Below are 115,343 nucleotides of genomic sequence, written 5' to 3'. Positions count from 1 at the left end.
ATGAAGCCTGCGGGGAATAGCTCTTCTTCCTATTATACCATAAAACAAGCAAGGAATAGGAATACTTGTTCGTCTGTATTGGACGATTAACTGGAACCCTTTTTTCTATAGCCGACATACAAAAAAAGCAGGCCAGCGTGTAACCAACGCCAGTCTGCTATTAATAAAGCTGTTCGGAGATTCAAGAGCGGGTCTTGAACTCGCTGACGATCAAGCGGTCGCCTTGTACGCTGTAGGCGGACTCGTGATACATGACGGATTCGCTGTAGTCCTGCTTCGACCTGCCGGTCAGGCTGAGCTTGTACTGCCCCTCGGCCGGCTGCGATTTGTGCAGCTCGTATTGCCCCCATTCGCTGCGCAAGCCCAGCATCGCTTTGGTGCTGTTCGCTTGGTACGTTCCGATCCGTGTGTCCCGGCGGTAAAAGTAATCGATCATCCGCCGCGCCATGTCGGGCGTATATATTTTCCCAAGCTGCGTTTGCATCTCGCGCATAGCATGTTCGTCCATCTCCCCGGTAACCGGAGAAGACAGCACTTTATGCGTCCAGTCGTCGACTTGCTTAATCCAAGCGATGATCTCTTGATCGGATTTGTTCATGATTTCTTTTCCCATCGGCGGCGGCTCGATTTGGCTGAACGTCTGAAGCAGCCTCTCGCGGCCGACCGTTTTTTGCAGCGTCTTCATATCGGTGGCGTCGCGATGGGGCTCCCTTTGGCAGCCGCACAGAAGCGCCGCGGCCAGAAGCAGCGTGACGATGATTTTCACCCGGATGATGCCCCTTCCGTGTTGGCTTTTTTTTCGTATTATGGGTCAAAAACGAAAAAATATACCAAGCTTGCGGAAGAGGTCCGGGCGATGCCCCTGCTTATGAGGATTATGCGTCTCGTCTCGTCGCTTACAAGCTCTTCATCTGGGCCATGTAAGCGCGGCGGGTAAGCAGGAAATACCCAAATTGCAGCACGGCGAAAATGGAAATGACCAGCGCGCCGTAGGACCATACGTTCATCGAGAGCAAATTCGCCAGCGTCTTGTAAGCGAAAGCCGCGTGAGCCGCACCTACGACAACCGGGAGCAGGAACAGCAGACCGATCTGTACGTTAATGATCCGCCGGACTTCAGGTACGGACATCCCGATCCGCATGAGCGCGCGATATTGATGGTCGTCTTCCTGCAGCTCGGTGAACAGCTTGAAATACAGCATGCTCGCCGAAGCGACAAAGAACAGGAAGCTGACGAACAGACCGATGAGCAGCATCAATGACGAACTTTGTTTGTTCGCGGCGTAGATCGAGGCGGGGCTGAATACCTTTTTCCGCTGATCTTCGGGAATGGACTGCTTTACTTTCTCCACTGTATCGATATGCTCCTGCCAGCGATTCAAATCAAAGCCGTAATAGACAAGCTTCCGGTCGTCAGGCACCTCGCCCATCATCTGGGCATATTCCCCGTCATTGACCACGAGTAGCCCGCTCGCTTCTCCTATCAGATTGATGACGCCTCCCGTTACCTGCCCGTCCATCTCCAGCGGCCAGGTTTGCCCGTTTAATTGAACGGTTCGCTGCGAACCTTTTTCCATTAGTATGACGTCGCCCATTCGGTAAGGATAGCTGAATACGGCATGCCCCGGCGCGATCTGAAGCGGAGCTGCATACTCGATTCCTTCCGCTGCCCGATTGTAATCGGATTCCGATATCAGCAGCGCCGTCGTATCGGATGCGCGGGAGCCGTCCAGCTTAAGCGGGACCTGTACGCCTGCGATTTTCAATTCTTTAGCTACGCTCGCTCTTTCAGCGGCCAATACGGCCTTCATCTTCTCGGGGTCTATCCCTTTAGGAGCAGTGAGCCCTTGTTGGGTAAAGCTTATCGTATTCGGAAACTGCTCCATCGCCTGCTTGTCACTGTTCTTATAAAACACGTAAATCGTGCCCGATGCCGTCAAAATGACCGCGCTCAAAACCGAAACGACGAAAAGCGTGCGCGCGTTGTCTTTCATTTTGAACGCAAGCTGCGAGACGGCAATCATATTTGTCTTATTGTAGTACAAGCCCGTCATTCGCTGCAATCTGCGGATCATCGCCACGCTCGCCTGCGTAAATAGGAAATAGGTGCCGAGTACGGTTAAAAAAATGATCGGCAGCATAAGGTGCAAAATGAGCCTCAGCGAAGTCGTAAACGCCAAATAATAGCCGCCTCCAAGGCAAACAACCGCCAAGACGGTGAGCCACGGCGAAGCCACGGGAGGCTTCTTCGGCTGTTTGGCCGCCCGCAATAGCGCAATGATCTGGCTGCGGCCCACGCTGAACATCGCAAACAAGGTCATCGCGAGAAACAAGGCCAGAAAGCCGATGACCGTCTGAAGCAGCGCCTGGGGCGGCACGAAGAAGCGGATCGGACTATCTATTTGAAGCAAACGTGCAATAGCCAGGAAGAACAGCTTCGAGAACAGCATGCCAGTACCGATCCCGACGCCGATCGACAGCAGGCCGATCATCATCTGCTCGTAAAACATCAGGCGGCAGATCTGCGAACGGGTCATTCCGAACAAGGTGAGCAGGCCGAATTCTTTCTTGCGCGTCTTGAGAAAAGCAAAGCTGGCGTACAGCACGAAGAAAAACGAGAAGATAACGATCAGAATCTGACAGGCGAAGAGCACTTGCTTCACCATGCTTGCGGCTTTAATATTCCCGTTTGCGATTTCGGGATGGTAGATGAACGAACCGAACATATAGAAGACCATAACGGAAAAAGCGCTGCTCAGAAAAAATGCGATGTACCGGTGCCAATTGCCTTGAATATTTTTAAGGGCGAGCTGTCGGAAGTTCATCGAAGTTCCCTCCCAACACGCTTAAGCTGTCCAAAATTTGCTGAAAAAAGGCCTGACGGTTCGCGCCGCGGCGAATTTCCGAAAACAGCCTGCCGTCCTTGATGAACAAGACCCGCTTGCAGTAGCTGGCGGCGAACGGATCGTGCGTCACCATCAGGATGGTCACTTCCCGCTCCTCGTTAAGGCTTCGCAGCGATTCCATCACGTCTTTGGCCGCTTTGGAGTCCAGATTCCCCGTCAGTTCGTCCGCCAGCAGCAATGACGGACGGTGAATGATGGCGCGTGCAATGGCTGTACGCTGCTGCTGCCCCCCGGATACCTCGTACGTCCGTTTGGATAAAATCGGGGTGATGCCAAGAACCTCCGCGATTTCTGCCACGCGCCGTTCGATCTCGGAAGGCTTCGTTCCTTCCAGCACGAGCGGTAAAATGATGTTTTCTTTGATCGAGAGCGTCTCCAGCAGGTTGAAATCTTGAAACACGAAACCGAGCTCGCGGCGGCGAAATAAAGCAAGCTGCTTGTTGTTCAGCCTCGCCGGGTCGGTGCCGTTGATTTCAATATGTCCCGAGGTCGGCTTATCGATGGTAGCCAGCAAATTGAGCAGCGTCGTCTTGCCGCTGCCCGATGGCCCCATAATGCCGGTGAATTCTCCCCGTTCGATTTCCAGCGAGATATGCTCCAGCGCTTTATAAACGACGCCTTTGCCGGCGCTGCCGTATATTTTGGACAAGGCGTCCGTCTTCAGTACAGTAGTCACGATGCGGGTCCTCCTTTGATCACTTCACTCTGCCTGTAGTATACGAAGGTTCCGCCGGCCAAGCCATCGATTCACCTTACATGGCGATCCTGTTTTCTTACAACACTGTCACTTAAGGGGCAGCAGTCCCTCGTGCAGCGCTCCGCTGCGCGGAAAATGAAGGCGGACGGTCGTTCCTTCCCCGAGCTTCGATTCGATCTCGAGCCGGTGTCCGAGCCTCCGGCACGCTTCCTTGGCGACAAACAACCCCATGCCGGTCGATTCGGCGACGAGCCTGCCGTTCTCGCCAGTAAAAAAAGGTTCGCACACCCGCGGAAGATCCTGCTCGGCGATACCGATCCCTTCGTCCTGAAATACGGCATGACAGCCATTGCCGTCCTTCGTGATCGTAATGGTCAGCGATTTGCTGCCGTCGTGCTTGCTTTTGGAATATTTAATCGCATTCGAGACGATTTGGTGCAAAATGATGCCGAGCCACTTGTCATCCGTATCGATATAGCACGCTTCGTGGCTGGCAATCAGCTTCGGATAGATCCGGTAACGGATGCATGCCTTCTTATGCTCGTTAATGACATGGCGGACCGCTTGCAGCAGATCGACCTTCTGCATGCGAAGATCCGCTTCGAACTTGTCAAGCCGTGCCGTGTGCAGCATCATATCGAGGCCTTGACGCAGCTTCTCGTTTTCTTCCTGGATGCTCTCCAGTACGGCCCTAACCGGACGTTGAGGCGCTTCCTTCGGCGCGGCGTGCGGCTGCTCGGTCAGCAGTCCGATGACGGACACCGGCGTTTTCATCTGATGCACCCACAATCGAACGAACGTTTGGTGCTGATCTTGAGAAACCCGGTGCTTTTCGAGCCGGTCGGTATAAGCGCCGTATAATTCCAACAGCAAGTCTACGGACATCCGCTGCTCCCGGGTGACACCCGTGGGCAGGCTTATGACGCCCTCCATCGCCTCAGGCTTACGGCCGTTCAGCCCGCCTTGCTTCAGCATCCGAAGGCCTTGGAAATACCCGCGCTGCCGGATATAGTCCAAGAGCAAGAACGATGCGAGCCCCGCTGCCGACAGTACAGCCATGTAGGCGATATTGCTTTCGTCGAGCGATACGTTTTTCCCCAGCAGGTCCAGCTGTACGACTGCCGCGATTAAGATCACATTGATCCAATAAATGACGATAAATCCGATACGGTCGGCCAAAAAGTCGCGAAAGCTCATCCTTCGCCCTCCCAGGAAGATTGAAGCCGGTAGCCTTGGCCACGGACCGTTTCGATGGCACGCATGATGCCGAGCTCCTCCAATTTTTTGCGTACTCTCGTGACATTCACCGTCAGCGTATTGTCGTCGACGAAGTCGATATCGTCCCACAGCGCTTCAAGCAGCCGTTCGCGGGAAACGACTTCTCCCGCCTGCTTCAGCAGAAGATCCAGAAGCAGCAGCTCGTTGCGGCTGAGGTCCACCTTGCGTCCCTGCCATTCGGCCGTGCTCCGGGTCCGGTCGACGAACAGGCCGTTCAGCTCGGTCAGCTCGCGCCCGGACTGCACCTGCGCATATTCTCCATAGGCGCGGCGCAAAGCGCTTTTGATCTTCGCCATGACGACTTCCGAATGAAACGGCTTCGTTATGTAGTCGTCGCCGCCGTTCTCAATGGCCATGATCTGGTCCATTTCCCCGACCCGCGCGGACATGAACAAGATCGGCACGCTGGAGACGGTGCGAATCTGACGGCACCAATAGAATCCGTCGTAACTAGGCAAATTGATATCGAGCAGCACCAGCTCGGGCTTATGCAAAAGGAACGCGTCCTTGATATGTTTATAGTCGGTCGTCCGAACCGCTTCGTACCCGTACTTATCCAAGTATTCCTGAAGGATACCGGCAATCTTATCGTCATCCTCCACGATCAGAATACGATACATTTTCCCAAGTCCCCTCTCCGTGTCGCTACGGAAATATTATACCCTTTTTTGGAAGGCTCGGTTAGTCGTGCTCGATGCCGCTCTATTTACATGAATATCAAAATCGCATAGGATAAATGTGTGTCGTTTAACGAAAACAAATTTCATCTGATGAAACTTTAATGAAGGAGGCATCAGTCATGGAAGCTCACGAATATACAGGGATCGACCATGTCCAGCTTGCCGCACCGGCGGGATGCGAAGAAGAGGCGCGGGCTTTTTACGGAGAAATGCTGGGAATGCGGGAAATCCCGAAGCCCGAGCCGCTCCGGGCGCGCGGCGGCGTATGGTTCGCCTGCGGCCCCCATGAGGTGCATATCGGCGTGCAGACCGACTTCGTTCCTGCGTCAAAAGCGCATCCGGCTTTCCAGGTCAAGGATCTCGAAAAGTTGAAACAAGCGTTATCGGAAAAGGGAATCGGCGTCCGGGAGGACGTGCCGCTGGAAGGCATGCTCCGCTTTCACTGTTTGGACCCATTCGGCAACCGGCTTGAGTTCGTCCAACGGCTGATATGAAACGCGGCCCGGGTGGCCGCTCCAGGAAATAAAACTATACGCAGAAAAAAGCCCGGCGGAACCTGGAAGGTCCAGTCCGGGCCGGGCTAACGCGCCTTACATCAAATATTTGCTGCTATGGGTCGTGCCATGATGGGAATGTGACTGCGTTTTGTTTCGATATGAGCCGGTAGCGGAAGCTTGACCCGACGTTGCCGCTTCGGCTCCCGAGGAGACGCTGCCGAAGCTGGAGCTGCTGCTGGCAGGGTGGACGGAAGACGACGGGGCATGGCTTGTATTGTGCGAGGTCGTAGTCCCGGCGTAAGTCTCCTGCCCGCTGCTGTATTTGTTATTGTTGTAATCTTGAACCGACCGGGCCGAGAAATAGTCTTGGTTGTCCGTCCCGGAGACGGAGGATTTCACGCCATACTCGTTGTTATGCGCCCCGGCAGAGGAGGAAAACGAGCTCCCGAAGCTGGAACCGACCACTTGACTGAGGCCCGGATTATAGGCGCTTGTTCCGCTCGAATGCCCCGCCCCCGTGCCGGTGCTTGATCCGTAAGAGCTCGAACCGGTTGTCGTGTGACTGAAGCCGGAGCCGATCGTCTGGCCGTAATTACCGCTCGGAAATGCAGTGAAGCTGCTGCCGCCGTAAGGGGATGCGGTCGAAGAAGTCGTTGTCGCGCCGCCGGACGGATAGCCCGTCTGATGCACTGGCGCTTGGAAGATCGGCTGGGCTTGCGGGTAAGCCTGCGTCTGCTGATGGGCGCTTTGTGCATACAGGTTTCCGCCCGCATAAGCGGCCTGCACCGCCTGTTGAACGACCGCATGGATCTGCTCGGTCTTGCGCAGCTGCTGCTGGAGCTCCTGCTGCACTTCTTGCTGGGAAGCCATGCTTATGGAGCCGTATCCGCCCGATTGAGACAACACGTTGTACAGCTCGGCCTGATCCTGCAGCGTCTTTTGCGTCAGCGACACAAAAGTCTGGCGAACCGCCGGATGCGTCGCCTCCAACGCGGCGGTCGTATACTCGCGGGCCGTGCGTTTAAGCTCGGACAAGACGAGGTTCGCGACATCCTGCTCGTTCAAATGAAAGTGAAGCGGTTGGGTCTGTGCTGGGTGGAGATTGGAAAAGTTTTGCTGATACATGTTTACCGCACCTCCTTATGGTTGCCCTAGTGGGTGGTTTGCGTTTGCTGCTGCAGCGTACGGAGCAGTTGGTCCGTATTTTGCAGACGGTCCTGCGCAATTTGCGCCAGCTTCTGCTTCAGCTGCGGATTCTGGCTTTCGGCTACACCTTGCGCTGCAATTTTGGCGAGCAATTCCTCATTTTTGAGGCTGTCCGTAATATAGGAGAGCTCCTTCGTGCTGACCGTTCCTTGCTGTTGACCTGTAATCATCCAAATCCTCCTTCCTTGTTGGCCTTAGATTTCCCATAGGGTGGGAAAATATGTATGATGTTCCGATTTATTTTTGAGTCTTCTGCAAAACAAAAAGGACGCCATGTCGGGATCGCGTCCCAACAGACGTCCTATTGCTTTATTTCTGCTCCTTCGGCGCTTCTTGCTTCGGCGCCTCTCCTTGGGGTGTCTCCGGCTTGGCCGGCTCCTTCTTGCTCAAATCGGCCAGCTCCTGAATGCTTGCGGACGGAACGGCGAAGGCCCATTCCCCGCCCTGCTTCGCGATCCAGACGTTATCGCCCTCGACGGCTCCGACGTAGACGGAGGAACCTTCCTTGCCTCCGGCAGACGCATCGGCTTCCTTGATCTCCATGCGCAGCACCGGCTTATCCAGCCCCTTGATCTCGGTGGCCCGCTTGGCCGGCTGATCCGAAGTCAGGAACGCCGTTTTGTCCAAAAACTGGCTCGCATCGGCACCCCTGAACTCCTTGTCGTCGAGCTTCCAGACGGCCTCGTACGATTTCTTGTCCGGCTCGGTCTTGACGATCGTCCAGGCTTGGCCTTTCCAATCGACCGTCAGCGAGCGGACCTGCTCGTAGTTCAGCTTAACCGGACTTTTTTCCATAAAATCGGTCTGCTGCTTCGCCAGCGCATTCACCGTAGATTCGCTAAGCTGGAACACCTCCGGCGAAGAATTAAACTTCGCGTAATAAAATCCTTGGACGGCCGTCTTGTCACCTACGGACAGCGTATTCGCCGTGCCGCCGGCGAGGTTCACCGTAAACTCCTGCTTCGGCTTGTCGAGCCCGAATTGAGCCAGATCGGTCGGGTTGGCATCGACGGTTTTTTCCTTCTTGGCCCCGTTGAACGAATCTACCCAGGCTCCGGGGGCGTAGTCGTTCAGCGGAAGCGGGGACGGCTTGGTCATCGCCCATTGGCCGTCCTTTTGCTGCATTTCGATGACGGTATCGCCGTTTTTGATCGTGTAGCTCGCCACATCTTCCTTTTTCACCGTGACAAGCGCCGGCGCTTCCGGCTTCTTCTCTTTGAAGAAGTCCTGACTGGACGCGTACCAGAAGCCTCCGATGCAGACTAGAACCAGAACGAGCGTCGGGATTAACCGCTTCATCCTTTTCTCCTCCTCCACCAAATCACGCCGCCCGCGATCAGGAAGAGGAATGGGAAGACCAGCACCGTGCCGTAGAAAATCATATTCCCCTGCCCTGCGGTCAGCATCGCCGTCTGGATGGCGTCGCCTTCACGCGGACGAATCGTTACTTGATTTTGCTGCTCCTGCAGCCAACCGACCGTATTCAGCGCAAAGTCGCGGTTGCCCTGCTGCGCGATGACGCGGTCGTCGAACAACGTCGATCCGCCGAGCACGACGGCCTTCGGCTTCTTGTCTTTATCCTCCACGACATAGCCAAGGTTCAGCGGACCCTTCACGTCATTCGCGTCTTTGGTGCTGCGGCTGCTGTTGGCGAGTGTCTTCAGGTCGGTCTCGCCGTAGGCTTGAGCGGTCGTTTTAAGAATCGACGTTACCGGGAAGTCCGCTACAGGCTGATCCGCATTCAGCGAGACGGCCAAAGTCATCATCGTCAGCAAATTGTACTGCTGCAGCTTGCTCGTAATGTTATGGCTGCCGTATTCCGGAATGATCGTAAGCGGATCGTACAGCATGCTCTGCTTCGGCTCGATCGCCACGGCATGCTGGTCTTTAATACCGTATGCTGCCATGATGGAGTCGATATTTTTCCAATTTGTTGCCATATCTTTATTGAAGCCCAGCGCCAAATACAGCTTGCCCTTGCCGTTCAAATACGTCTTGATCAGCTCAGCTTCCTTGTCGCTGACATCGTTCTCCGGTCCGATGATGAACAGCATGCTGGCGTCATCCGGAATTTTGCCCTCGCGCAGCAGATTGAGGTCCTTCACCTCGTAGTTCTCGCCTTCAAGGCCGCTCTTCCACATGTTCATCGAGCTGAGCGGAATTTCGTTATGCCCGGAGAGGAAGTAAACCTTGCTCTTCTCCTTGCTGTTCAGATTGACCAGCGCCTGCGTCAGCTTCTCTTCGCCGCTAAACTTGTATTGGCCCTGCTGCTGGCCGGGCAGAAACATATCGTAATAATAGATCGTTTTCTTCTGCGTGCCGCTCTCTACCACGAGTGTCCCCGACGGATCCACCTCGTACTGCTTGGCGATCGCCGGCTGTTTGATGATATCGTATTCGTCAAACGTAATTTTTCCGTTTCGCTTCTTGTACTCCTGTACCAGATCGACGACCTGGCGCTTGATGTACGGATCGGTTTGATCGCTTGTCAGCGATATGATGTGCACGTCTTTATCCAGCGCCTGAAGTGTCTGGGTCGTCTGATCGGACAACGTAAATTTTTTATTTTGCGTAAGGTCGACCTGCAGGCCCTTGACCGAATTCAGAAAAATGGTCAGCACGATGAAAATGCCGATGACCGCCAGCGACAGCACGGTCGCATTCGTGCCGCGAATCCACTTGTTCACTTTGCCTTTCCCCCTTCTGCTTGGACTTCTTCCGCAGGTACGCGGAATCCCGGACTTGCGCTTATCTCCACCGTTTTCTTTCGAGCACTTGAATGCTGAGCACGACGAACACCGCAATGAACGTCACATAGAAAAGGACGTCGGCGAGATCAAGCACGCCTTTCTGAAAATCTACGGCCCGGCCGACGATCGAGAAGGTGCCGAGGTAGTCCTTGACTTTGCCGCCGATGGTATCGCCCAGCCATTCGATCGTCCAGAACACGAACAGAAGCGCAAAGCACGCGATCCCCGAAACCATCTGATGCGCGGACAGCGAAGAAGCGAACAAGCCGACGGACATCATCGCCGCTCCAAGCAGGAACATCGCGAGATAAGACATCCACAGCACAGGCTGGTCCAAAGTGCCGTAAGCGCTCAGAATCAGCGGATAGATCAAGCTTCCGACGACCAGCAGCAGCTGGACGACGAGCGCCGCCAAATATTTGCCGATCACGATCTCCGAAATGCTTGCAGGCGACGTTAACAGCAGCTCATCCGTGCCCATCCGCAGCTCGTCGGATACAAGACGCATCGTAAGCAGCGGGATGATGAACAGGAAAATGAACGTAATCGTGCCGAAAATCGGCCGCACGTCGACAACATAGGGCGGGTACAGGAAATTCGCGCTGAAGAAGTACCCGGCAATGACGAAAAAGAACGCAAACGCCGCATAAGCAATCGGCGAGTAAAAATACATCTGCAGCTCTTTCTTGGCTAAAGCCAGCGTTCTACGCATGAGGAACCGCCTCCTCTGCTTCCGGTGTCGGACCGCCGTCCGCGGCTGCCGAATCCAGCGACTCGTTCGTCGTCAGCTTCAGGAAGATGTCCTCCAGGCTGAGGCTTTCCTTCTTCATCGACACAATCGGATAGCGCTTATCGGCCATCCGGTAAAACAGCGCTTCGCGAATGTCCGTCTTGTCCGCCGCGGCGACAACGACTTTGACCGTTTCGCCTTCGGCCGGGACGGCTGCAGCCAGCTCCGCAGTTTCGGCGTCGGCCGACGCGGTCGGCTCGGCTGCAAGAGCGGACGCTGCCGTCGGTTCGCCGGCAAGCTCCCGGACGCTGCCGACGCCGGGGGTGCCGCGCAGCTCCGCCAGCACCGCTTCGCGCGGGCCTTTCACTTCAAGCGAGACCTCGAACGTCTCGCCCATCGTGTTCGCAAGCTGATCGGGCTGGCCGTCCAGCACGATGCTGCCCTGGTTGATGATCAGCACCCGGTTGCATAGCGTGTTGATCTCCGGCAAAATGTGCGTGCTCAGCAGCACGGTATGATTCTCTCCCAGCTCGCGAATAAGCTGGCGGATTTCGATAATCTGCTTCGGGTCGAGGCCGGACGTCGGCTCGTCAAGCACGAGCAGATCCGGGTTATGCAGAATCGCCTGGGCAAGACCGATCCGCTGCTTGTAGCCCTTGGACAGGCTGCGGATAATTTGCCGCTCGCGCCCTTCCAGACCAAGCCGCTCGATCACCCCGCCGATGCGCTGCTTCTGCTCCCTCACCGGAATGCCGCGCAGATCCGCAATAAACTGCAAGTACGCCCTAACGCTCATCTCGGGGTATAGCGGCGGCGTCTCGGGCAAATACCCGATCTTCTGCCGCGCCTTCTTCGGATGGTCCGCCATGGACAATCCGTCAATCGTGATCGTGCCGTGCGTCGGATTCAAGTAGCCCGTGATCATCCGCATCGTCGTCGTTTTCCCGGCGCCATTCGGCCCGAGGAAACCGACGATTTCACCGCGGCTCATCGAGAAGTCGATGTGCCGGACCCCTCTTTGGTTCTCGTATAATTTACTGACCTGTTTCACCTCAAGCACGTCATACCCTCCCATCTGACAAATGGTTTCCTTACTATCATCCATATCCATCTTGCGTGCCGCTTAACCTGCTAACAGACCAACAACAATATACAAACGAAACAATAATAAGAGCTTAACCGAAGCTGAAAATTGGATTAAAAATTTGTGTCTAAATTGTGAACAAACATATCTAGCAGCCCCTGCGCTTAAACGAAAAGCCCCGCTGCGATCCCGGAATGTTTGGACTTCCGAGATTACGGCGAGGCTTATTTCGCAATAGTGCTATATCCACTCCATAAAGAAAAGCTTACTTCACGAGTTGACCGCGGGTAACGCCTAGCTGATTGGTCGCTTTCAGCGTCTTCCATACCTGCGTGCCGCCGATCTCCCCGCGCAAGGCGCGGTCATAAAGGCCAAGCACTTCGCGCACCTTCTCCGCCGTCTCCTCCAGGAATTCGACGCGGTAGGAGGATACGCCAAGCTCCATAAAGTTGGCGAGATACTCCGCGCCCGATTGATCGATGGCGTTGTATACCGTGTTGCGGCAGCCTTCGTCGACCCGCACCGGATGCGAGAAGCCGACGCGGTCGCGCAGCGACGCCCGCTGCTCCTCGCACGGACGGCCGCAGTTCGTGTAGTTCGTACCCGGACTCATAAACGTGCAGTAGACGCAGTGTTCCGTGTGGAACATCGGCAGATGCTGGTGGATGACGATCTCCAGCTTCGACGTATCGGTCCGGCGCAGCAGATCGATCATCTGCTGAATGTTCAGGTCGTAGGACGGCGTCACGCGCTGAAGGCCCGCTTCCAGGAATAACGCTGCCGCCTTGTGGTTGGCGATATTCAGCGAGAAATCGCCGATCAGCTCGGGGCGCGCTTCTGCCGGATGCTCCGCGAAGTACCGCATGAACCAATAAACGGCGCCCGTATTGCGGACAAGCACGGCATCGGGGCAGAGGTTCAAGATGTTTTTGAAATAACCCGTTTCACCGGGCATATGAATGCGCGGCGTCGCCAGCGCGATGCGTTTCCCCGCGGCACGGGCGGCTTCCACGGCGGCCGGAAACTGCTTGATGAACTCAAAATCGGCATAGACGAGATCGACGTTCAGTTTACAGGCCTCCTGCACCTGCTCGAGGCTCCGGCACAGCGCGGTCAGCGACGGCCGCACCTTCGAAGCGGCTGCAGGCGCCGCAGGCGCGTCGCCGTAGACATCTGCGCGCCGCTTGATGTAAGCGCGCGGGCGTTCCCGCTCCGCAAGCAGCAGCTCCGCCGCCTGACGGCGCATCTGATTGAGCTCGCGCATCGGCACGATCAAGTCGCCGCTCAAATGCACGTCGACGGCCTCCAGCGCAAAAATCGTCCCGCCGAGCCGCCCGAACTGCTCCTCGAACAGCGCCGCATCCATCGGCCGCTTCTCCGCGGGCACCAGCGGCAGCTCCGATTCGACCGTCACGGTATGCCCGGCCGTCACGTCGGTCCAGACGCTCTTCAGCGGTTGACCGGCCGCTCCCGTCACCTTAACCTTTACCGGAAAGACGCGGTACGGCTTGTCCGTCTCGAACGTCTGGCGCAGCCGCTTGTCCAGGTGCGGATCGTTCGTTTTCCAGATCCGGTCGCCAACATGCACCCGACTCAGATCGACGTCGCTGCGCCCGGGCACGATCTCGATCAGCCCGCCCGGCGCTTCGCCTTCCAGCTTCACGCCTTTGCGGCGCAGATCGTAGACGCGGCCCCCTTCTTCCTTCTTCGTCGGGTCGCCCGCATCGAAGCAAATGCCGTCGCCTCGCTTCAGTGGCGCCTCAAGCTCGCACAGCACGCCGTCGCGCAGCACCTGCTTCACGCGCCCCACATACACGCCGCGGCTCTTGGGATACGTGCCTTCCACAAGCTGCTTGTTGTTCGTTCCCTTCAAGAATCCGTGCGTAAACCCGCGCGAGAAGCTCTGCTCCAGCTCCCGCAGCTCTTCCTTCGTCGGCTTCGGATTGTCGCCGTCAAAATAACGGTCGATCGCGCGACGGTACTTCGACACGACATTCGCCACGTACTCCGGGCTCTTCAGCCGCCCTTCGATCTTGAAGGAGGTGACGCCTGCTTCGATCAGCTCCGGGACAAGCTCCAGCGCCGCCAAATCTTTGGGCGACAGCAGGTAGGCTACATCGCCCATCGGCTTCTGCTCCCCGTCGACCATCAGATCGTACGGCAGCCGGCACGCCTGCGCGCACTCGCCGCGGTTCGCCGAGCGTCCGCCCCACATCTCCGAGGTCAGACACTGCCCGGAATACGAAACGCACAGCGCCCCGTGCACGAACACCTCCATCGGCAGCTTCGCCTGATCGCCGATCTGCTTGATTTGCTTCAGATTGTTCTCCCGTCCGAGCACGACCCGCTCCATATCGAACGGCTTCGTGAACTCGACGGCTTCGGGCGACGTAATCGTCATCTGTGTCGAACCGTGGATCGGGAAATCCGGCGAAAGCTCGCGAATCATTTTCACCAGACCCAGGTCCTGCACGATCACCGCATCGACGCCCGCATCGATACAGGCCTCGATCAAGGATTTCGCATCCTCCAGCTCTTCCTCAAATACTAAAATATTAAACGTCAAAAAGCCCTTCACCCCATAGCGGTGCAGGAACGACATAATATCCGGCAGCTCGTCCGTATGAAAATTGTTGGCCCGGGCCCGCGCATTGAATTTTTCGACCCCGAAAAAGACCGCGTCCGCCCCGTTCGCCACGGCAGCCCGCAAGCAATCCCAATCCCCTGCAGGCGCCAGCAGCTCGATATCTGATTTGCGAAGTTCGCGCATGTTGAATTCATTCCTCCGAAAAAACGCTTTTCCTCCTAGTGTACCAGAAACGGGGGCGACAAACCATGGCAAGCCCTTGCCAACGCCTACGAAACATCAAAAAATGGAAATGACGAATAAAGAGGAAATTTGTCAGATTATGACGAATATTGTTAGGTACTTTATTTATTCGAAACGATCCGATTCGGAGGACTCGATGTTCCAAGATTTCATAACGAATGCGGCGCTGCTGGTAGCCTCGTTTTTTATCATCGGCCAACTGTTCAAAGACTACCGGCTCGGACCTGCTTCTTCGTGGAAAATGAAGGCGGCGTTAGGCGTTTGCTTCGGGCTGCAGGGGATCCTGCTTATGATTTACAGCGTGCGCTTGAACGAGGCCGTCATCGTCGATCTGCGTCATATCCCGACGGTCGTCGCAGCGATGCAGGGCGGGCCGGTTTCCGCCATCGTCAGCGCGATCATCATCACTTCCGGCAGAATCGGCTTGTTCGGTCCGTCCTATTCCGCCATCGTCGCCGCGATCCTCATGCTGCTGATCGGCATCACCTGCGGGGCGTTGGCGCGGCGCCAAGTCATGTCCTTGTGGCGGTTCCTGCTGCTCAATACCGTCGCGATGATTTACGTGTCCGCCGCGATTTCCCTTAACCTCCACATTCACGGTTTGCTGCAGCAGCTCACGAGCGTTCTGGCTTATCATTGGGTCATATCCACCGTTGTCGGGCTGCTGTCCGTTTATGCCTTTCTTTACATCGTCCGGGCCCATGAATCGACCAAGAAATTGCAGGAAAGCGAAGCGCGCTACAAGCGGCTCATTACGGCTTCGCCGGACGCCACCCTTGTGCTGAGTCAGGATCGGATTGTCTTTATCAACGAAAAAGGGGTCCGGCTGCTGCGGGCCGCCACAAGAAAAGAACTGCTCGGCCGATCGATTTATGATTTCTTTCATCCGGACAATCGCAATACGGCGTGGACACACTGTCAGGACATCCGGTCCGGCAAAGCGCAGCCCGAGCTGATCGAGCAAAAGCTCGTATGTCTGGACGGCACCGAAATCACGGTGGAACTGTCCGTGTCGCCTACGGTGTATAAAGGCAGCGCCGCCCTGCTCGTTACACTACGGGATATTACGGGCCGCAAAACGACCGAGCGCCAGCTGCAGGAAGCGCTGAGCCTTCTGCAAAAGCAGTCGAACCTTGACGGTCTGACGGGTATCGCCAACCGCCGAAAGCTGGACGAGCATTTGGCCAAAACCTGGTCGGACTCCGCGACGAACCGATTTCCGTTATCCGTCATCATGTTTGACGTGGACCATTTCAAGGCCTACAACGATTCGCACGGGCATTTGGGCGGGGATGAGGTGCTGCGCACGATTGCCTTGACGGCCAACGCCGTGCTGCTGCAAAAATCTCATTTCATTGCGAGGTACGGAGGCGAGGAATTTGCCTGTGTTCTAACGGAGGTCGGGGCGGAGGAAGCTTACGAATGGGCGGAGGCGATCCGGATGGCCGTAGAACGGCTCGCCTTGCCGTACAACCAGTCCGACGCACACCCCTATGTTACGGTCAGCCTGGGGCTCGCTTCTCTCGTGCCGGACGCCTCGGCTCCCCCCGAGCAATTGATCGATCTGGCGGATAAGGCGCTGTATCAAGCCAAGGCCGAAGGCCGCAACCGGACGGTATGCTATAGCAGCACCGACGAGGCGGGCGATTAACAAAAAAAACAGGGCGTGTGCCCTGTTAGTGCGTCATCGTTTGGAAGCTGCCCGGAAAGCCTCGGCAAAACGTGCCGCCCCGACAGCGATATCCTTCTTGGAAGGACGCGCGAACGTTAGCCGCACATGGGCGCTATCCGGCCCGAATACGCTTCCCGGCACGAACAGCACGCCGCGTTTGATTCCCTCATCCAGCAGTCTTGCTGCCGAAACTCCGCCTGCAAGCTTTCCCCACAAGTAAAGTCCGCCGTCCGGTCGCTCAAACGTTATTTCCCCTTGCAGATGCACATCCAGCTCCTTCATCAGCAGCTCGCTCTTCAGCTTCAGCGCTCGCCGGACCCGAAGCAGATGCCTGTGAAAAAAGTCGGAAGCCAAAAACCGCGCGGACAGCCATTCCGGAAGAACGCTCGGTCCCATATCCATCTGCTGTCTGGCTGCCGTCAGCTGACGAATGACGGCGTCGGGGCCGACCAGCCACCCGGTTCTTAGTCCGGGCGCCGCAATTTTGGACAGCGAGCCAACATACAGCACGACGCCTCTCGTATCCATCGCTTTCAGCGGCACCGGGGGCTCGTCCCGAAACGCGGATAAGCCGTACGGGTCGTCTTCGACAATCGGGACGCCCAGCTCCGCTGCGATTTCAAGCAGCCGTTTTCGGCGATCCGGACGAAGGGTGCGGCCCGTCGGATTTTGAAACGCAGGATTCAAAATGAGCATGCGCAGCTTGTCCTTGCGAATGAGCCCCGCCAGCTCTTCAGGCCGTATTCCCGCCTCATCCGCCGGCAGCGCGACCGTCCGCAGTCCGGCGCTGGGGAAGACATGGGACGAGTAATGATACGACGGAACCTCGATGCCCACCGCATCCCCCGGACGCAGCAGACAGCGCGCAATGAGATACAGCGCCTGCTGAATGCCTGACGTGACGAAGATGGACGAAGCGGTCGACTCCACCTGGCGGTAGGTGCGCAAGTAGACTGCGAGCGCCTCGCGAAGCGGGTAAAACCCTTGCGGGTCCGTATACCCCAGCGGCTCCGTAAGCGGCTGCTCCCGCATCAGCTGGCGGAACGCCTCCATCGGGATCAGGTCCTCTGACAGCTCGCTGCCGGCCATATCGACGACCTCTGCGCCTTTCCGGGCTTCCTCCCGGACTTTGCGAAGCAGAGGAGAGCCCGGCGGGGGACTTTGCTCAGCGTAGGCCTGCCAATCGACGGCCGGCTTCGGCGCTTCCTCCCACTTTCGCAGGCTGACCCGGGTCCCGCTCCCTTTCCTGCGGTCGATCAACCCCCGGGAACGCAGCTCTTCGTAGGCTTGGATAATCGTGCTGCGGTTGAGCTGCCACTGCCCGGCCAGCTTGCGCTCCGGCGGCAGGATCGAGCCCGGCGGCAGCTCCCCGAGAATGATGCGCCGTTCGAAATAATCGGCGATTTGTCGGTACATGGGCACGGGGCCCAGGCGGTCCGGTTTCCACATGGTCGGTCCCTTTCTTCAGCCGCGGCCTGGATTACATGTAGTACATATATAATGCGAAGACCAGATAACCGCCGAATAGAACGACGGCATAGATCCATGTCAGCCGCAGCAGATTTTTTCCCGTCCGCTGGTCGTACGTCGGGTTGCCTTCTTTATTTTTGGCCGATACGCCCACCACAATGGTAGCGATCAGCGCAAACAGGACGATAACGAAAATAAGCAAATACAGCATCCATTCGTTCATAAGAGCTTCCGTCCTTTCTTCTATAATAAAGGATAATCTTCTCGAAAAGTATGCTTCCTACCCTTACTTTACAGGAGAACGAATGCGGCGTAACCCCCCAATCGTCCGCTTTTATACCCATCCAATTTATCATTCCCCAGGCTATTGGATGGGTCGATTTACGGGGGAACGCCGGTCCCCGCCGGACCGCGCAAAAGTTAACAAAGCCCGCCATCCGTGCTATAATGGCAAGGTAATCTAGCCTAACGAGCAATGAGGAGATTTTTTTGATTCGACAACGAGCTTATCGCAAGGCGGCGGCGATTGCGATTGTTGCAATTGCTGCCGTCGTTCTCGTCTTCCTGCTGACAGCGAACAAAGAGCTGAAGGTGCGCCTGCTGTACGCCACCTCTGGCGGCGCTTCCGATCCGACCGCCTACGCGCAGCTCCGGCAATCGCCGGTCGTCGGTCTGGAGCTGGAGCGGCAGGAGCTGAGCCGACTGAGCGCGCGCGAGCTCCGGTCTTACGATTCGGTTTATTTGGACCCGTCGCTGCACGGGAGCATGACAGACTCCGAGCGGGAGCTGCTTCAAGCTTACGTCCGGGAAGGCGGGCATTTATTTCTTGAGAACCCGTTTGCGGACGATTTTGACCCCAGCTTTCTCGGAGCGGGACAAGTCGTCGACGTCCCCGCGCCGGCCAGCAGTGCGCTCGGAGCCGGAGGCGGAAGTCCGTCCCTCTGGTCTTATCCGGAAGTAGATGCCGACCTGCAGAGCGTCCAGCAGCTGCTTCGGTCGTTCGCAGACAGCTTCTTCCGGCACGACACCGAAGGAAGCTTAAGCCGGTTCTCCTGGGGAAAAGGGCTCGTCCCTTCCACGGCGCAGACGCTCGCTTCGATGAACGGCATCTCGCTTTATACGTTGAACCGGTACGGGGAAGGCACGGTGTTTTTTAGCGGCACGCTGCTGCCGAACCGGTATTTTGTGACGGGGTATGATTTAAACAGCGGCATGGACCCGAAGCTCGGCTTCGAGAAGCTGGCGGCGGACACGAACGCGGCCAAGAAGCCGACCCCGGACGCGCTGTATTTCGACCGCAGCCAGCTGCCGCTGGCGCCGTACTTCCATTTTACGTTCGCAGCCGGGAACGCCTTGCTGCGCAGCGAATACGCCGCATTCGTCTCCAAGACGAAGCTCGGCTACAGCGTCAAAAAGTCGTACGGGCCTTACGGCCGTCCGGCGATGGCGTATCAGAACCATTTCGAGGCGCTTGAAGCGATCCGCGACGGCGAAGGCATCCAGTGGGCGGAGCTGCTTAAGAAGTACAAGCAGATCCCTTCGTTCTCGCTGGTCCGCTCGTCGTTCACGTGGGGGCGTTGGCAGGAATCGGTCGTCGTTCATTTGAACACCGGAACGAACGACAAGCCCGCCTTCGCCGGCGAGACGCCGAATTCGTTCTATTCAAGCGGCACGCGGCTGTCCGCCGACGGAGAGGCGATCCGGCTGGCCAATTATCCGGATTACCGCTCGCTCGGCGATCCGATCACGCTGCCCTACCGCGTGTACCCCGCGCTGGCCGACCTTACCGGCAACGGCCGGCCCGACCTGATCGTCGGGTCGGCCGACGGCGGATTATACGTTTACCGGAACGCCGGTGAAACGGAAGGAGCCTACGCCGGGCAGCAGCTCCCGGCGGATCTGAAAGCGCCGGCGGCGTTCGCGCGGCGCGAGCCCTTGCGGCTCCCGAGCGGGGAGCCGCTAAAGGCCGGATCGTACGCCAGCGTGGCGGCGGTTGATCTGAACGGCGACGGCCGGCCGGATCTGCTGATCGGCCAGCCGGACGGCACGCTCGCGGTCGCCTATGGCGAAGTCGGCGGCGCGTTCAAGGCGCCCGTCCCGCTGCTGGCGGACGGGAAGCCGATCCGCGGCGCGGCGCCGATCGCGCCGGCCGTGGGCGACGTCACCGGAGACGGCGTCCCCGATCTGGTGATCGGGGATGCCGACGGGCAGGTGACGCTGTACCGCGGCACGCGCGGGGCGAACGGCGCGGTTGCCTGGCACGCGGGCGAAGCGCTGTTCAAGCTGGCTGCGCGGTTTGCGGCGCCGTCCGTCCGCAACATGAACGGGGACGGCAAAGCCGACCTCGTCGTCGGCACCGGCGAAGGCGACCTGCGCGTATTCGTTCAGGAGGACTCGGGCGCCGGACGTACCGCTTGGGTGGACAAAGGCGTCATCGAAGCGGCAACCGTCAACCAGCTCGGCAATCACGCGCTCGTCGGCGGGCACAACGCCGTCCCGCTCTGGTACGACCTGAACGGGGACGGCAAGGACGATCTGATCGTCGGGCAGCTCGAATTCGGCATCCCGTCGACCGTCGACGATCCGAAATTCCCGTATGCGGACCAACTGAACGAATTTATCCGGTACACGAAGGACAACGGTCTGGAGCTGTACCCGCACATTTTTGTCCATAACTTTACGAGCGACGCGCAGGAAAAGCAGGAAATCGCGCTGCATCAGAAAGCGTTCGAGAAGCTCGGCATTCCGTGGAATATGCCCGGCACGAACCAGCATACATGGCGGATCAACAATCCGGACCGCAGCCAGACGCTGCGCAACGAGCGGGAATCCGGCATCTGGTTCAACTTCGGCTTCAAGCCGTCGCATATCAAAGCCGATCCGCGCCTTGGCGTCGAGTATAACTGGGGTCTGCCGTTTCTTATGACCGATGCGGCGGGCGAGCCCGACTTGAGCAAGCCGATGATGCTGAATACCCCGGCGCCGGTGCTGCGCACGGACAAGCATTATTCGACGAAAGATATTTTCGAAGCGTACGCGGCGCTCGACCTGCCGATCGATTATTTCGAGCATATCGAGTACCATTTCCCGACCCGCGTGCCGGAGCTGCTGGAATTCGTCCGGTATTTGGACAAACTTCGGGACGATTACAGCTATAACTTCATGACCGAGCCCCAAATGGCGCGCTCGTTCCTGAATGCGATGACGACCCGCGTCGAGCTGTACCGGCCATGGCGCGAGGTCGCCATGGACCGCATCAAGAAAATGCTCGGCATGACCGTCGAGCCCGGTTTCCGCGTCAAAGCGATCACCGACGGTGTTCCGGCGCAGGCCGCCGAATACCGCGGCACGCTCGGCCTTGTCGTCGACCGTGGGCAGCCTTACGCGGCCAAACAGGCCGTCACCGATGCCGAGGTGCGCGATACGCGCGGCGGCAAGCTGTACCTCGGTGTCCCGCAAACGGCCGCCATCCGGTTCACCTCGCCCGAACGGGCGGAGACGCTCGGCAGTGAGCCGCATCTGATGCGCTCGAACGTGCCGTACGAGCTGCAAAAATCGGCGGACCGCTGGACGCTGAAGCTGAACGCACCCGGCATGCAGCAAGTGCAGATTTACAGCGCCGAACCGCTGACCATCGAAGGAGCGGGGCTGACCGTCGACCGGGACGAAGCGAAATCGACCTATACGGTCACGCATTACGGTGATCCGGTGACATTGACTGTAGCCAAAACGGCCCGTTAGCTTGTTAGCTTGCATTCACTCTTCACGCGGACGGTTGCGGCGGGGCCCTCTGGTCCCGCAATCGCCGTCTCGCTTTTTTGCCGGTACTCGCTGCGAGCCCGGCGCATATCGCTTGATCTTAATTTCCGAGGAGGCTTCCCCCATGCAGGAATTGCTGGAACAGCTTGAGGCACACATCAAGACCCGTTACGAAATCGAAGACGATGACGACGATTTTTCCGTAGACGTACATTTGTTCGATTATGGATATATTGATTCTATCGGAGCGACGGCGCTGATCGCGCATATCGAGAAAACGTACGGCATCCAAGTGACGAATCAGGACTTGATGCTGTACCCGCTCAACACCGTCCGCGAAATCGCAACGTTCATCCACAACAAGAAAGAGAGGTAAGCCCATGGAATGCGTCGTTTCTTTGGAGGGACTTGTCTCCAGTCAGCACGGGCAGCTCAAATACGCCGCGGCGTTTATTGACGAAACCATCCGCGACATCCGGCTTGAATCCGGGCACATTCATATCGTTCACGACTCCCCGAAAGGCAACGCCGCCATCGAAGAGCAGGTACGCAAGCTGATCGACCGCTTCTCGCAAGGAGATTTCGGCTTCAAGGAAAATATCCTGTTCGAGCATAAGGTCGATACCCCCTACGAAGGCGATATCATCGCCGAGCTCGTCGAGCGCAAAATCATCAAAGTGCTGGAGCCGGGCTTGTTCATTTTCCGCGAGCCGTTCTCCAGTCTGATGCGCTTTCTCGACTACAGCTTCGTCACGAAAATCGCGAACCGTTTTGCAGGAATTACGGAGGAGCAATACCCGGCCGTCATTCATTGCGATACGCTGAACAAGACGAATCACTTTACTTCGTTTCCGGAGCACATTCACTTCCTGTCGCACCTGCGCGAGGACCTCGAAATCATCGAAGCGTTCTCCCAATCGATCCGCGATGCCGGTGGCTGGAAGCAGGAGCAGCCGCTCGATCTGAACGCCAACCTGGCAAAGCCGAAATTTACGATGAACCCTTCGACCTGCTACCACTGCTACGAAGGGCTGCAGAACGAAACGCTCGAAGGCGACGGCGTGACCGTGACAGCCATTTCCAAGTGCCACCGCTTCGAATCGCGCAATCATACGGACTTCGGACGCCTGCTCGATTTCAGCATGCGGGAGATCATCTTCGTCGGCAAGCCGGATTACGTAAAGGAGAACCGGCTGCAGGCCATCGAATATTTGAAGGAGCTGGCCGTCGAATGGAACGTGGACAGCGTGCTGGAAATCGCGAACGATCCGTTTTTCACGAACGACTTCCAGGTCAAAGCGTCCTTCCAGCGGAATCAAGAAATGAAGTACGAGCTCCGGCTGACGATTCCGAATATCAACAAGTCGATCGCCTGCAGCTCCATCAACTTCCACAGCAGCACGTTCGGCAATGCGTTTAATATTAAAATGGGCAAGCGCAATGCGGTTACCGGCTGCGTCGGGTTCGGCATCGAGCGCTGGGCGTTCGCCTTCTTCGCGCAATACGGATTGGACGAAGCGAACTGGCCTGCAGCGTTCCGCGAGCAGTACCACGCGTGGCAGCAAAAATCGCTCTAACGCCATAATCCGTGATTCTGTGATTAATAACTAATGATCGCCTTCATTGGAAAGTGTGGGTTTTCCCGTTATGATCGCTTTTCTTCGCAAAAACAGCTTCGTGCTGCTGCTGTTGGCCGCTTTCGTGCTGTCGGACGTCCTCATCTCCTGGTGGGACCCGATGGTCACGTCGCGGCGTTTTTATAAGAACGATTTTACGAAGACGCTCTTCCATCACGATTGGCAAAATCGGGGACCGGCCTTCTACGGCAACTCCGCGGTGACGGGGGCGTATATCGAATCGGATTCGACCGCCAAGCTGGTGGAGCTCGGGCTCTCCTATGGAAAGCTGACCGATCTGAAAGCGATTCTGGAGCAGCAGCGTTTCCATGTAGAGGGACAGCTTGTTGTCGGCATCGACGTGCATACGATGATCGACAGCCTGGATACGGACCCGACTTACCAGTGGTTCAAGCCTTGGTACCAGCCTTACGTCTACGCGTACCGCGACTATTTCCGCGATACCGGGACGGAGCTTGCCTGCGGCTTGTACCAAGGGCTGCTGAAGCAGGATGCCACCCGGTTCGAAGCATGCGCCCGGTTCCCGGAGACGCTAAAGCTCAGCGCATCCGATCCGCTGGCTTACCAGCCGCGCTGGATCGATAAGGAGCTCTACTTCGGCCGAAAATCCGACGAGGATCTCCGAAAAAAGTGGGATGAGTACGAGCAGCGCTTCGGCTGGATGACCAACCGCGATTTCAAGAACAATCTGGACGCCTTGGACTTCATCATCGCTTACAGCAAGCAGCAAGGCTTGCCGCTGCGCGTCGTCTGGATGCCTTGGAACCGCGGCTACAAGCTGCCGCGCTACATGTCCGCTTTGCAGGAAGAAGTCAACCGCCGCCTGCAGGCGGCCGGGGTTCCTACGCTGGATCTGCTGACGACCTACGATCCGAAATATTTTCACGATCTCGTCCATCTGAGCCGTCAGGAAGGCGCTCCGGTGTTTACGAAGGAGGTGGACGCATGGCTCGCTTCGCTCGCAAAATCGTCGAAGTGATCGTTTATCTCGCCATGCTCATCATGGTGCTGATCTATTTTACCGGCAAAGGATTGTTCATCTACGAAGGGTTCTGATCTTGTCTTGATCGGCGCGGGCCCCGATCGGTCCTTCCGTCCCGCTCCGGGCCGGTTTCCGACCCGCACGGCGGATGCATATGTTGGAGGAATCTTCGATGTGGTATTTAAATATGAACGCGGTTATGGCTATGACCGGCATGGTGCTCGTGCTTGCCTTAACCCGGCGGTGGGCGGATAACAAGCGGCTGCTGCTGCTCGCGTTCAACCTATGCTTTTTGCTGCTCTTCAGTAAAAAGCTGCTCGCCTTTTACTTGGCCTACACGGCGCTGAACTATTTGGCCTTTCTATTTTTGAGCCACACGTCGCGCTTTCGCAAGGGCTGGTTCATTCTGCTGATCGCCGCCAATGTGGCCGCTGTCTGCTCGCTGCGGCTGTTCGGCATGGAGGTATTCACTCACCCGCTGTTCGACGTTGTCATTGTACTCGGCTTGATTTACAACGTGCTTAAGGTGATCGATGCCCTGTATTTCGCCTACTTCTTCGGCAAAGACGCCCGCGCGAAGGTCGTCGATTACTTTAACTTTATTTTGTTCATCCCGACGTTCACGTCCGGCCCGATTCTCAAATTCCGCGATTTCATGGCGGATACGAAGCAGCCGTATCGGGTGGATGCCGCACAGATGGAGAGCAGCCTCAAGCGCATCATTCTCGGTATGTTCAAGAAGATCGTGCTGGTCACCTGGATGACCGACGTGTTCAATGTCATGTCCGGGCAAGAGCTGTATACGCATCAATCGCTATTTTTGATGGTCTGGTTCTATGCCCTGATCTACTTTGATTTCTCCGGGTATTCCGATATTGCGATCGGCTTCGGACGGCTGATGGGCTACAACATACCGGAAAACTTCAAGAAACCGTTCCAGTCCCCGACGCTGACGCAGTACTGGCGCAATTGGCACGCCACGCTTGGCGACTGGTTCCGCGATCATATTTTTATATTTTTCTCGCGCCAAACGCCGACCAAATGGACGGCAGCCGGTCTGTCCATCCTCATCATGGTGCTGATCGGGCTATGGCACGGCTTTAGCTGGCTGTACCTGCTGTGGGGCGTCTACCACGGCGTGCTGATCGCGCTGGAGAACCTGCTCGGAAAGACGACGGTCAACAAGAAAAAAGTATCCCGGACGTACTTCTACGCCCGATGCGCGTTAACTCAGTTGATCGTTACCGCGGCGGTTATCGTCTACAGCGGCAAAAGCGAAACGGTACTCCACATCTACCGCGGTCTTCTGAACTGGCCGTTCTAAGTATGATAAAAGCAGCGTCCCTTTGCGGGCGCTGCTTGTTTTTTTCACGCGAACTCGCGAATATACCTCAACTGGCATCGGATTGCTTCCCGGACGCGGGCGTCTCCATCACTTCTTCTTTGGCCGGAGCAGCTTGAACGGTGCATTGCAGCTGATTGCCGTTCGCCGTTATATACAATTCCCCCACATATTGAAACACATCGTCGCAGTCCTTCTTATGTACATGTACGCAGCCCGATTTCGTATTAATGTTGAGCGAGAGCTGATCGGGCAGTTCCACCAAGCAGTGAAACTTTTTAAAGTTGTTTGGGAAACGTAACCAGGTTCCTGATGCCGTTTCAACAATTTGCGTATCTTTGCTCATCTAACGATCCGCCCTTTCTTTAAAAAGTTGCCCCTTCCCTCCCCTAGTCCGAAGAGAATTGTTTCCATTGTAAACCAATCAAAAGGAAAAGAAACGGGAACGTTGTCGGGCGCTTTTGTCGAAAATCACCGAAAAAAAGAGTGGCCCCATGGAAGGAGAACGTGGTTCCGAATGCTGACCAATTATATTCAGACGATGAACGTTTTAGACTGAGTAGTGAACTTTTTACGAAAAAGCGACATCCAATACATGATGTCCGAAACTCCTACTTTGAGCTGTGAGCAAATAATGATATAATTTGGTTGAGCGTTCTATTGTACGCGCGTTCATTTTGATTATTTTCGGAGGTGTCCCATGAAATTAGGTGTTTTCACGGTATTATTCCAGCAGAAGCCTTTCGAAGAAGCGCTTGACTACATTGCATCCAAAGGTCTGGACGCTGTTGAAATCGGCACCGGCGGTTACCCCGGCAAAGCACACTGCGACCCGGACGTGCTGCTCAGCGATAACGGCAAGCTGAAAGCCTTCAAGCAAGCGATCGAATCCCGCGGACTGACGATCAGCGCGCTCAGCTGCCACGGCAACCCGCTCCATCCGCAAAAAGCGCTCGCCCAAGCCGATCACGAAGCGCTGCTCAAAACGGTAGACCTTGCCCAGAAGCTCGAGGTGCCTGTCGTCAATGCGTTCTCCGGCTGCCCGGGAGATTCCGATAATGCGAAATATCCGAACTGGCCGGTAGCTCCTTGGCCGCCCGATTTCCAAGAGATTCTCGATTGGCAGTGGGCCAACAAAGTGATTCCGTACTGGACGGAAACCGGTAAATACGCCTCCGAGCGCGGCGTGAAATTCGGTCTTGAGCTGCACGGCGGCTTCTCCGTCCATACTCCGGCTACGCTGCTGCGTCTGCGCGAAGCGGCCGGCGACGTCATCGGCGCGAACCTGGACCCGAGCCATATGTGGTGGCAGGGCATCGATCCGGTGCAGGCGGTGAACATTCTCGGCCGCGCAGGCGCCATTCACCATTTCCATGCCAAAGATACGTCGATCGATCCGATCAACGTCAACCGTTACGGCGTCACCGATATGCAGTCCTATGCGAATATGCTGGACCGCGCTTGGCAGTTCCGCACCGTCGGCTATGGGCACGATCTCAAGACGTGGGCGGATATCATCAGCGCGCTTCGCTTGGTCGGCTACGACTATGTCGTCAGCATCGAGCATGAAGACGGCTTGATGTCGGTGGACGAAGGCTTTACGAAAGCGGTACAAAACCTGCAGCAAATCCTCATCAAAGAGCCGCTTGGCGAAATGTGGTGGGTGTAATTCAACGGAGCGTCCCTCTGCTTAAGGCGGGCGCTCCTTTTTAGTTTCAGGAAATCACCTTTGAAACGTCAAAAGGACAGTGCCCCCGAAGGGGACCTGTCCTTGTCCGTGCACATGTATGTCTTATTCGCACCTCTGCTGCAGCGACAGCTTACAGCTTGCCCATCCAGCCCATAACCATAACGACGCTCAAGGTTACGAATACGGCCAAGCTAACCAGACCGAAGCCAATGGCGAACGGATTTTTCTTTTTAGCGCCGAGCAACCGGATAAGGCCGATGGCAATAACTAACGTGAACAAGATCACGAAGATATCGAAACCGGAAAAGGTGCTCGTGCTTTTTGCCGCTTCTTCAGCCAAAAACATGGAGGGACCTCCTTCAATATGCGAAAATACTTAATTTCTATCTTATCTTGACTAGCATGGAAGTGCAAGCGATTTATCCAAGTGTAACAAGTTTGTCAACATTTTCGCCGGGAAGCGGCAGGGCATGACTTATTCGCCGTTGACCCCTTTGTGCGGAACTTCACTCATGGCGCTTGTTTCACATCTAGCTGATGGATACGACCGCACTGGTCAATCAATCGGGTGAACGATTTCTTCCTGACGAGCCGCGATTTCTCGAATCTTCCGCGCACATATAAAATGTCCATTTTTTCTAACATTTATAACTTCGATCACGCGGGAATTCAGTGTCAAGCCTGCAAGGCGCACTCGTAAAAACGCCGCTCGCAAGCGAGTTTTCCCGGCTTGGAGCAGCGTTTTTTCTTTACCCTGGGGTCACCGAAGTTATACGGCCGCGTCTTCGATTTCTTTAAGACGCTTGTAGTAATCCTCGGAGCGCACTTTGTCGCGTTCCAGGATTGGCTTCAGGTATTTGCCGGTGTACGAGCCGCTTACCTTCACGACTTCCTCCGGCGTTCCGGAAGCGACGATGGTACCGCCTCGGCTGCCGCCTTCCGGCCCAAGATCGATGATATAATCAGCCGTCTTGATTACATCGAGGTTGTGCTCGATGACGAGGACGGAATCGCCGTTCTCAACCAAGCGGTGCAGCACCTTAAGCAGCCGGTCGATATCATGGATATGCAATCCGGTCGTCGGCTCGTCCAGAATGTAGATCGTCTTGCCCGTGCTGCGGCGATAGAGCTCGGCCGCAAGTTTCACGCGCTGCGCCTCTCCCCCGGAGAGCGTCGTCGCCGGCTGACCCAGATTCATGTACCCGAGCCCGACGTCCATTAACGTCTGCATTTTCCGGTGAATGCGCGGAATGTTTTTGAAAAATTCGCACGCATCCTCGATCGTCATTTCCAATACCTCGGAAATGTTCTTACCTTTATATTTCACTTCCAACGTTTCGCGATTGTACCGTTTACCTTTGCATACCTCACACGGCACGTAAACGTCCGGCAGGAAGTGCATCTCGATCTTGATAATGCCGTCGCCCTTGCACGCCTCGCAGCGTCCGCCCTTCACGTTGAAGCTGAACCGGCCTTTCTTGTAGCCGCGCACCTTCGCTTCGTTGGTCGCCGAGAAGACGTCGCGGATGTCGTCGAATACGCCGGTGTACGTAGCCGGGTTCGAACGGGGCGTCCGCCCGATCGGCGACTGATCGATGTCGATGACTTTGTCGACATGCTCCAGTCCTTTGAACTCCTTGTACTCGCCCGGGCGAACCTTGGCGCCGTTCAGCTCTTTCGCCAACGTCTTGTACAAAAGTTCGTTAATCAGCGTACTCTTGCCTGAGCCGGACACGCCCGTTACACAGCCGAATACTCCCAATGGAATCTTCACATTGACGCCGCGCAAATTATTTTCTTTGGCCCCGCGAATTTCCAGCCATTTGCCGTTCGGCTTCCGCCGCTCGGCAGGGACGGGAATAAATTTGCGGCCGCTGAGATATTGCCCGGTCAACGATTGCTCGTCCTGCATAATCTCTTCGGGCGTTCCTTGGGCAATCACCTTGCCACCGTGAATGCCCGCGCCCGGTCCGATATCGATGATGTAGTCGGCAGCCAGCATCGTATCTTCGTCGTGCTCGACCACAATCAGCGTATTGCCCAGATTCCGCATATGCTCCAGCGTCTGGATCAGCCGATCGTTGTCCCGCTGGTGCAGGCCGATGCTCGGCTCGTCCAGAATGTACAGCACGCCCATCAGGCTCGACCCGATTTGCGTTGCCAGACGAATCCGCTGCGCCTCGCCGCCGGAGAGTGTACCCGCCGCACGATGCATCGTCAAGTAGTCGAGCCCGACATTGACGAGGAAGCCCAGACGCTCTTTGATCTCCTTCAGGATCAGATGCGCGATCTGCGTCTCGCGGTCGGTCAGCTTCAGCGAGTCGAACCATTGCTGCGCTTCCCCGATGGACAGCGAGGTGACATGCGCGATATTTTTATCTCCTACGGTTACCGCCAGCGTTTCCGGCTTCAGGCGGGCGCCCTTGCACTTGCCGCAAGGCTTGGCGCTCATGTAGGTCTCGATATGCTCACGGATGCCGTCGGAGAACGTCTCCCGGTAACGGCGCTCCAGATTGTTCACGATGCCTTCGAAAGGAACCATCGCTTCCTTCTTATGTCCGAAGTCGTTCTCGTAGCGGAAACGCACCTTCTCCCCGCCTGTACCGTTCAGCAGCTTTTGCATTTGCTCTTTCGTCAGCTCGCTGACAGGTACATTTTTGGGGATACCGTAGTGCTCGCACACCGCCGCAAGGAACTGCGGATAGTAGTTCGACGTGCTGCCGGCCCATGCCTCGAACGCTCCCTCTTCAATGGAAAGCTTCGGATTCGGAACGAGCAGGTCCGGATCGACGATCATCTTTTGACCCAAGCCGTCGCATTCCGGACATGCGCCGAACGGACTGTTGAACGAGAACATCCGTGGCGCCAGCTCTTCGATACTGAAGCCGCATTCGGGGCAGGCCAGATTTTGGCTGAACAACAGCTCTTCCTGATCGATCACGTCCACGATGACACGTCCCTCCGCCAGCTTCAGAGCCGTCTCCAGCGAGTCAGCCAGACGCGTCTGGACATCGTCCTTCACGACAATCCGGTCCACGACCACTTCGATTGTATGCTTTTTGTTTTTCTCCAGCTCAATCGTTTCCGACAGCTCGCGAAGCTCGCCGTTGACACGCACGCGGACGAAGCCTTGCTTCTGGATATCCGCCAGCAGCTTCGAATGCTCGCCCTTGCGTCCCGAGACGATCGGCGCCAAAATTTGCAGCTTGGTGCGCTCCGGATATTCCATGATCCGGTCGACCATCTGTTCGACGGTCTGCGAGGTAATCTCGATTTTATGCTCCGGACAGTGCGGACGCCCGATCCGGGCGAATAACAAACGCAGATAGTCGTAAATTTCCGTCACCGTACCCACGGTGGAACGCGGGTTGCGGCTCGTCGTCTTCTGGTCGATGGAGATGGCCGGAGACAATCCCTCGATCGAGTCGACATCCGGTTTGTCCATCTGGCCGAGAAACTGCCGAGCGTAGGCGGACAGCGACTCGACATATCTTCTTTGCCCTTCGGCATAGATCGTATCAAACGCCAAGGACGATTTACCGGAGCCGCTCAAGCCGGTCAGGACGACAAATTTATCCCGCGGAATGACGACGTCGATATTTTTCAGGTTGTGCGCCCTGGCGCCTTTAATTACAATGTTGTCTCTGGCCACGTTTCGAAAGCCTCCCTTGACTACAGCTCGGCCTTCAATTCGAGCACGGCATCGCGGAGCTCCGCGGCACGCTCAAACTGCAGGTTTTTGGCTGCTTCCTTCATTTCCTGCTCCAACCGTTCGATCAGCGAGATGCGGTCTTTCTTGGACATCTTCGCCTGCTTCACTTCCGACAAGTAGTCGGCCTTCTGCTCGGCCACCTTGGTGGCTTCAATTACATCGCGCACTTTCTTCTGTATCGTTTGCGGCGTAATGCCGTGTTTCTCATTATAAGCAAGCTGGATCGTCCGGCGGCGGTTCGTTTCCTGAATCGCCTTGTCCATCGAATCGGTCACTTTGTCCCCGTACATAATAACATGCCCGTTGGCGTTACGCGCCGCCCGTCCGATCGTCTGGATCAAGGAGCGCTCCGCACGCAGGAAGCCTTCCTTGTCGGCATCAAGAATCGCCACAAGCGACACCTCGGGCAAGTCCAGCCCTTCCCGCAGCAGGTTGATGCCGACGAGAACGTGGAATGTGCCGAGCCGCAATTCACGCAAAATCTGCATCCGCTCGAGCGTCTTGATATCCGAGTGCAAATACCGGACCTTGATGCCGATTTCCTTGAAGTAATCGGTCAGATCCTCGGCCATCTTCTTCGTTAGCGTCGTAACAAGCACGCGTTCGTCTTTCTTGATCCGGTCTTGAATTTCTTCCAGCAGATCGTCGATCTGACCCTTGGTCGGGCGCACCTCAATCACCGGATCTACGAGTCCGGTCGGACGAATGATCTGCTGCACCATCTCCAGACAATGCTCCAGCTCATACGGTCCCGGCGTCGCCGAGACATAAATGATCTGATTCACTTTCTCTTCGAACTCCTCGAATCGGAGCGGCCGGTTATCCAGCGCCGAAGGCAGCCGGAAGCCGTGATCGACGAGCACTTCCTTGCGCGCCCGGTCGCCGTTGTACATCGCGCGGATCTGCGGCAGCGTCACGTGCGATTCGTCCACGATCACGAGCATGTCGTCCGGGAAATAATCGAACAGCGTGTACGGCGTCGCTCCGCGCTCGCGGAACGTCAGCGGTCCCGAATAGTTCTCGATCCCGGAGCAGAAGCCCATCTCCTGCATCATCTCGATGTCGTAGCGCGTCCGCTGCTCCAGCCGCTGCGCCTCCAGCAGCTTGCCCTCTCCGCGCAGTTGCTCGAGCCGTTCCTCCAGCTCCCGCTCGATGTTCACGAGCGCCCGCTTCATCGTTTCCTCGTGCGTCACGAAGTGGGACGCCGGGAAGATGGCGATATGATCGCGCTCGCCGACAATCTCGCCGGTTAGCACGTTAATCTCCGTGATCCGCTCGATTTCATCGCCAAACAGCTCCACACGGACCGCTTGCTCGCCGCGTGAAGCCGGAAAAATCTCGATAACGTCGCCGCGCACGCGGAACGTGCCCCGTACGAAGTTCATATCGTTGCGCTGGTACTGAATGTCGATGAGCCGATGCAAAATATCGTTGCGTGAACGCTCCATACCGACCCGCAGCGACAGCACGAGATCCCGGTACTCCATCGGAGAACCGAGGCCGTAGATGCACGATACGCTCGCGACGATAATGACGTCACGACGCTCGAAAAGCGAGCTCGTCGCCGAGTGCCGGAGCTTGTCGATTTCTTCGTTAATGCTGGAATCCTTCTCAATATACGTGTCCGACGACGGAATGTACGCCTCCGGCTGATAGTAGTCGTAATAGCTGACGAAATAAGAAACGGCATTGTTCGGGAAAAACTCCTGCAGCTCGCTGCATAGCTGCGCGGCTAGCGTCTTGTTATGCGCAATCAGCAGGGTCGGCCGGTTCAACTGGGCGATCACATGAGCCGCCGTAAACGTCTTCCCCGTTCCCGTTGCGCCAAGCAGCGTTTGATGTCTTTTCCCTTCCCGTACGCCGTTCACCAGCTGCTCGATTGCGGCCGGCTGATCCCCTTGCGGCTGAAACTCCGCTTCGAGCTGGAATTTCTTGTCGCTGAAGACGACTTCATTCATTTTGCTCATCTGATCACCCGTTCATAAAAAAGACTTTGTTTTCCTTCTAAACTTTTATCTGCCATATTCCGATAAATAACTAAGCATCGGTTGACGCGCGTTTGACTCCGTTCGACGATTTCCTTTGATAGGAATATTTGTTCCCATATATTATACTCTTTTTCTCTTTCTGTTGCAAACGAATCCCATTTCCTGTTTTTCCAAGGCTTCACTTGCGCAGAAAAAAGAAAAGGAACGCAGCACAACATTTAATTTTAGAAATCTAGGGGTGGAACGACAGTGGACTTGACTACATTAATAGGTATTATCGTAGGCCTGGGCGGTCTGATCGGCGGCTATCTGATGGACGGCGGTCACCTTTCCGCGCTGGTGGTTCCCAGTGCCATGCTCATTATTTTCGGCGGAACGATCGGAGCCGTCATGATCAGCTTCCCGATGTCCCAGCTTAAGCAAATCGGCAAAGCTTTGGGAATGGCCTTCAAAGAGCCGAAGCGCGACCACGCCGCAATCATCGACGAGCTGGTCGAAATGGCCACGATCGCCAGACGCGAGGGCGTGCTTGCCTTGGAGCAGCGTGCGCAAGAGCACAGCAACCCGTTCCTGCGGGACGGTCTCATGATGGTTGTCGACGGCACTGATCCGGAGCTGACCCGGCAAATTCTGGAGCTGGAGATGGACGCGATCGAGCACCATCACGAAGGCTACGCCAAAATGTTCGATTCCGCCGGCGCCTATGCTCCGACGATGGGGATCATCGGTACCGTTATGGGCTTGATCCACGTGCTCGGCAACTTGTCCGATCCGGGAAGTCTGGGGCCGGCCATTGCCGTTGCGTTTACTGCAACGCTGTACGGCGTATCGTCCGCGAACGTTCTTTATCTGCCAATCGCAAACAAAATCAAGATCCGCAGCAAAGAGCAAATTTCCGAGATGGAATTGATGCTGGAAGGCATCCTCGCGCTTCAAGCCGGGGAAAATCCGCAGCTTATCAAAAAGAAACTAAACTCGTTCCTCCATCAGGAACATAAAAAAGTTGAAGGCGCAGGTGAGGCCGGTGGCGAGGAAGAATAAAAAGCAGGAAGCCCCCGAAAACCACGAGCGATGGATGGTTACCTACGCGGACCTGATTACGCTGCTGCTCATCTTTTTTGTCATCATGTATGCGATGAGCAAGGTGGATGTGCAAAAATATGAGGTACTGTCGCAAGCGCTGAAGTTTGAATTCATGAAGGCCGATACCATTATGCCGAAGGGCATGGGCATCACCGGTTCCGCCAACCCGGCGAAGGGCGGAGACGACAGCACGAAAACCGAGCAGCAGCTCAGGGAAATGAAAGAAAGGGAAGAGCGGGAGAAAAAGGAACGCCAGCTCGAAGATTTGCTCCAAAAAGTGCAGGTCTATATCGAAGAAAACAACTTGCAATCCCAAGTATCTGCAGCCAATACGCCACGAGGGGTAGCCGTCACGCTGAATGATCTGTTCCTGTTCGATCTCGGCAAAGCGGATCTGAAGCCGCCCGCGATTCCGGTCTTAACCAAGCTGGCCAGCTTGTTCCCGACGCTCGACGCGACGGTCAGCATCGAAGGGCATACGGACGACCTGCCGCTGACGACAGGCTCTTTCTACAAAGACAACTGGGGATTGTCGCAGGCTCGTTCGCTTTCGGTACTGCGGTATTTCCTCTATGAAACACAGCTCGATCCGAAAAAGCTCGTTTCGACGGCCTACGCGGATACGAGACCTGTGGCGGAAAACAACAGCGCAGAGAACCGCGCCAAAAACCGGCGGGTCGAAATTGTCGTCCTGCGGGAGAAGCCCGCATCCGCTCTTCAACCATCCGGCAATTAAAGCCCGTTCCACTGCTTATTACCGCATACTACGCTGATTCGAAACAAGCCGCTTGGCGTGACAATTTCTCTCACGCCAGCGGCTTGTTTTTGTACTTATACCGATTCGGAGCCTGAACGATTGCTGAGCAGTCCGACCGGCTTGCGGCTGAAGTACGCCCAGATCGGCCGCTGCCTTACCTCTGCATAATGGAGCGCCTCTTGATCGGGCGCAAGCACGATGCCGAGCTGATGGTGCTCTCCCGAAAAAATCGCGCGCTTCAAAAATTTGCTTTCGCCCGCCAAATTCAAAATTTCCAGCTTGCAAAACGCCGAGTTCTGCTGCATCGCTTGATGCAGTTCCTGCTTCGTACGGACCGGGATCCCGTTGACTTTGTGAACGATCTCGCCGACGGCAAGGCCAAGCTCATCCGCCGGACTGCCGGGCAGAATGCCCAAAATTTTCAGCCCGCGACTCCCGTGTACATATACTGGACTGCGCCTCGCTTCATCCCACCGGCTGTAGGCGATCATCGCTTCGTGCATCAGAATGCACAGCACGGACGCCACAGCCATAAACGGCGGCCACCAGGCGGCAACGGCGGCGAACAGCAGCAAGGCCGCCGAATAGAGCAGCAGCAGGTTCGAGCTGAGCTTTACTTTCTCTTGAGGCAGCCGCGACATCGTCATCTCGGTAAAGCCGATCATTACGGGAAAGCCGACGATCGTCCAGCCATGCTGCCACAAATCGCCGCCAAGCAGCGGCGTCCAAGGCAGTGCCGTTCCTCCGGCCATCGGCACGAGAAGAAACAACGTCATCGGCCAGTAGCCTTGCAGCTGATATCCGCCGACAATTTTGCCCCGCTTGCTCTCGTAAAACATCGGCGTGCCGAGCCGCGTCCCTTGAAAGCGTACGAACAGCGCTTCCGCCAGATGCAAAACCGCCACAAGTGCCAGCATAGACGGCATATTCAACGACAGCAGCGGTCCCGTCACCCAACCCCAGGAGGCCGCAGCCTCTCCGTCGTATAAGACGGGAAATGCCCGCATGACCGCCTGCGCGACACCGATGACACCTACGGCATAAGCCCAGCACAAAAAGCGCACCCGCGCGAAAATAAGCAGCAGAGAAACAAGCCACAGCAGTACAATCGCCTCCGGCTGAACGGACGCCCCGATTCCCGCCATCAGGGCGGAAGCGGCAAGACCGCCCACCCAGCCCCACAGCACGGTTCGCCACGTTTCCGACAGCAGCGAATGCAGCTTGGTCGCGAACAGCTTCCGCTCGAATGCAATCTGCCGGCGGTACTGCAGCACGATGAATAGAATGCCTACATAGTAAAAAGGATGCGTCAACAGCTGCAACAGCGCCCGGAGCCCCCGGTACGCCAGTTCCAAACCAAAGTCCATGGCCGGCTCCCTTTCGAAGTCCGGTGAATAACAAGCTGCTGCGCAGCCAAAGCGTTCTTCCGATCGCTGTTGTTCCCGGACTTCTGGATTATCTACACCTTCTATAGGTTGAAGTCCGGAAACAAAGGCGAACACTTCGTTTCTACAGAACGCTTTCCGCTGCTCCGCACGTTATTCACCAGACTTCAAAGTTTATAAGTTAAAAAGAAAACCTCCAGCGAGGCCGTTAAGTCGGGCGGCCCCGATAGAGGTTGTTATTTCGACGCGGATGCTTCGTTTTCCTGCCTTCGGCTGAATTTCCCTAAATCCCGGAAGCCGTTACTTCTTAACGGCACCTTGCATGTACTCGACAGCCGCCTTAAGCTGCTGGTCGTTCTTCGGATCGCGGATCTCGGTCAGGATCGCCTTCTCCAGCTTGTTCGCCGTCTCGGTATCCACCTCGCCGGTGATCGGCAAGCCGTTCAGCCGCTGGAACGCCTTAACAGCCAGCGCGGTTTTTTCGCTGAAGTAGCCGTCCTGCCGGTCCGGACCGAGTCCGAGGCCCTGCAGCATGATCTGCAGATTTTTGACGTCCTCATTGTTCATATCCGGCTTAAGCGTCGTTTTTTTGCTCAGGGGTGCCACTTTGAAGTAAGCCGGTTGCTCCACAGGCATCGTCGGCGCAATGCCTTTTTTGTGAATCCAAGTGCCGTTCGGCGTGAGCCACTTATAAACGGTCATCTTGATGTTGCTGCCGTCGCCCATTTCTTTCTCGAACGTCACCTGAACCGTTCCCTTGCCGAACGTGTTCTCTCCGATCAGTTGACTGCCTGCGGAGTCGTGCAGCGCGCCGGCCAGTATCTCCGATGCGCTCGCGCTGCCCTTGTTAATGAGCACCGACACCGGGTACGGCTTGCCGGTACCCTGCGAAGCCGTCTCCTCGCGCTTGCCTTTGCGGTCCTCGATCTGAACGATTCCTTTGCCTTTCGGTATGAACGGCTCAACAATTTCCACGACCGCGGTAAGCAGACCGCCCGGATCGTTGCGTACGTCGATGATGAGTCCCTTCATCCCTTTGTCCTCCAAAGCTTTCAGCTCTTCCTTGAACCGTTTGGAGGTATTGCTGGCGAACTGCCGGATTTCGATTTTGCCGATCTGTCCGGGCAGCATCTCGCTGTATACGGTCTCGACATCGATGTCATCGCGGACGACGATCATCTGGATCGGCTCCGGCGCCCCGGCCCGCAGCACTTCGATCTTGGCCTGCGTGCCCTTGGGACCGCGAATCTTCATAATCGCCTGGTTGAGCGAGAGCCCTTCCAGCTTCTCTCCGTTGATCGAGACGATGATGTCGTGCGCGTGAAGTCCGGCCTTCTCTGCCGGCGACCCTTTGATCGGAGAGACGATGGTCACTTTGCCGTCTTCGGAGGTCACCTCCGCGCCGATGCCTTGGAACGACGAGGAGATGTTCTCGTCGAACTGCTGAGCCTCCTTCTGATCCATATACACCGTAAACGGATCATCGAGCGTGGACAGCATCCCGTTGACCGCGCCGTTCACGATTTTGTCGTGATCGACCTCGTTCAAAAACTTGCCTTCGATCAATTGATACGTCGTTGCCAACTTCTTGTAGTCCTTGCTGGTCAGCCCCGATTTCACGTCGGCGGATGCCGAGCCCTCCAAGCCGACGGCGGCGAAAATCGACGGATGTACGATCGTCAGCGTCATAATGCTGCTTGCAAACATGGACAACAGGACAAACGCCAATACGGTACGTCCTTTAAATGTCATTTTATGGTTCCACACCGCCTTTGCTGTTCCCGCTACTTGACTAACTTGTCTTTCTAGTTTATGACAAGCCAAGAAAAAATATGAACAGCAGCATTATCTCAAATACGGCTTCGGATCAACCGGATCTCCGTCGATACGGACTTCAAAATGCAGGTGGTTTCCGGTCGAACGGCCGGTGGAACCGACTTCTGCAATCTTTTGGCCGCGCTTGACGGTATCCCCTTTCTCGACAACGATGCCGTCGTTGCGGATATGCCCGTACAGCGTCCACACGCCTTTGCCGTGATCGATGACTACGCAGTTGCCGTACCCGCTCCACCAGGACGCGACGATAACGACGCCGTCCTCCGCCGCAAAAATGTCCGTTCCGTTCGGGGAAGGCAGATCGAGTCCGGTGTGCGTTGATTTCCGTCCGTTAATCGGGTCGGTCCGGGTGCCGAAGTCCGAAGACATCTGCACGACGCGCGGCAGCGGATACCCGAACTTGCCGCCACCATAAGTATATGCCGGCGCAGCGGGAGTTGCCTTGCTCTTCTTGGCGTTCTCCGCCGCTTTGGCCTGCTGAAACGCGCGCTGTTTTTCCGCTTCCTGCTTCGCCACTTGAACGAGCTGCTGCTGCACTTCTTCGCTGATATCTTCCAATTCCTTTTCCTTTTGGGAAAGGCTCGCGATTTTGACTTCCTTTTCTTTTTCCTTCACGACAAGATCGGCTTTGATGGCCGCCGCTTGGGCGTATAAAGTTTTTACCTCCGCCAGCTGCTTTTCAATCACCACGCGCTTGTCGGCGATCACGGCCTTGTCCCGTTTGTTCGCTTCCAAAATTTCCTTGTCCTGCCCGACAATCGATTTAAGCGCCTGCAGCCGGTCCAGGAAATCGCTGAAGCTGGTGGAACTGAGCAGCACGTCGGCGTAGGAAACGACGCCGTTCATATACATCAGACGCAGCCTGGATCTAAGCATCTGGTCGCGGGAGACGATTCTCGCTTCCGCTTCCTCCAGCTGCTGAGCGTTCTCCTTCAAAGAGGTCGTGACGCTCGACACTTGGTCGTTCAGCACGTTGAGCTTCTTGTTCGTCGCGTCGATTTGGCCGAGGATGGCGGTAATATCGTTCGACGTCTGCTGCTTTTCCTGCTGCACCTGATTGATTTGTTTCTCCGTCTCGTTCACTTTTTGCTGCGTTGCGGATTTCATTTTTTTAATCTCATTGATTTCCTGCTGAATCCGCTGCGACTCCGACAGCGCAAAGCCGTATTGCGGAGCGATAAGCGTCCCTACCAAACCGGCCGTGACCACAAGAGGCACCCAAGACTTCTTCAATATCCGTTCCTCCCCCGACTATTCATCCGAGATTGATCGTTGGTTATTAAACTTTCAAAAATTTGCGGACCGACAGCGTGCTTCCCCAAATGCCGATCAGAATGCCGATGCCGAGCAGAAGCCCTGCCGTCTTAAGGCTGATCGCTTCAAAGGGCAGCAGCTGAACGAGCAGCAGGTTCAGGTCGAGCTGGATCGCCCGCATCATTTCCCAATACCCGTACAGCAGCAGGCCGACGGGAATTGCCGAACCGATAATGCCGAGCAGCGCCCCTTCGATAAAGAACGGCCAACGGATAAACGAGTTGGTCGCCCCGACGAGCTTCATGATCGAAATCTCGCGGCGGCGCGCCACGATCGTAATTTTAATCGTATTGGAAATCAGGAACATGGCGGTCAGCGCCAATCCGGCCACGATGACCAACCCGACGTTCCTGACGATCGACGTCACTTTGAACATCGTCTCTACTGTCCCTTGCCCGTAGCTGACCCGGTAAATCGGCTTCGTCGGCTTGCCGTTGTTCAAGCCCTCGATCTGCTTCGCTACCGCTGCGACCTCGCGAGGCTCGGTCACTTCGACGGTGAAGGAATCGTTCAGCGGATTGTTCTCGCCCTCGAACCCTTCGAGCAGCTGTTTCCCGTCTCCCAGCTTTCCGCGCAAGTATTCAAGCCCTTCCTCTTTGGAAACAAACTTGACCTTCGAAACGTTAGAGATGGCCGAAATTTCGTTTTGCAATGAAGTTACCTGATCCTCCGGCGTTTTCACTTCGAGATACACCCGGATCTCGACCTGCTGTTCGATCTGCTGGGTCAAGTAATTGACATTCAACGACAGAAGCAAAAAGACACCCAAAATAAACAAAGAAATCGCAATCGCACTAATGGAGGCAAAGGACATCCAGCCGTTTCGAACGACGTTTTTACCGCCTTCGCGAAGATGCCTCACGGCCGTGTTAATCCTCATAGCCGTAGTCACCCCTTACCTCATCCCGGACAAGCTTGCCCGATTCGATGGCCAGTACCCGCTTGCGCATCGTGTTGACGATTTCTTTGTTGTGCGTTGCCATAATGATGGTCGTGCCGCGAAAGTTGATTTCTTCCATCAGCTTCATAATGCCCCAAGACGTGTCGGGATCGAGATTCCCCGTCGGCTCGTCCGCGACGATGACGGAAGGGTTGTTCACGATCGCCCGGGCAATGGCGACCCGCTGCTGCTCGCCCCCGGAAAGCTGGGTCGGCAGAGAATTGATTTTGTCCTTGAGCCGCACAAGCTCCAGCACTTCGAGCGTGCGCTTCTTGATGAGCTTCTTCGGCGCCTCGATCACTTCCATGGCGAAGGCGACGTTCTCATATACGGTAAGCTTCGGGAGCAGCCGGAAGTCTTGGAAAATGACCCCGATATTGCGCCGGACAAACGGAATTTTGCGCTGTTTGAGCTTTTCCAGATTGAAGCCGTTGACGAATATCGTGCCTTTGGTCGGTCGCTCTTCTCTGTAAATCATTTTCATAAAGGTCGATTTGCCGGCGCCGGAAGGGCCAACGACATAAAGGAAATCGCTTTGGTCGACCTTGACGCTGATGCCTTTCAAGGCATGGCTGCCGTCAGGATACGTTTTCCAAACGTCCTGCATTTCGATCACGATATCACATCCTGAAAAATTTGCGAGTCTGTAGACCGCCTTCGAGAAGCGGAACTTGATGCCAGCCTTTACAAGTTCGACATAAAAGCGCAAAATCCTTTATCCGACAGTGAATTTCTACAGTTTCTTCACATTCGGAACACCGGTTCGGCTCAGAGTATAGGACAATGCGGTTCGCCACTTCGGTCTTGTTCGGCCAGATCGTACAGCCCGCGCGGCGTTACGCGGACGATTGGCGAATGACGGCGAATGGAAAGTTTCGGGGCTTGGCCGCATATAGATGAAGAGGTACGAGTGTATCGAGGAACAAAAGGAGAGCCCGTCATGCCACGATGGAATCTGCGTTTTCACTGGATCTGGATCGGCACGCTGACGCTGATGCTGGTCATTTTCCTGTCGGTTACCGCCTACGGTTCGCTCGCCCGGGTTCCTGCAGGAGTTCGTGTTGCGGGCTGGCCGATCGGGGGCTTGGCCTGGCCCGAGCTTGAGCGTCAGCTTGCTTCGAAAACGTCGGCGCTGCTGGAGCAAAAGGTCCGGCTGACCGTGCCGGGAGGCGGCAGCGCCGAGCGGACGCTCCGGCAGCTCGGGCTTGAAATCAACGGCCAGGAGCTGCTGGCGCAGCTTCAGCCCGTTCGGGAAGGGCCCCCGTACCGGCGGGCGGCGGCCCGCTGGCGGCTTCGCGGAGCCTCGCTTGCGCTGACGCCCGCGCTGTCGGCAGACAAGCTGCGGGCCGCGATGAGCGAAGCGTTCCCGCAAGTGTACGCCCGCAAGCCGACCGATGCGAAGCGGCTGATCGACGCGAACGATGCCATCAGCTACGTGCCCGAGACCCGTGTGGAACGGGTCGACGAAGCGAAGCTGCTCAGCCGGCTCCAAGCGGCGCTGCCGGACTGGGGAGCCGTTGCCGTAGTGCCCGAATCCGCGGGGGAAAGCCGCCAGCAGGCGCCTGCCGCCATCCCGCTGGACGTTCCGATGCTGACGCAAGAACCGGCCATTACGGAGCAAGCGCTGCGTGCGCAGGGGATTATACGCAAAATCGGCGAGTTCACGACCGTATCGCCACCGGCCCCAGCTGCCGTCAGCATCGAAGGACGCGTGCACAACGTCCGTTCGACGGCCGCTTCCCTGCAGGATGTGCTGCTGAAGCCGGGTGAAGTGTTCGACTATGCCCCGGTCATCGAGCGGACGGAGAAGCGATTCGGCTTCAAAGAAGCGCCGGTCATCGTGAACGGCAAGCTCGTTCCCGGCATCGGCGGCGGCATCTGCCAGGTGTCTTCGACGCTGTACAACGCCGTCCTGCGGGCCGGTCTGGCCGTCGTCGAGCGGCGGAATCATTCGCTCCCCGTAAGCTATGTCGCGCTGGGACAGGACGCTACGTTCGCCACCGGCCACATCAATTTCAAATTCCGCAACTCAACGGACCATTATTTGTTGATCCGTACTTCCTCGGACGAGCGCAGCGTCACCGTGAAGCTGTTCGGCCAGACGCCGCCGGACATCACCTACGACATCGAGTCGAAGACGCTCGAAACGTTGGCGCCGCCGGTTAAGTATGTGCTGAATCCTTCGCTGCCGAGCGGCAAACAGGAAATCGTCATACAAGGAAAGCCCGGGTATGTCGTCGAAACGTTCCGATACAAGAAACGGAACGGCGTTGTCGTTTCGCAGGAAAAAGTATCGCGCGACACCTATCACGCCCAGCCGACCGTGATCGCTTCCGGCGGCGGTTCGGGAACCCCCGACCATACGGCGCCTCCGCCCGGTGAGCCGCCTGCGCCGCTGATCGAGGACGGCGTCCGCGGGCCGACCTTCCGGTGACCGCGGCAGACGCAAGAAACCCCCAGCTCGTTTGAAGGATGCGGCTGATCAAGCCGCCCTTCTGCGGGTGGGGGTTTTTGGCTTACCTTGCTTATCTGCTTTTCGTGAAATATTCCTCGAACCAAGCCGACGAGCCGGCCAGAACGGCTTCCGCCCGCTCAATCGCTTGACTCACCTGCGCCGCGGCGGTACCGCCGTAGACGTTGCGGGCGTTTACGACACTTTCCGGCTGCAGCACGTCGTAGATGTCCCGATCGAACTGCTTGGAAAATTGGTGGAATTCTTCCAGCTTAAGGTCGAGCAGATATTTTTGATTTTGGATACAGTAAAGTACGGTTTTGCCAATGACTTCGTGCGCTTGACGGAACGGCATTCCCTTGTTCACCAAGTAATCCGCGATATCCGTCGCATTGGAGAAGTCCTGGTTGACGGCCTGACGCATCCGGTCCTTGTTCACCTTCATCGTGCTGATCATCGGCGCGAACAATTGCAGCGCGCCCTGCAGCGTGCGAACCGTATCGAACATGCCTTCTTTGTCTTCCTGCATATCCTTGTTGTAAGCGAGCGGCAGCGACTTCAGCACGGTCAGGAGACCGAACAGATTGCCGTACACACGGCCCGTCTTGCCGCGCACAAGCTCGGCGACATCGGGATTTTTCTTCTGCGGCATAATGCTGCTGCCGGTACAGAAGGCGTCATCCAGCTCGATGAACCGGAACTCCGTGCTGGACCACAGCACGAACTCCTCGCTGAGGCGAGACAGGTGCATCATAATCGTCGCCGCGTTCGACAGGAACTCCAGAATAAAATCGCGGTCGCTCACCGCGTCGAGCGAATTCTCGTAAACGCCGTCGAAGCCGAGCTGCTCCGCCACGAAGTGACGGTCGATCGGGAACGTCGTCCCGGCCAGCGCCCCGGCGCCCAGCGGCAGCACGTTCACGCGCTTGTAGCTGTCCTGCAGACGCTCGATGTCGCGTTGGAACATCGATACGTACGCCATCAGATGATGGGCGAACAAAATTGGCTGCGCCCGCTGCAAATGGGTATAGCCCGGCACGATCGTATCGATGTTCGCTTTTGCTTGTCCAATCAGTGCTTCCTGCACCTTGTTCAGCAGACCGACAAACTCCACGACCCGCTTGCGTAGCCATAAATGCATATCCGTAGCTACCTGATCATTGCGGCTGCGGCCGGTGTGCAGCTTGCCTCCGACCGGGCCCACCTCGTCGATCAGCGCCTTCTCGATGTTCATATGAATGTCTTCGTCGCTAATGGAAAATTCCATTTCGCCCCGGCGAATGACGTTCTGCACCTTCAGCAAACCGTCCTTGATTTTCTCCACGTCGTCTGCCGGAAGGATGCCGCACTTGCCCAGCATGGTCACATGCGCCAGACTGCCCTGGATGTCCTCCTCGGCCAACTCCTTGTCGAACAGGATCGACGCCGTATATTCTTCGACCAGTTGGTCCGTCTTTTTCGTAAACCGTCCGCCCCACAGCTTGGACATATCAGCGTCCCCCTTTTCCTGTATCGTATGCATCGAATGAGTATTGCTCGTTATACACAGCCTTAGGGCTTCCCGCTGACGGAAAACCCTAAGGTTCGAAGTGTTACAGGCTGATAAATGACCGGCTTCTCGCCTGCCGCGATTTATTTCGCCGCGTTCTGCTCGACGCCGGAAGCGACGCGCAAACGCAGAGCGTTCAAACGGATGAAGCCTGTCGCATCGCCTTGGTTGTACGCTTGCGTCGGATCGGCTTCCATCGTCGCAATGTGCGGGTTGTACAAGCTGACCGGGCTCTTCACGCCGGCGGCGATCACATTGCCTTTGTAAAGCTTGAGCCGCACCGTGCCGCTCACGTTCTTCTGGCTCTCGGATACGAGCGCCTGCAGCGCAAGCCGCTCCGGAGCGAACCAGAAGCCGTTGTACACCAGCGTGCTGTAACGCGAGATGAGCGAGTCGCGCAGATGCATGACTTCGCGGTCCATCGTGAGCGATTCCATCTTGCGGTGAGCGGAGAACAGAATGGCGCCGCCCGGGGTTTCGTACACGCCGCGGCTCTTCATGCCGACGAAGCGGTTCTCCACCATGTCGACGCGGCCTATGCCGTGCTTGCCGCCCAACTCGTTCAGCTTCTCCATCACCTGCAGCGGAATCATGCGCTCGCCGTTCACGGCCACGCAGTTCCCCTGCTCAAACTCCAGCTCGACATATTCCGCTTGATCCGGGGCATCTTCCGGGTCCACGCTCAGCAGATACATGTCTTTGTTCTCCGGTGCGCTCGCGTCAAACCACGGATCTTCGAGCACGCCGCTCTCGTAGCTGATATGCAGCAGATTGCGGTCCATCGAGTACGGCTTGGCCGCCGAAGCGGTGACCGGAATGCCGTGCTTCTCGGCGTAAGCAATCATCTCGGCCCGTCCCGGGAACTGCTCGCGGAACTGCTCCAGACGCCAAGGCGCGATGACCTCGATCTCCGGCGTCAAGGCCGCAGCGGTCAGCTCGAAGCGGATTTGGTCGTTGCCCTTGCCCGTAGCGCCGTGAGCGATCGCCGTAGCGCCTTCCGCGCGCGCGATTTCGACCATGCGCTTCGCGATCAGCGGCCGCGCGATGCTGGTGCCGAGCAGGTACTGCCCTTCATAGAGCGCGCCTGACTGGAACATCGGATAAATGAAATCGCGGGCGAATTCTTCACGCAGGTCGTCGATGTATACTTTGGAGGCGCCGGTATTCAGCGCTTTCTCCTCCAAGCCGTCCAGTTCTTCCTTTTGTCCGATATCCGCGGTAAAAGCGATGATCTCGGCATCGTACGTTTCTTTCAGCCACTTAAGAATGATCGACGTATCGAGGCCGCCCGAGTAGGCCAATACGATTTTTTGCTTTGCCATGTGGTTCCCGCTCTCCTTTAATTGTAAGCTTTCCGAATATTACAAGATCGCTGCCATGACTGCCTTTTGCGCATGCAGCCGGTTTTCCGCCTGATCGAAGATGACGGAATTCGGTCCGTCGATGACCCCTTCGGACACTTCTTCCCCGCGGTGCGCCGGCAAGCAGTGCATGAACAAGAAATCTTTTTTCGCATATTTTACGAGCTCGTCGTTGACTTGATAGTTTTTGAACGCGATCTCCCGTTCTTTCTGCTCCGCCTCGAAGCCCATGCTGGCCCACACGTCCGTATAAATGACGTCCGCGTCCGCCACCGCTTCTTTCGGGTCGGCTCCCACGTAAATGGTTGCTCCCGTTTTGGCGGCACTTTCCTTGCATTGACGCAGCACTTCTTCGTCCGGCTCGTAGCCTTCCGGCGTCGCGACGGCAAAGTTGACGCCAAGCTTGGCCGCGCCCATCAATAAGGAGTGTACCATATTATTCCCGTCGCCGATATAGGCCACTTTGAGCCCTTGCAGACGGCCTTTTTTCTCATAAATCGTCTGGTAATCCGCCAGCGCCTGGCACGGATGGGACAAGTCCGTCAAGCCGTTGATCACCGGCACCGTTGCCGCCCGCGCCAACTCGATGACCGTGCGGTGCGCGAAGGTGCGGATCATGATGCCGTCCAAATAACGCGACAGCGTCTGCGCCGTATCGTGAATCGATTCGCCGCGGCCGATTTGCAGATCGTTCTTGCTGAGGAACAGCGCATGGCCTCCAAGCTGATACATCCCTACCTCAAAAGATACCCGCGTCCGCGTGGACGATTTTTCGAAAATCATGCCAAGCGTTTTTCCTTTGAGCGGCTGGGACGCTTCCCCCGCTTTATGCTTTCTCTTGAGCTCGACCGCGAGCTCGATCAAATATTGAATCTCTTCCGGCGCATAGTCGACCAAGCCGATAAAATCGCGCCCTCTGAGCTGAACCGCCAAATCTTGTTGTACAGTGCCTGCCATGGATGTCTCTCCTTTCGGTATGCCTATTCTTTGTCAGCCTAGACAGCGGCTGCGGCTTTCTTCGCCAGTACGCTGCAGATCGTCTCCAGCCCGCGATCCAACTCTTCCTTCGAGATCAACAAGCTCGGCGCCAGACGGATCACGTTCGGTCCTGCCGATACGACGAGCACGCCCTGCCCGTGAATTTCCGAGATCAGCTCCGCTGCCGGCACCGTCAAACCGATGCCGATCAGCAGCCCGAGCCCGCGGATCTGGCCTACCAGCGGATTGTCCGCCAGCTTCGTTTGCAGCTCGCTCAGGATGTACGCACCCAGTTCCGCCGCTCGCTCCGGCAGCTTCTCCGCCAGCATCGTCTCCACAGTCGCAATACCCGCTGCGGTGGACAAGTAGTTCCCGCCGAACGTGGAGCCGTGGCTGCCGGCCGTGAACGCTTCGCGCAGCTTCGCTTTGCCGAGCAGCGCGCCGATCGGCATGCCGCTGCCCAACCCTTTGGCCAGCGTGAACAAATCCGGCTCGATGCCGTAATGCTCGTAGGCAAACAGCTTGCCCGTGCGTCCCATCCCCGTCTGAATCTCGTCCAGGATGAGCAGCAGCCCGTGCTGCTTGCACAGCTCCGCCACCTGTTTCACGAACGCAGGGTCCGCCGGATTGACGCCGCCTTCGCCCTGCACCAGCTCAAGCATAATCGCGCACGTCCGGTCGCCGATCAGCTTCTCCAAAGCGTCCGCATCGTTATACGGCGCGTACACGAAGCCTTCCGGCAGCGGCGCGAAGCCCTCTTTCACTTTATCCTGTCCCGTCGCCGTCAGCGTAGCCAGTGTCCGGCCGTGGAACGACATGTCGAAGGTAATGATCTCGTAGCGCTGCGGCTGGCCGAGCACCTTGTTGAAATAGCGCCGCGCCAGCTTGATTGCCGCTTCGTTCGCCTCCGCTCCGCTGTTGCAGAAAAATACCGCATCGGCGCAGCTGTTGTCCACGAGAAGCTGAGCCAGCTTCTCCTGGTTCGGAATGTGGAACAGGTTGCTCGTATGCCAGAGCGTATCGACCTGCTCCTTCAGCCGCTGAGTCACCTGCTTCGGCGCATGCCCAAGGTTTGTCACCGCCAGCCCGCACATCAAATCCAGATACTCCTTGCCATGCTCATCCCACAGACGGCTGCCGTCCCCCTTCACAAACGTAAAAGGATACCGTGCGTAGTTCGGAAACAATGCGCTTTGAGCCTCTCCCATGTCGTTCACTCCTTTTTCTCGGATCATTTTAGAATTAGTACGATTTATTCCTTCACAATGCGGGTGCCGATGCCGCCGTCCTTCAGCGCCCGGCTGAGCACTTCCGGCTCTGCGCCGTTAACGATGACGACTTCGCGCACCTTGCCTTGAATACACTGTACCGCCGCGCGTACTTTCGGAATCATACCGCCGTAAATTTCGCCGCTGGCGATCATTTCGTCGATCTCGCGAACGGTGACCGAAGGAAGAACCTGCTTCTCGCCGTCCACGGTCTTCATAATGCCGGGTACGTCCGTCACGACGATCATCCGCTCCACGCCCAGATGCGATGCGACGGCACCGGCCGCCGTATCGGCGTTGATGTTGTAGCGTTGGCCGCCGTCGGCTCCGATGCCGACCGGCGCGATGACGGGGATGTAGCCCATCGCCACGATGCCCTGCACGAGCTCCGCATTCACCTGCGTCACGTCGCCGACGAGCCCGATCTCGTGCGCGTTCGCCACCGGCGCCGCTTCAATCAAGTGTCCGTCGACGCCGGACAAGCCGAGCGCTTTCGCCCCGGACAACTGGATTTTGCGGACGATTTCTTTGTTAATTTGTCCAGCCAGCACCATTTCGACCACATCGAGGACGGCTTCGTTCGTTTTGCGAAGGCCATTCACGAATTCGGACTCAATGCCCAGCTTGCCGAGCGTATCCGAGATCGCCGGACCGCCGCCGTGCACGATGACGGGAATGATACCTTCCGCCTGCAGCCGCTTCAAATCGTCGAAAAAAAGCTCCGGCAGCGCCGCAAGCGTACTGCCGCCGCATTTCATCACAAAACAATTGCTCATCCGAACTGTTCCCCTTATCGTTTCACCGGTCTGCAACACGGGGGTTGCGGGCGGTTTGTTTTCGCTTTATTTGCCGCGCTTCAAACTACGTCCGGTACGCCGCATTGATTCGCACGTAATCATAGGTCAAATCGCAGCCCCACGCCGTCGCCGTCGCTTCGCCCATATGCAGGTCGACATGGATGAGCACGAAATCGCCTTTCAGGTATTCCGCAGCCCGCTCTTCGTCAAACTTCACCGGACGGGATTGCTCCAGCACGACGATATCGCCGAGGCGGATGTCGACAGTTTCCGTCTTCACCGGATATCCTGCGCGGCCGACCGCCGCAATGATGCGTCCCCAGTTGGCATCAGCACCAAAACAAGCGGATTTCACCAGGCTGGAGCCGATGACCGTTTTCGCAATCGCCCGCGCCGCTTCACGCGAATCCGCATTCGCCACCGTGACCTCGATCAGCTTCGTCGCGCCTTCGCCGTCCCGCGCAATCGCCTTGGCCAAGTACTCGCCGACATGGTTGAACGCAGCCTTGAATGCCGCCCAATCCGCATGCTCCGGGGTCAAGCGCTCGTTCTCCGCCAGTCCGCTTGCCATGACAACGACCATGTCGTTCGTGCTCGTGTCGCCGTCGACGGTAATCATGTTGAACGTCGAATCGGTCACGTCGTTCAGCAGCTTTTGCAGCTCGGCGCTTTCGATATTCGCGTCAGTCGTCATAAACCCGAGCATCGTCGCCATGTTCGGATGGATCATGCCCGATCCTTTTGCCGCCCCGGCAATGTGCACGGTGCGTCCGCCGACCGTCACGCGAACGCAGATTTCTTTTTTGACCAGATCGGTCGTTAAAATCGCCTGGCAGAAGTCGTCCCCGCCGTCCGCGCTTACCGCCGCCGGAAGCTTCTCAATGCCTCCGAGCACCTTCGGCATCGGCAGCAGCTCGCCGATTACGCCTGTCGACGTGACGCCGACCAGATGCTCGGCTACGCCGAACGCTTTGGCGCCCGCCGCACGCATCGCGCGTGCATCGTCTTCGCCCTGCTGGCCCGTGCAGGCATTGGCGTTGCCGCTGTTCACCAGCATCGCCTGCAGCTTGCCGCCCTGCGCAATGCTCTCTTGCGTCACCTTCAGGGGAGCCGCCTGAAACTGGTTCAGCGTATAGACTCCTGCCGCTTCTGCGGGCACTTCGCACACAATGGCACCGAGATCGTGGCGCTCCGTTTTTTTCAATCCGCAGTGCAGCCCGCCCGCACGAAATCCTTTCGGCGTTGTCACGGAGCCGTCCGGCACTATCGTAAACGCATCGTTACCTTTTGTCGCCATCGCTTTCTTCACCTGTTCCCTTACGTTATGGATATACCGGAGTGAAAGCGAGACCCGTCGCTTCATCCCAGCCCATCATCAAATTCAAGTTTTGAACGGCTTGCCCGGCCGCCCCTTTGACTACATTATCAATAACCGACACAATCGTCAGGCGCCCCGTACGAGAATCGAGCGACAGCCCGATATCGCAATAGTTCGAGCCCCAAACTTCCTTCGTCGCCGGGTATTTCCCCTTGTCCCGGATGCGCACGAACTTGCGGCCTTCATAATATTGACGGTACAGCTCGCGAATATCGTCCTCGCTCCGCGGGCTTTTGAGATTCACATAAATCGTAGATAAAATACCGCGCGTCATCGGCACCAAATGCGTCGTGAACGTCATCACGACTTCTTCCCCGGCAAGCCGGCTCAGCGCCTGCTCGATCTCCGGCGTATGCTGGTGCTTGTTTACTTTATAAGCCAGAAAGTTTTCGTTGATCTCCGAATAGTGCACGAGCAGGCTGAGACCGCGTCCCGCGCCCGATACGCCCGACTTGGCGTCCGCGATGATCGACTTCGGGTCGATCCAACCGCTTGCGGCAAGCGGCGCCAGACCAAGCAGCGTGGCCGTCGGATAGCAGCCCGGATTGGAAATAAAATCTTTCCCCCGCACCTCTTCTCCGAACACTTCGCACAGCCCGTAGACCGCCCGCTTCAAATATTCAGGATCAGCCGGTTTATGTTTATACCATGTCTCATATACGTCGCCCGATTGCAGGCGGAAATCGCCGGAAATATCAATGACCTTCAGTCCGGCATCCAGCAGCTTCGGCGACAGCTCGGTGCTGACCCCATGCGGCGTTGCCAGGAAGACGATGTCCGCTTTGCTTCGGATCAGCTCGACATCGACCGCATCCAGCCGGTCCGTCAAAATTTGATTCAAATGCGGATACCCGTCCGCAATCGGCGCTCCGGCACTTGAGGAGGAAATTACAGAGGTAATCTCCACATTCGGATGCGCCAGCAAAAGCCGGATTAGCTCCACCCCGCCGTAGCCGGTTGACCCGACGATCGCCGCTCTTAATTTTGTAGTCATGTTCCGTCCCTCCACTTGCAAACTATGTATTATTATACATTCGGAAGCATAATAATTCAACGAAATTTTTACCCTATTCATCGCCCGACCCCACCGTCCGCCCGGGTGAAAAGCTCGCTGCCGCCAAGTGTTTTTCATTGCATCGGAGCGAGACTTTCCCCTATCGTATCTTACCCTGTACACGCAGGCAAGCGTATGTTGAATCCCGGACCATCTTGAACTGAAGCTTCCCCCATGATAAAATTTATAAGAAAAAGCTACTTAGCGAAGTCTTTTCGAGGAAGATACATTCGTGTTTTAGTGGAAGCTTTTCTTGCGATATAGAATTCAACCAGCTCCGCCGATAACTTATAAATTCTATATCTATAAAGCAAAAACGTCGCCGTAAACGGAGTTGTTCCGAATGAATAAAGTAGAGGCCGAATTTGGCAATTTGGTGAAAGCGTTTCGCAAACGCCATATGGGCAAAGGCCCTCGAGAGATACGTACGACGTTCTGCAAACATTGGGCCATCTGCGAGATGGAGGGCAACCTGTCCCCCGTCGAGAAATTCATCGCTTCGGCCGCTGACGGCAAACAGGCGCTGCGTTCGGCACGCACCGAGATGGTCAAGGAAATGTACCGCTTGCACCGGCCGGTAGAAATGGAAGAGCTGCTCGGTGCAAACTTCGTCGATCTGTTCGTAGATATCGACCTCGACAAAGATATCGGCATGAGTATTTTCGTATTTGACGAAGATATCGAGAAGAAATTCAGCACTTAGCGCATTTGCGCAGCAAGCGCACGATCTTACAATTGTATATGTGCCGTTGGCACTTGGCAGCGAACCTGCTCAAGACTAACCGCCGCAACAGATCCGCTCTCGTCTTCCGCAACCGTTCGGAAATCGGGAGCTGTATCTTTGCGGCTTTTTTTATCCCATTTTCACGAAAAGGTGGTCTTCTTTCTATGGGTACTACAAAGCATACGGGGCGCATCTCGCTCCCTTCCCGTCCTGATCCGTCGCTATGGGTCAGCAAGGTGCCGTTCGGCCTGAACCGGATCAAGCCGCGGCATATCCGCGATACGTTCAAAGCATTCTGGGACAACCGCGACCAACTCCCCTACGCCGCCCGCATCTTGACTCAGGGCGTCTGCGACGGCTGCGCGCTCGGCGTCTCCGGGCTGTACGATCAGACACTGAACGGACCGCACCTGTGCACGACTCGGCTCAACGTGCTGCGGCTGAACACGATGCCGGCAATCCGGGAAGAGGTGCTGCATGCGGATATCGACGAGCTGCGCCAACTGGACAGCACCGCGCTGCGCAAGCTCGGCCGGCTGCCGTATCCGCTTATCCGCCGCAAAGGCGAGCGCCGGTTCAGCCGGATCGCGTGGGATGAAGCCCTTAACGAAATTGCCGCCAAAATCCGCAGCATCGATCCCAAGCAGCTCGCGTTCTATTTGACGGCGCGTGGCATCACGAACGAATCGTATTACGCTGCGGCCAAGGTAGCGCGGTTTCTCGGGACGAATCATATTGACAACGCGTCGCGCATCTGTCACTCTCCGTCCAAAACGGCATTGAAACGGTCCGTCGGGATCGGAGCTTCAAGCTGCAGTTACAAGGACTGGATCGGCACGGACGTGCTCGTCTTCTGGGGCAGCGTGGCGGCGAACAACCAGCCGGTGTCGACGAAGTACATGTACGCGGCCAAGCGGAAAGGGACGAAAATCATCGTCATCAACCCGTACTATGAGCCGTCGATGAATCAATACTGGATTCCATCGATTGCGGAATCGGCTTTGTTCGGCACCAAGCTGACCGACGACTTCTATCAAGTTCATATCGGCGGGGATATCGCTTTTATGAACGGCGTCATGAAGCATTGGTTCGAGATGGAGGATGCCGATCCAGGCTCTGCCGTCGACCACGAGTTCGTCCGGGCGCATACGAACGGGTATGAAGAGCTGCGGGCCCACGTGATGCGCCAGGACTGGACGCTGCTCGAATCGTCATCGGGCTTGTCGCGCGAGCGCATGGGAGAATTCGCCCGGATGCTCGCCGCCGCGAAGTCGGCCGTGTTCGTGTGGAGCATGGGACTGACGCAGCACCGCTTCGGCACGGACAATATTTCGCAGGTGGCCAACCTGGCCTTGCTGCGCGGGTTTCTAGGCCGCGAGCATTGCGGCCTGATGCCGATCCGCGGCCACAGCGGCGTGCAGGGCTCGGGCGAGATGGGCGCCGATCCGTTCAGCCTGCCGGGCGGGGAGTTCAAAGGCGGCGACATCGAGCGGATCGAGCGGCTGTGGAACTTCCCCCTGCCGAAATGGCAGGGCGACATCGTCGGCGTATCGCTGGAAAATGCGCTGCTGCCGGAAGATCACGAGCGTAGGCTGAAGGTATTCTATACGTCCGGTGGCAACTTTCTCGAAACGATGCCAGACCCGGAATTTGTGGAGCGCTGCCTCGCCAATGTCGAGCTTCGCGTGCATCAGGATATTATTCTGAACACGTCGACGCTGGTCGATGCGAAAGAAACGGTCATCGTCCTCCCCGCCATGACCCGCTATGAGCAGCCTGGCGGAGGGACGTCCACTTCAACGGAGCGAATGGTATACTTCTCGCCGGAGATCGAAGGGCCCCGGATGCCGGAAGCCCGCGCGGAATGGGCCATCTACGTCGATCTCGCCGCCCGCGTCAAACCGGAAGCGAAGCATTTGATCGGCTGTGAAGACGCCTTCGCGATCCGGGAGGAAATCGCTCGGGCCGCGCCCAATTATGACGGCATTCAGCATTTGCGCCATCGCGGCGACGTATTTCAGTGGGGCGGCGCCTGGCTCTGCGAGGGCGGCATCTGCCCGACACCGGATGGCCGGGGGACGCTGCTCCCGATCGATTTGCCTGAGCTGCGCAAGCCCGAAGGGCATTTTTACGTGACGACCCGTCGAGGCAAGCAGTTCAACTCCATGGTCTACAGCGAGACCGATCCGTTCAACGGCGCAGACCGATACGATGTGCTGATGAACGAGCTGGACGGGCGGACGATTCAGCTTCGGGAAGGCGACGCCATTGTCGTCTACAACCGGTACGGAGCGTTTCATGGCCGGGTAAAGTGGGACCGCATGAAAGAAGGTAATATCGAAGTCCACTGGCCGGAAGGGAACGTGCTGATCCCCAAGGGAGTATATGAGCCGTTCGCAGGCATTCCGGAGTACAATACGACGGTCATCGTGGAAAAAGCGGAAACCTACCACGCCTTCAAGGATACGAAGTACGTGGAACGGCGCATTGAAGAGCTGGAAACGGAAAGCGGGTGAGGTCAATGGAAGAGGAGCGTCCGGTGGAGAGCCGGACCGTCTGGCATTATGACGGGGAAATGCTTCAAACCCGGAACGATCGGATCGCTTCGGAGAAGCCATTTACTTTGGAGCTCGACGGAGAGGAGTTTGCTACCATCGTCTGCACTCCGACCGATCTGGAAGACTTGACATTCGGCTTTCTCGCCTCCGAAGGCGTCATCCGAACGACTGCCGAGGTGATCGGTCTCGCCGTCGATCCTCACCGAGGCTTGGCCCAAGTCCGCCTGCTTCACCCGGAGCGCGGCCGCAGTCTGGACCATTCCAAGCGGTTCATCGGCTCGTGCTGTGGCAAAGGCCGCCAGTTTTATTTTCGCAGCGATGTCCGCACGGCCAAGACCATTATGTCACGGCGGATGATTACTCCGGCTCAATGTATCGGATTGATCCGGCAGCTGCAGGACGGCTCGGACCTGTTTCGCGAAACGGGCGGGGTGCACAACGCGGCCCTCTGCTCCCCGGATCGCCTTCTCGTCTGCCGCACGGACATCGGCCGCCACAACGCGCTCGATAAAGTGTTCGGTCACTGTTTGCGGGAACGCTTGTCGATGAAGGACAAAGTCATCGCCTTCAGCGGGCGCGTCAGCTCCGAGGTGCTGCTCAAGACGTCGAAAATGGGCGTCGGCACGCTGCTTTCCAAGTCTGCACCGACCGATCTCGCACTCGAACTGGCCGACGAACTGGGCATTACGGTCGTTGGCTTTATCCGCGGCAGCTCGTTCAATGTGTATTCGCACCCGGAGAGAATTGCAGAGCAGACCGGTGACTAGCCACTAAGCTATTCTTACCCTGACCTATGGAGCGGCTGCGCGCGGCCAACCCGCCCGCAGCCGTCTTTACCTTTCTCAGGGCCCCGCTCCAGAGCCCATCAGCTTGAACCCTTCTCCCAACACTTCGTTCGTATCGCTTAAAATGACAAAAGCCTCCGGGTCCAGCTTCCGGACCAGCGTTTTCAACCGGCTCACTTCCGTTTGCCCGACCACGACCATCAACACCGTACGGCTTTGGCCGGTATACCCGCCTCTGGCTTCCAGCTCCGTCAACCCCCGGTCCAGCTCATGCAAAATCGCTTCCCGAATTTTGTCCGAAGCCGACGAAACGATAAAAGCTACTTTGGAGTAATCCAATCCGATTTGCACGACACCGATCGTTTTGCTTGTCACAAACAGCCCGATGAGTGCGTACATTGCTTTTTCCGGGGACAGCACGATACCTGCCGATAAAATAACTAGTCCGTCCAGCATTGCAACGCACAATCCGAGGCTGAGGCCAGTGTATCGGTGGATAAGCTGCGCGGCCAAATCCAAGCCCCCTGTCGACCCTCGGCCGCGAAACACAAGCCCCAGTCCCATCCCGATGAGGATGCCGCCGTAAATGCTGGCGAGCAATAAATTGTGCGTCAAGGAAGGAAGCCCGCGCGTCAGTAGAACCATCAAGGGGAGCACTATCGAACCAACCGCCGTCTTGACCCCGAACTGCGTTCCCAGCAGCAAAGTGCCGGCAGTAAACAACGGGATGTTGAGGGCCCATTGGGTATAAGCCGGCTCGAAGCCGAACAGCGTCTGAACGATGATACTGATGCCCGTGACCCCGCCTGACGCGACCTGATTCGGGCTCAAGAATACGTTGAAGCTGACTGCAATCAGGAGCGAACCGAGGAGCAGGAGGCCATATTCCTTAAATATGCCCTGCCAGCGGGGCAAAGCAGCAGCCTCCCGCCCCTTCCATCCCATTCGTCTGCCCGATCTTCCGGTGCCTTCGATTACCGACATCCGCTCTCCCCCTGCATAAAAAAACTACACGCCAGTTTCGGCTTCTTCCCTGGCTGGCCGAACCTCCCTCAGGAGTTGGCGATGCCAGCGGAATACGAAGCCGCTACTAACGTGTAGGATGAGCTTGCCTGTTTATTTTTATGATGCGCCGTTTTCTTTGTCCGGCTTATTGATCTGCTGTCGCAAATACGCGTCGATAAATGCGTCCAAATCCCCGTCCATCACCGCGCCGACATTGCCGGTTTCCTCTTGGGTCCGATGATCCTTGACCATGCTGTACGGATGGAATACGTACGAGCGGATCTGGCTGCCCCATGCGATATCGGACACTTCGCCGCGGATTTCCGCAAGCTGCTTTTGCTGTTCCTCGATTTTTTTCTCGTACAGCTTGGACCGGAGCATTTTCATCGCGCGCTCGCGGTTCTTGATCTGCGAACGCTCCGTCTGGCAGCTGACGACGACGCCCGTCGGAAGGTGGGTAATCCGCACCGCCGAGTCCGTCGTATTGATGTGCTGGCCGCCCGCTCCGCTGGAGCGGTACGTATCGACCTTGAGATCCTCCGTACGGATCTCGATTTCCACATCGTCGTCAATTTCGGGCATCACGTCGCACGAGACGAACGACGTATGACGTCGCCCCGAAGCGTCGAACGGCGAAATGCGCACCAAGCGGTGCACGCCTTTTTCTGCCTTCAAATAGCCGTAAGCGTTGTACCCTTTAATAAGCAGCGTCACGCTTTTCACACCGGCCTCATCGCCCGGCAAATAATCAAGCACCTCGACTTTGAAGTCGCGCTTCTCGGCCCAGCGGCGATACATGCGCAGCAGCATCTCCGCCCAGTCCTGCGATTCCGTACCGCCCGCCCCTGGATGAAGCTCCAAAATCGCGTTCAGACGATCGTACGGCTGGCTGAGCAGCAGCTGCAGCTCGAAGTTTTCCAGCTTCTTGACGAGGGAAGCGATCCCGCCTTCAATTTCGCCCGCCATGCTGTCGTCCTGCTCCTCTTGCATGAGCTGGGCCATGACCTCGAGGTCTTCGTATTCCGAAGCTAACGCTTGGAATTCGTCGACTACGCTTTTGATCCCGTTCGCTTCGCCAATCAGCTTCTGCGCCCGTTCGTTGTCGTCCCAAAAATCCGGCGCCGACATCTTTTCTTCATAATCCGCGATCTGCTCCAGCTTCAGATCTAAGTCAAAGAGACCCCCTGAGCTCAGCCAATCGCTTGGCCGTTTCTTGCAAATCCCGTTTTACATCCGCTTCTAACATAATCAAGCACCTCTATCCGTTAATTTTGCACCCTGTTACCGAAAAGGGAGACCGGAGCGACGCCCCGACCTCCCGCTTCCTATACATTTACAGTAACGTTTAGCATCAAATATTTTACAATTTACGCGCCGTGGCACTGCTTGTATTTCTTCCCGCTGCCGCAAGGACACAGATCGTTGCGTCCGATCCGGTCTTCGCTTACCGCAGGCTGCTTCGGTGCCGGTTCGCCGTTCGTGGCCATCTCGTGCTCATCGACCACCGCTTCGCGCACCAGGTTCGTTTCTACATGAGCTTTCATGATATAAGTCGAAACTTCTTCCTGGATGCTTTGAATCATCTCATTGAACATCTCGAAGCCTTCGAACTGGTATTCGCGCAGCGGGTCCGTACCGCCGTACGCCCGGAGATGAATCCCTTGGCGCAGCTGATCCATCGCATCGATGTGGTCCATCCATTTGCTGTCGACCGCACGGAGCACGACAACCTTCTCGAACTCGCGCATGAACTCCGGACCGATCTGCTCCTCGCGCTCCTCGTAGAGACGCTTCAAGAGATCTTTCATATATTCGACGATCTCTTCTTTTTCTTTGCCCCACAGCTCGTCTTTACTCAGCTGGCCTTCGTGCAAGAACGTGCCGTTCGCGTAATCGACGATCGCCTGCAAATCCCACTCTTCCGGAACGAGATCTGCCGGACAATGCGCTTCGACGACCCGATCGATCACCGGCATCATCATGCCAAGCACGATGTCGCGAATGTTCTCGGACTCGATCACTTCGCGGCGCTGCTTATAGATAATTTCCCGCTGCTGGTTCATGACGTCGTCGTATTGGAGAACGACTTTCCGCACGTCAAAGTTGTTGCCTTCGACCCGCTTCTGAGCCGACTCGATCGCTCTGGAGATCAGCTTGCTCTCGATCGGTTGGTCTTCCTCGAACCCAAGGCGGTCCATCATGCCCATGATGTTCTCCGCTCCGAAACGGCGCATGAGCTCATCTTCCAGCGACAAGTAAAACTGGGACGAACCCGGGTCGCCCTGACGGCCTGCACGGCCGCGGAGCTGGTTGTCGATCCGGCGGCTTTCGTGCCGCTCCGTACCTATAATATGCAGCCCGCCGACTTCGGCTACTCCGTCCCCAAGCGTAATGTCCGTACCGCGTCCCGCCATGTTGGTTGCGATCGTCACGCTGCCCGGTTGACCTGCGCGCGCAACGATTTCCGCTTCCTCTGCATGGTATTTCGCGTTCAAGACTTTATGCGGAATGCCTTTCTTCTTCAGCATCTCGGATAGCCGCTCGGAGTTCTCGATCGATACGGTACCGACGAGCACCGGCTGGTTGTTCTTATGCTTCTCCACGATCTCGTTGACGACCGCGCGGAATTTGCTGGCCACCGACTTGTACACGACATCCGGCATGTCTTTCCGGACCATCGGTTTGTTGGTCGGAACGACAATAACGTCCAGGTTGTAGATCTTCTTCAATTCTTCTTCTTCCGTCTTCGCCGTACCAGTCATCCCGGACAGCTTGCGATACATCCGGAAATAGTTCTGCAGCGTGATCGTCGCGAGTGTCATCGACTCGTTCTGCACCTGCAGCTTCTCCTTGGCTTCAATCGCCTGATGAAGCCCTTCGCTGTAACGACGGCCCGTCATCAAACGGCCGGTAAATTCGTCTACGATTACGATCTCGCCATCGTGTACGACATAGTCGACGTCGAGGCGCATGATAATGTGGGCCTTCAACGCTTGCTGAATATGGTGGTTGATCTGCACGTGGTCGTGATCGAACAAGTTTTCGATACCGAAGGCGCGTTCCACCTTGGCTACTCCCGGTTCGGTCAAAGCAACGGACCGGAGCTTCTCGTCCACTGTGAAGTCTTCGTCTTCCAACCGGCTGACGACCTGATCGGCAATATAATACAAATCCGTCGACTTGGCGGCTTGCCCGGAAATAATCAACGGCGTACGGGCTTCGTCGACCAAGATCGAGTCCACTTCGTCAATGACCGCATAATAAAGCGGACGCTGTACCATTTGTTCCTTGTACACGACCATGTTGTCGCGCAAATAGTCGAAACCGAACTCGTTGTTCGTTCCGTAGGTAATGTCGCAAGCATAAGCCTGCTGCTTCGCATCGTGCGACAGGTTCGGCAGGTTAACCCCGACGGTCATCCCCAGGAATTCATAGATTTTACCCATCTCGCCGCTGTCCCGTTGGGCCAAATAATCGTTGACCGTAACGACGTGTACGCCCTTGCCGAGGAGCGCGTTCAAATACACCGGAAGCGTACCGACCAGCGTCTTACCTTCCCCTGTACGCATCTCCGCGATTTTGCCTTCATGCAGCGTCATACCGCCAATCAACTGCACGTCATAGTGACGCTTGCCCAAAACGCGCTTGGACGCTTCGCGCACAACGGCGAACGCTTCCGGCAGCAGATCGTCCAGATCCTCGCCTTTTTCCAAGCGTTCACGGAACTCAACAGTTTTACCTCGCAGCTGTTCATCGGAAAGCGGTTCGATCGAAGGTTCGAGAGAATTAATGTATTCCACGGCTTTCCACATGCGCTTCAATTCACGCTCATTCGAATCGCCAAATATTTTTTTAACGAGTCCTAGCATGTTGCTAATCCCCTTCCTTATTAAAAAACAATAGCCTATCCTAAATTGTAACAGTTTGCGCCTTTCACCGCAACAAACCTGCCCCGATTTCCCGAATCTACTAAAAAAGAGCCTGCCCGAACGCGCAGGCATCGCTAGATGCACCGCTGAAGCGTTCGAACAAGCTCGGTTCTTTTCTTAAGTCATTCGACGGTTTATCTGGCCGGCTCGATGAGGCCGTATTTTCCGTCATTGCGTTTGTAGACCACGTTGACTTGCTCGGTATCGGAATTGGAGAAAACAAAGAAATTATGGCCTACCATGTTCATTTGCAAAATCGCCTCTTCCACATCCATCGGCTTCAGCGTAAAACGCTTCGTCCGCACCAATTCGTAATCATCTTCATCCTCCAGGGAATAGGAAGCGTCAGGCAGTTCCATCCGGAACAGATCTTTAATGCCGCCGTCCAGGCGAATTTTGCGGTTGGCTTTCGTTTTGGCCTTGCGAATTTGACGTTCCAACTTGTCCACAACCAGATCAGCGGCCGCGTACATATCGGCGTGCTTCTCCTCCGCCCGCAGCATAAGGCCGGTAAGCGGAATTGTCACCTCAACGGTTTGCATGCCTTTCACAACGCTCAGAGTGACATTGACTTCAGATGTAGGGGGAGCTTCAAAGTAGCGTTCCAGTCTGCCTAATTTTTTCTCGACATGGTCTTTCAACGCTTCCGTTACCTCGATGTTTTCACCGCGAATGTTGAATTTCATGTGCGACTCCTCCTTTCATACTTACATTATACTATATTCACCCCCCGCCTTCAAAAATCCTTCATAAAATTCGAGGAAAATTTACAAAATATTTGGACAATTTATGGCAGCCGTGTAAGCGCTCCCTTCAGGCTTTTTGCGACACGGTTCGGACGCACGAAAAACACCCTTGGATTGCCCAAGGGTGTGATCAAGTTCGCGCTAATTTGTTCAAACAATAACCATCTATTACGAGCGGCCGAAACCGGCCGGATGATTACAACTTGACGACGTTAGCCGCTTGAGGACCGCGAGCGCCCTCTACGATATCGAACTCAACGGATTGGCCTTCTTCCAAAGTTTTGAAGCCATCGGTTTGGATAGCGGAGAAGTGTACGAATACGTCGCCACCGTCTTCACGCTCGATGAAACCGTAACCTTTTTCTGCGTTAAACCATTTAACTTTACCTTGCATGTAAAACATTCCCTTCGTTATCAAATAACTGCAAGCATCGCTCACAATTCGAATATATCATCCCCTACTCCCCGCTGTCAATCGAACTTGGCCGTGTTGGTGAAATATTTCGAAAATTCGAGTATTAACATGGCGTTAATAAAATACTCACAGCCTAAAAGCCTGTTGTGTCGCGGTTTATCGACATTTTTCGCAAAGTTATCAACAGAGTTATGCACATTGTCCACAGGGTGTTTGAATAAGTTCATTTCGTTATCTCAGCCACTTTGAAATGCTGGCCAGTTATACAACTATTGAAAGACGCGATTAAAAAGTTCTGACACTCTTGAAGCCCATATAGAGGGAATCCAAAAAATAACATGGCAAAAAATACACTTGCCATTTTACTGTCTTCATCTTTATCTTTAGACAACCGCCACCGATATATAAGTTAGTGCCTAATTTCAGAACTGAGGTGTTATCATTGGTAAAGGCATATATTAAAGGAATTGAATACTACTGCCCTCAGCAGATCGAATCAAACCCTGCAAACGACAAATTGACCGAAAAAATCGGAATACTAACCAGACACATTGCTAAGGACAATGAACTTGCCTCAGATTTAGCCTATATGGCAGCAGAAAAATTATTTAATACTAAAATATGCGAAAAGGAAGACATCGATTTCTTACTTTATTGCACTCAATCTCCCGATCACTTTCTTCCTACAACTGCATGTTTACTGCAAAGTCGGCTCAACTTATCCACAACGTGTGGTGCATTCGATTATAATTTAGGATGTTCGGGATATGTCTATGGATTGTCAATTGCAAAAGGATTGATCGAATCCGGGGCTGCAAAAAATATTCTCTTAATTACATCCGATACTTACAGCAAATATATCCATCCTCTTGACCGAAGTGTTAAAGTTCTCTTTGGCGATGCAGCCACCGCAACCCTTGTTTCATCTACAAATTCAGAGGAAGATTTAATCGGTCCTTTCGATTTCGGGACTGACGGTAGAGGCGCCGACAATCTAATCGTTCCGGCCGGTGCCTTCAAAGAGCCTATTTCAAGCGTTAATCTTGAAGAGACTCAAGATGCTTTCGGAAACGTGCGTATGAGAAAAAACTTATACATGAATGGACCCGAAGTATTTAATTTCACATTAAAAGAAGTTCCACGTTCCATTCAAACTTTACTTGAAAAATCTAATAAAACAAAAGATGATTATGATCTATTTATTTTCCATCAAGCTAATAAATATATGTTAGAGCATCTTAGAAGAAAGTTAAGTATCGACGAACAGAAGTTTTCTATTTGTATAGAGAATTTCGGTAATACCGTTTCATCCACCATTCCTATTGCTCTTAAAAACGAACTACTACATGGGCGGGTTAAAAATTCTTCTTTATTAATGCTGGTAGGCTTTGGAGTAGGATATTCTTGGGCTTCATGTAATGTTGTTTGGAAATCCAATACTTAAGTCGTTCTCATCATAAATATACGGAGGCGTAAAAAGATGACAATCGCTGATTTCACTTCACAATTTGAGGAAAAGATTTTATCATTAGAAAAAGGCCAGCTACGCCCTGACTTCATACTTAACAACTCAGAGAATTGGGATTCGATGGCAATCATTGAAACTATGGCTTTTATTGATCATAGCTTAGGAATTCAAATTTCTATAGATCATTTACTTACCAGTCAAACATTTGGAGACATCTTACACTTGCTTGGAGAAAAGCTTAATTAAAATAAAAAAATACAACAGAGCGTCTGTTTGCCGTTCTGTTGTATTTTTTATTTTAATTTACATATATTTAGGCTTTAGCAAGTGTTTTGTTGAATATACAATTATACAATCCTTCATATCTTTGAACTTGAACAGCACTACTAAGAAAAAAGCCAAAATCACTAATCATTTTAGTTACCTGATGATTTTCAATTCCCAAATCAGGACATTGTAGCTCTATAAAAATACTTTTTAGTCTATTATCTCGCAAAGTATTTTCTGCTCCCTTAATAACAAGCTCTTCAGATCCATCAACATCTATTTTTATATATTCTGGAAAAGGCAATTCATATTTTTCAATAACGTTATCTAGTGTTTCTTTAACAACACACTGAATATGTACAGGTTTAAAAATTTCATTTGATAAAACAGCCCTGTTATTATCCAATATTTTTAGGTGACCTCCACCTTCATAGTGTGCACAATTCATTCTACCTAGTCCTGATTGGGAACTAATCGCTAAATTTAATGCTACTATCGGATATTTAATAGAATTATTATTTAAAAAGTGATTCATTTCTAAAACTGAATAGTTTTGGGCTTCAGGCTCAAATGCAACTACCTTTTTTCCTTTTAGAGCAGCATATATACTAAATGGTCCGTTACTGGCTCCGACATCGTAATAAACAGCATCCTCATTCATATTATCGATCCAATCTAGTAACTCAGGTTCAATATACTCTAAACCCTTGGCTATCCAAAGCAATCGCTTATTGTAAGTATAATACTTCAATTCTATTCCTCTAATTATTGTAGTGCTCGTAAAAAAATGCTTATTATTTTCTATAGCTTCGATAAAATCCCATTGATCTGCTGAGACCAAAGATCGTAAATCAATTCGTTTATAACCCATAGAAGTCCCACCATTCCACTTACTTATTTTTTGAAAATCCCTTGTAAATGTTCTAATTTGGGGAAACCAGCTGTAATTAAGTCTTCCTGCGGCTTATAAAGATAGGGATGAGGATATCCTCTTTGAATAAAAGTCGCTTCGCATAGATTATTATAGCGGAAATGGCAAGACCACCGTATGGCTTCGGATACATTATTACCAGAACGATGAACTAAAAATGCGGAGAAAATCACCACATCCCCCTGAGAAACTGGAATAGAGACAAAGTCTAACTTTTGCACTTCATTGTCCTCTATTTTACCAAAACTATCAACTATTTCATTTTTCAGAAGACCTTTCATATGGCTTTCTGGAACAATTTCTAATGCACCCAGTTTAAAATCAATGTCCATAAGTGGTATCCAAACTACTATTGAATCCAACGAACCTTGCATACTTCTCCAATCTTGATGTGCGAATACCTTCCAATATACTTCTTTTTTGGCTAAGTGCCTGCTATTAAAAAAAAGCACTGGGCGTGTGCTAATTACCGGAGACTCGAGACCTAATGTATGCAAAACTGAAACTAGTCTATCATCTAGAGATAATCTGTGCAACGAAATAAGATGCTGCGCTTGTTTTCCACAATTCATAAAAACCTGCAAGTCATTTTGAAAAAATTCAAACATCGCTTTTTCAAATTCTATTTCATTAATATCTACAGATGAAATAATTTTTTTATTAATCATTTGTTGAATAAATATATTTTTCGCTTCAGTACGAATTTTCTCTATTTCTTCTACTGGGAAAAATTTTTTCAAATGTAAATATCCTTGTTTGTTATATTCCCCCAAGTTAAACAATTTCTTCACCTCTCTCTCTTAGAATAGCAAAGCCAAATCCAGATTCTCCGAAATTATTACCATTATAAAGCATGATTTTTTTCTTCTTATATTCATATACGAATGGATATTCAATCATTGAACTATCCCACCCATCACTTGATATACTTATGCCAACTTCATTATCTTTTCGAATCCATTTAATCCCGTCGTCAGACTCTGCATACCCAATTCTATAACTATTATATATATTTGTTCGATAATTTTGCAGGTTTCTGAAAGAGTACCACATTCTATACTTATTCCCATCTTTAATTACACAGGGTCTAACTAATCCACATTCATTTTCATCCTTGAAATCAATGCAAATAACCCCTTTTCTTTTCCACTCTATTCCATCAGACGATTCAGCGTATTTAATATGATAAAAAGGTTCTGGGCGGTCATTAAAAATAACCCATTTAACGCATGACAAATACCACATTCTCCATACATTATTTTCAATTAATATACATGGTATGGCCGAAAAATGTGGTTCATTAAAATTGCGATCAATAACCGGTCCTTGTGATAATCTTTTAAAATTTTTTCCATCATCTTCACTTATAGCAAGCCCTATAGAATTATGATAGGAGATTGTATTTCGAACATTCCAACCAGTATAGTATAAATATTTATACCCATTATGGTTAACAACCCAAGAAGGCATAACTCCACAATCATCAAAACATCCTATTTCACCAGGTGTAAGAATTGGTTCATTATGCAAATAGCTAATATTATTAGGATTTGATGCATCAGCTTCCAGATATGTAATATGACTTCTATTAGAACTATCTCTTGTTCCAAAATAAATCCTAATATTATTAGGACTAATTAAATCAGGAGTTGGTACAGTTGCATAAGCTTGCATCCATTCGTGATTTTGCTTAGGCTTAAAAATAAGTCCTTTCTTTTCCCACGGCATAATTTATATTCTCCTTAACTGATCACTCCGTATTGGGCCTACTTCCGTTTTCTTACCAATATAAACAGACTTATTTTGAACGTTCTCCAAGACTAAAGCTCCTGCTCCAATTACACTTTCAGCGCCAATAGAAACGTTGTCTCTAATAGTTGCATTTACCCCAATAAAGCAGTAAGAATCAACATTTACTCCGCCGGATATAACAACATGTGAACATATAAAACAGTGATCCATAATTTTACTGTGGTGACCAATATGGTTACCACTCCACAAAACTACATTGTTGCCTATTTCAGCAAATGGTTGTATTACATTGTTTTCCAGTATAAAACAATTCTCTCCAACAGGAGTGTTGTAATAAATTGCTTTTGAACTAATGTAACTTATCATTGAATAACTTTTAGACTTTGCTTCATTAAATTTTTCGGCACGTGATTTATTAACGTTTGTATAACTTATAGGTATAAAAAGCTGGTATTGATCAGGTGGAAAAAAATTCTCTATTTTTTCAAAAGGTACAACTGGTAGGTCTTTAAATATTTTTTCTTTATAATATTTTTGATCCACCGTGAAGCCAACAACCTCATGTGGAGAATCTTCTGTAAGATAAAAATGTGCCACTTCTGAAATTTGACCAGTTCCAAAAATTACCACTTTAGCCAATAATGATCTCCCCTATGAATTCTTATAAATGTAAACCGTATACTCATAAAGCCCATAGTCATTCCGAATAATAAAATTTCTAGTTATATTTTTACATAGAAATTCACTTACCAAATCTAAGGGAAGGTGGAATAGATCCTCTCTTTCCCAGTCAACTTGTTTAGACATTACGTTAAATGCAAGTCCTTTATTTGTGAAACTCCATACTTTGGTGATAACTCTTTTAAAATAATCAAACATTTCTTCAAAATTCAATATATTTTTTTCAGTAAAAACTCCATTCATAATAACATAATCAAAAACGGGTAGTGAAATATTCTCCCCTAAAATATCAATGCAATAGTAAGTGTTATCGGGAAACTTTTGTTTAGATAACTCAATAAAACTGTTAGAAATATCACAACCTGTATAGTGGATATTTTTAAAATTCTTTTTAGTAATGAACTCATATAGATGTGATGCACCGCATCCAAAATCAAGCAGGTTAATTCTAGAACCATTTCTTTCTCTAAACGTTATTAATTCCATCATAATCTCGTATCTTTTTTTTGCATCCTCTTGGTTCGGCCAGTCGACACCTAAATATGAATCCCCATATTTTTCAAGGCACTTTTCATAATGATGTACGATATTTAAATAACGCTTTTCCACTTTTCAACTCCTCTTTCAATTTACTAGATGAGTTCGTATTGATTAAGCATTGCTTGGATTTCTTTTTTTGGAACAAACATTAACATATCAATAATTGATAGCCAAGGGATAAAAGATCCGCCTCCTTGATCGTAAGTAAGTTCCATGGATTTTATAAAAGAAAGATGAATCTTATTTTTTCTAAACAACTCTTTATCGTATAACTCAATACCACCAATAGCATTAATATACTCATCAGCCTTAAGACACTTACATATATCTAGTATTTTGTACTGGCCTTTTAAATTTATATCTTTATCAATAGAAGATGATACTAGAAACTTTGTTCTTATCTCTAGAAAGTAAGAAATTTTCTCCAATGATAATTTTATAAATCCACTTAAATTATCCTCTTTTGTCAGGAAGATCTCTTCAATTAAATAAAACACTTGGTTAAAATATGGAGCTTTTGAATATCCGTACTCAATTAATTTTAGAAGGTTTTTTTTGTTGTTGACTGGGTCGTTTATATATATTTCATTAATTTTTTTATTCTGACTTGCCTTGATTAAAGGCAAGGTAAACAAATATTCCTCTGAATTGATTAATATTCTATTCCGGTTAATCCATCCTCTTTTTATAAAATTCACGTCATCATATATGACAAACACGTCTACGGATTGAATTAGTTGGAAGTATCCAATGTACGGAAATAAATAAGGTTGCATTATCGCTAATTTCATTGATTAATCCCACTTCATTGGTGTTTTAATTTTCTAAAATTGCTTGTTTTATTATTTGCATAATTATTTCTTGTACTTCATGTTCTAGACTATCATAAAGAGGTAAACACAATACTCTTTTTGCAATGTCCCCCGAAACCACTGTTTCTTGGCGTGAAGATAAATATGGAAGACTCTCGAGGGACGGGTAAAAATATCGCCTCGGAATAATCTGTTTCACCTTCAACCTATCAATGATCTTAAGTAATATGTTTTCGGTTTCAAAAACTATAGGAAAATGACTATAATTTAAAGAAGCCTCTTCATTCCTTCTCTGGAAATAAACTCCCTCAGTTGAAGCTAAACCTTCAGCGTAAAAATTATATCTTTTCTTTCTATTAATCAGAATAGTCTCTATGTCGTCAAGCACACACAACCCCATTGCCGCTTGAAATTCGTTAAGTTTCGCGTTTATTCCAACTTCCTGTATTTCCACAGGAGATGCTATACCAAAATTAATTACCCTCTTAGCTTTTTCGTACAATTCAGAATCCTTGAAAACTATTGCACCGCCTTCAATGGTATGAAATAACTTAGTACTATGAAAGCTTATTGCTGAAGCATCCCCATAATTAAGTATATTGCTATTTTTGTAATTAACTCCAAACGCATGGGCAGCATCATAAATGACTCTCAGATTATACTTCTCCGCAATCCAATTTATTTGTTCAATGTCGCACGCATTACCATATACATGAGTTGCTACTATTGCGCTTGTATTTTGTGTTATTTTTCTTTCGATCTGGTTTGGATTAATATTGAAGGTCTCCCTATCAATATCAACAAATATTGGATTTAACCCTTCCCACACTAAGCTACTGGTAGTTGCAACAAACGAAAACGGCGTGGTCAGAACGTCCCCCTTCAATCCCATCACCTTGTACGCTACCTGAAGAGCTAATGTACCATTTGCGACTAACAAAACATTTTTCACACCAAGATATTGTGAAAGTCTCACTTCCAGTTCCTTAGTCAGTTCTCCGCCATTTGTGAGCCACCCGGACTGATATATTTTGTCGATATACTTTTTATATTTCTCTATGCTTGGCAGATAAGTTTTGGTTACATTTATCATTGTTATCAATCCTATCTATTCGCATCTTTTATCTACCAGGTTTTCATAACTTCAATTTTTTCGAACTATGTACAAATAATCATTTTCTTGAAGCCCATACTGATGAGCTTCTGAAATGCTATATTTTAATGCTAGATTAAAAAATGAAACCTCAAATCCCGCTTTTTCTAGTCTTTTAATATAATCATTCTTTGCATATATCCTAACATGATCATCTTGTCCAAATGCTTCAAGACGTCCCTCTGGAGTAGTTATTGAAAAATCTTCATAAGTATCGTCTATACTTATACAAATAGGAACCTGTAAGATCCCCCATCCGCCTTTCTTTAATACTCGATACAATTCATTCATTGCACGCGTATCATCTGGAATATGTTCTAATACATGACTACATAAAATTACATCAAATGAATTGTCCGGGTAAAGTATACTAGTGATGTCTACTTTCTGAGTCAGGCTGTCTTGTGGAAATAAGTCACCGCAAACATATTTTAGATTTTGGTATTTAACTAGCCAATTGCGTAATTGTCTCTCAGGAGCTATATGCAGCACCTTTGCGGTTGACTGTAAAAGTTGCGTCTCCCTTTCTATATAAATCTTAAATACCCGTTCCCTATCCATTGAGTAGCATGACGGACATATAGCAGTATATTTGTTGCTCATTTCAAACTTGTATTTAGGGAAGTCATAGATATCCGGCCATGGTTGAAACCTCTTAAACCTGTTATTACAAAAAGGACATAAGAAATTATCAACATGATTTAACAGTTGGTTCGCAGCATCCACAAAAAAATCGCATACATTTTGGGGATGGGTTAGATATCTTTCCTGTTGTGAAGTTATAGCTTGATCAGCAATATGAACGGAAGTTCTGAAATAATTAATAATAGCTTTTTTATAACTTTGCTCTTTATTTAAAAACCCGTCTAGCCTGGAGTCTTTAATTAACTGAAGCCACTCACTTATGTTAGAAACTAAATTCTCCATCTTTTTTTGATTTTGTGTGTTATGCTGTCTAAAATAGCTTAGTGGTTCTGCTATGTAACAGACCTTCCCTTTAGACAATAACAATATCCATGTCGCAACATCACAAATTGCACTATATTCAACGCCTTTATATACCCCATATAACTCAGATAAATCTGCTCTTCTAAACATCGCCGTAGTCGGCTCACCTACTACATTAAAATTATTTATTAATATATGTTCGCCAAGAGCTATCCCATCTAAAATAGTGTCCTTATCAAAGACAGCTTTATTAGGTGGTGTATCAGGAAGTTCGTTTCCATTCTCATCAATCAATTTTCTATATGACGTGACTAGAGATAAATCATTATGTTTTTCAAAATACCCGACCATTTTTTTAATCTTGTCCTTATGAAAGAGATCATCATCCATGAGGAAATTTATATAAGTACCTTTAGACAAATGTATTAACTTGTGCAAATTATGAAGTCTTAACTGAGCACCATTGCGATGATACTGGATCCTACCATTATTTTCTTCCAAATACGGCTGAATCATTCGCTCAACCCCATCGTTCGTGCTATCGTCACAAACAATGATCTCGATATTCTTATAGGTTTGATTAAGTACGCTTTGTAATGCTAGCTCTAGATAATGCGGCCTATTGTAAGCAGGTATTAACACACTCACTAGCGGTTCCTCAATATTGATTGGGGCTCCCAAGCCGTTCAATTTATCGATCAACATTCCCTTATAACGAACAACCTCTTCAAAATAATCTTCATTCGAAGCTAATTTTTGTACAGAACCAAGCACTTTATCGAGATAAGCTATACAATTTCGAATAGCCTTTACATGCAGAGATCCATCCCTAAAGTAACCGTAATCTACACTATTTAAAATGATATGAGCGTAATCCACAGCACCTTCCAATACTTTCTGAGTCGTATGCAGTTGCTGGCTTTCATGTATTCTGAAATAACTCAATGTTTCGGACATATATACAATTTTGCCTCTTGAAAGCAATTGAATCCAAGTTGCCATATCCACGTTACATCCATAAGCCCGACCATTAAAAAATCCGAAAGGTTCTGCAAGGAGTTTTTTCCTGAAAATTGGCGTAGTGGGCTCTCCTATGCAATTAAAATTCCTAGTAAGAGCAAACTCACCAAATTCTATACCATCAATAATTTTATCTTCCTCAAACAGCCGCTTTGTTACAGACCAATCAGGTGTTTCGTTACCATCAGCATCAATTAATTGACGATGGGATGTAACGAGCGAAATCTCTTGGTTTCGATCATGGATAAAGTAATACATCATTTTTTCAATTTTCTCTGGATGAAAAAGATCATCATCCATCAAAAAGTTTATGTATTCTCCGGAAGCCAGTTCCATACACTTCAAATCATTTTCAAATTGTCCTAGGTTCTTCTCGTTTTTGTAGTAATGAATATGACTGTGCTCTTTTAAGTAAGGCTCCAATAATTTTAACGTATCGTCATTCGTGCTATCATCGGATACTATAATTTCAATGTTTTTGTAAGTTTGTTGTAACACGCTAGCAAGTGCCTGCTCAAAATACTGCGGACGATTATATGTAGGAATAAGCACACTCACTTTGGGCAGCACACTAGATGAATATTGATTAAGGAAAACGTCACGATAAATATCAACTTCGCTTCCAACATCATAACTGCCACCATCGTGAATGCACCAAGGTTGTTCTTGATTCACCACGCCAACTTCGAACCCTGCCTGTGAAAACTCAAGACATTGCGACAAATCGCATAAATGCCATCCACTAAATAAGTCTTCTTTCCATGCCAAATCGTACTGTGTTATTAGCAGTAAACCATCTAAAGCTATAACACTCTTATAGTCGCTTGGCTGGGAATTGAATTCAATTTTTTCTAGACGGCTCATAACATTTTCATAAACTTTACCATACTTAAGTTTGGAATCCTTCCAAACACCATTTGTCGGCAGATACTCAGCACCTACCATTCCAAGAATCCCAACTTGAGGATTTTCCTTAAAAATCCCTACAACATCATACATAAAATCCTTATTTACAATAAATGTATCCTGATGCAAATACACTTTATACTTCGCATCAGAGCTTTGCATAGCCTTGTTATAACCCGCGGCCATGCTTTCAGCCCCGACGATACCTAACGTTTCAATCTCAAATCCTTCAGGAATCTTTAGAGTATGTATATACTTCAAACACTCTTGGTAGAGCACCTCGTCATTGTAGCAAGTGATAAAACATACTTTGTTTTCGTTCATACGGCGCTTACCTCACTTAGTTTTTGCATAAGTTCTGTTACGCTGCTATCGTTGTTCCGCACACGATTAAGATATAATCTTGCACTATCAAACTCCCCAAGATCATACAAAATACGTGCCAGCAAATATAGCGCATCTTGATTATCCGCATCAAACTCTAGTGCTTTTTCAAAGAATGGAAATACCATATCCGGTAGATCGTGCTCATAACAAGCTACCGCTAACTGTGTTAACAGTTGTGATTTTTCCACCATATCGTTTTCAATTGCTTGATTTATTTGTTCGATGCGTGCTTCTCCATTACCTAACATTCGAAGCAACTCTGCCAAACTGGCTTCTCCCTCGACGTCATTTTCCAATCTCCGAAGCAAAAACTTTAATTTATGTTTCTCATAAGTTTTAGTATAGAGATCCGCTTCAATTTGCTTTATCCAATGCTCAAGCTTATCATCTCTAACGGAAATTAAACTCAGCCAATCCAAAGCAAGTTGGTCATGCCCCTGTGTATACATCGCCAACCCCAAATTAAACAAAGTAGGATCATGGCTGGCATCAAGCTCAAAAGCTCTGCTTAAATATGGAAGCGAAAGATCCGGTTTCTGATGCTCGATAAACTGCACTGCAATATAGTTCAGCAATTCAACCTTTTGTTCGTGCCCCGCATCTTCAATAACGTTCAAAATCTCTTCGGCATCTATTTTTGCAAGCTTAGTTACGCTCGACTGAATGTCGTTTTGAAGTAAAAGATTGTTAATTAACGTCTTAACGCCCTGTTCTTTATTAATTTTGCGTGCCATAACCAAGTAACTGTGTATTTCGTATGGCTTTGTAGTCTTGAGTCCTGCCATTTCAGCCAAGCGCTGAATAAATAACTGGTCAGCGGGTCTGATCTCTTCTAAGAGGCCAATAATCTCTGGTTTTACAAAACCTAACTTATGAAAAACCTCTTCAAGATCGGATAATTTCCAATACTTCAATTCATCTGAATTGATTGTTCCCTCAATAATCTTTTTGATTGAAAGATGATAAAGCAAATGAGGGACAATCACTATTAGCTGTCCATTTTTATTTAAAAGTTTGTAGAAAAGCTTTACCATATCTAACGTATCATCACTAAATCCTCCAAGATTGCCCACAATAATAACGTCGAAAAATCCGTCCGTATATTGATGAGAAATATCTTCGAGAGATCCGTAGATCCGAGGCGTGACTTTAGTCGCCACTTTTGCAGCAAAAGGATTAGTCTCAATTCCATAAACTTCTGCGCAAGGGAAATGATTTCTTACATACAGAAGCGTTCCACCGCAACCACTCCCCATTTCAAGCACTCGAATAGGATCCGTTGATAATGCTTTAATCTGTTTTACAAGTCCATTTTGAATAATCGTAGACTCTGGATTAAAACCCCATTTTTCAAAAAATTTGTCTTTGTTTACACTAAGTAGCTGGTTATAAGCCTCTATGTTATTTCTAAATGAGACGCTTCCAAAATGATGGATAAATGTATCCCTACATAAAAAAAGCTTATATCCTGCTAGCTTAATGCGTAATGAAAGATCGTCATCTTCGAAATTCCCCGGCGTAAATCTTTCATCCAGCAGACCTACCTCATCTAAAACCTGCTTCTTTATTAACATGCAATAACCGACAAGCCTAAGACGCTCTTCCCATAGCTTCGGATTCGATGCTCGATTATATTGGGTGGCAAATGGATGCAGTTCTTCGATTGATTTATAAGAAACCTGAATACTTTGATCATAGGAGCAGTGATTTGTTACCGTTCCCACCGCGCCAACCTCTTCACTGCTATAAAGACAAGCCAACATGTTAGTTAACCAGTTTTGGGTCACAATCGTATCGTTGTTCAACAATAAAATATTGTCGCCGGTCGAAATTTCAATCCCTTGGTTGCAAGCTTTAGGAAAGCCCAGATTTTCTTTGTTAAATATTACTGTAATATCCGACTGGCTGCTGAGCCATGCTGCGGTATCGTCTGTCGAATGATTATCGACGACAATAATTTCGTACTCATGCTGGGACGTGAATTCTCGGATGCTTTCGATACACAATTGCGTATATTCCAATTTGTTGTAAGTTGCTATAACGATACTGGTTTTCACGTTGTTTCCTCCGCTTTCGTCACGTGGAATCTGGTATACTATATATATCGACAATTTTAGATAAAAAGTGATACCAAATTACTTTACAATTTCTGTGATCCTGTCGATAAAACCTATATAGATCTACTTTGGAACTCCGTCTATCGGGAGGCATTATGGAAAAGCTTATTACCTTATGTATGATCATAAAAAACGAGGAGGCCGTCCTTGCTCGTTGTTTAGAAAGCGTTAAGAATATCGTAGACGAAATCGTCATTGTAGATACAGGATCAACAGATCAGACGAAAACCATTGCTCAGCAGTATACGGATCTTGTTTTTGATTTCCCATGGAGCAACGATTTTTCTGTTGCCAAGAATGACGCAATCTCGAAAGCAACCGCTCCATGGATCCTTGTGCTGGATGCTGATGAGTACTTGCAGCATGACGGCCCGGACATTCGAAATTTCCTAAGAGGTCTGGATCCTCAAAAGCCTCTGGGAGTTATTTCTTCTATCATTAACTATGTCGGTCATCCGAACTCTGGAAAAATGGTCGAATCTTCCGCCGCTCGTATTTTTCCTAGAAATCCTAATATTTATTTCGTGCGCCCTATTCATGAACAGTTAAGATATCGACACGGGGAGCTTACTTATATTAACGGCCCCCTGGTTATTTACCATACCGGATATACACAAGATACTATTCAGCTTAAGAATAAAACCGAGCGCAATTTATCTATTTTTCAAACTATGCAACACACTGGAAATTTAAAGCCATATGATTATTACACACTTGGCAACGAATATATGATGGCAGAACAATATGAGTTGGCCTTAAAGCAATACCAGAAAGCGTATGTCAAAGAGGAATTTGAAAAATACTGGTTCCCTTATTGTGCAACCCAAATGATCACAGCATATTTAAAACTCAAACAATATAAAGAAGCTTCTCTTTTAATTGATAGTAGCTGGCGGTTTTGGCCCCAATACTCTGATTTTTACTGGTTTAAAGGGGCCATTTTATATGATCTCGGTCTTTATGATGCAGCAATAACAGAATTGCAAATGGCAATAACGCTATCTGACACGCAAGATGTACAGAGTGCTGATAACCAACCATGGCTCATTAGTCCGAATTACGGAACATCTCTCCCTTACCAAAGACTGGCCGTCATTCATTTGGATCATTTACGTATCCGTGAGGCCGTTTATTGTCTTACGAAACTGCTGTATTCCAATCCAAATAATGAAACCGTATTATTTCGAATCCTTCAGCTCATGAGTCAATCCGAGTCACCAGATTCGATAATATCGTTTCTGGATAAAGTATACGATGCCCCAAAGGAACATCATTTGCTTATGCTGCTTCGGGTAACGATGAATTTAGGAAACCTGCCTTTATATCATTACTATAAAGAAGAGTGTCTAAAAAAGGGTATCCCTCTTCCTATTCACTTACAGCTGCTTCAGGCATTAGTGTTGGATAGACAGGATCTATTCGTTAGCTTAATTGAAAGTTGTAGTCCTCTGCCTGATGATATCGAGCTAATGACAACAATCTGTTCTGCAAGTATGGTATGGGAGGAAAGTAGCTTTCCGGCATTAATTCCGCAGAGTAACAAGACCAGCGAGTTAAAGTTTATTCTGGACCATTATTGGGGAGTGTCGCCAGAAAGTTCGTTATCGCAAAAAGATATTGCTGTATTAACCAAGTTGCTCACTCAACTATTCCAACTTGGCTTTTTCGATACTTACGATAGGCTTATTGAGAGCTTTAACATTTATGCTGACGAGCTAGCGAACGAACTCGGACATTACTTTTATTCGGTACAGCAAATCGAGCTTGCTATCAATTATTATTCGATTTTGATCAACAAAAACAAGCTTTCAGGAAAAGGGTACGAGAACTTAGCTAAGCTTTATATTCTTCAAGGTGAATACGAAGAAGCTCTTTATTTCATTAAACAGGCTCTTCAATTAATAGCCGTTCCTCCATCTCTCTACTTCATGTTTTTACAGCATTGCGAAGATTGTAAACTGAACACTCAAATTCGGGAATTGCTGCGAATGAAGCATTCTGAACTTTTAGACATTCCATTGTTAAAACCATATATAAACTAAGACAGCATAGGAGAAATCGGCATGAACAAATTGCTATCCTTATGTATGATTGTAAAAGACGAAGAAAAGACCCTCCGGAGATGCCTAGACAGTGTTAAAGGCTTGGTTGATGAAATCATAGTGGTTGATACAGGTTCTACGGATAAAACGGTAGAGATTGCTTCCGAATTCACCAACCATGTCTATCCATTTCAGTGGATCAATGACTTTGCCGCGGCAAAGAACGAAGCGATAAGGAAATCCACTGCGAAATGGATCTTGGTACTGGATGCAGATGAGTATGTGCAATCCGACGAACATCAACGCCTCCGTGAGCACCTGCAAAATCTCAATTATGCGGAACCTCAAGGAATCATATTACCGATCTTCAATTTTCTAGGCCATGTAAAAGATCGAAAGTTCATTGAGTCTACAGCCGTACGTTTGTTTACCAATCATCCAGACGTTTATTTTTATAGACCCATTCATGAACAAATAACATACCGGCATGGTGAAATAAAGTTAACCAATCACTATTTTAAAATATTTCACACGGGTTACACGGATGAAACAAGAGGAAGGAAAGATAAATCAACTCGAAATTTGTCTATTTTCGAATCTCTAAGCACTAAAACAGACTATGACTTCTTTACCCTTGGAAATGAATATATGATTCTTAAGGATTACAAAAAAGCGCTTTATTATTATGAACGTGCTTACAAAAAGGCAAAGAAAGATGAAGCCTGGTATCTCCATTGTGTAAACTCCACGATTAATGCTTATTTTCATTTGGATCGATACAAGGAAGCTAGTGAATTGATTGAGGAATCTATTCGAACCTGGCCTTATTATTCAGACTATTATTGCTATAGGGGGCTAGTTTTTTCCCACTTCGGTCTTTATGAGCAAGCGATTCACTCGTTTAACAAGGCTTTGGAATTAGGTGAAAATCCAGTTAGTAAAAACCAGCGTTTTTGGCTCATTAGTCCGACATATGGTAGCTCCCTACCTTATTCTAAACTTTCTAATATCTATATGCTTTTACGTGATATGCCCAAGGCTGTCTATTGTTTAACCAAACTGATGCAGCTCATACCTAATGACCGCCTGGTGCTATATCAACTGCTCATGATTTTGATATCGACGGATTCAGCCTCTTCTATCATAGAGTTTCTTAATAAAAAATATCCTGAGATGACTGCAGCCAACGCTTTGCTTCTATTTCAAATGGGACTACTAACAGGTAATAAAGAGATTGCTGATCATTATTACAGAGCATGTATGAACTTAAATCTAGAGATCTCTTCAATAAATAATATTCACTACGCATTGATTTCTAACGATCGTACTCTCTTTGATCTACATTTATCAAATCTAAATCATGCCAATGAACAGGAAGAAACTGATCTCGCTAAAACTTTATTATTAGCCGCAAGCATTTGGAAAGATACAAGCTATCTTAATAGAATTCCATACAACGAGGAAACAAATCTAACAAAAGTTACGATGAAATATATCCTCTCTGAATCATTAAATGATGGTGCAGAAATTGATTTATTAATGATTATCAAATTACTTATTGATCTGTTTAAAATGGGGCATTTTGAAGTATATGATTGGCTTATTAAGCAGTTACCTTCTCATCAAGACTCGATAGCCAATCTGCTTGGAGACTACTTCTACACGCAAAATCAAATCGATTTAGCCTTTGATTATTATTCGATGCTGCTGCAAAGAAACGCCCTTCAAGCTACAGGATATGAAAATATAGCAAGACTATATCTTCAACAAGGAGAGATAACGGAGGGTCTGAACTTTCTAAAAACCGCTTTAAAGATAAACCCTACTAATATCGTATCTTATACTTTATTTTTACAGTACAGTTCTGATACTCAGGAAAAAGCACAATTTAAAGAACTAATGTATAACCAATTTCCTCAATACAGAGGACTTCCTTTTATTAAATCACTCTAAAAAAATAGGATCAGACCAATGAAGGTCTGATCCTATTTTTTGTTATCTATGAAGTAACCTTCTACTTGCGAATAAGCTTGCTGGTATCTGTGCTTCATCAAGGATCCGGCCTGTAGCTTATTTATTTCGGCCTTAATCATATTTTGTTCTAATTGAAGTCTTTTCTGTGTGGATTGCTCTAATTGCAAGCACTCTGCTATTATTGCCTTTGCTGAGGCATCGGCATTTTGACCATTAAACCCAAGTTGATCCAATTGCTCTCTGAGCTCGTCTTGACTAGCTTGCAGTATCGTTAATTGATCCAAACTCTCCTCTTGATCAAAAGCAAGCAAAGAGATTTGTTTAGTAACGTCCAATAACTGTTCTAAAAGCTGTTTTTCATGCACCGAAACCATTACGACTGCACCTTCGCAGGAGACTTCAAAGATTTCATGGCTTTAACCCAAGTATCTCTGAGATCTGTCATCAACTCAATGCTTACTTGGAGGGCTTCTACATTGAGTTTAACATTGGCCTCAAATAATTTATCTTTCATAAAAACGTATAGTGCATCAAGGTTTTTGGATATTTCATATTTTTTATCCAGTGTAGCAATTAATTCATCTATGATTCGGATTGCTTTTTTAATATAAACATTTTTCATTTCAAAATCTCTTTTTTGAATCCCGTCCAAGGCTTGCTTCATGAATTTGATACAACCATTATAGAGCATTAAGGTTAATTCCCACGGCGCCGCTGTTGTCACCTGCATTCGCAGGTAGGTTTCTTGTCCTTGCTGCTGGATCATTCGTGTTACCTCTTTTCATCTATAATTATGCCGCAGATATCCTGAAGTTTTGCAACGAGATCCAATAGTTTTTCAGGTGGGATTTCCCGGATAATTTCATTGGTTTCTTGGTTGAGCACTTTTACCATAATTTCGCCTGTTTTTTGATGAACACGATATTCAAATCTTTTTTCGACGCCTTGAAGAGCTTTATTTGCTTTTTGGATCGCCTTGACCACGGCTTCCTCAGAAATGGACAACTCAAACTTCTCTTTTTTCAATAACTCTGTTGCATTAGGCGAAACATTAGGCACGTAACCAATGCTACCATAGCTATCTATCTGAACTGCTGAGTCTGTCCCGTTTTTTACTGATCCTGTCATACCCGTCATGTTAGTCGAGGAAGGCATTGAGTTCATTTCCATAACATCCACCTCACCTTTACAAACAAGAAATTACATTCTTTGGGCTAACCATGAGCTTTGAGCATTGCTTTTTTGGATCGCTTTTTCCATTCGTGCAAACATGGCGTAATAGTTATCTTCTTTTTTCTTCATTTTGGCTTCCATATCTGTGATTTTGCGCTCAAAGGTCAACATTGAGGAGCCTAATGTCGTGTTGATATCATTTTCAACAGTTCCTGGCTTGCCTGCTTTTTCGGATAACTCATTGATGGATGAACCGATTTGTTCAAACATACGCTGAGCAATACCCTTTTGCTTGTATTTAGCCTGTTCGGATAAACTGGAGTCTGCAGGAAAATTCGTAAACATGGCGATCACTGAGTCCGGGTCGCTGGCCAAAGCTTGTTTAAGCTTGGTCTCGTCGATCGTTAACTTTGCCGAATCTTCTGGTTTATTGATGTTGTACGGCATCGTCGTAATACCAATTTTATAAAGAGCATTATAATCTTGCGTAACCCCATCAACGGTTTCACTCGTCATTCTTCTTAAAGAACTCAATGCTTTAGAAACAATGCTATCTCTTCGAATGAGACCGCTCTTTGCTTTTTCTTCCCAAAGCTTGATGTCAGCCTCTTTCATGTCCTTCTTCTCATCGTCACTTAAAGGATCGTAGCCGCGATACTTATCTTCATTCAAGCGTTTACCCATTAACTCTACGGTTTCGTTGTACTTCGAGACAAAATTTACAATTTTGTTGAAGAGGGCATCCGTATCTTTAGTGACCGAAATGTTAACGACTGTTGCAGGCGCCGTTGTTTGATTTAAGGTGTAAGTAATGCCGCCTTTGGTAAAGGTATTGGACTGTTCGTAGTATTGAACACCGTCAATTTGAACACTTGCATCTTGTCCATAAACCGGGCTGCTGTCAGCAAATTTTAACCCGGCTAAAATGGAACTATCGGTTCCCGTTAAGTCTACCTTTGCAGCGCTCCCCGTTCCTTTGGATGTAAAAATAACTTTATCGCTTGCCACATCGTAACTCATCGCTACACCGGCAGCGGACGTATTAACTTTGGTCATGATATTAGATAACGAATCTCCTGGTCCGATAGCTACCGTTTTCCCATTAATGACCATATTTCCGGAGAATCCTATCGGAGCAGCGCTATCCAGTCTATTGGATCTTTGAGTTCCGGCTGCAAATCCAAGAGCTGTTAGTCCATTGTTGCCAGCCACATCTGATAATGTGACTTGTCCTGTACTATTGAATTTAAGCTGGTCGTTACCTGCTCCTGTTAAACTAACCGATACGGCAGCGCCAAAAGCGGCTGAAAGCTGCGTATTAATTTCATCTCTTAGAGTAGCAGGAGTATAGGAGGCATTGGGGGTTAGCGTAATCGTCTTCCTGACTCCATTAACGGTTATATCAAACTTATTATTGCTGGAATCGATCGAGGTCGTTCCGGATAAACTGCTTCCCGCAAGATCATTTGTTATTGCTGAACTGCTCGATTTAGTTGCTCCGCCCGCCAATCTATCAATAGTGATCGTATGATTCATAACATTCGCACTGCCATCCGACGATACCGTCACTGCGGTGTTCGAGGATGCTGCTTTAGTTGCCTTCCAATCACCGCTTAATTTCATATCATTGACGACAGATTTAAAACTGGAAAGCTTCGTATTAATTTCCCGATACAACCCCATCGTCCAAGATGTTTGGGTTTTCTTTTTAGTCATTTTGTTTAATGGCATCCGTTCCGCCTTCATCAGGTCGCTTACCATTTTGTCGATATCAAGTCCCGAGCTCATACCGGTAATTCTCATAGGCATAAAAAACGCCCCCCTTTTCCATAATAGTCTTTACTTCATTTATCGTAATTTTGGCAATAAAAATAAAGGGTTTTATAAAAATTTTAGTCTTTCCGTAGCAGGCTTGTATCCTTCAGAGGCTGAAGATAAATAGTATTCTCTGGCTTTAGCTGTATTACCGATAATTTCATAGTACACTCCTAGATTATAAGCGGCTTTATATGAGCCTACACCGGTAACGGAAGTATACTTTGTGCTCTCTCCAATGGCCATAGCTCTTTGAAAAGCAGGAGCAATTCGTTGAACATTTCCCGTATCCATCGCGAGCAAGCCTTGCAAAAAGGGAAGGTCCGGGAAATCGGGATAATCACCCTCGAAATTGATTAGCAATTGCTCCGCTTCTGAACTTCTCCCCGTCTCTTTTAAAGCATATCCCAACATAACCAATGCTACCGGAAAATACAACCGGTCCGCTTCACCGATATTTAAAGACTGCATTAAATACCTGATGGCCGAGGAATAATCGTTTTGCGAAAAATAAATCTTTCCCATTTGATAAATCATGTAACCATCGTTCGGGTTCTCATCTAGATGCTTTTTATATAGAGGCAGATACCTGCTCATTTTATTCTTCTGATCGTAATGATCTTGCTCATAACCGTAGTGGGTAACGGTCAAATTCATTGGCTTAAACTCGGCTGGGGCATCCTTATAATAAATTTGCTCATGAACAATTCCATGAAACAAGTACATTCCGTCGTTAGGGTAAAAACGCACCATGCGATGTGTCTTGATCTCATCTTCCATCTCATTCTTAATAAAAACCGAGGCACACATTTTCGGGTATTGTAAAACAAATTGATTTATGATCTCGTTGGTATTTGCAGGAAAAGTTTCGTCTGCGTCAAGTACTAAAATATAGTCTCCTGTAGCAAACGAGTGGCAATAATTTCTTGCATCTGAAAAATTATCGTTCCAAGCATAACTCTTAACTATTGCCCCGCTGGACTGAGCAATTTGGATGGTTTGATCCGTTGAGCCCGTATCCAGTACAATGACCTCATAATAAGGAGGGATGCTGGCCAAAGCGTTTTTAATGCAATCCTGTTCATTTTTCACAATCATACAAACGCTTACTTTCATTTAGGAGCCTCCCGTATTTACTAATACAAAGAGCCCATTAATCCATAATGGGCTCTTTGTATTACAGCTAAAACAATTAACGAAGCAATTGCAGTACGCCTTGAGGTGCTTGGTTCGCTTGAGCCAACATCGAGTTGGAAGCTTGTTGCAGGATGTTGAGCTTCGTGTAGTTCATCATTTCTTTTGCCATATCGGTATCGCGGATACGGGATTCTGCAGCTTGCAGGTTCTCGGTAGTGGTTCCCAAGTTGTTGTAAGTGTGCTCCAATTGGTTTTGAACAGCACCGAATGCGGAACGAGCGCTGTTTACTTTCAAGATATCAGTGTCAATTTTAACAAGTGCTGCACTTGCGTTTGCCATGCTGGTGAGATCGGCACCGTTGATGGAAAGACTTGCAACTTTGATATCTTGCAGCGAAACTGTTACAATGTCGCCAGCGTTATCGCCAATTTGAATAGTAACGTTTCCTGTGCTGTTCAGTACGCCGATACCGTTAAATTTCGTTTTTTGTGCAATGTTATCAATAGCGGAGCTCAAAGAGCTGAACTCTTGGTTGATAGCTGCCAAGTCGGAACCATTGTATGTACCGTTCGCCGCTTTTACAGCCAGCTCTTTCATGCGGGACAGCATGTCGGATACTTCGTTCATTGCACCTTCAGCCGTTTGTACAAGGGAGATACCGTCTTGAGAGTTGGCTTGCGCTTGGTTCAAAGATCTGATCTGTGTACGCATTTTTTCCGAGATGGAAAGACCTGCAGCATCGTCAGCAGCGCGGTTGATGCGGTAGCCGGAAGACAACTTCTCGCTGGATTTGCCTTGGGAGATGTTGTTCAAGCTCATGTTGCGGTGTGCGTTCATTGCGTTAAGATTGTGGTTGATAATCATGTGATTGTTCCTCCTTGAATTTTGAATTCATTCACATCCGTGTGAATATAGGGATTGTTCCCTACAATTAGTTATATCGGCACATAGACTTCAAATGTTAATAGCTTTTTTCAACTTTTTTCTGCCGATTTCATCATGTTCTTTAACTTGATTAAGTCTAGTTTTGCCGACAAGGCTTCCTGATTGCTTTGCTGAATCGCTTCAATTAATTCTTTTCGGTATATTTTAATGTCACTGGGGGCCTTAATACCTATTTTTACTTGATCCCCTTCGATAGCGGAGATTACAATTTCAATATTGTCATGAATCATAATCGACTGTCCTTTTTTTCGGGATAGGACCAACAATGCGATTCACCGCCTTTCTATTTATTCGATTTATCGAATAGAGGAGTTTTGATGTCATATTCATATTTGGGAGGCAGCACAATTTGTCGTCCGTTCAAGCTTTGAATATTAATAATAATTGGTGCCATTAAGTTCATGGTAGAGTTCTCAAACGGCTCTTTGACGGTAACGATACAAAGAACCAATGCTTCTTCTTCTGACGAAAGCGCAAGCTGATCGATATCATCTTGTGATAATTCGAAAGTATAATCTTTAAAATGCACGAACGGCACGCCAACGACAAATCCAATATTTTCGTCGTCCAAGCTTTGAAAATAAGCGAATTCTGTCCCCTCGATATGCTGCAGCTCATATTGATTGTAGTTCTCGAAACCTAATATACTGCTGTTCAGATTGAATGCCTTTCCATTCATTTGTTCCAACATAGGAATGCTCCTTTCAAATATGCAAAGGCTATAGCATTAGCTATAGCCCTTAATTGTTTTACTTATACCAGTCATACTCGCTTACCGTAATGTTGATAGATTGCATTTGCCTCATATAAATATCAACTTTGCCCGGGGTATAGGTGAACTCGGGCTTTGATACGGTGTAGTTGATTTCCGGTTTATTCGCCTGAATATTAATTTCTGGAGAATTCGCTGTATAGTTAATTGTAACGTTCATAAAGGATGCCGGCCCTACATACTGAATCTCAGGTTTATCCTGCAAGGCTCCTTTGGCGATATCGGCAAAAGCATTGGACGGATTTGTAATTTGCGCCATTCGCTTGCCTTCTTCGACTTTTTTGGCCAGTCCTTGCAGAAATACGGAGTCCATCTGGCTGTAAATCATATTGAGCCAAGCCTGATGACCGCCTTTGGCATAGGCCTGCCAAGCCTGCGACTGATCGATTTGCAGTTCGCCTTGCGAACTGTGAAACTCAAGCGTGGCCGGCTTTTGCTCTATCGTTTGCTGACCTGGAGAATTGTGCTCAATTTCCTGCTTCGCATTGTTCGTCTCCATGCCAATCTGGCCCAAGGTTTGTTCAATGGATAATCGAAGTAATCTCACCTAATCCCTCCTAGGATAAGGCATTTATCTCAAGTAATCAAGCAAGCTGGGCTGAATGATTTTTGCGCCGGAAGAAAGAGAGGCCTGATACACGTTCTCATCCCGCTGCATTCGAATCATCGTTTCCGCCATATCGGCATCTTCCGTTTTGGAACTCATACTCGTCAGATTCATCTCGAGGTCCTTCAAACGATTGTCCATAAGATCAATTCGATTCGCTCGAGCTCCCACTTCCGATCTGACTTGGGAAAACTTATCTTGGCGCACCTTTAGCTTTTCCATGAAATCTCGGGCCGTAGCCTGATCTCCATTCACAAAAGCATTTTGGATACCCTTCAGTACAGTAAACAAATTATCGGTTTCCGCACCTTCTCCAAACACTTCATTGCCGGTAATATTAATCGGAATCACTACGCCTGCAGAAAACTCATATTTAATCTGCGCCGTATCGGTAGATTCAGCCCCTGTCGTATACGGTTTTTTATCCGTAAACTGGCCGTTGAAAATGTATTTCCCGTTCATTTGGGAATTCCCCAAAGTTATAGCTTCATCGAACAAGGAACCGATTTCCTTGGCTATAGCGTTTAAAGCATCTTGAGGGTTTGTCCCGCTAACCCCTTTTACTGTCAATTCGCTTGCCCGTTGGATAATGTCATTGATTTGACCAAGAACCGAATCCGTATGATCGACCGAAGATTTAGCAAAATCAATGTTTTTTTGATATTGTTCGTTAATGGAGAGTTCGCTTCTATAACGCAATGCATAGGTAATACCTACTGGATCATCCGACGGCTTGTTCAATTTTCTGGCCGTGGTCAGTTCGTTTTCTGTATTACTCATTCTTTTCACATTATTGGACAGGTTGCGCAGAAGCTGGGACTGCATCATCCCTTGGGTAACTCTTAATGGCATTGAAAGCACCTCCTACTGATAAAATTGTTATCTACCCACAACACCCATGCTGTTTATCACTTTATCAAGCATTTCATCGAACGTTGTCATTGCTCTGGAAGCCGCGCCATAGGCATGCTGGAATTTGATCATATTGGACATTTCCTCATCGATAGATACTCCACTAACCGATTGTCTGCGGCTGTCTACTTGGTCCACCAATGCTTTCTGGTTTTCTAGCTGTCTCGTCGCTTCTTTAGACTGAACGCCGAGCTGTCCGACCGTGGACCTGAAATAGTCGTCTACCGTTCCTTCGGCTACTGTAGCTCCGTTACTTACAAATGTTAATTTTGTATCTTTCATCTGGGAGATGAGCAATGCTAACCCGTTATTTCCTTTAACAACCTTTTCCGAAGTACCCGATATTGCTGTGCGGAGCGAAGTGGCGATTTTATCCGGGTTGGTTGCAATAACAGGGTTAAGCTGAAAACTCTCCGCCGTTATAGCGGTAAAGCCGCTTTTTGCTGTAAAGAAATCGCCGCCTGCCTGAATCGGATCAGACAAGTTGTACCCGAGTTTGTGAAGACCGTTCAATCCGTTTACCTTAACTGTCAAATCGTCAGTAAGCGTACGGCTTGCTCCGGTATACTTGATATTGTTCAGAACGGTCCCTTCCGGCAATACAGAACCTTTAGGAATAGTGATCGTCATTTCGCCGTTAGCTATCGTGTTAGCCAACGTATCTAATTGTCTTTGATAATCAGAGACATATCGTTCACGGGAAAGAAGCATCCCGTGCACCTCGCCGCTATTAAGAACACCGGAATTATAAGCATCCGTTAATGCAGCTGCTGAAGTAGGGACTGCCGTTTGACCGTTCACCAAATTTATGGAACCCATGTTAATATTATAGCCTTGATCGGTGTCCTGAACGGTAATGTTTACGATTTGCGATAGCTGATCAACCAATAAATCTCTTTGGTCACGCAAATCGTTGGCATCGTCACCTAAACCCTCGATTCTGAAAATCTCCGCGTTCAGATTCGCGATACCCGTAGTAATCGAGTTCATTTGAGTGGCTTTTACGTCCACATTATTGGTTAAGTCCGTGGAAAGGTCTCTGAGCTGCTTGCTCGTATAGTTGAATGCATCCGCCAATGCCATCGCATTCTCGCGTACAATCTTGCGTCCGGTTACATTCTCGGGGTCTTTGCTTAAGTCGGACCACGACTTCCAAAAGTTATCAATTACCGTCCGAATGCCGGTACTGCTTGGCTCGTTCATAATAGCTTCCAACTTCTCTAAAGTATCCGCCTGAACGGTCCAAGTGCCCAGCCCTTTGCTTTCATTTCGGAATTGATCGTCCAAAAATCTTTCCCGTACCCTTGTAATAGATGTGAATTCCACACCCGTACCCAATTGACCCGGTACGGCGGAATGCGACATGCCTACCGCTTCTATCGGTCGGGACGCGACCATATTCACGACTTGCCGAGAATATCCCGCCGTATTGGCATTCGCGATATTATGAGCCGTCGTTTGCAATGCCGCTTGTTGTGTAAACAGGCTTCGCTTGGCCGTTTCTATTCCATGGAAAGTTGACCTCATAACGTCACTCCTCTTTTCCTATGCTCTCGTATCAAACATGGTATTCCGACGAAGGTGTTGGTCCTGTTGTTGAGTTGGTTTGGAATAAAACATATCATTATCCGGAGGAGCAGCAATGATATCTATCGAATAATTAATAAACGCGAGCGACTGCTCGATCATCTGCTGATTTAGCTCATTGTGCTCTCGCAGCTTGCGGATGGTAGCCAGCAACTGCTTCTGGGAATCGACCAAGGTTCGCTTCTCCTCGGCGTTAAAAATAATCTTGGTCAAGTCGCTGACCGTCACCCGCGGATTCGGTTTGTATCCTTTTTCAATTAGGAAATTACCGATCGCATCCACCCGCTGCTGGTCCAAATCCCCGATTCGCTTGAGCAGCTTGTTTTCTTTCGTTACGATTTGCGTCAGCTGCTCCACTTGATTGTGGATAAGCGCATGCTTTTTCTGCTCCGCCAGCTCCAACAAGGTGAGATGTACATCGTTCAGTTCGGACATGGTCTGCAACACGGCTTCAAAAGACATGGCTCTCCACCTTCAAAAAGTTATTTCAAAAACGGGAAAATTTTCTCGGCCAGCTTGCGCGCATCGACAACGTACGTCCCGGATTTTACGGACTGCTTGAGCTCTTCCAGCTTTTCGCGGCTCGCTCCTGCTGCCTCCGTACCTAGAAGTTCTTTGGCTTCGCTGGATATCTCAACCTGGTCTTTTTGCTTTTGCTTCTTCCCTGCGGCAAATGCCTGCTGCGCTTCCTGATTCTTCTTATATTGATTCACGGCACCTACCTGGTTCGTTCCATTAATTTTCATCAAACTCACCTCGATTAACTACATAATAAACCCACCGATTCAGCGTTATTACTTTTATCGGTGGGCGGATTTTAAAAGTTTAGATGTATTCGTTATTTTGTTCGATCCTGCAAGCGGTCTTTGATAAGAAAAGAAGCATGCTTCTCTTGTTCAGTCATCTGCTTTTTGCGCTGTTCGTCTTCGGCCATGTTTCGCGCTTCCTTCGTCAACCGCGCCCGGCAGGCATCGCACATGTTGTGCTCGCGGATCTGCGCTCCGCAAACGTCGCATTCGTAAGCCATATTGGGATTATTTTTAATCGAGATGCGTCCTTCGCGGATAAACTTTACGATTTGTTTGACCGGAACTTCGGTTGCATCGCTTAATTCTTGTATCGAGCAAGCGCGGTTCTCGCGCAAATATTTTAAACACGTCTCGTACTGCTTCTCCATTTCCCGAAGACAGTTCGGACACAAGCCGTAATTGTTTTTCATGTATATTTTCCCGCAGCGGTCGCAGTTTGCTACATTCAGACTCATGTTAATTCTACTCCTCTCAAGAGCAAGGCCTATTACTCCTAATATAGCTGAAATTATCGAAGTTTGCACTTCATTTTTTGTCGGAAATTAGACGTTTGCCGCAAATGAACTTATCTGGCCCAACTAATGCCGCACACCTCTAGAGGGAGGATCGTCTTTATTGCTCTTGAGCATTCGTTTAGCGTGCTTCCGGTCGTATACACGTCGTCGATCAAATAAACCCGGACTCGCCCTTGTCTGCATGCTGCCGCCACTTGGGAAGCAGTTCCCGGTTCCAGCGCAAACACGCCTTGGAGATCATCCAACCGCTCCATTCTTCCTTTGAAGCTTTGTTTGTCCGTATGTCTCGTTCGCAGCAGTAGCGGAAGAACAGGCAAGTCCGTCAGCCTTCCCAGCTCAGAGGCCAGCTGTTCAGCTTGGTTGAAACCGCGTTCGGCATATCGCTGCTCACTCAGGGGCACGTAAGAGATGAACTCGGAGGCAGGCTTCCCGAAGTCCGCGCCGCCGGACGGCCCTTGCCGGTGCAGATGATAGGCGTGCAGCAGCATCGGGCCGAGTACGCTGCGGAGCGACTCTTGGCCCCGGTATTTATACATCCCGAGCCATTCCTTCATTCGTTCGTCATAACGAACGGCGCTGCGGTTTTGATCGTAATACGTATCGATTCGCCGGGGGCAGTCGGGACAAGCTTCATAGCGGCCGCATTTGGCGCAGCAGACTTCGTGGATCCACGGGATCGCTTCCCAGCAGCACCGGCAAACCGGCAGCTTGCGGGTACCGTCATTCGCCGCGCCGCAGGCGACGCAAGGCTCCATTTTGGAGGCTAGCAGCGATTCTGCCCCGCTCAGAAGCCGACGCATCCACCTTCCGGCTTGTTCGGTCCAGCTCATCGTAGGCGCCCCCTTTTCAGTCGATATATCCTTTTTTCCGTGCGATGACGTTCATTTCGGCAATTTGCCGCCTGGCATGTGCCTGAGAGCGTGTTTTTTCTTTTGCCGCAAAATATACTCGCCCCCGCGGATCTTGAGCCGATCTTCCCGCTCGTCCCGCCATTTGCACCAGCGCCGCCGAATCGAACACCGGGGAATCGGCATCGATAATAAATACATCCGACTTCGGAATCGTCACTCCCCGCTCCAAGATGGTCGTGGTGACCAGCATCCGAATCGAAGTTGCGCGAAAATCGGTGACCTTATGCGAACGGTCGGCATCTTTGGAAGAAGTGCCTTGAACGTTGACGGAAGGAAACGATTGCCGAAGCAATGCGACGAACGGCTCGACCATGGCGATTTTCGGAACGAAGACGAAGACTTGCGCTCCCCTCTCCAATGAAGAGGCCAAATGTCCCTTAAGCTTGCCGTTCAGCCCATTCTGGGCCAGCATTTGCCGCAAAGGCGGGCACACAAGAAGCGATGGCTCAGGCAGCGGGTGACGATGGTACCTTGCCGCTACTCGGGCATGCGGCAGCCGGTTGCGCTTTACAGCCCGCTGCAGCTCCTCCGGTGGCGTCGCCGACAGCAAAATGTACGCTCCGCCCGAAGCGCATACCTGCTCGGCAGCATAGAGCAGCATCGGATTGTTATGGTACGGATACGCGTCGATTTCGTCGACAATAACCAGATCAAACGCCTGCCGAAATCGCATCAATTGATGCGTCGTCGCCAAGGTTAGTTCACCCTGCTCCCACCGCTGCTCGCTTCCGCCATATAACGTGACAACCTTCGTGTGCGGAAAAGCCTTCTCCAGTCTTGGCTTCAGCTCCAAGACAACATCGCGGCGAGGGGTTGCAATGGCGACCCGGCCTCCCTTGGCCAACGTATATTGAACCATCGGAAAAATCATTTCCGTCTTCCCGGCTCCCGTTACTGCCCAGATAAGAAAACGCGGCGCATGAGACTCCTGTGCTTTTTCCCTTGAAAGGGACTTATTTGCTTTCAAAAATTGCAACGCCGAACCCGACGCTTCCGCCTGCACGTCGCTAAGCCCCCACGATTGCAAGTAACCTTCCATGTCTTCATCCGCCGGTGTCGCAGTGTTCATATCAGGACCACCGTTCACCCGAACGATCGGAGTACAGTACCGCGATCTTCCCATGGTCAAACAAGCTTCGCAATAAGCGCATGGTCCGCCGCAATCCGCACAATGCGTCCAACGAACCGGCGATGCCTCGTTGCCCGCCCGTCCTCCGAAGATTCCTTGGCTTCCGCAGCGCTTGCACTTCCCTTTCCATGCCTGGGGCAGCAAAGACCACCGCCGGCCTTCGCTTCGATCTAATTCCACCCCGGCTTCCAGTTCAATCCTACCCTGAATCCAAGCGAGCTGTAGAAAGTATGCCGGCGATTCGGCAACGGCTTGACTTCCTTCATGCTGCATCAGGCCCATAAACTCTTCCATAAGCAGGTACCGGCCTTTCAGGGATAGGCACATGGCATTGATCGTCCTATTCGCGAAGTGTCTGGCCTCGTCGGACAGCCCCTCCGCCGTCCCGGTCCAATCCCAAACCTTCCAAGCTGCTACGGCCTCCGGACTAAGGCCAATCTCACGGGCAGCCGACCGCAAGCTTTGCAGCATGTCTGACGAGGACGAAGATGCTTTCAGCTTGCGCTTGATTTCACAGGCTTGTCCGAACGATAAGGCGGGTTCCAGCACACGCAGCTTGAAGCGGCCACCGGCTTGGTCCGTCCAGTAATCCCGGTCGGCCCGCATATCCAAGGAAACGTGCCAGGAACAACCTTCTGCCGTCATTGCGGCATATACGAAAGCTTTCATGAATCACCTGGTTCGAATTATTTTTTATGCTTACATGTATTTGAAAGCGGTTTCCAAACCTTCGTTTTGGTTAAGCCGGACCACAACCACCTGTTCATCTGCATGCTTCAGGACCCACTCCTCTAAGTCCCTTTCCGCAATCGTACAGATGCTCAACTGATGCTCCAGACTTAACCTTCGGGCAATCGCAAGCGTATCGTCCGTCGAACCTTCATCCGCCAGTGTTACCGATATCGCCTTGCCCTTCATCCATGAAAAAAAATACAGCGAGCGAAGATACCACTCCACCTGCAGCTGATTATTGTAGGTTTGCAGCACATAATGCGTCGTTCGGGGCTTTCCGCATCGCCTCCACTGCCAATGGAGCCAATGGATGATGGCGACCCCTGCGGCGTAGCAACCGATAATCCAAGCCAAGCCTAACATCATAGCGGCTCCCTCCCTTAAGAGCAGTATATGCCAATTGAAGGGAGATGGTTCCTGCCAAGCTTGAAGAAAGGATAGCTATTGCGAACCGCTTACAGCGTTACCCAGCCATTTTTAATCGCGATAATAACCGCTTGTGTCCGGTCGTCAACTTCCATTTTCTGCAAAATGCTGCTGACATGATTTTTAACCGTTTTCTCGCTGATATACAGAAACTCGCCGATCATTTTGTTGCTTTTGCCTTCGGCCATTAAGCGAAGCACTTCCGCTTCCCGGCGGGTCAGCGGGCTATTGTCCATATGCACGTACTTCACGCCTGCTTCTTTCGACGCCGCGCCGGAACCGGCTACGCCCTGCTCGTCCAAATACGTCATACGACGAAGCTGGTTGATGAGCTTCCCGGTCACTTTCGGATGAATGTAGGCATGTCCGGCCACGACCGAACGAATCGCGTTAATTAAAGATTCCGCTTCCATGTCTTTCAACAAGTAACCGGAAGCCCCTTTACGAAGCGTCTCGAAGACGTAGCTCTCATCGTCATGAATCGAAAGAATAATCACCTTAATGTCCGGAAATATATCCTTTAATTTCTCCGTCGCCACGACACCATTCTCTATAGGCATGTTGATGTCCATCAAGACGATGTCCGGGTTCAGGGTATTGCAGAGCTCCAGTACCTGAATGCCATCGCCGCATTCGCCGACGACTTCCAAGTCGCTCTCCATATTTAAAATTCGTTTAACCCCCTCGCGAAACAGCTGGTGATCATCTGCTAAAACCAGCTTAATCGGGCGTTTGGCGCTGCCCATAATGTCCATATTGATTACTCCTCCTTGGATTCTGACTTGATCGGGATGACCATGGATAGTTTTGTTCCCGCCCCTGGCGCCGATTCGATGTCCATTCGCCCCTCGAGCAGCTCTACGCGCTCGCGCATGCCCATTAAGCCGTAATGACTGCCGCGTGCAATCTTCTTGTCGATATTGTCGGTGATGAAACCAACGCCATTATCGGATACGGTTATTTTAATCATCTGCTGCTGGAACGTAAGCTCCAGTGAGACATGGGAGGCTTCCGCGTGCTTAAGGACGTTAGAGAACGCTTCCTGTACCAAGCGGTATACCGCTACTTCCATACCGGATGGCAGGCGGACTTCTTTTCCCACCAGTTCGATTCTGGTGCGAATCTTCGTTCTCTCCTCGTAATCCTGCACAAACTTACGCAAGGTGGGGACTAATCCGAGGTCGTCAAGCGCCATGGGACGAAGATTGAAAATGATTTTGCGAACCTCTTCAATCCCGCCCCGGACACCCGTTTTCAAATCATTCAGTTCATCTTTTACGGCATTATAGGCCTGCTTGGCCAACATGCGCTCGGTAATTTCGGTGCGAAGGACCATGTTTGCCATATTTTGTGCAAGGCCGTCGTGAATTTCCCGGGCAATTCTCTTTCGTTCCTCTTCCTGTGCCAAAATGATCTTAAGACCCAGCAGCTGCCGGTTTTTGGCCGATTCCAGAAGACGTGTCACTTGATTAAGATCCCCGGATAAGTACTCGAGCACTACATTGAATTGAGAGACTAAAGACTCTGCCCGTTCCAGCTGTTTGTCGACATTTTTCAACCGTTTCTGCAGGTCGTCCCGTCTTGCTTTCAAATGCAGTTCTTTTTCCCGGTGAATGGCCAACTGGGCTTGCAGTTGGGTGGCTGCCTCGTAAGCTGCCCGAATATCTTCCTCATTGAAGCGCTTGAAATCGCGGCTCACTTCGGTCAAACGAACACGGGAGCGTCGATACTCCACCTCGAATCGGTCCACCGTATCGATCGTTCGGCTCGTTTCCTCAATCACTGACTGCAATTCCTTGTTCAGCGCTTCGCGCTCAGCCCGGACGCTCTCACAGATCTCAAAAATTTGGTACTTGCTGTTTTCCATGACATCAATGGCATTTCTGATGACGCGGTCAAAAACGTCGACTTGCATCCGGACAAAGCTCCTTCGCCATTTTTCTCGGACGTACTAGCAATATAGTACCATATTTTCGGAAGATTGTGAGAGCTTATAGTACTAATTATTGCAGGGTGATTTGCTGGGTTTTTCCATCCCAGGTCACTTTCCAGCCCAGGTTCTCAGACAAAATACGCAGAGGCACCATCGTCAAATCTTTCATAATGACCGGCGGAACTTCGGCCGTAATCCGCTGCCCGTTTACAATCAGGTCTTTGTTATCGATCCACAGATCGATCATTTTACCGCCGCGAAGGATCGTTACCTTGCGCTCCTTCTCGTCCCAGCTCACCTTTCCACCTAGAGCATCGGTCACAAAACGGATCGGGATGAGCGTGTTACCCTCTGTGATGACTGGCGCTTGTTCCAGCGTCATTTCTTTGCCGTTAACCGTCACAGCCTTTTTGTTGACTGTCAGCCGGACGGAATTATTCGATGGCTGCTGCACCGCGCCGCGGTACGTAAACGTAATATCGTCGATGCCGATTTTCCCTTTGGCTGCCCGTTCGTCCTGGCCGATTTCCTCATTTACAACATAGACGCTCTTGACGCGAATCGGATAGCTCATCTTCAATTCCGTCAGATCGGCAGTGATTTGTTTCCAGCCCTTCCAGTTTATATTTCTTGCGAAATCAACATAATGAATTTTACCGGCATTGTCAAGCAGCTCCGCGCGCAGCCAGTTCAGGCTCTCGTCGCCGTTGACTCTCATTTTCATATATTGCGGCTCGCCCTCAATGAGAATGCGGGTATCCATCGTCGCATAAGCCCATTTGGTACCTTTTCCTTGCGTGAAGTCGTAGACTAATTCCAAATATTTGTTGCCGTTCGCGTCAGGAACGGTGTAGACGGAAGAGGCCACTTCTTGCGGCTTCGCATCCGGCAGCGTCATCACAGACTCTTTGTCCAGATCATACCATACCTTGTCAATCCCGACGGGAATGCTCGTCGTCGTACTGAAGCCGTCGTACCGGGCGATTAGCTGCGCACCCGTGCTTCCTGCTAAGCTTGTCACCTTCAGCATACCATTCGTAACTTCGCCTTGAATACCAAGTACTTCCCATTGAATGAGCTCCGGCGGAATTTCTCTCGTCTTGCCAGACGACGTTGTCGCAACGACCGGAAGCTTGTACGTTTCGCCTTCGGACAGCGCAAGGTTATCAGCCGTAATTTTCATGCTGGTCAGCTGGTTCCGGCCCACGACTTCGACATCCGCCGTCGAGGTACCCTGACCGGATACCGCAGTGACTTTACTTATCCCCGGTTGGTTCGGCGTAAATACGTTGTCTTTGAACGTACCCTTATTGCCGGCTACGCTCCACTGTGCCGTAATTTTATCGGTGTCGACCACCGGGTTGTAAAAGACGTCGTACGCTTTAAAACGAAGCGGAGCCTGCTCGCCGACAAACAGCACGCTTGGCGCCTGAATAAACAATTCCTTCACTTCGCCCTGCGGCGCGGTCGAGAATACCCCTACCCCGTTCACGACTTTTCGCTGAATTCCGGTTTCGGTCTTATTCACAAGCACCGGCGTCATTTCGCCCAGCGGCCGGGCTACCATTTGCGTGGAACCGCCTCCGTCAAGGTTCAGTCCTTTCCATACGCCAACTTGGATCATGAACTGCTGCAGCTCTTTCATCGATAAGCCTTTGCTTTCGCCGCTGTAGTCCGCTGTAATGATGTAGGCCGTCTTCTGGTCCTTGGAATAGCCAAGTGCCGTCCGCGAACGCGTACAGCAAAGATCGTCCACCGGGCGCGAAAATTCCGATGGTTTGCCTTCATCCACCAAAATCGTATGACCGCCGATCATCATTTTGAACGTACTTGCATCATACTTTTTATTCGGGTCCTGCGGCAGGATCTGATAGTCTGCCTTCAGCGGATCGCCTACTTTGACATGTGCCCGGATAAAATCGGCAGCTTTGCCCGATGCGCGCAAAATATACCCGTCTTTCGGAGCAATCATTTTAATAATGCCGTTATCTGCAATTTCTTTAACGATACCGTTCTGAACCAGTATTTCCGTAGGAACGGTTACGCCGTCATTGGAACGGTCCACTTGTCCCCAAGCGTTCGTATACATGAACATACCGTCGATATGACTATGCTCGCCGCCGGGCTCAAACCAGTAGTAGGTTTTGTTAATCCCGCCAAGTGCATAGCTTTGTCCGTCTTTTGCAATAATAGAGCCTTTAAACGTGAACAGGTCCACAATAGGCTTGTTGTCCTTGTCCAGCGCAAACGAGTAGAAGCCCGGCAAATACGGCGGCGTTGCCATCAATTGCCCGTTGGCAATCTCCGGTCCCATCGGGACACCTTCCGCCTGGGTGTTATAAAAGTCGCCGTTCACTCCTGCGACAGCTTTCGTTTCCTTGGCCATCCCCAGCACGCTTTGCTTGCGTGTAAACTGGTTCTCGGTCCCGGTCATGACATCCAGCTTGACATATGGGTTCGTCAAATCCACTTCCACGACGTTCGCATTGACTTTGACGTCTTTTTTGCTTCTCGTAAACTGCCATACATATTTTTTCAACACGGCACCGGTCGTCAAAATTTCTTGGCTTACCACTGTCGGAGCCGAATCCGCCGCTTCTGCTCTATACGGTACCGACCATGTAGACAGCAGCAACGACACGGCCAAAACGGCACCCGACAACTTTCGCCATTTCTTCTGCACAATCACGTTTCTGTTCTCCTCTCGTTTTCCACTCTCCTTTTATATAGACTCAATGACTATCCAAAAAGTTACGATAATCAAGGGTTATAAAAATCGACAAAAATGCAAAAAGACGATCCGCGAAAAGAACGGACCGTCTTGCTTAGACAGATCTGAAAAAAATATTAAGCTTGTGCGTCAGCTTTCAGTTGCTCTGCTTTATCCGTACGTTCCCAAGGCAAATCGATGTCCGTACGGCCAAAATGACCATAAGCTGCCGTTTGCTTGTAGATCGGACGACGCAGGTCGAGCATTTTAATAATACCGGCTGGACGCAGGTCAAAGTTTTTACGAACGATTTCAACAAGCTTCTCTTCGCTTACTTTGCCTGTACCAAACGTATCGACAGAAATCGAAACCGGCTTCGCTACACCAATTGCGTAGGCAAGTTGAACTTCGCATTTGTCTGCAAGACCTGCAGCTACGATGTTTTTGGCAACGTAACGAGCCGCGTAAGCGCCGGAACGATCGACTTTCGTCGGATCTTTACCGGAGAATGCGCCGCCGCCATGACGAGCGTATCCGCCGTACGTATCAACGATGATTTTACGGCCAGTCAAACCAGCGTCACCTTGCGGTCCGCCGATAACGAAACGGCCAGTCGGATTGATAAAGTACTTGGTATTGTCGTCGATCAAAGCTGCCGGGACGATCGGCTTGATAACGTGTTCTTTAATGTCAGCTTGGATTTGCTCCAACGATATTTCTTCGGCATGCTGCGTAGAAACGACGATCGTATCGACGCGAACCGGTTTAGCTCCTTCGTACTCTACGGTCACTTGCGTTTTGCCATCTGGACGGAGGTAAGCAAGCGTACCGTTCTTACGAACTTCCGACAAGCGGCGTGCTAGTTGGTGGGACAGCGAAATCGGCAGCGGCATCAATTCAGGTGTCTCGTTAACCGCAAAGCCGAACATCATGCCCTGGTCACCTGCACCGATGGCTTCGATTTGATCATCCGTCATTTGGCCTTCACGGGCTTCAAGCGCCTTGTCAACGCCTTGTGCAATATCAGGCGACTGCTCGTTCAAGGAAACCAGCACGGCGCAAGTTTGGGAGTCAAAACCGTACTTCGCGCGAGTATAGCCGATATCTTTGATAGTTTGACGTGCAATGGATTGAATATCGACATATTCCGATTGGCTTGTAATTTCACCGATGACAAGAACCAGGCCGGTAGCTACGGAAACTTCGCAAGCTACGCGAGCATTCGGGTCATTCGCCAAAAATGCGTCAAGAACCGAGTCGGAAATTTGGTCACAAATTTTATCCGGATGCCCCTCAGTTACAGACTCCGAGGTAAACAAACGGCGGCCCACAGAATTGGACATGAAAACAACCTCCTACTGCTTTTATTATGGATAAAGGCTGAAGTCCACATACAAAAAATCAACCTTTTCCGGGTGGAAAAGGTTCCTTTAGCTGCTACCTTCTTATTGTATGTTACTGGATTTGTAGAAGGCTGTCAATAAAATATGATGAGATCGCGTAAAATTAACATTCCTGTTTATAATTGTTTTATTTGTTTACAAGCTCAACATCATTTCTTCAGCTTTTTTGATTAATCTTGCTGTAATCGTGCCGCCCACGGCACCCGCATCACGGGATGCTATGTGCCCCCAATAATCTTCTTTAATCGAAGCAGAAGGGATCGAACCAAGCTCGGTGGCAAACTCGACATTCGTGTTCGCCAGCTGTTTTCCAACCGGAAGTCCTAGCTCAGCGGCGATCTCGTATTTTAAAACATCCAGTGCTTTTCCGCTTTCCGGTACCACTTTCTTGTTGCTTTTCGACATCAGGGATACCTCCTCAAGTAGGATGTAATGCTATTATCCCCCCTGAGGCGAACCCCAAACGTATGAATGATTGGCGAAATGGGTAAAATTATGATGTAACTTTCGTTCCATCCGCATTAATAATCAAATAGCTACCGCGAACCATAACGTAAATTTCTTGCTTGTTCTTGGCATCAGGCTTAACACCACGGCCCTCTCGTGGAACGATAAGCAAGTGGTTAAGCTCAACCGTTGCTCCTGCAGCAATATCTTTACCAGAAGTAACGTCCGGAATTCCGTTATCGTCCGAGCTCACCGCTACAACTTTGCCGGTTCGGACAATGAATTCGGTGCCAGCACCGCCGTAAAGCGTTTGTCCTTGTTGGAGCTTGACGACGGTAAGTCCGGAATTGGGGACAGCCGGTTGTTGTGCGTTGCCGTTAGTACCGGAGCCTGTGGAAGGAGAAGTACCACTTCCAACTCCCTGCTTTGCCAGCTCAGCCGCGATGAGTTGCTTGATTTTTTCTTCATTTATGCTTTGCTTAGCGAATTCGTCCGCTACTTGTTTAGCGATGTTTTGCTCAAAGTAGCTTTTGGTGATGATGGGATCGTCTACAGAACCAGGCTGGGTTGATGTATTGTTAGAATCAGCATAGACGATGGTTGTGAAAAGAAGGATGAGCACCACAGTGACTAGAGTAATTTTTGATTTCATGAGTTCACCTGCTTTGGATATATGTATTTCGTGGGTCTTGATAAAAAAAGAAGACCCATAGGGGTCTTCTTTTTTTAATCCGTTAGGACTAGTTTACGACAACCGTAGTTGCAACGGACAGGCCGTTAGAGGTTGTAGCTGTGATTGTGAAGGTACCAGTACCTTTAATGTTCACTTGGAACGGGTTAGTAGCATCTACTTCAGCAATAGCCTTACCGCCAACTTGTGTAGCGTCGGTAATCGTGTATCTTACTGCAGTAAATCTGTCATACTTGTAGATGTAGCTATTTTTATACTCGTTGGCATAGTTATCTGTCACGGTAATGTCGCCCATCAGATCCCAAGCGTTTTTAGTGCCAGTGCCAGTGATTGTTTTGCTCGAGTCTTCGCGTTTGATAGTTTCCATTTTAATGGCGTCGCCTTTAACTGTAACAGCGCCATTTACAGAAGTTCTCTCGCCTTTAGCATTAGTGAAGTAAGCAGTTACGTTGGAAGTACCCGTTTTGTTACCAATGATGTATCCTTTGTTGTTCACTGGAGTTCTCTCAGTAGAGCGAAGTACAGAGTAGTTGTCTGTCGTTACTTCGAGAATTTTTGCAGGGTAAGCAACCAAGTTGCCAGATGTATCTCTAGCTTCCACTTTCACTTCTTTGGCAAGTTTGCTGTCTGCAAGCAGTGTTGCGCTATCTGCGTCTGTTTTATAAGTGCCGTCGTCGATTGTTTTGTACAGGTCACGAATCGTAGCTAAGCTGTATTTCAGATCTTCTTTGTTCGGATCGACAATAGTAACCTTCTTAGTTACATTCTGTACATTGGAATCGCTCAGTTGACCGTCAACAAATTTGCGGATTGCAAATTTCAGTTCAAAAGTGCCATATGCAGATCCATCTTTTGTTTTCAGTACGAGTTCTTTATCAGAGAATTCCTTCAGTTTACCGATACCACCTTTATCATTAAGATAGGTGGAAAGATCTTTATCATTGATTTGAACGTCAACCAACACGCCGTTTCTAGTAATTGTCGGATAAACGTCGTAAGTTACGGTTTTACCGTTGCTGTCAGTGAAAGAATCTAAGTTATCCTTAATAACTTCTTGATAGTTGTCTACCAATTGATATTTAGGTTTAACCTCAGCGCCTGCAACGGCTTTGTTGGCAGCTTCAGTAATTGTTTTGATTGTTACTGGGTAGCGCGGGTCAACCGTGCTGTAAGACTTGCTCTTATTGTTGTCTGAGCTAGCAAGTCCGTTGATGTAAACCCAAACCGAACCGCTGTTTTTGGAGTTTACTTTAGCGAAGTGAATTTTACCTTTGTTTTCACCGCTAAGTACAACTTGCTTGTTAATGGAATCCAACATAGATGCCGGAACATCTGTAGTTGTACCAAACTCAAGCGGACCATTAACCGAAATGTTGAAACGTTTGTCTTTAACGTTGTCAACAATCTCGTCCTGAGTCAATTTATTTCCAGCTGCGTCATAAGCAATCAACTCAAGGTAGATGTCTTTGTCGCCAACAGCAATATTTTGTTTGCTGAAGTTGCCAAATTCTACTTTAGTTGCAACTTTGCTTGCGCTAACTTTGATTGGTGCAGTTGCGCCAGAACCGCCACCCCATACTTGGAGTGTGTATTCGCCGCTGGATGTAATTTTCTTGTCGGATTTAACAAAGACGATAACTTCTTTGATGCCGTCGCCATCTTTGTCTTCGATCTTAGCATCCAAAGCGTCATCATACATGCCAGCCTTAGGAACAAGGTTCGGTTTCATATCTTGGATTTTGTACTTGTCGCTGCCGGAATCAACTGTGATTTCGCCGCCGTATTGATCGTATTGAGTCATTTTAACGGTAGCTTCATCACCGGAAGTATTAATTGCGTTCTTGTCATTGTTGTAAGTGATTTCGCCCAACTCAATTTTAGCGATATACGGATTTTCTCCGATTTTGAAGACTTTAGTGTTGGAGATCTCTCTGTAGTCGTTAGACCAGATGTTTACAGAGAACGTAGTGCTGTTTGTATAGACGTTTGGACCATCTGTGTTCAGCTCTACATACATTTTAGTGCCGTCGTTAGACTTTTTAACAGTTGCGTTGCTGTCCTGCAACGGAACGTTAACGGTATAGCTACCTGCGCTGAAGGAAGCCAATTGTCCGTATTGGTTCGTCGGCTTAACTTGGATGCGAACTTTTCTCGATTTAGCAACTGTCTCGTTAGCCGTTACAAAGTCGATTTTTGTCAATTTCTCGACTTCGCCTTTGAACTCGCCGGAAACTTTGTCAACTGCGGAAGCGTCCAAACCACCGAGAGTTACAGTGTACGTATCGTCAACGATTTTTGCGCCGTCTTTCAAAGTCAATGTAGCGACTTTTTTGTCGTCGGACCATTTAACGTTTTTATCTTTTGCTTCGTATTTCGTTTCAGCTGTTCCTTTTTTCAGAACGAAAGTAGCTTTGTCCGTGTCTACGTCTCTGTCCAGAGTTACTTGGACTTTGTTGTAGTCAACAGCTTTTACTTCTTTAACGGAAGCTTTAGCTGGTTTGTTGGTGTCGACGAACTGTTTCTTAGCTTCGTAGGAGCTCGTTACCAACAGGTCGCGAGTTGCTGCCGAAGTACCGCCGAACGCGCCGTCAGTGCCGTTGCCCAGCAATTTCAGTTCGAGTGCCAGTGCAACATAGCCTTTAGCCCAGTCGGAAACAGTTTTGTCGCTCACGCCGGTTTTGTTTTTACCTTCGGAGTCTTTACCCAGACCGCGGATCAAGAAAGTAGCGAGTTGCTCTTTCGTTACGTCGCCAGCAGGGTTGAATTGGCCAGGAGCGTAACCGTCCGTGATGCCAGCTGCTTTAACAGCTTCGATGTAAGGCAGAGCGTATCCGTTAGCCGGATCGTCGGATTTTACATCGGAGAAGCTGGAAGTTTTCAGGGAAGTGTCAACTTTCAAGTTGAAGATCAAAGCTGCTACTTTCGCGAATTGCGCACGGTTCATTTTGTCTTTCAGACCAAATGTACCTTCTTTAACGCCATCGAAAATGCCAGCGCCGATCATTTCGTCAAACTTTGCTTTCGTAGCTGCATCCAGATCTTTCAGATCTGTGAAATCAGCGGAAGATTTCTTAGCGTCTGCACCCAGTGCTACGGAAGAAAACATGGAGAATGCCATAGCCAGGGACAGGATTGCAGATAAACTTTTCTTCATAACCTTTTTTTCTCCTCCTCGAATATCTTTCAGTTGTTGAGAGTTCTGTGTAGAAAAATTATAGCTCGATTCCCTCATTAGCCGATTCACCCCCTTCCCAGAGTTGAGCAAAATGAGTTTTTATTGAAGATGTCTGCAATGTATAAATTGCAGAAACTAGTAAACCATTAGGAAGATTAAGGATAGAATCGCATGCCACCTAACATTATACACTGACATGCCAGCAAGGTAAAGAGCATATTTTGTGAAAATTATCCATGTTCACAGCTCTTTGTCTTGCTTTCTGTTTGTTTCAATGTATTAAACGCACGTTGTTTCGAAAAGTTGCGCTCTTTGAAAAAACTTTTTTTGGTTTTTTTTGAGACAACTTTGAAGCAAGTACATCAAGAGCGTCTATCAAATATGTATTGTATCGAGCGCCCACAAAAGGTAGTATACAACGATCCATTCGCATACGTCATCATTAATAATTTTCCAATATTGAGCGGAAACCACCTAATATTAGAGAACAAACCGCCAACCCACGGTTGACGGTTTGGTTAGTCATCTTATTTCGGGAATTTCTTTTGCTGCTTCAAGATGCGCTCCATGACGGCTGCAGCTTGAACACGCGTGAAGTTTTGAAGCGGATCGAAGCGGTACGTCTTCTTCTTCTGACCGGAAAGAAGAACGTTCTCGATGCCCTCGATGAATCCGGCTTTGGACACGGCTTCAACCGCCGGCAAAGCATAGATGTCGATATCTTTTGCGTCGGTAAATTGCTTTTGAAGCGTAGCAAGAGACTTATTGCTGTCCGAGTTCACTTTCAGCTCTGCCGCTCTCGCAATCATGACGGCCGCATCCTGGCGCGTAATGGCCTCGTCCGGCTTGAACCGGCCTCCGGCATTACCGCGTGCGATGCCGACCCGTGCCGCTGTCTCGATGTACTTATAATCGTACAACGGATTGGTGCTTGCAAACTTCTGTACGTCGCTGAACGTCAGGTTACCGGAGTACTGAAGCGGAAGATCAAATGCTTTTACAAGCAGCGTAGCAAACTCGCCTCGCGTGATCGATTCGTTCGGTACAAAGAGCGACTGCAGTTTATTCAGCATAAACCCTTTGGAGTAAAGCGTATCAAGCGTATCACGGCCCCACTCGTGGCTCGTAATATCGTTGAAGCTGTCGTACATGTACATAACTTGGAAATAACCGAAATGATCGATCGGAACCGTGATCGTGTTTTTCTTCGGATCGACCTCGCCACCGATGTTTTTCCACGCCAAGGTCGTCATGCCCCGGTAATCTTCGTAAATATCCATTTGATACACGGTGACATACTTCCAAGAATCCTGTCTGATCGAATCGTCATACTTCAGCGTCAGCTCGCCGCGCTTGGTCGGTACAAACGAGTTTTTCAGATCATTCTCGTTATTCTTCTGATAAAATCTTACGTTCGCGTTGTTTACGTCAATGTTATACGGGTCGCGTCCGGAGCCTGTAAGAGCTTCTTTCAGCTTATCCTTGTCCAAATAATCGTCTTGGCCCACAGCACCGGCGTTGATCCAGAACAACTTACTAGCCGGACGGAACTTACCTGTCGGCTCTTGCAGGAAGAACGATGCGCTGTAGTCAGTATTGTAGGCTTTGTTGACACGGCCGTCCTTCACGTTAGCAAGACCAAACAACAGCTTGCGGTCTGACGTCAAGTACTGGTTCGTAGCTGTTGGTTCGTTACGCATAAGCTTCGTGTTAGCCGGGAAGCTGAGCTCCAGCTCTCCCTCGAACAGCTTATATTTGTTTTGAAGCGGCATCAGCATTTGTGCACCTTCTACCGCCGTATTCACGTTATTCACCACAAAGCTGGCTTTGGAGCTTTCTTTGCCGCGGTTCACGGTAAAGCTAATTGTATTACGGCCTGCTTTCAAGTTCTCATAACGGTAATAAAAGTAAGGCTTGTTATCGGACGGATCAATCTTACTGAGCACATTGGCGTCTTTGCCGAAGCTTACGCTATCTGCGTTCTCAGCTTCCAACTTAATGTCCACGAAGTTGCCGTTGATCGTAGCCACGTCATCTTTGCCGCTCCTCACAAGAACCGGCTCGATAATACGGTAAGGTACCGGTTCACGAGAAATCGTGATGCTCCGTGTTTCGGTAATTCCCGTTTTGTTGGAAACCATAAATTCGAAGACGACATCCCCTGTAAAAGGAAGCGGAATGCTTGCTGTATTGATAGTCCCAGTCCCGACGCTATTCAGATAGTTTTGCTGGCCATTGGCCGGAGCAGCAGGATAATTCCATCCGTTCGCGCTATCCCGGGCATCGAAAGTAACGACCGGGTTGCCCAGAGCGTCTTTTTTGCGGACGGTCATTTTGATACTGTCTGCATTCACGAAGTTGCCCACGAAAGATACGCTGTTTGCATTCGTCGCGTATTTATCCGGCGTTTGCGCCTTGGTGAATTTCTCCAGCGGGCTTGGTAAGATGTCTCCTACAAATGCAGGAGTCGGCAGCGTAAACTTAAAGATCTCGTACTGTACTGTCGTTACAACTGCACCGTTCAAGCGCAGGTTGATTTTTACCGTGTTGCGTCCTTCGTTGAGCAAATCTTTGTTGTCGTTAGGCAGCCAACGGGCGTCGGCTTTGCTCACATCCAACATAAAAGTCGATTTGGCATTGGTATCGCGGAAATCTCCTGTAACCAGCTTGGTCGTATAACCGTTAACGGACACCTCGACATTGGCATACTCCGCTTCAGGCAAGTTCATGATTTTCGCCTGCAAGCAAGGCGTACCGCCTGTACCCGGAGTACAATAAGGCGTCTCCAATGCAGCGTTTTTGATGACCATATTGTTATAGAAGTTAACCGGAATAATATATGGCGTACTCGTAATAACTAACGGGAAGTCCAGCTTACCGTTGGTTACACCGCCTGGTATTACGGACATGATGGCTCTTCCATCACGAATACCGTTAACTTGCACTTTCCATTTTTGTTGGGTGCCATCAGGTCCAACATAAGTAGCGGCAATGCCAGTAGCGTCTCCACCGATATGAGCCTTAACGCTACCCGCCGGAGCTACACCGGTCGTATAAATATAGAACGTAGATGGCAGCTCGCTGATTTCGTTATCGCCATTTTGGTTGAGGGCCACTTCAACCGGTTGATTCGTTACCGGGTCCGTGCCAAGGTCCTTAGTTACTTTCGTTACATAAGGTGCAGCCGGATCAAAATAATTGAACGTGAACGTCTGCTGCGGCGCTTGTCCTACCAAACCGCTCCCCGTATAGAACGTCACGATAAGCGTCTGATTCCGATTCGTCGGAAGAGTCAGCGGAACAGAACCCAAGTCAAATACTTTATAAGCCGAGGTCGACTCTGCCGGGATTTCCACAAGCGGAGCCGGTGTGGTGCCCGAGAAGTATACCCGTTGGGTTGCCGGGCTGCCGCCTACTACGGTGATATCTGCATACACATACTGCGTAACCGTAGAAGAACCCGGGGCCAGATCGACCTTCATTTTACCCGTCAGGGTAGCCGTCGTTTGATTCAATTGTGGAAACGGATCGTTTACAAGCTTCTGCTTTCCAGAAGCGGTATCCAAAGCGCCGTCAAACAAAAACGGCTTGCCATTATTGAAAATGAACTTTTTAGTCGTGTTGTACGTATTCGTGTTGTTGCTGGCGACAATTTTAAAAATGTTGTCCCCGGCTTGCATGTTGAAATCGGTGTTCCGGTTCGGAATGAACGTAAAGTCGCCATTGTTGCTGCGGAACGCCGTGATCGGATTGGCTTGGCCGAGCAAGTAGCCTTGAACCGTCGTCGCGTTCGGCGATTTACCGGTAATCACATACGCCGTTTGCGTCGGGTCTTTCGGATACATCTGACCGTCATCGATCGGCACGTCGTTGAATTTCAAATCCGTAATATTCGTTGTCGGCGTAAACGTCAGGTAGGCAGGCTGGGAAGAGATCTTGGTGATGTCTCCCATCGTAAACGTAATTTTGTTCGTACCTGCGGACAGCTTGACGCTGTTGAAAGTCACTTCATAAGGGCCCGTCTTCATACCCTTGTTGGATTTGTTTTCCACCGGGCTTCCTGGGCTGGTGGTTACGTTCTCAATCTCATAATAAATAGAAGAGATCTGAGCATCGTCGATATTATCGATTTCGACGGAAATATTAACCGTCTCGCTGGTGACCGGAGTCGGGGTTGCCGCTGCCGTACTGTATCCTTTGACTTTCATCAGCGAACCGCCGGCAGCCATCGCGGAAAACGGTACGATCATCGACACCAGCAGGGCAACGATGACCGCAAAGCTGACGGCACGATTGGTAAGTCGTTTCAAGAGAAGAACCTCCTTATGTAATAAAAATGTAGGCAAATTAACGATTCAAAACAATCCGGTTAAAAAACAACCTCCCCCGCCTGAAACCGGCAAAGATTTGACATCATTCGCCAAAAAAATAGTTGTACTTTACATATCGGCCGAAAGTCATTGTTTTTTTAGGGAAATTTGCAAGAAGCGCAACAAAAAATCCCAAACCAATCAAGGTCTGGGATTATCAATGCTTATTCACGTGTTACAGGTGTCGCATTTGATGCTAAATCATCATTTCGACATCCGGGAACGGGTGCTGAGCTGCATCGTTTTAACACGAACTTTATTTAAAAAATGAAGCACCGGTTTTTTGGTTTTGCTGATGATGCCGATCGCTTCCGCGCCAAGTACCAGCACAAAGAGCAGAATCGCAATCAAAATCACGGCGCCCCATAACGCATCCTGCTCCGACATGAAGGAAAGCAGCACGGCGGACGAGCCGAAGAACACGGCAATACCGTATATAATAAGCACTGTTGTCCGATGGCTGAAGCCAAGCTGAAGCAGGCAGTGATGCAAGTGGCTTTTATCCGCGGCCGAGATCGGCAGGTTATTGACCCACCGGCGCATAATGGCGAAGAACGTATCGGACAACGGGACGCCTAAGATCATGATGGGTACCAGCAAGGATACGACGGTCGCCTGCTTAAATCCGAGCACGGACAGCGTAGCCAGACAAAACCCAAGGAACAACGCTCCCGAGTCGCCCATGAAAATTTTGGCCGGATGAAAATTGTAGAACAAAAATCCGGCGATAGAGCCGAGCAGTACGACACACAGCAATGCGACGGTAACGTTCCCCATCATCAGGGCCAACACCAGAATCGTCGTCGTCGCAATCCCCGACACCCCGGCGGACAAACCGTCCAAGCCGTCGATCAGGTTAATCGCGTTGGTCACCCCCACGATCCAGAAGATCGTCAGCGGAACGGCAAGCCATGTTAAAGAAACGGCCCCATCGCCGAAGGGCAGGTTGACCAAATCGATCACAGCCCCGGAATAGACTACTACACTGGCAGCCAAAATTTGACCAAGCAATTTGATTTTGGGTGACAGGTCAAACCGGTCGTCCAGGGCGCCGATCAATACGACAATCGCCCCGCCCACCAGCAGACCGAAAACAACGTCCGTTTTTAATGTATTTATAGCTGGAGAAACAACGAAATAAGCTGCGATGAATGCAATAAAAATAGCTAATCCGCCGAGTCGCGGCATGATCCGGCTATGTACTTTGCGATGATTCGGCGCATCTACGGCGCCAACCCAAAAAGCAAAGCGTTTTACCAGCGGTGTCATCAGCAATGCGATCAGTAAAGCAGCAACAAAGCCGATACCGTATAACAAGTTCATGTGTGTTTTCACAGCCCCTTTTTTCTATGACAAAACCCCAAACACTTCAAATTATACCTTGACGGCTTCTGAAATACCATCATGAATTTAGGCAATTTGGGCGGTTTTCAGGTGGTTTTCATAGGGATTATCAGGTTTCCGCACATTTTCCTCTCTACGATTCACTTTCACTGCGAATTACGGCAAAACAAGCACATATTTATTGCTTAGCGTAGCCTTATTAATTTCCTTTATGTTGACTGGCATAATAAGAAGCGATTCGTTCCGCCGGACGCCCGGCTTCGACTTTCAGCCGTTCAATGGCCGGCTGTTTCTCCCGTTTCCATGCTTCTACGCCGTTCCACAGCCGTAAGGTCTCTTCGGCCAGCGCGTTCGCATCTGGCTTTTGGGTACTGCAAGCGGCTTTGATCCCGAGACGATTCAAAAATTGATCGATCTTCGGATCGTACGACACGCCAACCATAGGGACGAATTGACCGGCCGCATATATCAAGGAGTGAAGACGCATCCCAACCAACACCTGGCAAGAAGCAACTTCCGCCAGCATATCCTGCGGATGGTTAATCGGAGGGGTTATACTCATCCGCTCCTTGTAGAGTTCCCCCATATGTTCCATCACATACAAGGAAGCTTGCTCGTCGGATGGCAAGTGAAACGGCAGAAAACGAATATGCGCATCCGATTGCTCCAATACAAGCTTAAGCGCATCGGCAACAGCCTGCAGCTCTGAGCGATCTTCGTTCCAGAATCGGACGGATACCCCAATCACAGGCTTCCTATGCGTATCGCCTTTGGGGTCCCTTTGCTCGCGAAGCGATAACCCCATCACCGGATCCGGCACCACTTCAACACGGTCAGCAGGAACACCCATTCGCCCCAGCAGCGCTTTCGATTCGTCGTCTCGAACAGAAATAAACGCACATCGATTGAAGGCCGAACGGATCCATCCATAGAAAGACGGCCGGTGCACCGGACCGATGCCTTGTGAATAAACAAATACAGGCTTTCGAAGCCATTGAGCAAGCCGGATAATTCCAATGTAATACGGGATCGTTTTGGTCCCCGTTTCATCCTGCAGCAGACTGCCGCCGCCGCTTATGAGCCCGTGGGCTCCTCGCAGCGTCCGCCATACTTCGGCAGGGCGCATCCGGTGAGCGGCTTCAACGCCGTAGGTTCGGGCCGTTTCCTCCGGGTTTATGGACAGAACGACAGGGACGAATGTTACGCCCTGTCGTTCTCCTTGTTCCTTCAAAGCCAGCAAAATCGATTGCAGCACGGCCTCGTCGCCGCTGTTATGGAATCCGTAGTAACCGGACAATACTATTCGCTTAACCGGGGTACCCAACGCTGCCAACTCCTTGCGATAATTTCCCAGACTACAATTAAGACTGCTCCGATCAACAGGCCGAAAGCCAAGCCGTAGACGACGCGAATCGACGAAATGACGAGTGGTGTATGCAGATGCGCGAACGTATCCACGACCGAAGCTTGACCGATCACGCCGATCAGAACAAGCAGAAGCGCGCTGCGGTACTTATAGCACAAGTAAGCTCCCAGCAGGAACAGCGGATGGGAGATCAAGAACTCCTTCGTCCGCGGCCGCACGCCGAGCGTATTTTCAAGGAAGGATCGGAAATACCGTTCGAACGACGATGCCTGCCCCTCATTGCCGGTACGCGAAATGTAATAATAGCCTGCTGCCGCGACGACTACTGCGACAATGACCCACAGAACACGAATATTCGCGTGAAGGAAGCCTTGAATTCGCTGCACTTTATCCCGATAAGAAGTTTCATCGCTAAACAACAGCCAATACAGCACCGTCAGGGCGATCGGAGCCGCATGCAGGATGCCGACGCCGCGGAATTGCTCCAGTACCAATGAATACGTGATTTGATTCAGCAGCCCTACGATAAATAGAGCACCGATTAACGAAAGAAGAGTGGTCCTCAAAAGAAGTATCGCAGCAAATAGCCATTTTTTTTCATCTTTGCGCTTAAGCTTATTCCGCGCCGTCCGGATCGCAAACATCATGGCGAGAGTCGGTGCGCAAGTTCCTGCGCCAAGCGCTAACGCTTGCGAAAATAAACTGTTGTTCCACACATACATCCCTGCAGAGCCCACCAATCCGATCAAAAAGACAGCTAGTGCAAGCTCAGGGACGAAGTAAGAGATCGTCAGCGCAATTAAAGCGATGGCTCCAATCGACAACAGTGCCTTGGCAATCGGCTGCCAGCCTGAATGCACCGGTACAAACGCCGTAGCCGGCCCGGTTTGATAGCCGATCTTATGAATCTGAGGAATAACCCCGTCCGGCCCCTTCAACGTCAAGTAAATGGAATCGAGCGGATGAACGATTTTCCCTTTATCCGTGCTCTTTACCGCTTTGGCATGCAGGAAGATCATCCGGATGTTGCGATCCTTTACCGCCAGCAAAAACCGGTCCGCATAATCTTGAATGCGGCCCTTTAGCTCTTGCGGAGTGATATTCTCCGTCAGCTTCTGGGAGTCGGATTCCGTGAGCGGGTGAAGCCGGACCACGTTGTAATCGATCTTCTTCGCGATGCTGTTGAAGCCGCGCGGCGGCGTCTTTTGATACAGGGCTTCGGTCGAGGCCAAGCCAATTTGGTGCTTTTTCATGAGCTCGGCCATCAACTCGATATTGTGCAAATCTTTATCGCTTACGAAACCGGGTACGGTCTCGCCGTCGATAATCATTCGCTTCACTCCGAGAGCCTTCAGTCTTCCCAGCAGCTCATCCAAGCGGGCCTCGTCAAAAGCCCGGCGGTTGGATAGCCGGATGACAATCGTGTACCCTTTTTCCTTAAGCAGCTGCAAAGTGATCGGATCCGGGTCCATCGTTTTCAACATCGCATCTTCCATCGACATCTCGATGATCAGGCCCGGCTGATTTTTGTAGCTCCATGCTCTCGTGTTTACATTCAACTCGGCAAAAGCCTTCTGAATCATCGGCTGAAGCTGCTGCTCGGATTCTTTCTCCGCAAACAAAAGATACGTAAAGTTTTCATTCGGCGAAATGGGTGTCTGAGTTAAAGCGGACGCTTCATGCGATGTAAACAGCTCAATGCGGCGGCTCAGCTTCAGCTCGTTGAGAGTCGCTTCATAGACAGCCATGGATTGAATCCCATGCTGCTTCATCTCGTCCAACTGCTCCAATACGAATTTGCGGGGATCCGTTTGCAAATCGGATATTTCCAGCAAATTGCGGTAATCGAAGACGAACTCTACCTTTCGTCCCGTTTTCTGCTCCGTCTCATTCCGCTCGAACGCTACGGGGATGGCAGCCAGCATCCCAAGGATAACCAGCCACCACAACCATTTAAGCGCCCGTTGATTCCATTTCATGTACGTTCCCTTCAACACTGCCCACTCCCAAAGTTAGTTGTGATTGTCCACGCGGGACATAACTGTCTGCACCAGTTGTTCGATCGCTTCGGAAGCGGCCTGCGCGGAGGTGCCTCGAACGGCAAAGTATACTTTGATCTTCGGCTCCGTGCCCGATGGGCGGAGGCAGAACCAAGAATCGTCTTCAAGCGTATATTTAAGGACGTTTTCCGACGGAAGTCCGTACAATCCTTGAGAGAAGTCCTCAACCTTAACGACCTGCAATCCGTTAAGCACTTCCGGTGGAGCGCTGCGCCAATCGCTCATGATGCTTTGGATTTTCTCGACGCCATCCTTGCCTTTGAGCGTGCGCGATTCGAGCTTTTCCAAGAAGTAGCCGTGACGCGCATACAGTTCCTGCAGAACATCGTACAAGGTTTTGCCTTGGCTTTTGTAATAAGCTGCAGCTTCGCAGATCAGCATCGACGCGATTACCGCATCCTTGTCGCGTGCATAGTTGCCGGCGAGATAACCGTAGCTTTCTTCATAGCCGAACAAAAATTCGGCTTCTCCGGTCCGCTCGAACTGTGTCATTTTTTCGCCGATGTATTTGAAGCCTGTCAGCGTGTTCAATACTTTAGCCCCATAATGCTCGGCAATGACCGCTCCCATCTCGCTGGTGACGATCGTTTTGATCACGACTCCGTTCGCCGGAAGCTCACCGCGCTCCTTGCGGCTGCTGAGCAGGTAATCGACCATAATCGCACCCGACTGATTGCCCGTCAGCACGAAATATTCGCCGTTCGCATCCTTCACAACCGCGCCCATCCGGTCGCAATCCGGGTCCGTACCGATAATGATGTCCGCGTCCGTTTTCTTGGCTTCGTTAATTGCCAAGGCGAACGCTTCCCGTTCCTCCGGATTCGGCGACTTGACCGTGGAGAAGTTGGCATCCGGCTGTTCCTGCTCGGCAACCACCTGCACCTGATCGAAGCCGATGCCGGCCAATGCCGCGCGCACGGATAAATTGCCTGCTCCATGCAGCGGTGTGAACACGATGCGGAAGTTGTCGCTCGTCTGCTTCACAAGCTCCGGATTGCGGCTGATGGCCGTGACCGCACGAATGTATTCGGCATCCACCGCCTCGCCGATCCATTGCAGCAAACCGGCATTCTCGGCCTCCGCACGCGACTTTCTTTTCACGTCGGCAAACGACTGCACTCCGCGGATCTCAGCAATGACTTGCTCGGCTTGCTCCGGAACAAGCTGTCCGCCATCGTTTCCGTATACTTTATAACCATTATATTCGGGAGGATTGTGGCTCGCCGTGATAACGATGCCGGCGTCGGCCTTCAAATACCGGACGGCAAACGAGAGCTCCGGCGTCGGACGAAGCGATTCGAACACATACGCTTTGATTCCGTTGCCTGCCAGTACCTTAGCCGCTTCAAGCGCAAATTCTGGCGACTGGTTCCGGGAATCGTAGGCAATGACCGCGGAAAGCGATCCTTTGCCGGAAGCAAGCATGAACTGTGCGAGCCCTTGGGTGGCACGGGCTACCGTATACGCGTTGATCCGGTTCGTACCGGCCCCAATGACGCCGCGCAGGCCCCCGGTTCCAAATTCCAGATCGCGATAAAACCGATCCTCGATTTCTTTGGCATCTCCTGCAATTTGTCGAAGCTCTTCTTTGGTGCTCTCGTCAATTGCCGGATCCTTCAACCAAAGCTCGTATTGCTCCTGTACATGCTTCCCCGTATTCATCATTCCATCTCCTCTACCCGAAATTTTATGTATATATGTTAATTATGGTCGGTGTTATCCTCTTGAAGCGCGAACATGATTTCGCCTTCCGCGACGACTTTATCTCCGACTTTGGCTGTTGCCTGCCCTTTGCCGATGATGCCTTTCGATCGTGTAATCATTACCTCTAACGTTAACGTATCTCCCGGCTTCACTTGACCGCGGAAACGGAAATTGTCGATTCCTGCAAGCAACCCGATTTTCCCATGGTTTGCTTCCAGTTGCAATAGGGCTACGGCACCGACCTGCGCAAGAGCTTCGACAATCAGCACCCCCGGCATAACGGGAAATCCCGGAAAATGTCCCTGGAAAAATGGTTCGTTGATCGTTACATTTTTAATACCTACGGATTTCACGCCCGCTTCAACTTCTACTATGCGGTCCACCAACAAAAAGGGGTAACGGTGCGGAATGATCTTTTGAATTTGAACGGCATCTAACAAGGCAGATGCTCCTTTCCTGAGTGAGTATAAAAACGTCTGGTTCAACTTACAATACAAATGTCCCTTCATGAGCTGCAGCAGTGAAGGTTGATATAAGGGAGCTTATGTACGGATTTGCCGGTAAGGTGAATCCGGGCGTGAGCTCTTTTTATTTCGAATAGGGTTCCCTTATGAATGCAAGCCACGTTTGTTCAGCAGCTTGAACTGAAGAATATAAATAATAGAGGTGACAAACGATACGGCGATGACAAACCATAAATACGCATGAGCGTACGGAAGCTCGAAAACGATCAGTAGAATGGCAACATAATACAAGACGGTCGTCAATTTCCCCATCGCATTCGCCGGAACGGTCTTTTTGCCCCGAAAATGAAAAATCGCTGATCCTACGATCATGCCCGCGTCCCGTAAAAACATGGCTCCTGCAGCTTGCCACGAAATCATCTGGGAGAAAACCAGAGACAAGATGACGGTGATCATCATCAGCTTGTCCGCGAGCGGGTCCAACATGCTGCCAAGCTCGGTGACCAAATTTCGTTTCCGTGCGATGTAGCCGTCCAGTACGTCGGTAAGCCCCGCAATAAGCAGGACGAAAAAGGCGCTTTTAGTATATCCTGCTCCAAATACCACAAGGTAGACGGGAATCAAAACAAAGCGGCATACGGTCAGTACATTGGGCAAGTTCCACACGAAATAGCGTCCCCCTCTGAGCCGCTTAAGTTATCGGCGCAGCTCGATTCTCTCTCTGTAACGCTTCCCATCCATACATTATACCTTTATGAGGAAAAAAATAAAACTCCCTTACCCGGGAGTTTATCACTACGTATCGGCAAAGATCAAATCAAACGCATGACGCCACGTATTCAAATTGAAAACCTCATGAATATCTTGTTTTCCTATATAAACGTACCCGATCGCAAGCCCTACTAAAAGCGCCACTATGCCGGTGAACGGAATCCACGTCCACTTCAGGAACGTAAAAACCGCTTTTTTCCATCTTTTCGATTCTGCAGGCGCCTTCTTTCGGTTATCGCTCAAGTTCCCTACCTCGCTTTGCGTAATGCCGTTAGCCACGCAAGTTATTGGCCAAGTTCATCATTTGATCGGACGATGCTACTGCGCGGGAATTTAACTGAAACGCCCGCTGAACCATGATGAGCTCGGACATTTCGTCTGCAAGACTGACATTTGACTGCTCCAAAAAGCCCTGACGCACCGTAATCGGGTCTACCGTGTTGTTCCCCACCGTTACGGGCTCCAAGATGTCGTCCCGCTGCTGAGCCGTAATGTCGGAAGGCAACCCGAACACATTATCGCCGAGCTGCTGCAAAAGCTGAGGACGAACCACGCGCACCATTTTGATTTGCCCGACCGGAACCGCCTCCGCATTAGGATCCGCTTCATCATGGGCCAGAATCGTTCCATCCGCTTGAATTTGTATCTGGTGGTTGTTCGGCACGCGAATCGGATTGTTGTCGGCCCCCATCACGTAATGACCGTCCTTGGTAGTCAAGATCAGGCCGTCAGGGTTTTGCGGATCGCCTGAAGGCGAGAGTTCGAAGGAACCGTCTCGCGTCCAACGGGTTTCTCTTACCGGATTGCCCGCTGCATCTACGGAAGCGGTGGATATTTCGAACAGTCCCTCCCCTTCTATCGCCACGTCAAGCGGGTTGTTCGTTGGCTTCAGCGAGCCTTGACTCATATTCAATTGAGCTGTCGCAAGCTTGGCCCCCCATCCTTGGTTGTATCCAAGCGGCGTAAGCCGGCCTTCTTTTTGAAAACCGCGGGGCTGCTGCTTCACGTTGGTCAACACGTCTTGAAACGAAGCTTCCCGGCGTTTATAGCCCGTATTGTTGACGTTGGCCATATTATTCGCAAGCAGATCGAGCTTTTGCTGAAGCGCATGCATCGAAACGGATGAATTGATCATCGAATGATTCACGTGAACTCCTCCTGTAAGGGGTGTTTCTCAGCTGGACGAGCTATATATAATGGCAGATTAGACGC

96 protein-coding genes (1 of these 96 running past the window's edge) are annotated in these 115,343 nt (G+C 50.6%); 18 read left to right on the top strand and 78 right to left on the bottom strand.

Annotated features, from left to right (window positions below; genetic code table 11):
* Positions 1 to 181: 181 nt before the first annotated feature.
* The 5 genes from KQX66_RS18485 to KQX66_RS18465 form a co-directional block, all read right to left on the bottom strand.
* Positions 182 to 766 (bottom strand): hypothetical protein, encoded by a 585-nt coding sequence (locus KQX66_RS18485; protein WP_216794301.1) that lies wholly within the window; start codon positions 764 to 766, stop codon positions 182 to 184.
* A 130-nt stretch (positions 767 to 896) separates the two neighbouring features.
* Entirely contained in the window at positions 897 to 2,825 is a 1,929-nt protein-coding gene (locus KQX66_RS18480) for an ABC transporter permease (RefSeq protein ID WP_216794300.1), read from the bottom strand.
* Positions 2,800 to 3,582 (bottom strand): ABC transporter ATP-binding protein, encoded by a 783-nt coding sequence (locus KQX66_RS18475; protein WP_216794299.1) that lies wholly within the window; start codon positions 3,580 to 3,582, stop codon positions 2,800 to 2,802. Before KQX66_RS18475 ends, KQX66_RS18480 begins: the two co-directional genes overlap by 26 nt.
* Positions 3,583 to 3,690: 108 nt before the next feature.
* Positions 3,691 to 4,800 (bottom strand): sensor histidine kinase, encoded by a 1,110-nt coding sequence (locus KQX66_RS18470; RefSeq protein WP_216794298.1) that lies wholly within the window; start codon positions 4,798 to 4,800, stop codon positions 3,691 to 3,693.
* Entirely contained in the window at positions 4,797 to 5,501 is a 705-nt protein-coding gene (locus tag KQX66_RS18465) for a response regulator transcription factor (protein WP_216794297.1), read from the bottom strand. The genes KQX66_RS18470 and KQX66_RS18465 overlap by 4 nt, the downstream gene beginning before the upstream one ends.
* 179 nt (positions 5,502 to 5,680) lie before the next feature.
* Here KQX66_RS18465 and KQX66_RS18460 point away from each other — a divergent pair, with 179 nt between their 5' ends.
* Positions 5,681 to 6,055: a VOC family protein gene (locus tag KQX66_RS18460; RefSeq protein ID WP_216794295.1), complete on the top strand. Its 375-nt coding sequence runs from the start codon at positions 5,681 to 5,683 to the stop codon at positions 6,053 to 6,055.
* Between the two features lie 96 nt (positions 6,056 to 6,151).
* Here KQX66_RS18460 and KQX66_RS18455 read toward each other — a convergent pair whose 3' ends face one another.
* The 7 genes from KQX66_RS18455 to KQX66_RS18425 all read right to left on the bottom strand — a co-directional run bounded on the left by KQX66_RS18455 (position 6,152) and on the right by KQX66_RS18425 (position 14,598).
* Entirely contained in the window at positions 6,152 to 7,183 is a 1,032-nt protein-coding gene (locus KQX66_RS18455; protein ID WP_216794293.1) for a spore coat protein, read from the bottom strand.
* 26 nt (positions 7,184 to 7,209) lie between these two features.
* Positions 7,210 to 7,434 (bottom strand): hypothetical protein, encoded by a 225-nt coding sequence (locus KQX66_RS18450; protein ID WP_216794291.1) that lies wholly within the window; start codon positions 7,432 to 7,434, stop codon positions 7,210 to 7,212.
* Between the two features lie 139 nt (positions 7,435 to 7,573).
* Positions 7,574 to 8,563, bottom strand: a complete 990-nt coding sequence (locus tag KQX66_RS18445; protein WP_216794289.1) for a DUF4340 domain-containing protein — start codon at positions 8,561 to 8,563, stop codon at positions 7,574 to 7,576.
* Positions 8,560 to 9,951 carry a GldG family protein gene (locus tag KQX66_RS18440; protein ID WP_216794287.1) on the bottom strand — a complete coding sequence of 464 codons (1,392 nt, stop codon included), beginning with the start codon at positions 9,949 to 9,951 and terminating at the stop codon, positions 8,560 to 8,562. Before KQX66_RS18440 ends, KQX66_RS18445 begins: the two co-directional genes overlap by 4 nt.
* Before the next feature lie 61 nt (positions 9,952 to 10,012).
* The gene (locus tag KQX66_RS18435) at positions 10,013 to 10,726 is read right to left on the bottom strand and encodes an ABC transporter permease subunit (protein ID WP_216794285.1); all 714 of its coding nucleotides are present in this window, start codon (positions 10,724 to 10,726) and stop codon (positions 10,013 to 10,015) included.
* Entirely contained in the window at positions 10,719 to 11,804 is a 1,086-nt protein-coding gene (locus KQX66_RS18430) for an ABC transporter ATP-binding protein (RefSeq protein WP_216794283.1), read from the bottom strand. The genes KQX66_RS18435 and KQX66_RS18430 overlap by 8 nt, the downstream gene beginning before the upstream one ends.
* A 289-nt stretch (positions 11,805 to 12,093) precedes the next feature.
* Entirely contained in the window at positions 12,094 to 14,598 is a 2,505-nt protein-coding gene (locus KQX66_RS18425; protein ID WP_216794281.1) for a U32 family peptidase, read from the bottom strand.
* A gap of 196 nt (positions 14,599 to 14,794) precedes the next feature.
* Here KQX66_RS18425 and KQX66_RS18420 point away from each other — a divergent pair, with 196 nt between their 5' ends.
* On the top strand, positions 14,795 to 16,309 hold the full coding sequence (locus tag KQX66_RS18420) for a GGDEF domain-containing protein (RefSeq protein ID WP_216794279.1): 1,515 nt from the start codon (positions 14,795 to 14,797) through the stop codon (positions 16,307 to 16,309).
* 33 nt (positions 16,310 to 16,342) lie between these two features.
* Here KQX66_RS18420 and KQX66_RS18415 read toward each other — a convergent pair whose 3' ends face one another.
* Together KQX66_RS18415 and KQX66_RS18410 are read right to left on the bottom strand one after the other, a co-directional pair.
* Positions 16,343 to 17,779, bottom strand: coding sequence for an aminotransferase-like domain-containing protein (locus KQX66_RS18415; RefSeq protein ID WP_216794277.1), 1,437 nt, complete (start codon positions 17,777 to 17,779; stop codon positions 16,343 to 16,345).
* Positions 17,780 to 17,810: 31 nt separating this feature from the next.
* Positions 17,811 to 18,023 (bottom strand): hypothetical protein, encoded by a 213-nt coding sequence (locus tag KQX66_RS18410; RefSeq protein ID WP_025847835.1) that lies wholly within the window; start codon positions 18,021 to 18,023, stop codon positions 17,811 to 17,813.
* A gap of 266 nt (positions 18,024 to 18,289) precedes the next feature.
* On the opposite strand from KQX66_RS18410, the gene KQX66_RS18405 reads away from it, so the two are divergent.
* The 5 genes from KQX66_RS18405 to KQX66_RS18385 all read left to right on the top strand — a co-directional run bounded on the left by KQX66_RS18405 (position 18,290) and on the right by KQX66_RS18385 (position 25,502).
* Positions 18,290 to 21,541 carry an FG-GAP repeat domain-containing protein gene (locus KQX66_RS18405; RefSeq protein ID WP_216794275.1) on the top strand — a complete coding sequence of 1,084 codons (3,252 nt, stop codon included), beginning with the start codon at positions 18,290 to 18,292 and terminating at the stop codon, positions 21,539 to 21,541.
* 142 nt (positions 21,542 to 21,683) lie between these two features.
* Positions 21,684 to 21,935, top strand: a complete 252-nt coding sequence (locus KQX66_RS18400) for an acyl carrier protein (RefSeq protein ID WP_216794273.1) — start codon at positions 21,684 to 21,686, stop codon at positions 21,933 to 21,935.
* A 4-nt stretch (positions 21,936 to 21,939) separates the two neighbouring features.
* Positions 21,940 to 23,136: a class-II aminoacyl-tRNA synthetase family protein gene (locus tag KQX66_RS18395; RefSeq protein ID WP_216794271.1), complete on the top strand. Its 1,197-nt coding sequence runs from the start codon at positions 21,940 to 21,942 to the stop codon at positions 23,134 to 23,136.
* A 70-nt stretch (positions 23,137 to 23,206) separates the two neighbouring features.
* Positions 23,207 to 24,175, top strand: coding sequence for an SGNH/GDSL hydrolase family protein (locus KQX66_RS18390; protein WP_216794269.1), 969 nt, complete (start codon positions 23,207 to 23,209; stop codon positions 24,173 to 24,175).
* A gap of 175 nt (positions 24,176 to 24,350) precedes the next feature.
* On the top strand, positions 24,351 to 25,502 hold the full coding sequence (locus KQX66_RS18385; protein ID WP_216794267.1) for an MBOAT family O-acyltransferase: 1,152 nt from the start codon (positions 24,351 to 24,353) through the stop codon (positions 25,500 to 25,502).
* A 67-nt stretch (positions 25,503 to 25,569) separates the two neighbouring features.
* Here the strand turns inward: KQX66_RS18385 and KQX66_RS18380 are convergent, their stop codons facing one another.
* Positions 25,570 to 25,866 carry a hypothetical protein gene (locus KQX66_RS18380; protein WP_216794265.1) on the bottom strand — a complete coding sequence of 99 codons (297 nt, stop codon included), beginning with the start codon at positions 25,864 to 25,866 and terminating at the stop codon, positions 25,570 to 25,572.
* Positions 25,867 to 26,220: 354 nt separating this feature from the next.
* Between KQX66_RS18380 and KQX66_RS18375 the strand changes: the two genes are divergently transcribed.
* Positions 26,221 to 27,189 carry a sugar phosphate isomerase/epimerase family protein gene (locus KQX66_RS18375; RefSeq protein WP_063183232.1) on the top strand — a complete coding sequence of 323 codons (969 nt, stop codon included), beginning with the start codon at positions 26,221 to 26,223 and terminating at the stop codon, positions 27,187 to 27,189.
* Positions 27,190 to 27,340: 151 nt separating this feature from the next.
* Here KQX66_RS18375 and KQX66_RS18370 read toward each other — a convergent pair whose 3' ends face one another.
* The 3 genes from KQX66_RS18370 to uvrB form a co-directional block, all read right to left on the bottom strand.
* Positions 27,341 to 27,556 (bottom strand): hypothetical protein, encoded by a 216-nt coding sequence (locus KQX66_RS18370; RefSeq protein WP_216794263.1) that lies wholly within the window; start codon positions 27,554 to 27,556, stop codon positions 27,341 to 27,343.
* Between the two features lie 423 nt (positions 27,557 to 27,979).
* Entirely contained in the window at positions 27,980 to 30,862 is a 2,883-nt protein-coding gene (gene uvrA / locus KQX66_RS18365) for an excinuclease ABC subunit UvrA (RefSeq protein WP_216794262.1), read from the bottom strand.
* Positions 30,863 to 30,882: 20 nt separating this feature from the next.
* Positions 30,883 to 32,880, bottom strand: coding sequence for an excinuclease ABC subunit UvrB (gene uvrB, locus KQX66_RS18360; protein WP_216794315.1), 1,998 nt, complete (start codon positions 32,878 to 32,880; stop codon positions 30,883 to 30,885).
* 279 nt (positions 32,881 to 33,159) lie between these two features.
* On the opposite strand from uvrB, the gene KQX66_RS18355 reads away from it, so the two are divergent.
* Both KQX66_RS18355 and KQX66_RS18350 read left to right on the top strand, forming a co-directional pair.
* Positions 33,160 to 33,951: a flagellar motor protein gene (locus KQX66_RS18355; protein WP_216794261.1), complete on the top strand. Its 792-nt coding sequence runs from the start codon at positions 33,160 to 33,162 to the stop codon at positions 33,949 to 33,951.
* Entirely contained in the window at positions 33,935 to 34,729 is a 795-nt protein-coding gene (locus tag KQX66_RS18350; RefSeq protein ID WP_216794259.1) for a flagellar motor protein MotB, read from the top strand. Before KQX66_RS18355 ends, KQX66_RS18350 begins: the two co-directional genes overlap by 17 nt.
* 95 nt (positions 34,730 to 34,824) lie before the next feature.
* On the opposite strand, the gene KQX66_RS18345 is transcribed toward KQX66_RS18350, so the two are convergent.
* The 5 genes from KQX66_RS18345 to ftsE all read right to left on the bottom strand — a co-directional run bounded on the left by KQX66_RS18345 (position 34,825) and on the right by ftsE (position 40,841).
* Positions 34,825 to 36,117, bottom strand: a complete 1,293-nt coding sequence (locus KQX66_RS18345; protein WP_216794257.1) for a PDZ domain-containing protein — start codon at positions 36,115 to 36,117, stop codon at positions 34,825 to 34,827.
* 318 nt (positions 36,118 to 36,435) lie between these two features.
* A complete protein-coding gene (locus KQX66_RS18340) occupies positions 36,436 to 37,887 on the bottom strand; it encodes a S41 family peptidase (RefSeq protein WP_216794255.1) in 1,452 nt (483 codons plus the stop codon).
* A gap of 93 nt (positions 37,888 to 37,980) precedes the next feature.
* Positions 37,981 to 39,204, bottom strand: coding sequence for a murein hydrolase activator EnvC family protein (locus KQX66_RS18335; RefSeq protein WP_253957245.1), 1,224 nt, complete (start codon positions 39,202 to 39,204; stop codon positions 37,981 to 37,983).
* 46 nt (positions 39,205 to 39,250) lie between these two features.
* A complete protein-coding gene (gene ftsX, locus KQX66_RS18330) occupies positions 39,251 to 40,165 on the bottom strand; it encodes a permease-like cell division protein FtsX (protein WP_216794254.1) in 915 nt (304 codons plus the stop codon).
* Positions 40,155 to 40,841, bottom strand: a complete 687-nt coding sequence (gene ftsE / locus KQX66_RS18325; protein WP_216794252.1) for a cell division ATP-binding protein FtsE — start codon at positions 40,839 to 40,841, stop codon at positions 40,155 to 40,157. Before ftsE ends, ftsX begins: the two co-directional genes overlap by 11 nt.
* A gap of 324 nt (positions 40,842 to 41,165) precedes the next feature.
* On the opposite strand from ftsE, the gene KQX66_RS18320 reads away from it, so the two are divergent.
* Positions 41,166 to 42,659: a VanW family protein gene (locus KQX66_RS18320; protein ID WP_216794251.1), complete on the top strand. Its 1,494-nt coding sequence runs from the start codon at positions 41,166 to 41,168 to the stop codon at positions 42,657 to 42,659.
* A 91-nt stretch (positions 42,660 to 42,750) separates the two neighbouring features.
* Here KQX66_RS18320 and argH read toward each other — a convergent pair whose 3' ends face one another.
* The 7 genes from argH to argC form a co-directional block, all read right to left on the bottom strand.
* A complete protein-coding gene (gene argH, locus KQX66_RS18315; RefSeq protein ID WP_216794249.1) occupies positions 42,751 to 44,166 on the bottom strand; it encodes an argininosuccinate lyase in 1,416 nt (471 codons plus the stop codon).
* A 143-nt stretch (positions 44,167 to 44,309) separates the two neighbouring features.
* Positions 44,310 to 45,548, bottom strand: coding sequence for an argininosuccinate synthase (locus tag KQX66_RS18310; protein ID WP_216794248.1), 1,239 nt, complete (start codon positions 45,546 to 45,548; stop codon positions 44,310 to 44,312).
* A 39-nt stretch (positions 45,549 to 45,587) separates the two neighbouring features.
* Positions 45,588 to 46,544: an ornithine carbamoyltransferase gene (argF, locus tag KQX66_RS18305; RefSeq protein ID WP_216794247.1), complete on the bottom strand. Its 957-nt coding sequence runs from the start codon at positions 46,542 to 46,544 to the stop codon at positions 45,588 to 45,590.
* A gap of 38 nt (positions 46,545 to 46,582) precedes the next feature.
* Complete coding sequence (gene argD, locus KQX66_RS18300) at positions 46,583 to 47,773, bottom strand: acetylornithine transaminase (RefSeq protein WP_216794245.1); 1,191 nt, start codon at positions 47,771 to 47,773, stop codon at positions 46,583 to 46,585.
* Positions 47,774 to 47,817: 44 nt separating this feature from the next.
* Positions 47,818 to 48,609, bottom strand: coding sequence for an acetylglutamate kinase (gene argB, locus KQX66_RS18295; RefSeq protein WP_216794243.1), 792 nt, complete (start codon positions 48,607 to 48,609; stop codon positions 47,818 to 47,820).
* An 85-nt stretch (positions 48,610 to 48,694) separates the two neighbouring features.
* Positions 48,695 to 49,927 (bottom strand): bifunctional glutamate N-acetyltransferase/amino-acid acetyltransferase ArgJ, encoded by a 1,233-nt coding sequence (gene argJ, locus KQX66_RS18290; protein WP_216794241.1) that lies wholly within the window; start codon positions 49,925 to 49,927, stop codon positions 48,695 to 48,697.
* A 25-nt stretch (positions 49,928 to 49,952) separates the two neighbouring features.
* Positions 49,953 to 51,002, bottom strand: coding sequence for an N-acetyl-gamma-glutamyl-phosphate reductase (argC, locus tag KQX66_RS18285; RefSeq protein WP_216794239.1), 1,050 nt, complete (start codon positions 51,000 to 51,002; stop codon positions 49,953 to 49,955).
* Positions 51,003 to 51,405: 403 nt separating this feature from the next.
* On the opposite strand from argC, the gene KQX66_RS18280 reads away from it, so the two are divergent.
* From KQX66_RS18280 to fdhD, 3 genes are all read left to right on the top strand, one after another.
* Positions 51,406 to 51,765 (top strand): Na-translocating system protein MpsC family protein, encoded by a 360-nt coding sequence (locus KQX66_RS18280; RefSeq protein WP_010496828.1) that lies wholly within the window; start codon positions 51,406 to 51,408, stop codon positions 51,763 to 51,765.
* Between the two features lie 185 nt (positions 51,766 to 51,950).
* On the top strand, positions 51,951 to 54,302 hold the full coding sequence (locus KQX66_RS18275; RefSeq protein ID WP_216794237.1) for an FdhF/YdeP family oxidoreductase: 2,352 nt from the start codon (positions 51,951 to 51,953) through the stop codon (positions 54,300 to 54,302).
* 5 nt (positions 54,303 to 54,307) lie between these two features.
* Entirely contained in the window at positions 54,308 to 55,111 is an 804-nt protein-coding gene (gene fdhD / locus KQX66_RS18270; protein ID WP_216794235.1) for a formate dehydrogenase accessory sulfurtransferase FdhD, read from the top strand.
* Positions 55,112 to 55,186: 75 nt separating this feature from the next.
* Here the strand turns inward: fdhD and KQX66_RS18265 are convergent, their stop codons facing one another.
* The 5 genes from KQX66_RS18265 to KQX66_RS18245 all read right to left on the bottom strand — a co-directional run bounded on the left by KQX66_RS18265 (position 55,187) and on the right by KQX66_RS18245 (position 61,203).
* Positions 55,187 to 56,074: a YitT family protein gene (locus tag KQX66_RS18265; protein WP_216794313.1), complete on the bottom strand. Its 888-nt coding sequence runs from the start codon at positions 56,072 to 56,074 to the stop codon at positions 55,187 to 55,189.
* A 177-nt stretch (positions 56,075 to 56,251) separates the two neighbouring features.
* A protein-coding gene (gene prfB, locus KQX66_RS18260) for a peptide chain release factor 2 (protein ID WP_216794234.1) occupies positions 56,252 to 57,380 on the bottom strand; the annotation gives its coding sequence in 2 pieces (ribosomal slippage) (positions 56,252 to 57,307 and positions 57,309 to 57,380; 1,128 coding nt in all).
* Positions 57,381 to 57,501: 121 nt separating this feature from the next.
* Entirely contained in the window at positions 57,502 to 60,003 is a 2,502-nt protein-coding gene (gene secA, locus KQX66_RS18255) for a preprotein translocase subunit SecA (RefSeq protein ID WP_216794232.1), read from the bottom strand.
* 194 nt (positions 60,004 to 60,197) lie between these two features.
* Positions 60,198 to 60,749 (bottom strand): ribosome hibernation-promoting factor, HPF/YfiA family, encoded by a 552-nt coding sequence (gene hpf, locus KQX66_RS18250; protein WP_036682973.1) that lies wholly within the window; start codon positions 60,747 to 60,749, stop codon positions 60,198 to 60,200.
* 256 nt (positions 60,750 to 61,005) lie between these two features.
* A complete protein-coding gene (locus KQX66_RS18245; RefSeq protein ID WP_010496818.1) occupies positions 61,006 to 61,203 on the bottom strand; it encodes a cold shock domain-containing protein in 198 nt (65 codons plus the stop codon).
* 463 nt (positions 61,204 to 61,666) lie between these two features.
* Between KQX66_RS18245 and KQX66_RS18240 the strand changes: the two genes are divergently transcribed.
* Both KQX66_RS18240 and KQX66_RS18235 read left to right on the top strand, forming a co-directional pair.
* Positions 61,667 to 62,668: a ketoacyl-ACP synthase III gene (locus KQX66_RS18240; RefSeq protein ID WP_216794230.1), complete on the top strand. Its 1,002-nt coding sequence runs from the start codon at positions 61,667 to 61,669 to the stop codon at positions 62,666 to 62,668.
* A gap of 36 nt (positions 62,669 to 62,704) precedes the next feature.
* Entirely contained in the window at positions 62,705 to 62,938 is a 234-nt protein-coding gene (locus tag KQX66_RS18235; RefSeq protein ID WP_216794229.1) for a hypothetical protein, read from the top strand.
* A gap of 67 nt (positions 62,939 to 63,005) precedes the next feature.
* Here the strand turns inward: KQX66_RS18235 and KQX66_RS18230 are convergent, their stop codons facing one another.
* Genes KQX66_RS18230 through KQX66_RS18190 form a run of 9 tightly spaced genes read right to left on the bottom strand, consistent with a single transcriptional unit; the run spans position 63,006 to position 74,146 of the window.
* Positions 63,006 to 63,830: an FkbM family methyltransferase gene (locus tag KQX66_RS18230; protein WP_216794227.1), complete on the bottom strand. Its 825-nt coding sequence runs from the start codon at positions 63,828 to 63,830 to the stop codon at positions 63,006 to 63,008.
* A gap of 23 nt (positions 63,831 to 63,853) precedes the next feature.
* A complete protein-coding gene (locus tag KQX66_RS18225) occupies positions 63,854 to 64,681 on the bottom strand; it encodes a phytanoyl-CoA dioxygenase family protein (protein WP_216794226.1) in 828 nt (275 codons plus the stop codon).
* Positions 64,665 to 65,618, bottom strand: coding sequence for a glycoside hydrolase family protein (locus tag KQX66_RS18220; RefSeq protein WP_216794224.1), 954 nt, complete (start codon positions 65,616 to 65,618; stop codon positions 64,665 to 64,667). Before KQX66_RS18220 ends, KQX66_RS18225 begins: the two co-directional genes overlap by 17 nt.
* Positions 65,619 to 65,621: 3 nt before the next feature.
* Positions 65,622 to 66,272, bottom strand: a complete 651-nt coding sequence (locus tag KQX66_RS18215) for an acetyltransferase (RefSeq protein ID WP_308647249.1) — start codon at positions 66,270 to 66,272, stop codon at positions 65,622 to 65,624.
* Between the two features lie 21 nt (positions 66,273 to 66,293).
* The gene (locus KQX66_RS18210) at positions 66,294 to 66,932 is read right to left on the bottom strand and encodes a class I SAM-dependent methyltransferase (protein ID WP_216794221.1); all 639 of its coding nucleotides are present in this window, start codon (positions 66,930 to 66,932) and stop codon (positions 66,294 to 66,296) included.
* A 23-nt stretch (positions 66,933 to 66,955) separates the two neighbouring features.
* Positions 66,956 to 67,654, bottom strand: a complete 699-nt coding sequence (locus tag KQX66_RS18205; protein WP_216794219.1) for a WbqC family protein — start codon at positions 67,652 to 67,654, stop codon at positions 66,956 to 66,958.
* 25 nt (positions 67,655 to 67,679) lie between these two features.
* Positions 67,680 to 68,768 carry a DegT/DnrJ/EryC1/StrS family aminotransferase gene (locus KQX66_RS18200; RefSeq protein ID WP_216794217.1) on the bottom strand — a complete coding sequence of 363 codons (1,089 nt, stop codon included), beginning with the start codon at positions 68,766 to 68,768 and terminating at the stop codon, positions 67,680 to 67,682.
* 51 nt (positions 68,769 to 68,819) lie between these two features.
* The gene (locus KQX66_RS18195) at positions 68,820 to 72,026 is read right to left on the bottom strand and encodes a glycosyltransferase (protein ID WP_253957244.1); all 3,207 of its coding nucleotides are present in this window, start codon (positions 72,024 to 72,026) and stop codon (positions 68,820 to 68,822) included.
* Positions 72,023 to 74,146 carry a glycosyltransferase gene (locus KQX66_RS18190; RefSeq protein ID WP_216794215.1) on the bottom strand — a complete coding sequence of 708 codons (2,124 nt, stop codon included), beginning with the start codon at positions 74,144 to 74,146 and terminating at the stop codon, positions 72,023 to 72,025. The genes KQX66_RS18195 and KQX66_RS18190 overlap by 4 nt, the downstream gene beginning before the upstream one ends.
* A 155-nt stretch (positions 74,147 to 74,301) precedes the next feature.
* On the opposite strand from KQX66_RS18190, the gene KQX66_RS18185 reads away from it, so the two are divergent.
* Together KQX66_RS18185 and KQX66_RS18180 are read left to right on the top strand one after the other, a co-directional pair.
* Positions 74,302 to 76,248, top strand: a complete 1,947-nt coding sequence (locus KQX66_RS18185) for a tetratricopeptide repeat-containing glycosyltransferase family 2 protein (RefSeq protein ID WP_216794212.1) — start codon at positions 74,302 to 74,304, stop codon at positions 76,246 to 76,248.
* Positions 76,249 to 76,269: 21 nt separating this feature from the next.
* Positions 76,270 to 78,201 (top strand): TPR domain-containing glycosyltransferase, encoded by a 1,932-nt coding sequence (locus KQX66_RS18180; RefSeq protein ID WP_216794211.1) that lies wholly within the window; start codon positions 76,270 to 76,272, stop codon positions 78,199 to 78,201.
* Positions 78,202 to 78,233: 32 nt separating this feature from the next.
* On the opposite strand, the gene KQX66_RS18175 is transcribed toward KQX66_RS18180, so the two are convergent.
* The 34 genes from KQX66_RS18175 to KQX66_RS18010 all read right to left on the bottom strand — a co-directional run.
* Positions 78,234 to 78,596, bottom strand: a complete 363-nt coding sequence (locus KQX66_RS18175; protein WP_216794209.1) for a hypothetical protein — start codon at positions 78,594 to 78,596, stop codon at positions 78,234 to 78,236.
* Positions 78,596 to 78,988 (bottom strand): flagellar export chaperone FliS, encoded by a 393-nt coding sequence (fliS, locus tag KQX66_RS18170; RefSeq protein WP_216794207.1) that lies wholly within the window; start codon positions 78,986 to 78,988, stop codon positions 78,596 to 78,598. The genes KQX66_RS18175 and fliS overlap by 1 nt, the downstream gene beginning before the upstream one ends.
* 5 nt (positions 78,989 to 78,993) lie before the next feature.
* Complete coding sequence (locus tag KQX66_RS18165; RefSeq protein WP_253957243.1) at positions 78,994 to 79,392, bottom strand: flagellar protein FlaG; 399 nt, start codon at positions 79,390 to 79,392, stop codon at positions 78,994 to 78,996.
* Positions 79,393 to 79,422: 30 nt separating this feature from the next.
* Positions 79,423 to 81,204 (bottom strand): flagellar filament capping protein FliD, encoded by a 1,782-nt coding sequence (fliD, locus tag KQX66_RS18160; RefSeq protein WP_216794206.1) that lies wholly within the window; start codon positions 81,202 to 81,204, stop codon positions 79,423 to 79,425.
* A 72-nt stretch (positions 81,205 to 81,276) separates the two neighbouring features.
* Positions 81,277 to 82,326 carry a glycosyltransferase gene (locus tag KQX66_RS18155; RefSeq protein ID WP_216794204.1) on the bottom strand — a complete coding sequence of 350 codons (1,050 nt, stop codon included), beginning with the start codon at positions 82,324 to 82,326 and terminating at the stop codon, positions 81,277 to 81,279.
* 76 nt (positions 82,327 to 82,402) lie between these two features.
* Positions 82,403 to 83,212: a flagellin N-terminal helical domain-containing protein gene (locus KQX66_RS18150; protein WP_216794203.1), complete on the bottom strand. Its 810-nt coding sequence runs from the start codon at positions 83,210 to 83,212 to the stop codon at positions 82,403 to 82,405.
* Positions 83,213 to 83,322: 110 nt separating this feature from the next.
* Positions 83,323 to 83,556, bottom strand: coding sequence for a carbon storage regulator CsrA (gene csrA / locus KQX66_RS18145; RefSeq protein ID WP_306665882.1), 234 nt, complete (start codon positions 83,554 to 83,556; stop codon positions 83,323 to 83,325).
* A 20-nt stretch (positions 83,557 to 83,576) separates the two neighbouring features.
* Positions 83,577 to 83,984 (bottom strand): flagellar assembly protein FliW, encoded by a 408-nt coding sequence (gene fliW, locus KQX66_RS18140; RefSeq protein ID WP_216794199.1) that lies wholly within the window; start codon positions 83,982 to 83,984, stop codon positions 83,577 to 83,579.
* A 58-nt stretch (positions 83,985 to 84,042) separates the two neighbouring features.
* Complete coding sequence (locus KQX66_RS18135) at positions 84,043 to 84,612, bottom strand: DUF6470 family protein (RefSeq protein ID WP_216794197.1); 570 nt, start codon at positions 84,610 to 84,612, stop codon at positions 84,043 to 84,045.
* 24 nt (positions 84,613 to 84,636) lie between these two features.
* The gene (gene flgL / locus KQX66_RS18130) at positions 84,637 to 85,524 is read right to left on the bottom strand and encodes a flagellar hook-associated protein FlgL (protein ID WP_216794196.1); all 888 of its coding nucleotides are present in this window, start codon (positions 85,522 to 85,524) and stop codon (positions 84,637 to 84,639) included.
* A 27-nt stretch (positions 85,525 to 85,551) separates the two neighbouring features.
* Positions 85,552 to 87,111 carry a flagellar hook-associated protein FlgK gene (flgK, locus tag KQX66_RS18125; protein WP_216794195.1) on the bottom strand — a complete coding sequence of 520 codons (1,560 nt, stop codon included), beginning with the start codon at positions 87,109 to 87,111 and terminating at the stop codon, positions 85,552 to 85,554.
* Positions 87,112 to 87,129: 18 nt separating this feature from the next.
* Entirely contained in the window at positions 87,130 to 87,633 is a 504-nt protein-coding gene (locus KQX66_RS18120) for a flagellar protein FlgN (RefSeq protein WP_253957242.1), read from the bottom strand.
* A gap of 20 nt (positions 87,634 to 87,653) precedes the next feature.
* Entirely contained in the window at positions 87,654 to 87,917 is a 264-nt protein-coding gene (gene flgM / locus KQX66_RS18115) for a flagellar biosynthesis anti-sigma factor FlgM (protein ID WP_216794194.1), read from the bottom strand.
* Between the two features lie 92 nt (positions 87,918 to 88,009).
* The gene (locus KQX66_RS18110) at positions 88,010 to 88,435 is read right to left on the bottom strand and encodes a flagellar protein (protein ID WP_216794193.1); all 426 of its coding nucleotides are present in this window, start codon (positions 88,433 to 88,435) and stop codon (positions 88,010 to 88,012) included.
* A gap of 110 nt (positions 88,436 to 88,545) precedes the next feature.
* Positions 88,546 to 89,325: a ComFC family protein gene (locus KQX66_RS18105; RefSeq protein WP_216794191.1), complete on the bottom strand. Its 780-nt coding sequence runs from the start codon at positions 89,323 to 89,325 to the stop codon at positions 88,546 to 88,548.
* Between the two features lie 16 nt (positions 89,326 to 89,341).
* Positions 89,342 to 91,204, bottom strand: coding sequence for an ATP-dependent helicase ComFA (locus KQX66_RS18100; protein ID WP_216794190.1), 1,863 nt, complete (start codon positions 91,202 to 91,204; stop codon positions 89,342 to 89,344).
* Positions 91,205 to 91,234: 30 nt separating this feature from the next.
* Positions 91,235 to 91,633: a hypothetical protein gene (locus KQX66_RS18095; protein ID WP_216794189.1), complete on the bottom strand. Its 399-nt coding sequence runs from the start codon at positions 91,631 to 91,633 to the stop codon at positions 91,235 to 91,237.
* Between the two features lie 89 nt (positions 91,634 to 91,722).
* Complete coding sequence (locus KQX66_RS18090; RefSeq protein WP_010499452.1) at positions 91,723 to 92,448, bottom strand: response regulator; 726 nt, start codon at positions 92,446 to 92,448, stop codon at positions 91,723 to 91,725.
* Positions 92,449 to 92,453: 5 nt separating this feature from the next.
* Positions 92,454 to 93,608, bottom strand: coding sequence for a sensor histidine kinase (locus KQX66_RS18085; protein WP_216794187.1), 1,155 nt, complete (start codon positions 93,606 to 93,608; stop codon positions 92,454 to 92,456).
* A gap of 88 nt (positions 93,609 to 93,696) precedes the next feature.
* Complete coding sequence (locus KQX66_RS18080; protein ID WP_216794185.1) at positions 93,697 to 96,315, bottom strand: stalk domain-containing protein; 2,619 nt, start codon at positions 96,313 to 96,315, stop codon at positions 93,697 to 93,699.
* Between the two features lie 158 nt (positions 96,316 to 96,473).
* The gene (gene metK, locus KQX66_RS18075; RefSeq protein WP_253957241.1) at positions 96,474 to 97,679 is read right to left on the bottom strand and encodes a methionine adenosyltransferase; all 1,206 of its coding nucleotides are present in this window, start codon (positions 97,677 to 97,679) and stop codon (positions 96,474 to 96,476) included.
* A gap of 195 nt (positions 97,680 to 97,874) precedes the next feature.
* Positions 97,875 to 98,144, bottom strand: a complete 270-nt coding sequence (locus KQX66_RS18070) for an alpha/beta-type small acid-soluble spore protein (protein WP_216794184.1) — start codon at positions 98,142 to 98,144, stop codon at positions 97,875 to 97,877.
* A gap of 88 nt (positions 98,145 to 98,232) precedes the next feature.
* A complete protein-coding gene (locus KQX66_RS18065) occupies positions 98,233 to 98,838 on the bottom strand; it encodes a hypothetical protein (protein ID WP_216794182.1) in 606 nt (201 codons plus the stop codon).
* An 88-nt stretch (positions 98,839 to 98,926) separates the two neighbouring features.
* Complete coding sequence (locus KQX66_RS18060; RefSeq protein ID WP_216794180.1) at positions 98,927 to 102,109, bottom strand: S-layer homology domain-containing protein; 3,183 nt, start codon at positions 102,107 to 102,109, stop codon at positions 98,927 to 98,929.
* Between the two features lie 470 nt (positions 102,110 to 102,579).
* Positions 102,580 to 106,362: an S-layer homology domain-containing protein gene (locus KQX66_RS18055; protein ID WP_216794179.1), complete on the bottom strand. Its 3,783-nt coding sequence runs from the start codon at positions 106,360 to 106,362 to the stop codon at positions 102,580 to 102,582.
* A gap of 264 nt (positions 106,363 to 106,626) precedes the next feature.
* A complete protein-coding gene (locus KQX66_RS18050; RefSeq protein ID WP_216794178.1) occupies positions 106,627 to 107,745 on the bottom strand; it encodes a glycosyltransferase family 4 protein in 1,119 nt (372 codons plus the stop codon).
* A 220-nt stretch (positions 107,746 to 107,965) separates the two neighbouring features.
* Entirely contained in the window at positions 107,966 to 109,090 is a 1,125-nt protein-coding gene (csaB, locus tag KQX66_RS18045; RefSeq protein ID WP_216794177.1) for a polysaccharide pyruvyl transferase CsaB, read from the bottom strand.
* Positions 109,066 to 111,111, bottom strand: a complete 2,046-nt coding sequence (locus KQX66_RS18040) for a DUF5693 family protein (protein ID WP_253957240.1) — start codon at positions 111,109 to 111,111, stop codon at positions 109,066 to 109,068. The genes csaB and KQX66_RS18040 overlap by 25 nt, the downstream gene beginning before the upstream one ends.
* 33 nt (positions 111,112 to 111,144) lie before the next feature.
* Entirely contained in the window at positions 111,145 to 112,857 is a 1,713-nt protein-coding gene (locus KQX66_RS18035; RefSeq protein ID WP_438804198.1) for a phospho-sugar mutase, read from the bottom strand.
* 35 nt (positions 112,858 to 112,892) lie between these two features.
* Positions 112,893 to 113,336 (bottom strand): 3-hydroxyacyl-ACP dehydratase FabZ, encoded by a 444-nt coding sequence (fabZ, locus tag KQX66_RS18030; RefSeq protein ID WP_216794309.1) that lies wholly within the window; start codon positions 113,334 to 113,336, stop codon positions 112,893 to 112,895.
* Between the two features lie 168 nt (positions 113,337 to 113,504).
* On the bottom strand, positions 113,505 to 114,026 hold the full coding sequence (locus KQX66_RS18025; RefSeq protein ID WP_216794174.1) for a CDP-alcohol phosphatidyltransferase family protein: 522 nt from the start codon (positions 114,024 to 114,026) through the stop codon (positions 113,505 to 113,507).
* 129 nt (positions 114,027 to 114,155) lie between these two features.
* Positions 114,156 to 114,374, bottom strand: a complete 219-nt coding sequence (locus KQX66_RS18020) for a DNA-directed RNA polymerase subunit beta (protein ID WP_253957239.1) — start codon at positions 114,372 to 114,374, stop codon at positions 114,156 to 114,158.
* Positions 114,375 to 114,402: 28 nt separating this feature from the next.
* Complete coding sequence (locus tag KQX66_RS18015) at positions 114,403 to 115,278, bottom strand: flagellar hook-basal body protein (RefSeq protein ID WP_216794172.1); 876 nt, start codon at positions 115,276 to 115,278, stop codon at positions 114,403 to 114,405.
* 57 nt (positions 115,279 to 115,335) lie between these two features.
* Positions 115,336 to 115,343 carry the final stretch of a flagellar hook-basal body protein gene (locus tag KQX66_RS18010; RefSeq protein WP_216794171.1) on the bottom strand. It continues 886 nt past the right edge of the window, so the window shows 8 of its 894 coding nt (coding positions 887-894); its start codon lies beyond the right edge, outside the window; it ends in the stop codon at positions 115,336 to 115,338.

It is taken from the genome of Paenibacillus oleatilyticus (assembly GCF_018998565.1).
Lineage (GTDB): Bacteria > Bacillota > Bacilli > Paenibacillales > NBRC-103111 > Paenibacillus_G > Paenibacillus_G oleatilyticus.
The sequence above is the reverse complement of the archived record's forward strand: the minus strand, read 5'-3'. Positions and strand labels throughout refer to the sequence as shown.

Bases quoted from the DNA above. Each gene is read 5' to 3' on its own strand.
- flgL (WP_216794196.1), bottom strand. From the start codon at position 85,524: ATGCCATTAAGAGTTACCCAAGGGATGATGCAGTCCCAGCTTCTGCGC.
- KQX66_RS18090 (WP_010499452.1), bottom strand. From the start codon at position 92,448: ATGGACATTATGGGCAGCGCCAAACGCCCGATTAAGCTGGTTTTAGCA.
- KQX66_RS18120 (WP_253957242.1), bottom strand. From the start codon at position 87,633: ATGTCTTTTGAAGCCGTGTTGCAGACCATGTCCGAACTGAACGATGTA.
- metK (WP_253957241.1), bottom strand. From the start codon at position 97,679: ATGTCCAATTCTGTGGGCCGCCGTTTGTTTACCTCGGAGTCTGTAACT.
- KQX66_RS18165 (WP_253957243.1), bottom strand. From the start codon at position 79,392: ATGGAAATGAACTCAATGCCTTCCTCGACTAACATGACGGGTATGACA.
- fdhD (WP_216794235.1), top strand. From the start codon at position 54,308: ATGGAAGAGGAGCGTCCGGTGGAGAGCCGGACCGTCTGGCATTATGAC.
- KQX66_RS18425 (WP_216794281.1), bottom strand. From the start codon at position 14,598: ATGCGCGAACTTCGCAAATCAGATATCGAGCTGCTGGCGCCTGCAGGG.
- KQX66_RS18085 (WP_216794187.1), bottom strand. From the start codon at position 93,608: ATGCAAGTCGACGTTTTTGACCGCGTCATCAGAAATGCCATTGATGTC.
- KQX66_RS18370 (WP_216794263.1), bottom strand. From the start codon at position 27,556: ATGTTTTTGGCTGAAGAAGCGGCAAAAAGCACGAGCACCTTTTCCGGT.
- KQX66_RS18035 (WP_438804198.1), bottom strand. From the start codon at position 112,857: ATGATGAATACGGGGAAGCATGTACAGGAGCAATACGAGCTTTGGTTG.
- KQX66_RS18100 (WP_216794190.1), bottom strand. From the start codon at position 91,204: ATGAAAGCTTTCGTATATGCCGCAATGACGGCAGAAGGTTGTTCCTGG.
- KQX66_RS18385 (WP_216794267.1), top strand. From the start codon at position 24,351: ATGTGGTATTTAAATATGAACGCGGTTATGGCTATGACCGGCATGGTG.
- KQX66_RS18040 (WP_253957240.1), bottom strand. From the start codon at position 111,111: ATGAAATGGAATCAACGGGCGCTTAAATGGTTGTGGTGGCTGGTTATC.
- KQX66_RS18150 (WP_216794203.1), bottom strand. From the start codon at position 83,212: ATGATTATCAACCACAATCTTAACGCAATGAACGCACACCGCAACATG.
- KQX66_RS18275 (WP_216794237.1), top strand. From the start codon at position 51,951: ATGGGTACTACAAAGCATACGGGGCGCATCTCGCTCCCTTCCCGTCCT.
- KQX66_RS18410 (WP_025847835.1), bottom strand. From the start codon at position 18,023: ATGAACGAATGGATGCTGTATTTGCTTATTTTCGTTATCGTCCTGTTT.
- KQX66_RS18310 (WP_216794248.1), bottom strand. From the start codon at position 45,548: ATGGCAAAGCAAAAAATCGTATTGGCCTACTCGGGCGGCCTCGATACG.
- secA (WP_216794232.1), bottom strand. From the start codon at position 60,003: ATGCTAGGACTCGTTAAAAAAATATTTGGCGATTCGAATGAGCGTGAA.
- ftsX (WP_216794254.1), bottom strand. From the start codon at position 40,165: ATGAGGATTAACACGGCCGTGAGGCATCTTCGCGAAGGCGGTAAAAAC.
- KQX66_RS18420 (WP_216794279.1), top strand. From the start codon at position 14,795: ATGTTCCAAGATTTCATAACGAATGCGGCGCTGCTGGTAGCCTCGTTT.
- hpf (WP_036682973.1), bottom strand. From the start codon at position 60,749: ATGAAATTCAACATTCGCGGTGAAAACATCGAGGTAACGGAAGCGTTG.
- KQX66_RS18435 (WP_216794285.1), bottom strand. From the start codon at position 10,726: ATGCGTAGAACGCTGGCTTTAGCCAAGAAAGAGCTGCAGATGTATTTT.
- KQX66_RS18065 (WP_216794182.1), bottom strand. From the start codon at position 98,838: ATGAAATCAAAAATTACTCTAGTCACTGTGGTGCTCATCCTTCTTTTC.
- KQX66_RS18480 (WP_216794300.1), bottom strand. From the start codon at position 2,825: ATGAACTTCCGACAGCTCGCCCTTAAAAATATTCAAGGCAATTGGCAC.
- KQX66_RS18245 (WP_010496818.1), bottom strand. From the start codon at position 61,203: ATGCAAGGTAAAGTTAAATGGTTTAACGCAGAAAAAGGTTACGGTTTC.
- KQX66_RS18345 (WP_216794257.1), bottom strand. From the start codon at position 36,117: ATGGACTTTGGTTTGGAACTGGCGTACCGGGGGCTCCGGGCGCTGTTG.
- KQX66_RS18195 (WP_253957244.1), bottom strand. From the start codon at position 72,026: ATGAACGAAAACAAAGTATGTTTTATCACTTGCTACAATGACGAGGTG.
- KQX66_RS18230 (WP_216794227.1), bottom strand. From the start codon at position 63,830: ATGGGTTATAAACGAATTGATTTACGATCTTTGGTCTCAGCAGATCAA.
- argF (WP_216794247.1), bottom strand. From the start codon at position 46,544: ATGGCAGGCACTGTACAACAAGATTTGGCGGTTCAGCTCAGAGGGCGC.
- KQX66_RS18175 (WP_216794209.1), bottom strand. From the start codon at position 78,596: ATGGTTTCGGTGCATGAAAAACAGCTTTTAGAACAGTTATTGGACGTT.
- KQX66_RS18465 (WP_216794297.1), bottom strand. From the start codon at position 5,501: ATGTATCGTATTCTGATCGTGGAGGATGACGATAAGATTGCCGGTATC.
- fliS (WP_216794207.1), bottom strand. From the start codon at position 78,988: ATGATCCAGCAGCAAGGACAAGAAACCTACCTGCGAATGCAGGTGACA.
- argC (WP_216794239.1), bottom strand. From the start codon at position 51,002: ATGACTACAAAATTAAGAGCGGCGATCGTCGGGTCAACCGGCTACGGC.
- KQX66_RS18180 (WP_216794211.1), top strand. From the start codon at position 76,270: ATGAACAAATTGCTATCCTTATGTATGATTGTAAAAGACGAAGAAAAG.
- KQX66_RS18200 (WP_216794217.1), bottom strand. From the start codon at position 68,768: ATGATAAATGTAACCAAAACTTATCTGCCAAGCATAGAGAAATATAAA.
- argB (WP_216794243.1), bottom strand. From the start codon at position 48,609: ATGAGCAATTGTTTTGTGATGAAATGCGGCGGCAGTACGCTTGCGGCG.
- KQX66_RS18185 (WP_216794212.1), top strand. From the start codon at position 74,302: ATGGAAAAGCTTATTACCTTATGTATGATCATAAAAAACGAGGAGGCC.
- KQX66_RS18395 (WP_216794271.1), top strand. From the start codon at position 21,940: ATGGAATGCGTCGTTTCTTTGGAGGGACTTGTCTCCAGTCAGCACGGG.
- KQX66_RS18265 (WP_216794313.1), bottom strand. From the start codon at position 56,074: ATGGGATGGAAGGGGCGGGAGGCTGCTGCTTTGCCCCGCTGGCAGGGC.
- KQX66_RS18155 (WP_216794204.1), bottom strand. From the start codon at position 82,326: ATGAAAGTAAGCGTTTGTATGATTGTGAAAAATGAACAGGATTGCATT.
- KQX66_RS18280 (WP_010496828.1), top strand. From the start codon at position 51,406: ATGAATAAAGTAGAGGCCGAATTTGGCAATTTGGTGAAAGCGTTTCGC.
- KQX66_RS18455 (WP_216794293.1), bottom strand. From the start codon at position 7,183: ATGTATCAGCAAAACTTTTCCAATCTCCACCCAGCACAGACCCAACCG.
- KQX66_RS18390 (WP_216794269.1), top strand. From the start codon at position 23,207: ATGATCGCTTTTCTTCGCAAAAACAGCTTCGTGCTGCTGCTGTTGGCC.
- argD (WP_216794245.1), bottom strand. From the start codon at position 47,773: ATGGGAGAGGCTCAAAGCGCATTGTTTCCGAACTACGCACGGTATCCT.
- fliD (WP_216794206.1), bottom strand. From the start codon at position 81,204: ATGCCTATGAGAATTACCGGTATGAGCTCGGGACTTGATATCGACAAA.
- KQX66_RS18105 (WP_216794191.1), bottom strand. From the start codon at position 89,325: ATGAGCTGGACCGAACAAGCCGGAAGGTGGATGCGTCGGCTTCTGAGC.
- KQX66_RS18070 (WP_216794184.1), bottom strand. From the start codon at position 98,144: ATGTCGAAAAGCAACAAGAAAGTGGTACCGGAAAGCGGAAAAGCACTG.
- KQX66_RS18460 (WP_216794295.1), top strand. From the start codon at position 5,681: ATGGAAGCTCACGAATATACAGGGATCGACCATGTCCAGCTTGCCGCA.
- KQX66_RS18470 (WP_216794298.1), bottom strand. From the start codon at position 4,800: ATGAGCTTTCGCGACTTTTTGGCCGACCGTATCGGATTTATCGTCATT.
- fliW (WP_216794199.1), bottom strand. From the start codon at position 83,984: ATGTTGGAACAAATGAATGGAAAGGCATTCAATCTGAACAGCAGTATA.
- argH (WP_216794249.1), bottom strand. From the start codon at position 44,166: ATGTCCAAGCTGTGGGGCGGACGGTTTACGAAAAAGACGGACCAACTG.
- KQX66_RS18415 (WP_216794277.1), bottom strand. From the start codon at position 17,779: ATGTGGAAACCGGACCGCCTGGGCCCCGTGCCCATGTACCGACAAATC.
- uvrB (WP_216794315.1), bottom strand. From the start codon at position 32,880: ATGAATGAAGTCGTCTTCAGCGACAAGAAATTCCAGCTCGAAGCGGAG.
- KQX66_RS18320 (WP_216794251.1), top strand. From the start codon at position 41,166: ATGCCACGATGGAATCTGCGTTTTCACTGGATCTGGATCGGCACGCTG.
- KQX66_RS18400 (WP_216794273.1), top strand. From the start codon at position 21,684: ATGCAGGAATTGCTGGAACAGCTTGAGGCACACATCAAGACCCGTTAC.
- KQX66_RS18220 (WP_216794224.1), bottom strand. From the start codon at position 65,618: ATGCCGTGGGAAAAGAAAGGACTTATTTTTAAGCCTAAGCAAAATCAC.
- KQX66_RS18110 (WP_216794193.1), bottom strand. From the start codon at position 88,435: ATGAGTCTGAATGTAGCAAACTGCGACCGCTGCGGGAAAATATACATG.
- flgM (WP_216794194.1), bottom strand. From the start codon at position 87,917: ATGAAAATTAATGGAACGAACCAGGTAGGTGCCGTGAATCAATATAAG.
- KQX66_RS18340 (WP_216794255.1), bottom strand. From the start codon at position 37,887: ATGACATTTAAAGGACGTACCGTATTGGCGTTTGTCCTGTTGTCCATG.
- KQX66_RS18205 (WP_216794219.1), bottom strand. From the start codon at position 67,654: ATGAAATTAGCGATAATGCAACCTTATTTATTTCCGTACATTGGATAC.
- KQX66_RS18445 (WP_216794289.1), bottom strand. From the start codon at position 8,563: ATGAAGCGGTTAATCCCGACGCTCGTTCTGGTTCTAGTCTGCATCGGA.
- KQX66_RS18050 (WP_216794178.1), bottom strand. From the start codon at position 107,745: ATGAACTTGTTATACGGTATCGGCTTTGTTGCTGCTTTACTGATCGCA.
- flgK (WP_216794195.1), bottom strand. From the start codon at position 87,111: ATGAGGTCAACTTTCCATGGAATAGAAACGGCCAAGCGAAGCCTGTTT.
- KQX66_RS18375 (WP_063183232.1), top strand. From the start codon at position 26,221: ATGAAATTAGGTGTTTTCACGGTATTATTCCAGCAGAAGCCTTTCGAA.
- KQX66_RS18235 (WP_216794229.1), top strand. From the start codon at position 62,705: ATGACAATCGCTGATTTCACTTCACAATTTGAGGAAAAGATTTTATCA.
- KQX66_RS18095 (WP_216794189.1), bottom strand. From the start codon at position 91,633: ATGATGTTAGGCTTGGCTTGGATTATCGGTTGCTACGCCGCAGGGGTC.
- KQX66_RS18450 (WP_216794291.1), bottom strand. From the start codon at position 7,434: ATGATTACAGGTCAACAGCAAGGAACGGTCAGCACGAAGGAGCTCTCC.
- KQX66_RS18060 (WP_216794180.1), bottom strand. From the start codon at position 102,109: ATGAGGGAATCGAGCTATAATTTTTCTACACAGAACTCTCAACAACTG.
- argJ (WP_216794241.1), bottom strand. From the start codon at position 49,927: ATGGCGACAAAAGGTAACGATGCGTTTACGATAGTGCCGGACGGCTCC.
- KQX66_RS18380 (WP_216794265.1), bottom strand. From the start codon at position 25,866: ATGAGCAAAGATACGCAAATTGTTGAAACGGCATCAGGAACCTGGTTA.